The sequence below is a fragment of the Arthrobacter sp. SE2 genome, assembly GCF_058244265.1.
On record NZ_JBZAYA010000013.1, the window covers coordinates 56,363 to 137,130 of the forward strand.

71 protein-coding genes, 2 tRNA genes and 1 riboswitch (1 of these 74 cut by a window edge) are annotated in these 80,768 nt (G+C 63.8%); of the genes, 49 read left to right on the top strand and 24 right to left on the bottom strand.

Annotated elements, in window-relative coordinates; genetic code table 11:
• A protein-coding gene (locus AC4CS3_RS17330; protein WP_490784472.1) for an MFS transporter crosses the window boundary here: on the bottom strand, positions 1 to 1,297 show its 5' portion. Its footprint begins 143 nt before the window's first position; the window shows 1,297 of its 1,440 coding nt (coding positions 1-1,297); it begins with the start codon at positions 1,295 to 1,297; the stop codon falls past the left edge of the window.
• Complete coding sequence (locus AC4CS3_RS17335) at positions 1,294 to 3,465, bottom strand: RecQ family ATP-dependent DNA helicase (RefSeq protein WP_490784473.1); 2,172 nt, start codon at positions 3,463 to 3,465, stop codon at positions 1,294 to 1,296. The genes AC4CS3_RS17330 and AC4CS3_RS17335 overlap by 4 nt, the downstream gene beginning before the upstream one ends.
• 124 nt (positions 3,466 to 3,589) lie before the next feature.
• On the opposite strand from AC4CS3_RS17335, the gene AC4CS3_RS17340 reads away from it, so the two are divergent.
• From AC4CS3_RS17340 to AC4CS3_RS17355, 4 genes are all read left to right on the top strand, one after another.
• A complete protein-coding gene (locus AC4CS3_RS17340; RefSeq protein WP_490784474.1) occupies positions 3,590 to 5,008 on the top strand; it encodes a phosphomannomutase/phosphoglucomutase in 1,419 nt (472 codons plus the stop codon).
• A 27-nt stretch (positions 5,009 to 5,035) separates the two neighbouring features.
• Entirely contained in the window at positions 5,036 to 5,488 is a 453-nt protein-coding gene (locus AC4CS3_RS17345) for a hypothetical protein (protein WP_490784475.1), read from the top strand.
• Between the two features lie 24 nt (positions 5,489 to 5,512).
• Positions 5,513 to 5,962, top strand: coding sequence for an RrF2 family transcriptional regulator (locus AC4CS3_RS17350; protein ID WP_441412736.1), 450 nt, complete (start codon positions 5,513 to 5,515; stop codon positions 5,960 to 5,962).
• Positions 5,963 to 6,117: 155 nt separating this feature from the next.
• Entirely contained in the window at positions 6,118 to 7,278 is a 1,161-nt protein-coding gene (locus AC4CS3_RS17355) for a globin domain-containing protein (RefSeq protein ID WP_490784476.1), read from the top strand.
• 109 nt (positions 7,279 to 7,387) lie between these two features.
• Here the strand turns inward: AC4CS3_RS17355 and AC4CS3_RS17360 are convergent, their stop codons facing one another.
• The 3 genes from AC4CS3_RS17360 to AC4CS3_RS17370 all read right to left on the bottom strand — a co-directional run bounded on the left by AC4CS3_RS17360 (position 7,388) and on the right by AC4CS3_RS17370 (position 12,587).
• Complete coding sequence (locus AC4CS3_RS17360) at positions 7,388 to 7,993, bottom strand: TetR/AcrR family transcriptional regulator (RefSeq protein WP_490784477.1); 606 nt, start codon at positions 7,991 to 7,993, stop codon at positions 7,388 to 7,390.
• A 1-nt stretch (position 7,994) separates the two neighbouring features.
• On the bottom strand, positions 7,995 to 10,598 hold the full coding sequence (locus AC4CS3_RS17365) for a PEP/pyruvate-binding domain-containing protein (RefSeq protein ID WP_490784478.1): 2,604 nt from the start codon (positions 10,596 to 10,598) through the stop codon (positions 7,995 to 7,997).
• A gap of 162 nt (positions 10,599 to 10,760) precedes the next feature.
• The gene (locus AC4CS3_RS17370) at positions 10,761 to 12,587 is read right to left on the bottom strand and encodes a phosphoenolpyruvate carboxykinase (GTP) (protein WP_490784479.1); all 1,827 of its coding nucleotides are present in this window, start codon (positions 12,585 to 12,587) and stop codon (positions 10,761 to 10,763) included.
• A 284-nt stretch (positions 12,588 to 12,871) separates the two neighbouring features.
• Here AC4CS3_RS17370 and AC4CS3_RS17375 point away from each other — a divergent pair.
• Positions 12,872 to 12,945 (top strand) — tRNA-Arg (locus tag AC4CS3_RS17375).
• Positions 12,946 to 13,338: 393 nt separating this feature from the next.
• On the opposite strand, the gene AC4CS3_RS17380 is transcribed toward AC4CS3_RS17375, so the two are convergent.
• Entirely contained in the window at positions 13,339 to 14,067 is a 729-nt protein-coding gene (locus AC4CS3_RS17380; RefSeq protein ID WP_490784480.1) for a FadR/GntR family transcriptional regulator, read from the bottom strand.
• 361 nt (positions 14,068 to 14,428) lie between these two features.
• Here AC4CS3_RS17380 and AC4CS3_RS17385 point away from each other — a divergent pair, with 361 nt between their 5' ends.
• The 13 genes from AC4CS3_RS17385 (at position 14,429) to AC4CS3_RS17445 (ending at position 29,896) form a co-directional block, all read left to right on the top strand.
• A complete protein-coding gene (locus AC4CS3_RS17385; protein ID WP_490784481.1) occupies positions 14,429 to 16,069 on the top strand; it encodes an ABC transporter substrate-binding protein in 1,641 nt (546 codons plus the stop codon).
• A gap of 161 nt (positions 16,070 to 16,230) precedes the next feature.
• Positions 16,231 to 17,187, top strand: coding sequence for an ABC transporter permease (locus AC4CS3_RS17390; RefSeq protein ID WP_490784482.1), 957 nt, complete (start codon positions 16,231 to 16,233; stop codon positions 17,185 to 17,187).
• Between the two features lie 2 nt (positions 17,188 to 17,189).
• Positions 17,190 to 19,346 (top strand): dipeptide/oligopeptide/nickel ABC transporter permease/ATP-binding protein, encoded by a 2,157-nt coding sequence (locus AC4CS3_RS17395; protein WP_490784483.1) that lies wholly within the window; start codon positions 17,190 to 17,192, stop codon positions 19,344 to 19,346.
• Entirely contained in the window at positions 19,343 to 20,149 is an 807-nt protein-coding gene (locus AC4CS3_RS17400; protein WP_490784484.1) for an ATP-binding cassette domain-containing protein, read from the top strand. The genes AC4CS3_RS17395 and AC4CS3_RS17400 overlap by 4 nt, the downstream gene beginning before the upstream one ends.
• A 36-nt stretch (positions 20,150 to 20,185) precedes the next feature.
• Positions 20,186 to 21,103, top strand: a complete 918-nt coding sequence (locus AC4CS3_RS17405) for a dihydrodipicolinate synthase family protein (RefSeq protein WP_441412726.1) — start codon at positions 20,186 to 20,188, stop codon at positions 21,101 to 21,103.
• 633 nt (positions 21,104 to 21,736) lie between these two features.
• Positions 21,737 to 22,696 carry an ROK family protein gene (locus AC4CS3_RS17410; protein ID WP_490784485.1) on the top strand — a complete coding sequence of 320 codons (960 nt, stop codon included), beginning with the start codon at positions 21,737 to 21,739 and terminating at the stop codon, positions 22,694 to 22,696.
• Between the two features lie 44 nt (positions 22,697 to 22,740).
• Positions 22,741 to 23,427 carry an N-acetylmannosamine-6-phosphate 2-epimerase gene (locus tag AC4CS3_RS17415; protein ID WP_490784486.1) on the top strand — a complete coding sequence of 229 codons (687 nt, stop codon included), beginning with the start codon at positions 22,741 to 22,743 and terminating at the stop codon, positions 23,425 to 23,427.
• A 61-nt stretch (positions 23,428 to 23,488) separates the two neighbouring features.
• Positions 23,489 to 24,949 carry a dihydrolipoyl dehydrogenase family protein gene (locus AC4CS3_RS17420; protein ID WP_490784487.1) on the top strand — a complete coding sequence of 487 codons (1,461 nt, stop codon included), beginning with the start codon at positions 23,489 to 23,491 and terminating at the stop codon, positions 24,947 to 24,949.
• An 82-nt stretch (positions 24,950 to 25,031) separates the two neighbouring features.
• Positions 25,032 to 25,814, top strand: coding sequence for an alpha/beta fold hydrolase (locus AC4CS3_RS17425; RefSeq protein WP_490784488.1), 783 nt, complete (start codon positions 25,032 to 25,034; stop codon positions 25,812 to 25,814).
• Between the two features lie 88 nt (positions 25,815 to 25,902).
• Positions 25,903 to 26,619, top strand: a complete 717-nt coding sequence (locus tag AC4CS3_RS17430) for an ABC transporter ATP-binding protein (RefSeq protein ID WP_490784489.1) — start codon at positions 25,903 to 25,905, stop codon at positions 26,617 to 26,619.
• On the top strand, positions 26,616 to 28,652 hold the full coding sequence (locus AC4CS3_RS17435; protein WP_490784490.1) for a YhgE/Pip family protein: 2,037 nt from the start codon (positions 26,616 to 26,618) through the stop codon (positions 28,650 to 28,652). Before AC4CS3_RS17430 ends, AC4CS3_RS17435 begins: the two co-directional genes overlap by 4 nt.
• Positions 28,649 to 29,290, top strand: a complete 642-nt coding sequence (locus AC4CS3_RS17440; protein ID WP_490784491.1) for a TetR/AcrR family transcriptional regulator — start codon at positions 28,649 to 28,651, stop codon at positions 29,288 to 29,290. The genes AC4CS3_RS17435 and AC4CS3_RS17440 overlap by 4 nt, the downstream gene beginning before the upstream one ends.
• Positions 29,291 to 29,353: 63 nt before the next feature.
• A complete protein-coding gene (locus AC4CS3_RS17445; protein WP_490784492.1) occupies positions 29,354 to 29,896 on the top strand; it encodes a hypothetical protein in 543 nt (180 codons plus the stop codon).
• Here the strand turns inward: AC4CS3_RS17445 and AC4CS3_RS17450 are convergent.
• Positions 29,869 to 30,825: an EamA family transporter gene (locus AC4CS3_RS17450; RefSeq protein WP_490784493.1), complete on the bottom strand. Its 957-nt coding sequence runs from the start codon at positions 30,823 to 30,825 to the stop codon at positions 29,869 to 29,871. The two genes, AC4CS3_RS17445 and AC4CS3_RS17450, sit on opposite strands and share 28 nt — an antisense overlap.
• 72 nt (positions 30,826 to 30,897) lie before the next feature.
• Between AC4CS3_RS17450 and AC4CS3_RS17455 the strand changes: the two genes are divergently transcribed.
• Positions 30,898 to 31,854 carry a LysR family transcriptional regulator gene (locus AC4CS3_RS17455; protein ID WP_490784494.1) on the top strand — a complete coding sequence of 319 codons (957 nt, stop codon included), beginning with the start codon at positions 30,898 to 30,900 and terminating at the stop codon, positions 31,852 to 31,854.
• 82 nt (positions 31,855 to 31,936) lie between these two features.
• On the opposite strand, the gene AC4CS3_RS17460 is transcribed toward AC4CS3_RS17455, so the two are convergent.
• The 3 genes from AC4CS3_RS17460 to AC4CS3_RS17470 all read right to left on the bottom strand — a co-directional run bounded on the left by AC4CS3_RS17460 (position 31,937) and on the right by AC4CS3_RS17470 (position 34,815).
• Positions 31,937 to 32,467: a SixA phosphatase family protein gene (locus AC4CS3_RS17460; protein ID WP_437772382.1), complete on the bottom strand. Its 531-nt coding sequence runs from the start codon at positions 32,465 to 32,467 to the stop codon at positions 31,937 to 31,939.
• A gap of 146 nt (positions 32,468 to 32,613) precedes the next feature.
• Positions 32,614 to 33,483, bottom strand: coding sequence for a winged helix-turn-helix domain-containing protein (locus AC4CS3_RS17465; RefSeq protein WP_234752433.1), 870 nt, complete (start codon positions 33,481 to 33,483; stop codon positions 32,614 to 32,616).
• 666 nt (positions 33,484 to 34,149) lie between these two features.
• On the bottom strand, positions 34,150 to 34,815 hold the full coding sequence (locus AC4CS3_RS17470) for a hypothetical protein (protein WP_490784495.1): 666 nt from the start codon (positions 34,813 to 34,815) through the stop codon (positions 34,150 to 34,152).
• A gap of 554 nt (positions 34,816 to 35,369) precedes the next feature.
• On the opposite strand from AC4CS3_RS17470, the gene AC4CS3_RS17475 reads away from it, so the two are divergent.
• From AC4CS3_RS17475 to AC4CS3_RS17535, 13 genes are all read left to right on the top strand, one after another.
• Positions 35,370 to 36,110 carry a response regulator transcription factor gene (locus AC4CS3_RS17475; protein WP_078106594.1) on the top strand — a complete coding sequence of 247 codons (741 nt, stop codon included), beginning with the start codon at positions 35,370 to 35,372 and terminating at the stop codon, positions 36,108 to 36,110.
• Between the two features lie 11 nt (positions 36,111 to 36,121).
• The gene (locus tag AC4CS3_RS17480; protein WP_441412713.1) at positions 36,122 to 37,600 is read left to right on the top strand and encodes a sensor histidine kinase; all 1,479 of its coding nucleotides are present in this window, start codon (positions 36,122 to 36,124) and stop codon (positions 37,598 to 37,600) included.
• 164 nt (positions 37,601 to 37,764) lie between these two features.
• Positions 37,765 to 37,938, top strand: a riboswitch (cyclic di-AMP (ydaO/yuaA leader).
• 2 nt (positions 37,939 to 37,940) lie between these two features.
• Positions 37,941 to 38,690 (top strand): aggregation-promoting factor C-terminal-like domain-containing protein, encoded by a 750-nt coding sequence (locus tag AC4CS3_RS17485; RefSeq protein ID WP_490784496.1) that lies wholly within the window; start codon positions 37,941 to 37,943, stop codon positions 38,688 to 38,690.
• Between the two features lie 160 nt (positions 38,691 to 38,850).
• Positions 38,851 to 40,218, top strand: coding sequence for a glycosyltransferase (locus AC4CS3_RS17490; RefSeq protein ID WP_490784497.1), 1,368 nt, complete (start codon positions 38,851 to 38,853; stop codon positions 40,216 to 40,218).
• Entirely contained in the window at positions 40,215 to 42,278 is a 2,064-nt protein-coding gene (locus AC4CS3_RS17495) for a glycosyltransferase family 39 protein (protein WP_490784498.1), read from the top strand. The genes AC4CS3_RS17490 and AC4CS3_RS17495 overlap by 4 nt, the downstream gene beginning before the upstream one ends.
• Before the next feature lie 6 nt (positions 42,279 to 42,284).
• Positions 42,285 to 44,375 carry an ArnT family glycosyltransferase gene (locus AC4CS3_RS17500; protein ID WP_490784499.1) on the top strand — a complete coding sequence of 697 codons (2,091 nt, stop codon included), beginning with the start codon at positions 42,285 to 42,287 and terminating at the stop codon, positions 44,373 to 44,375.
• A gap of 239 nt (positions 44,376 to 44,614) precedes the next feature.
• Positions 44,615 to 46,147: a sodium:solute symporter family protein gene (locus tag AC4CS3_RS17505; protein WP_490784500.1), complete on the top strand. Its 1,533-nt coding sequence runs from the start codon at positions 44,615 to 44,617 to the stop codon at positions 46,145 to 46,147.
• On the top strand, positions 46,144 to 47,409 hold the full coding sequence (locus tag AC4CS3_RS17510) for an AGE family epimerase/isomerase (RefSeq protein WP_490784501.1): 1,266 nt from the start codon (positions 46,144 to 46,146) through the stop codon (positions 47,407 to 47,409). The genes AC4CS3_RS17505 and AC4CS3_RS17510 overlap by 4 nt, the downstream gene beginning before the upstream one ends.
• Positions 47,406 to 48,155, top strand: a complete 750-nt coding sequence (locus AC4CS3_RS17515) for a 6-phosphogluconolactonase (protein WP_490784502.1) — start codon at positions 47,406 to 47,408, stop codon at positions 48,153 to 48,155. Before AC4CS3_RS17510 ends, AC4CS3_RS17515 begins: the two co-directional genes overlap by 4 nt.
• Positions 48,152 to 48,916, top strand: a complete 765-nt coding sequence (locus AC4CS3_RS17520; protein ID WP_490784503.1) for a sugar isomerase domain-containing protein — start codon at positions 48,152 to 48,154, stop codon at positions 48,914 to 48,916. Before AC4CS3_RS17515 ends, AC4CS3_RS17520 begins: the two co-directional genes overlap by 4 nt.
• Positions 48,913 to 50,076, top strand: coding sequence for an N-acetylglucosamine-6-phosphate deacetylase (locus AC4CS3_RS17525; RefSeq protein ID WP_490784504.1), 1,164 nt, complete (start codon positions 48,913 to 48,915; stop codon positions 50,074 to 50,076). Before AC4CS3_RS17520 ends, AC4CS3_RS17525 begins: the two co-directional genes overlap by 4 nt.
• The gene (locus AC4CS3_RS17530; protein ID WP_490784505.1) at positions 50,073 to 51,356 is read left to right on the top strand and encodes a neutral/alkaline non-lysosomal ceramidase N-terminal domain-containing protein; all 1,284 of its coding nucleotides are present in this window, start codon (positions 50,073 to 50,075) and stop codon (positions 51,354 to 51,356) included. Before AC4CS3_RS17525 ends, AC4CS3_RS17530 begins: the two co-directional genes overlap by 4 nt.
• Entirely contained in the window at positions 51,353 to 52,420 is a 1,068-nt protein-coding gene (locus tag AC4CS3_RS17535; RefSeq protein ID WP_490784506.1) for a LacI family DNA-binding transcriptional regulator, read from the top strand. The genes AC4CS3_RS17530 and AC4CS3_RS17535 overlap by 4 nt, the downstream gene beginning before the upstream one ends.
• On the opposite strand, the gene AC4CS3_RS17540 is transcribed toward AC4CS3_RS17535, so the two are convergent.
• The 3 genes from AC4CS3_RS17540 to AC4CS3_RS17550 form a co-directional block, all read right to left on the bottom strand.
• On the bottom strand, positions 52,355 to 53,032 hold the full coding sequence (locus AC4CS3_RS17540) for an HAD-IA family hydrolase (protein WP_490784507.1): 678 nt from the start codon (positions 53,030 to 53,032) through the stop codon (positions 52,355 to 52,357). The genes AC4CS3_RS17535 and AC4CS3_RS17540 overlap by 66 nt on opposite strands.
• 54 nt (positions 53,033 to 53,086) lie before the next feature.
• Positions 53,087 to 53,464 carry a VOC family protein gene (locus AC4CS3_RS17545; RefSeq protein ID WP_490784508.1) on the bottom strand — a complete coding sequence of 126 codons (378 nt, stop codon included), beginning with the start codon at positions 53,462 to 53,464 and terminating at the stop codon, positions 53,087 to 53,089.
• Between the two features lie 124 nt (positions 53,465 to 53,588).
• Positions 53,589 to 55,058, bottom strand: a complete 1,470-nt coding sequence (locus AC4CS3_RS17550; RefSeq protein WP_490784509.1) for an MFS transporter — start codon at positions 55,056 to 55,058, stop codon at positions 53,589 to 53,591.
• Positions 55,059 to 55,159: 101 nt separating this feature from the next.
• Here AC4CS3_RS17550 and AC4CS3_RS17555 point away from each other — a divergent pair, with 101 nt between their 5' ends.
• The gene (locus AC4CS3_RS17555) at positions 55,160 to 55,867 is read left to right on the top strand and encodes a TetR/AcrR family transcriptional regulator (protein ID WP_490784510.1); all 708 of its coding nucleotides are present in this window, start codon (positions 55,160 to 55,162) and stop codon (positions 55,865 to 55,867) included.
• A gap of 250 nt (positions 55,868 to 56,117) precedes the next feature.
• Here AC4CS3_RS17555 and AC4CS3_RS17560 read toward each other — a convergent pair whose 3' ends face one another.
• A complete protein-coding gene (locus AC4CS3_RS17560) occupies positions 56,118 to 56,303 on the bottom strand; it encodes a hypothetical protein (protein WP_490784511.1) in 186 nt (61 codons plus the stop codon).
• Between the two features lie 95 nt (positions 56,304 to 56,398).
• Here AC4CS3_RS17560 and AC4CS3_RS17565 point away from each other — a divergent pair, with 95 nt between their 5' ends.
• Positions 56,399 to 56,707, top strand: a complete 309-nt coding sequence (locus AC4CS3_RS17565; RefSeq protein WP_490784512.1) for a hypothetical protein — start codon at positions 56,399 to 56,401, stop codon at positions 56,705 to 56,707.
• 514 nt (positions 56,708 to 57,221) lie between these two features.
• Here the strand turns inward: AC4CS3_RS17565 and upp are convergent.
• Positions 57,222 to 57,857, bottom strand: a complete 636-nt coding sequence (gene upp / locus AC4CS3_RS17570; protein WP_059388604.1) for a uracil phosphoribosyltransferase — start codon at positions 57,855 to 57,857, stop codon at positions 57,222 to 57,224.
• Positions 57,858 to 57,880: 23 nt separating this feature from the next.
• Here upp and AC4CS3_RS17575 point away from each other — a divergent pair, with 23 nt between their 5' ends.
• The 6 genes from AC4CS3_RS17575 to AC4CS3_RS17600 all read left to right on the top strand — a co-directional run bounded on the left by AC4CS3_RS17575 (position 57,881) and on the right by AC4CS3_RS17600 (position 62,488).
• Complete coding sequence (locus AC4CS3_RS17575; protein ID WP_345451423.1) at positions 57,881 to 58,390, top strand: nucleoside deaminase; 510 nt, start codon at positions 57,881 to 57,883, stop codon at positions 58,388 to 58,390.
• A gap of 112 nt (positions 58,391 to 58,502) precedes the next feature.
• The gene (locus AC4CS3_RS17580; RefSeq protein WP_490784513.1) at positions 58,503 to 59,492 is read left to right on the top strand and encodes a glycosyltransferase family 2 protein; all 990 of its coding nucleotides are present in this window, start codon (positions 58,503 to 58,505) and stop codon (positions 59,490 to 59,492) included.
• The gene (locus AC4CS3_RS17585) at positions 59,489 to 59,908 is read left to right on the top strand and encodes a GtrA family protein (RefSeq protein ID WP_437772363.1); all 420 of its coding nucleotides are present in this window, start codon (positions 59,489 to 59,491) and stop codon (positions 59,906 to 59,908) included. Before AC4CS3_RS17580 ends, AC4CS3_RS17585 begins: the two co-directional genes overlap by 4 nt.
• Positions 59,901 to 61,778 (top strand): glycosyltransferase family 39 protein, encoded by a 1,878-nt coding sequence (locus tag AC4CS3_RS17590; RefSeq protein WP_490784514.1) that lies wholly within the window; start codon positions 59,901 to 59,903, stop codon positions 61,776 to 61,778. The genes AC4CS3_RS17585 and AC4CS3_RS17590 overlap by 8 nt, the downstream gene beginning before the upstream one ends.
• A 48-nt stretch (positions 61,779 to 61,826) precedes the next feature.
• A complete protein-coding gene (locus AC4CS3_RS17595) occupies positions 61,827 to 62,213 on the top strand; it encodes a VOC family protein (protein ID WP_490784515.1) in 387 nt (128 codons plus the stop codon).
• Positions 62,210 to 62,488: an acylphosphatase gene (locus AC4CS3_RS17600; protein ID WP_437772360.1), complete on the top strand. Its 279-nt coding sequence runs from the start codon at positions 62,210 to 62,212 to the stop codon at positions 62,486 to 62,488. The genes AC4CS3_RS17595 and AC4CS3_RS17600 overlap by 4 nt, the downstream gene beginning before the upstream one ends.
• A gap of 24 nt (positions 62,489 to 62,512) precedes the next feature.
• Here AC4CS3_RS17600 and AC4CS3_RS17605 read toward each other — a convergent pair whose 3' ends face one another.
• From AC4CS3_RS17605 to AC4CS3_RS17615, 3 genes are read right to left on the bottom strand one after another with little or no spacing between them, the layout of a single operon-like run.
• Positions 62,513 to 63,733: a DNA glycosylase AlkZ-like family protein gene (locus AC4CS3_RS17605; RefSeq protein ID WP_490784516.1), complete on the bottom strand. Its 1,221-nt coding sequence runs from the start codon at positions 63,731 to 63,733 to the stop codon at positions 62,513 to 62,515.
• A gap of 49 nt (positions 63,734 to 63,782) precedes the next feature.
• A complete protein-coding gene (locus AC4CS3_RS17610; protein ID WP_490784517.1) occupies positions 63,783 to 64,178 on the bottom strand; it encodes a 6-pyruvoyl trahydropterin synthase family protein in 396 nt (131 codons plus the stop codon).
• A 2-nt stretch (positions 64,179 to 64,180) separates the two neighbouring features.
• Positions 64,181 to 65,203: a zinc-dependent alcohol dehydrogenase gene (locus AC4CS3_RS17615; protein WP_490784518.1), complete on the bottom strand. Its 1,023-nt coding sequence runs from the start codon at positions 65,201 to 65,203 to the stop codon at positions 64,181 to 64,183.
• 116 nt (positions 65,204 to 65,319) lie between these two features.
• Here AC4CS3_RS17615 and AC4CS3_RS17620 point away from each other — a divergent pair.
• Positions 65,320 to 65,409: transfer RNA gene (locus tag AC4CS3_RS17620), tRNA-Ser, on the top strand.
• Between the two features lie 61 nt (positions 65,410 to 65,470).
• Here the strand turns inward: AC4CS3_RS17620 and AC4CS3_RS17625 are convergent.
• Positions 65,471 to 66,637 carry a site-specific integrase gene (locus AC4CS3_RS17625; RefSeq protein WP_490784519.1) on the bottom strand — a complete coding sequence of 389 codons (1,167 nt, stop codon included), beginning with the start codon at positions 66,635 to 66,637 and terminating at the stop codon, positions 65,471 to 65,473.
• On the bottom strand, positions 66,582 to 67,121 hold the full coding sequence (locus AC4CS3_RS17630) for a helix-turn-helix domain-containing protein (protein WP_490784520.1): 540 nt from the start codon (positions 67,119 to 67,121) through the stop codon (positions 66,582 to 66,584). Before AC4CS3_RS17630 ends, AC4CS3_RS17625 begins: the two co-directional genes overlap by 56 nt.
• 92 nt (positions 67,122 to 67,213) lie before the next feature.
• On the opposite strand from AC4CS3_RS17630, the gene AC4CS3_RS17635 reads away from it, so the two are divergent.
• Positions 67,214 to 67,417, top strand: a complete 204-nt coding sequence (locus tag AC4CS3_RS17635; protein WP_269995084.1) for a helix-turn-helix transcriptional regulator — start codon at positions 67,214 to 67,216, stop codon at positions 67,415 to 67,417.
• 1,795 nt (positions 67,418 to 69,212) lie between these two features.
• On the top strand, positions 69,213 to 69,428 hold the full coding sequence (locus AC4CS3_RS17640) for a helix-turn-helix domain-containing protein (RefSeq protein ID WP_490784521.1): 216 nt from the start codon (positions 69,213 to 69,215) through the stop codon (positions 69,426 to 69,428).
• A 214-nt stretch (positions 69,429 to 69,642) separates the two neighbouring features.
• Here AC4CS3_RS17640 and AC4CS3_RS17645 read toward each other — a convergent pair whose 3' ends face one another.
• A complete protein-coding gene (locus AC4CS3_RS17645; protein ID WP_490784522.1) occupies positions 69,643 to 69,930 on the bottom strand; it encodes a hypothetical protein in 288 nt (95 codons plus the stop codon).
• Between the two features lie 218 nt (positions 69,931 to 70,148).
• Here AC4CS3_RS17645 and AC4CS3_RS17650 point away from each other — a divergent pair, with 218 nt between their 5' ends.
• The gene (locus AC4CS3_RS17650; RefSeq protein WP_269995086.1) at positions 70,149 to 70,373 is read left to right on the top strand and encodes a hypothetical protein; all 225 of its coding nucleotides are present in this window, start codon (positions 70,149 to 70,151) and stop codon (positions 70,371 to 70,373) included.
• Between the two features lie 147 nt (positions 70,374 to 70,520).
• Here AC4CS3_RS17650 and AC4CS3_RS17655 read toward each other — a convergent pair whose 3' ends face one another.
• Both AC4CS3_RS17655 and AC4CS3_RS17660 read right to left on the bottom strand, forming a co-directional pair.
• Positions 70,521 to 71,180 (bottom strand): response regulator transcription factor, encoded by a 660-nt coding sequence (locus tag AC4CS3_RS17655; RefSeq protein ID WP_269995087.1) that lies wholly within the window; start codon positions 71,178 to 71,180, stop codon positions 70,521 to 70,523.
• Positions 71,177 to 72,352: a sensor histidine kinase gene (locus tag AC4CS3_RS17660; RefSeq protein ID WP_269995088.1), complete on the bottom strand. Its 1,176-nt coding sequence runs from the start codon at positions 72,350 to 72,352 to the stop codon at positions 71,177 to 71,179. Before AC4CS3_RS17660 ends, AC4CS3_RS17655 begins: the two co-directional genes overlap by 4 nt.
• Positions 72,353 to 72,588: 236 nt before the next feature.
• On the opposite strand from AC4CS3_RS17660, the gene AC4CS3_RS17665 reads away from it, so the two are divergent.
• Together AC4CS3_RS17665 and AC4CS3_RS17670 are read left to right on the top strand one after the other, a co-directional pair.
• Positions 72,589 to 74,793, top strand: coding sequence for an MMPL family transporter (locus tag AC4CS3_RS17665; RefSeq protein ID WP_269995090.1), 2,205 nt, complete (start codon positions 72,589 to 72,591; stop codon positions 74,791 to 74,793).
• A 171-nt stretch (positions 74,794 to 74,964) separates the two neighbouring features.
• Positions 74,965 to 75,984 carry a diacylglycerol/lipid kinase family protein gene (locus tag AC4CS3_RS17670; protein WP_269995092.1) on the top strand — a complete coding sequence of 340 codons (1,020 nt, stop codon included), beginning with the start codon at positions 74,965 to 74,967 and terminating at the stop codon, positions 75,982 to 75,984.
• A gap of 127 nt (positions 75,985 to 76,111) precedes the next feature.
• Here the strand turns inward: AC4CS3_RS17670 and AC4CS3_RS17675 are convergent, their stop codons facing one another.
• Positions 76,112 to 77,197, bottom strand: coding sequence for a LacI family DNA-binding transcriptional regulator (locus AC4CS3_RS17675; protein WP_269995094.1), 1,086 nt, complete (start codon positions 77,195 to 77,197; stop codon positions 76,112 to 76,114).
• 303 nt (positions 77,198 to 77,500) lie between these two features.
• Here AC4CS3_RS17675 and AC4CS3_RS17680 point away from each other — a divergent pair, with 303 nt between their 5' ends.
• The 3 genes from AC4CS3_RS17680 (at position 77,501) to AC4CS3_RS17690 (ending at position 80,627) form a co-directional block, all read left to right on the top strand.
• Positions 77,501 to 78,463, top strand: coding sequence for a carbohydrate ABC transporter permease (locus tag AC4CS3_RS17680; RefSeq protein ID WP_269995096.1), 963 nt, complete (start codon positions 77,501 to 77,503; stop codon positions 78,461 to 78,463).
• Positions 78,460 to 79,278, top strand: a complete 819-nt coding sequence (locus tag AC4CS3_RS17685; RefSeq protein WP_269995098.1) for a carbohydrate ABC transporter permease — start codon at positions 78,460 to 78,462, stop codon at positions 79,276 to 79,278. The genes AC4CS3_RS17680 and AC4CS3_RS17685 overlap by 4 nt, the downstream gene beginning before the upstream one ends.
• 83 nt (positions 79,279 to 79,361) lie before the next feature.
• Positions 79,362 to 80,627: an ABC transporter substrate-binding protein gene (locus AC4CS3_RS17690; RefSeq protein ID WP_269995099.1), complete on the top strand. Its 1,266-nt coding sequence runs from the start codon at positions 79,362 to 79,364 to the stop codon at positions 80,625 to 80,627.
• The last annotated feature ends 141 nt before the right edge of the window (positions 80,628 to 80,768 follow it).

An 80,768-nucleotide genomic window follows, 5' to 3' on the forward strand; every position in this document is an offset into this window, starting at 1 on the left:
GGCCGTCGCCGAAGAGCGACACATGGTCGAAGAGGCGCAGGAAGAGTGCACCCACTGCGATGCCGGCCCCAGCGGCCAGTTGCACCAACGTGGCTGATACTGCGTTGGCCGAGGGAAGCTCCCCCGGGACGATATCCGCATACTGCACCGAGGCGTACGCCGAGAATCCGATCGAGCGGAAGGCTCCGCTGGCCAGCAACAAGGCAAAAATCAACGGCTCCGGGGTCCCTGCGTTGAGCGCTGCACAAATGGCAAAGGTGACTGCCGAAGCGAAAGAGGCGAAGACCAACACAGGCTTGAAGCCGAACCGCCGAATGATGGGCGTCGTGGCGGGCTTGATGCCGATGTTGCCGATGAATACCGCGGCCACCATGGCACCGGATTTGAGCGGATCCCAGCCAAAGCCGTCCTGGAACAACAGCGGCAACAGAAAGGGCACCGAGCTGATGGTCAGGCGATAGACGAACCCTCCGGTGGAGGTGGCCCGGAACGTGCGAGTGGCGAAAACCCGGAGATCGAAGAGCGGAGCCTTGGCTTTGAGCATCCACCAGGCCGCTCCGGCCAAAGCCAGTGCTCCGGCCAACAGCACGGCTGCCGGGACCACGCCCGCGCCGTGGCCGCCAACCCCTTCAAGGCCTACCACAAGCGATCCGACGCCGAAGGTGGTGAGCGTGAGCCCCCGCCAGTCGAGCCGCCGGCCAGCATCGCCTCCCGTACGCGGAACCAACCTCAGGGCTGCGATGAACGCAGCAAGCCCCAGCGGTACGTTGATCAGGAAGATCCAGTGCCAGGAAAGATAGGTAGTGAACGCTCCGCCCACAAGCGGCGCCAAGACGGGGGCCAGCAACCCGGGCCAGACAAGGAACGCGGTGGCTCGGAGGAGCTCCGACTTAGGTGTGCCCCGCAGCACGACGAGAGTCCCCACCGGCACCATCATCGCCCCGCCGGCCCCCTGCGCCACCCGGCTCAAGGTCAGCAGGGTGAGGTCCTGGCTGGCCGCGCACAACAGCGACGCGACGGTGAACACTGCGATCGCCAGGCAGAAGATCCGGCGTGCACCAAAGCGTTCTGCGAGCCAGCTGCTGAGCGGAATTCCCATGGCCACAGTCACAAGATAGGCAGTCATCGTGATGTTGACATCGGCCGAGACCACTTTGAAGTCGGCCGCGATGCGCGGCATGGCAGTAGTAAGGACTGTTCCGTCCAGGAACTCCATGAAGAAGGTAGCGGCAACCAGCAAAGCGAGCCGCGGCTGCCACTTGGATTCGGACTGGACGTCCGGGACTGCGCCGGTCACGCTGCTTGACCGAGGACGAGAGGCAACACCGATCCTGCCCCCGCTTGCCGGAGGGCGCGGCCGGCAACGGTCATGGTCCAGCGGCTGTCCGCGAGGTCGTCGACCAAGAGGATGCCTTGACCGCCCAGCGACGCAAGGTTCTGTCCAAGTTCCGGACCCACCACGAGGCGCTCCCAGACACCGGCCAGCCGATAGGCGCTGTTGCCACCGCGCCCGCCCGTGGGTCCGCCGTGCTGGAGTTGGAGGGAACCCAGGTACGGCATCTGGCCGATGCCGGCTATGCCGCGGGCCAAGGATTCGACCAGCGCCGGCTTGTTCCTGGAGGGGATGCTCACGACGGCTGCCGGACGGCCTTGGCCGCTCCACGCCGTGGACCGGCCGTCTCCGGCGGACCATTCGCGCAAGACCTGTACGCAAGCCTGCAACATGGCCGATTCAACCTCGCGGTCAGCTGCGCCGGCGGCAAAGAGCTCACGGAGGGCACCACCCCAGCCGAGGTCGGTCAGGCGGGCCAGGACGCGCCCTTCGGCCAGCAACTCCTCCGGCTTGATCTTGCCTTTCACCGTGACGCCGAGCCGATCCATGCCACTCGGCCATTGAAGCCGTGGTTCCAGCGCAAGACCCGCGCGCCGAAGCGTCTGCCCGGCGGCGTCGGCGGCGGCAGCTGCCACGTCCGCCGGGAACCACCTGCCGGCGCAATTGTCGCAGCGGCCGCATGCACGCGCGGACTCGTCGTCCAGGACCGCGGTGATGTATTCCATGCGGCATCCGGCGGTCTCTTGGTAAATCACCATGGAATCCTGCTCGTCCACCCGGGCCTCGGCGATCCGGGCGTAGCGCTCGGCGTCGTAGATCCACGGACTTCCAGTGGACCTCCACCCACCGCCCACGCGCTCCACCGCTCCATCCACGGCGAGCACCTTCAGCAGGAGTTCCAAAGGCGTCCGGCGCAGGTCCACCCGTGCTTCGAGGGCCACCGTGGACAAGGCAGAGCCGGATTCGGCCAAGACGTCGAGGACGGCTGCGGCCTTTTCCTCCGAGGGCATTGAAGCAGTCGCAAAGTACTGCCAGATCTCGCGGTCCTCGGATCCAGGCAGGAGGAGCACATCGGCATTTGCCGCGCCACGGCCGGCACGTCCGACTTGCTGGTAGTAAGCCACCGGCGATGACGGGGCACCAAGGTGGATGACGAACCCGAGATCCGGCTTATCGAAGCCCATGCCGAGCGCCGATGTGGCAACCAACGCCTTCACTTGGTTGTCCTTGAGGAGTTGCTCGGCCCGTTCACGATCCGCGGGGTCCGTCCGCCCGGTGTAGGACCGGACGTTGTGGCCTGCCTCGGAGAGCAGCCGGGCGGTGTCTTCAGCGGCAGAAACGGTCAGGGTGTAGATGATTCCGCTGCCTGGCATGTCTGCAAGATGGGTCAGCAACCAGCCAAGGCGATCCCGCGAGTCGGCGAGCTTCAAGACACCCAGCCGCAAGGACTCCCGGCCAAGCTCACCGCGGATGGTCAGCACTCCGGCGCCGAGCTGTTCTTCGATGTCATGGACCACCCGGGAGTTGGCCGTGGCCGTGGTGGCCAACACGGGAACGCTGCCAGGCAATTGCTCGATGAGATCGGAGATGCGCCGATAGTCGGGACGGAAATCGTGCCCCCAGTCCGAAATACAGTGTGCCTCGTCAATCACCAGGAGACCGGTACGGCGGATGAGCTCGGGAAGCTGGTTTTCCCGGAAGGAAGGATTGGTGAGCCGCTCCGGCGAAACCAGAAGAACATCCACTTCGTCCGCGGCCAGTTGTTCGCGGACGAAGTCCCACTCAAGCTGATTGGCGGAGTTGATAGCTACGGCCCGCACTCCGGCACGTGCGGCTGCCGCCACCTGGTCCCGCATCAGTGCGAGCAGCGGCGAAACGATGAGGGTGGGCCCTGCGCCCCGGCGCCTCAACAACAACGACGAGACGAAGTACACTGCCGACTTGCCCCAGCCTGTCCGCTGCACCACCAATGCGCGCCGTCCGGCGTCGACGAGGGCCTCAATCGCCTCATACTGGCCGTCGTGAAAACGGGCGTCCGCATTTCCCACAAGCTCCTTCAATACTTCAAGGGCCTGCAGCCGGGTGGTGGACTGATCTGCTGCGAGTAGGGCGGCATCCGGGTTGTTGGGCATGGCTTCAGTATTCCAGCACCCGCAGACAGCCAGAACCCGGGACGTCATCTATGTGGACAAGCGTTTTCCACATAGATGACGTCCCCGCACAGCGACGACCTCGCTCCACAGTAAGATTGAGCGCGTGACTAGCGAGCAGAACAAGACATTTGACCTCTCGGCTTCCTTCAAGGCCTATGACGTTCGGGGGATCGTCGGCGAATCCATCACCTCCCACATCGTGGAATCCGTCGGCGCGGCCTTCGTCGACACCCTCGGCCTCGCCGGGGAAACTGTGCTGGTTGGCGGCGACATGCGTCCGTCGTCTCCCGAATTCATCAAGGCATTCGCCGACGGCGCCGCTCGCCGCGGCGCCGATGTCCAGCTCCTGGACCTCATCTCCACCGACGAGCTCTACTACGCTTGCGGTGCCCTGAATGCGGCCGGCGCCACTTTCACCGCGAGCCACAACCCCGCCGAGTACAACGGCATCAAGATGTCCAAGGCCGGCGCCCAGCCGATCTCCTCCGAAACAGGCCTCAAGGAAATCCAGGCGCTGGCGGAGAAGTACCTCAACAGCGGAAGCATCCCGGCTGCGGATGTCCAAGGCAACATCGGCGCCCGCGATGTCCTGAAGGACTATTCCGAGTACTTGCGCAGCCTGGTTGACCTCAAGGGCTCCCGTCCGCTGAAGATCGTTGTTGACGCCGGAAACGGAATGGCCGGGCTGACCACTCCCGCGGTGCTTGGTGACCAGCTGCTTCCTGCCCTGCCGTTCGAGATCGTCCCCCTGTACTTTGAACTGGACGGCTCGTTCCCGAATCACCCCGCCAATCCGCTTGAGCCCGAAAACCTGCGCGATCTGCAAGCCGCGGTGATCGAGCACGGTGCGGATATCGGCCTGGCGTTCGACGGCGACGCCGACCGTTGCTTCGTGATTGACGAGAAGGGCGAACCAGTGTCCCCGTCTGCCATCACCGGGATGGTTGCGCGCCGGGAAATCGCCCGAGCACAGGCCGCGGGTGAAAAGACCCCCGTAATCATCCACAACCTTCTGACCTCGCGGGCAGTCCCGGAGCTCGTGGCGACGGATGGCGGCAGGGCCGTGCGCACCCGTGTGGGGCACTCGTTCATCAAGGCGGTCATGGCCGAAGAAGGAGCCGTCTTCGGCGGCGAACACTCGGCGCACTTCTACTTCCGCGATTTTTGGAACGCGGACACCGGCATGCTCGCGGCCATGCACGTCTTGGCGGCATTGGGCGAGCAGGACGGCCCACTGTCCGATCTTGGCCGCCAGTACGAGCCTTATGTCTCTTCCGGTGAAATCAATTCCGAAATCGAGGACAAGGCAGGAGCCATTGAGCGGGTCCGCGCCGATTTTGATGGCGATGACGTCGACGTGGACTACATGGATGGCAGCACCTTCACCGCGAAGGACGGCAGCTGGTGGTTCAATCTTCGTCCGTCCAACACGGAGCCATTCCTGCGCCTGAACGCCGAGGCGAAGGATGTTGCCACTATGGAAAAGGTACGGGATCGCGTCCTCGCACTGGTCCGGTCCTAGCCGACAACCCCTAAGGCGGGCAGCAGCATGAATTCCCAGATCAACGGCCTCGAAAACACAGAGGAACACGAACTCCGCGAAGTGCGGGAAACGCTGGGGGCCGCCTTGGCAACAGCGCAGGAACACCTGGAACAAAACGGTGGCTTCCTGCCCTTCGCGGTCACGCTCGCCGAGGACAACGAACTTCGGATCGTCTTCGTAACGCCTGGAGAGCCGGACGACGAGGGAAACGTCGACACAGAGTCGATGCTGGCAGACATCCTCGAATTGCTGCGCCAAGGCCGTGACGAGTACCGCGCGGTAGCGATTGCCAACGACGTAATCCTTCCGGAACACGGCTCGGACGGGATTCACGCCGCGGCTGAGCATCGCAGCGGCGGTCTCCTCGCGGCCGTTGTCCCTTACGTCCAGACCGCCGAAGGCTTTACCTTTGACAACGCCGAGGCCGACACCAATGAGCCCCTGGTATGGGTGGACTAGACCTTACTCCGTAAGCTTGAGGGCATGAAGATCAATGCCTTCGCGGATGTGAGCCTGCGTGCGCTCCTGGTTCTATCGTCCGCGCCCGCAGGAGAACTCCTGACGACCCAGAACATCGCAGACGCCGTGGGGACTCCTTACCACCACGTCAGCAAGGCCATCGTCCGCCTGAGGGAGCTCGGCCTCATCGACGTCGAGCGCGGCCGAAACGGCGGGTCACGGCTCAGCGCCGCCGGACAGCAGGCCACCGTTGGCCACATCCTGCGTGAACTGAATACCAGGGCCGACCCCGCCGAGTGCCAATCCGTACATGGCGACTGCCCGCTGATTACTGAATGCGGCCTGCGCCATGCCCTGGCCCGCGCGAGGGAAGCCTTCTACCGGGAGCTGGACGACGTCGTCGTGTCCTCGCTGCCGCGCCTACGGCAGATGGTGCCGGCATTCCAGGCGATCGGGTTACGCCCCGGACTGTAGACCCGGCTTATGGCGGGTCTACAGTCATCTTCGGGCTGTCGATTAGGCAAATACTTCTACGACGTGTAGAAATTAGCTATAGATACTTGCATTCCAAATACAAGTATTGATCCCGGTCCGTATGCGTCCCACGGGCCACTACGACAGGAGTACCTATGCTCTCGGACAAGTCCTTCCCCGTCATCGAGGCCACTTTGCCGCTCGTCGGCGCCCGGATTGGTGACATCACCCCCAAGTTCTACTCCCGACTCTTCGCTGCGCACCCCGAACTGCTCGATGGGCTGTTCAGCCGTTCGAACCAGCGGTCCGGCAACCAGCAGCAGGCCCTCGCTGGAAGCATCGCCGCCTTTGCAAGCCATCTGGTGAGCAACCCCGGAACCCTGCCGGAGACAGTGCTGTCCCGCATTGCACACCGCCACGCTTCCCTGGGGATCACCGAGCCGCAGTACCAAGTGGTCTACGAGCACCTCTTCGCCGCCATCGCGGAAGACCTGGCCGAAGTCATCACCCCTGAAATCGCCGAAGCCTGGACAGAGGTCTATTGGCTCATGGCGGATGCGCTGATCAAGCTCGAAAAGGGACTCTACGCAGCGCAGGCCAATGGCAAGATGTGGAGCCCCTGGAAGGTCGCGTCGAAGACTCCTGCCGGCACCGGGTCCACGACCTTCACCCTGGAGCCGGCCGACGACACGCCGATCACTGAAGCTCTGCCGGGCCAATACATCAGCGTCAAGGTCACGCTCCCCGACGGCCTGCGCCAGGTCCGCCAGTACTCGCTTTCCGGCAACGCCGGCACCAGCCGCAGCTTCACGACAAAAATCGACGACGGCGGCGAGGTCTCGCCCGTGCTGCACAACACCGTTCGGGTGGGTGATGTCCTGGAGATCTCCAACCCCTATGGCGAGATTACGCTCAAGGAGGGCAACGGTCCCGTGGTCCTCGCCTCGGCGGGCATCGGCTGCACCCCCACGGCTTCCATCCTGCGCTCGCTCGCCGATTCCGGCTCCGACCGCCAAGTGCTGGTCTTGCACGCGGAGAGCAATCTGGACAGTTGGGCGTTGCGCCCCCAGATGACGGACGACGTCGAGCGCTTGGATGGTGCGGAACTCCAGCTCTGGCTGGAGGAACCGCAGGCCGGGTCCAAAGCGGGCTTCATGTCACTGCGCGAAGTGGACCTTCCAGCCGATGCCTCGCTGTACCTGTGCGGACCGCTGCCGTTCATGAAGCACATCCGCAACGAAGCCATCAACGCCGGAATCCCCGCCATAAGGATTCACTACGAAGTCTTCGGACCGGATATCTGGCTCGCCAACTAGTCCCCGCCGCCGCCCTCGCCTCGCAAGTCCCCACGGCCAGGGAACCCTGGCGGCGTGGGCCCAAGCAGTTGTTGTCGTTTTGGACCCTCAAAACGACAACAACTGCGAGTCAGTTGGGCGGCCCAACCCCCAACAACGGCAGCATTACCTCGTCCACCACGTGCACCAAATAGTCGTCATCGATCGGCACTCCAGAGAAGATGAACCGCTGGCGCAGCAAGGCGGGGCCGGCCTCGATCCTTGTCTCCGTGGCCACGCTGGGATCGCATTCGCCGCGGGCCGCGGCCTGCTCAATGATGGCTCGCATGGTCTTAGCTACGTTGCCGCGGGCGTACTCCTGGACCTCAGCAGCCACCGCCGGATTCTGCAGCGCCTCCCCCAATAGCCCGCGCATTGCCTGCCCCACGGCCCCTTCGAGTTGTTGGGCCACGAGCCGCAGGATCGCCAGGGCGTCTTCGCGCAGGCTGCCGGTGTCCGGCGCGGACGCCGGGCCGGGCATGGCATCGTAGGCTGTCTCAAGCACCAGGGCCGCGCGTCCGGGCCACCGCCTATAGAGCGAAGCTTTACTCGCCCTTGCGCGCTCGGCCACACTGTCCATGGTCAACGCCGCGTAACCGGATTCGGCGATCTCTGCCAGGACCGCCTCGAAAATCGCACTGTTCAGGGCCGCCCCGCGCCGGCGCGGCAGCTTCCGGTGGTCCCGGTTCCCCGGCATCTCAAGGTCTCTCCGCCGAAGCGGCCGGCAGGACTACACCGAGGGTGCCGTCCACGAGCACTTGCTGCCCGTCAGCCAAGGCGCTGGTGCCCGAACCGGTGCCCATAACTGCCGGAATTCCGTATTCCCTCGCAACGATCGCCGCATGCGAGCCGAGTCCGCCGGCGTCCACCACAACCGCGGCGGCCCGTTGGAACAACGGTGTCCAGGCTGGATTGGTGTACGGGCACACGAGGACCTCTCCGCTGCGCAGCCGTCCGAACTCGGTCGGGCCACGGATCACACGGACCGGCCCGGTCGCTTGGCCGCGGCTCGCTGCCGTGCCGGAGAGGAGGACCCCTTCCACCTGGCGGCCTCGGCGGCTCTGGCGGCTCTGACGGCCTCCGCCGAAGAGCAAAGCCGGATCGAGCAGCGGGATGCCTTCGAGTTCCCGCCGCTTTGCCGCGCGAGCCAGTACCAGCGGCCGGAAACGGTCACGGAGTGAAGCCGGCAGCGCGCCGTCGTCGTTGTCTGTGATGGACTCCAGTTCCTCGAACCGCAGGTGATAGATCTCCTCGGGCTCATCGATGACGCCGGCCATCACCAGTCGGCGGCCGAGCTCCCGGTAGGCCCGGCGGATCGGCGGGATGGCTTTGGTGGCGTAGAAGTGGCTGTCCTCGCGGAACGCCATTCCGGCTTGGGCGGACTCGACGGCGGCGAGCACCCTCCGCCGCAGCGGTTCGAAGCGGAGAGCCGGATGGCGTTTCAATTCCGCAAGCGCAATCCCGCCCTGGTCAACTGTTTGGGGGCGCTCTCCGGACAAGGCCTTCACGAGACCAAGAACCACCTCGGGGGCATCAGACCACGTCGGCGAACTGCTGAGGACAACGCTTGTGGTTTCGCGGTGGCCGTACTCGAGCTCGAACGCCTTGAAGGCCTCGCGGAAAGCGCAATGTTCGGGCCCATTTTCCACCAACTCCAGGAGCTCACGGGGTCCTGAATCACGTAACGCGCGGGACAGCCCGGGATCGTCCGCTGCGATGGAAGCGAGCCGTTCAAGGGCCCGGTTCGCCTGGCTCGTCCGGGTTTCCGCCCCCGCGATCAGCGCAGGCGCAAGCTTGATCTTGCCCAGGAGCAGAAGCATGAAACGCATTTTCAGCACCGGCACCGGAATGCCGGGCAGGTAGGAGACCCTCAAGTCCGTGATGCCCTGCATCCCCGCGAAGCATTCCCCCGCAAATGCAACCACCGCACGCCACCGCAGCGGGCCGAGGTCCTTGCCGTTCAGCCTTTCAATGTTGTTGATAAACAGGGAGAAACGTGGATCCCGGGTCCAGGCGCCGGCTTTGAATCGCCTCGACCGGCGCAGCAAGGAAACCGGTGCGGCAAGCGTTCGGATGGTCGGGCGCGGCGCAGGCGGGATGAGCTGCACCACCACCCCGTCTTCCTCCAGCAGCAACTCCTCCACTGCGGGGAAGACCACACCTACGCTCCCGGCCATGCCGTGCAACATTGCGAGAATTCCCCGACTCATCCAGCCCGATACATCCAAGGGATAGGGCCGCTCCTGGAACATCTCGATGAAAAACGGACCCACCCGGCGTTGGACCGCGTTGAGGACGGGCGGTTGAGGCGGTAGCGCCGTCATCGGCCGCGCCTGCAGTACGTATAGCGTTCCGCCGGCCGCCGCCCACTCCATGTCCTGAGGCCGGCCGAAATGCTGCTGGGCTTTGTTTCCCAGCATGGCCAACTCCGCCAATTCGTCCGCGGCGAGCCCTGGTTTCGTGCTTTGCGTACCGGAGCTTTCTCGCGTGCCGCCACCCTCAGCCGCGCTGATCACTACCTCGCGGCCACCGGGCGTGAAACCCAGCACTTTCCCCGAGCCGTCCAGGACATAGTGCTCCGGCGTCACCCGCCCGGAGACCACGGCCTCCCCTAGCCCGGGGTTCGCGTCCACCACCATTTCGCGGCGCTCGCCCGTGACCGGGTTCGCCGTAAACAGCACGCCCGCCATGGCGGCCGGCACCATTTTTTGCACGACGACGGCGATGGCCACCTCGTGCGGATCAATTCCCTGCCGTCGGCGATAGGCCATGGCCCGGTCCGTCCACAACGATGCCCAGCAATTGGCGACCGCCTGGACAACACCGTGCCCGCCCAGCACGTTGAGATAGGTGTCCTGCTGACCGGCGAACGCGGCTCCCGGAAGATCCTCCGCCGTGGCGCTGGACCGGACCGCGACCGCCCCGCCGCCCAGCTTCGCATAGGCATCGAGGATCTCCTGCCGCAGCCGGCCGGGCATTTCCGCCTCGGCGAAGTGGGCGCGGAGTGCACCGCCGTCGGGAGCTTCATCAGGCCCGACGGACAGGAAACCGCTCAGTGCGGCACCCACGTTCGTTTCCGCCAGGAAGGACGAGTACGCGCCCGTGGTGATAATAAATCCCGGCGGCACTGGAAACCCTTGACGCACCAATTCCCCCAGCGCGGCACCTTTTCCACCGGCAATGGCGACATCCCCGACGCCGAAATCGGCCAAGGGGGCGGTAGCCTGCTGAGCCGTCTTGGGCCCGTCACGCGGTCCTGACGGCGGAGGGGACTCTTCTGTGTGCCGCTGGGAATCGTCCATGGCCCGGACCCCCGGAAATAGAGAACTGCTGGTTCTCTAAAAGCTACGCTCGCGCCAATCGCGGCACAATGCTCGGCGACGACAGCTCCAAGATGGGGGAAACGACGACGACGGTCCAGCACCGAGGTGCGGGACCGTCGTCGTCGTAAGCCGGCAGGTGGTCTAGGCCAGGCGGGCCTTCAGGCCTTCGAGCTCGGAGATCAGCTCGGCCGGCAGGGAACCCCCGAACTTTGCGTACCATTCCTCGATCGATGCCAGTTCGGTCTTCCACTCGGAGGCGTCGACGCGCACTGCGGCTTCCACCTCGGCGGGGGTCATGTCCAGGCCTTCGAGATCGATGGACTCGCCGGTCGGCACGAAGCCGATGGGAGTCTCGACGGCGTCGGCCTTGCCTTCAAGGCGCTCGATGGCCCACTTGAGGACGCGGGCGTTGTCGCCGAAGCCAGGCCACGCGAAGCCACCCTCGGCGGTGCGGCGGAACCAGTTGACCAGGAAGATCTTGGGCAGTCGCTCCGAGTTGGCCTTGGCCGACAGGTTGACCCAGTGGTTCAAGTAGTCGCCTGCGTCGTAGCCGATGAACGGCAGCATGGCCATGGGGTCGCGGCGGACGACGCCAACGGCACCGGCCGCAGCAGCCGTGGTCTCGGAGGACAACGTGGAACCCATGAAGATGCCGTTGGACCAGTCGCGGGCCTCGGTGACCAGCGGGATAGTGGTCTTGCGGCGGCCCCCGAAGAGGATTGCGGAGAGCTCCACGCCGTCGGGGCTGAAGTACTCCTCGGCCAGCATGTCGATTTGGTCGATCGGGGTGCAGAAGCGGGAGTTCGGGTGTGCAGCAGGCTTGTCGGACTCGGGAGTCCAGGAGTTGCCCTGCCAGTCGGTCAGGTGCGCGGGAGTTTCCTCCGTCATGCCCTCCCACCAGACGCCGCCGTCGTCGGTTATGGCGACGTTGGTGAAGATGCTGTTGCCCTTCGCAATGGCGCGCATGGCGTTGGGGTTGGTGCCCCAACCGGTGCCGGGAGCGACGCCGAACAGGCCGGCTTCGGGGTTGACGGCGCGGAGCTCGCCTTCCTTGCCGAAGCGCATCCAAGTGATGTCGTCGCCGAGGGTCTCGACCTTCCAGCCCTTGATGGTGGGGTCGAGCAGGGCGAGGTTGGTCTTGCCGCAAGCGGAGGGGAACGCAGCAGAGATGTAGTAGGTCTTCTGCTCAGGCGAAGTCAGTTTCAGGATGAGCATGTGTTCGGCCAGCCAGCCTTCGTCGCGGGCCATGACTGACGCGATGCGCAGGGCGTAGCACTTCTTGCCGAGGAGGGCGTTGCCGCCGTAACCCGAGCCGAAGGACCAAATGGAGCGCTCTTCCGGGAAATGCACGATCCATTTGTCCGGGTTGCAGGGCCATACGACGTCTGCCTGGCCGGCTTCCAACGGAGCGCCCAGGGAGTGCAACGCGGGGACGAAGAAAGCGTCGGTCTGCGTAATGCGCTCAAGGACGTCGGTGCCGATGCGCGCCATGATGCGCATCGAGGCAACAACGTAGGCCGAGTCGGTGATCTCGACCCCGAACTTCGGATCTTCGGCATCCAGGTGGCCCATGACGAACGGAATGACGTACATGGTGCGGCCGCGCATGGAGCCGGCGAACAGCCCGCGCAGCTTCAGCTTCATCTCGGCCGGAGCCATCCAGTTGTTGGTGAAGCCTGCGTCGTGCTCCTTCTCGGAGCAGATGAAGGTCTGCTCTTCGACACGGGCTACGTCCGCGGGATCAGAGAATGCAGCAAATGAATTGGGGAAGAGTTCTTGGTTCAGCCTCTTCAGGGTGCCGGCCGCGACAAGTTCGTCGGTCAGCTTCTTGTTTTCAGCTTCGCTGCCGTCAACCCAGTGGATGCGGTCCGGCTGTGTCAGCTCGGCTACTTCCTCCACCCAGGCCAACAGGCGTGCATGCGTAGTAGGTGCCTTCTCAAGCAACGGCAGTCGCGCCAGATCGCCCATCGTGGTTCCCTTCCTCGGGTTCAGTGGTGTGTCCTAAATGCTAGGGGGCGCGGAGTAGACCAATCTGGGTTCGGACATGGGATCTCTTGACCATTTCGGAGCAAAACCCCTAAAAATCAAGGATCCGCGTCACGGATACGCCAAATTTAGTGACTAAGGTCACATAGACCGGTCTAGTTAGGCAGATTACACCGCATCGATTTGGCACCAACAGGGATCTCGCGTAAAGTTTATTGAGGTTCGAGGGGGGGAACGAGTTTGAAACTCCCGAGAATCACCAAGATGCGCCCATAGCTCAGCTGGATAGAGCGTCTGTCTACGGAACAGAAGGCCGGGGGTTCGAATCCCTCTGGGCGCACAAAATAAAGACCCGCACCGGGCCCGGTGCGGGTCTTTTTTCGTTAAATTCCGGGCCCGGGTTTGGTTTGCCGCAGCGTCCTCCCTGGGCTGCTCCGCGTTGCCCGCGCCTTCCTGACCCTCTTTGCCGCGCCACGGCCACCAAATGACGCGACTCGCCGTGTCGTAAGCGCCTTCTCAAAGCAAAGAAGGTCAGGAAGGGCAGCCCTCCAGGAAACCAAAGGACTCCCCCGCACTACCCGGCCAGCAGACCCACGGCAGCGGCCTCGCGGCAAGCCGACGATACCCTCGTCTCCGGGGCAGGCCGCCAGCGAGAGACGCGCACAAAGCCAAGGGCCGCCGTCGTACTTCATGAAAAAGTACGACGGCGGCCCTTGAGCTTGGGTGCCAGGCCTTAGACTGCGACGGCCTCGCTGATTCGGCGGCGGATTCCGTCGAAGTGACGGTTGAGGAGTTCGGAAGCCGCGGTTTTGTCCCCGGTTGCGACGGCGGTGTAGATGCTTCGGTGCATGGCCGCGGTGGCCACAAGATCTTCGTTGGCCGAGCCGATTTCCACGTGGATCTTCCGATAGACCTTCCAGAAAACGCCCATGAGGTTGATGAGGAGCTCGTTGTTCAGCGGCTCGAACAGCCGGCGGTGGAACTCGGCGTCGGCGGCTACGAAGTTCTCGCCAGCATGTGCGAGCTCCTCCATCTGTTTGACGGCTTCTTCGATCAAGGCGAGCTGTTCGGCGGTCATCACGTCCATGGAAGAGCCGATCAGTCCCGATTCGAGGGCCTGGCGTACGTCCACGAGTTGCAGCGCCTCGAGCCCCTGGTGGCGCAGCGATAAGCGGCCCCGGAACGTCAGGCCGTCGGCGAGCGCCTCAAAGTTGCTGGGGGCGACGAACATGCCAAAGCCGTGGCGGATCTCGATGACACCCAGGGCCTGCAGCACTTTCAGGGATTCGCGCAGGGTGTTGCGCCCTACCCCCAGAGCCACGGAGAGTTCATTTTCCGTGGGCAAAGGATCGCCCGCCTCGAGCTCGCGCTCGAGGATCAACTCCATAATGTCCGACTGGAGGGCCCTGAGCCGGGCCTGTGCGCTGAACCGCGCCTGCGGAACGACACCGGAAGTGGTCATGGCTCTCCTTGCAAAAGTACTCATCCTCGGCCGGACCCTATCAGGACCGGGGACAAGGAATCAGTGCAGTGTTAATGTTGAGGTGAGCCTAGCGCCCACCGTGGATATAGTGCTTCGCAACATACAATATCGGATGTCCCATCTCCTTGATAGATGTTCGCCTTTATTTTTGACCGAGCCCCAGGCTGAACCTCGCGAGGTGAACCCCTGCGCAGCGCCCGTCGGGAGCACCCGCCGGGAGTGTCGCGGCCGCTCCTCGGGTCGCTAGTGATCCAGATCTCGCTTGACGACTTCATGTGACCACCCTTACAGTTTCTTTACGAGCATCGGATGTCCTACATCCGATAACCAGAAAACTTGAATGGTGAGGCATCTTATGAGCAACACGATTAACAACCTGCCGCTGGTCAGCGACGCCAGCCGACGCAACTTCCTCAAGCTGACCGGGGCGATTGGAGCCGCGGCAGCGTTCACCGCCAGCCTGTCCGCATGTGGCGGTCCTGCCTCCACCACCACGGGCGCAGCAAACAACACTGCGACCGTCAACAAGGACCTCACCATCGAGGCAGGCATCTCCTATGCCTTGTCCACGGGTTTCGACCCGATGACGTCCTCCGGCGCCACGCCGCAGGCCGCCAACCTGCACGTCTTCGAAGGCCTCGTGGAACTCCACCCCGCCACCCGCGAGCCCTACAACGCGCTGGCGGCGAGCGACCCCAAGAAGGTCAACGACACCACATACCAGGTGACCATCCGCGATGGTGCCAAGTTCCACAACGGCACCCCTGTCACCACCGACGATGTTGTCTACTCCTTCACCCGCGTGATGGACCCGGCCAACAAGTCCTTGTTCTCCCAGTTCATCCCATTCATCAAGGACGTCACGGCCCTCGATGCCAAGACGGTCGAGTTCTCGCTGAAATACCCCTTCCCGGGCTTCGGACCGCGAATCTCCGTGGTGAAGATAGTTCCGAAGGCGCTGGCCTCCGCCGATCAGAAGGGATTCGACGCCAAGCCCGTCGGCTCCGGCCCCTACAAGCTGATCTCGGCAGTCAAGGACGACAAGATCGTATTCGAAGCATTCGCCGACTACAACGGCCCCAAGCCGGCACTCGCCAAGGGCATGACGTGGCTGCTGCTCTCGGACGCGGCAGCCCGTGTCACGGCAGTGCAGTCGGGCCGCGTCCAGGCAATCGAAGACGTCCCGTACCTGGACATGGACGGGCTCAAGTCCAAGAGCCGGGTTGAGTCCGTGCAGTCCTTCGGCATGCTGTTCCTGATGTTCAACTGCGCCAAGGCCCCGTTCGACAACAAGCTGGTGCGCCAGGCACTCCACTACGGACTGGACAAGGACGCCATCATCAAGAAGGCCTTGTTCGGCAATGCCAAGGCTGCGTCGTCGTACTTCCAGGAGGGCCACCCGGACTACGTCAAAGCCAAGAACGTCTACTCCTACGATCCCCAGAAGGCCGCGGACCTCCTCAAGCAGGCCGGCGTGAGCAACCTCGAATTCGAGCTGCTCACCACGGATACCGCTTGGGTCAAGGACGTTGCCCCGCTGATGCTGGAATCCTGGAACAAGATCCCCGGCGTCAAGGTGACCGCAAAGAACCTCCAGTCCGGCGCCTTGTACTCAGACAGGGTTGGCAAGGCCGACTTCTCCGTGGTCGCGGCCCCGGGCGACCCCTCCGTCTTCGGCAACGACGCAGACCTGCTCTTGAGCTGGTTCTACTCCGGCGCCACCTGGATGGCCAAGCGCGCCTACTGGACCACCCCGGAAAGCGCCACTCTCCAGGGTCTGATGGACAAGGGCTCGCAGGCCGCAGCCGCCGATGCGAAGAAGATCACCGGCCAAATCGTGGATCTCGTCTCCGATGAAGTCCCGCTGTACCCGCTGTTCCACCGCCAGCTCCCCAGCGCTTGGGACGAAAAGAAGCTCTCAGGCTTCAAGCCGCTGCCCACCACGGGACTGTCCTTCATCGGCGTCGGCCGCACCTCCTAGTCACACCCAACCCAACTAATCCCCACTTGTTGTCGTTAGACGACTCGAAACGACACCCACTGCGTGGGCCCACGCCGCCAGGGTTCCCTGGCCGAGCTTGCGAGGCGAGGGTGGCGGTGGGGATTAGTTGGGTCCCCGCACCAAAGCAACCGGAGAACAAATTGGTCATGATATTGCGTCTGCTTGGACGCAGGCTCGCGGCATTGCCCTTGATGATCCTGGGCATCACGCTGCTGGTCTTCCTCGTCCTTCAAGCAGCACCAGGCGACCAGGCCAGCACGGCCCTCGGCGAAGGCGCCAGCGAGGCAGCCAAACAGCAGTACCGCCAGGACAACGGCCTGAACGATCCACTGTTCGTCCAATACTTCCGCTTCCTGGGCAGGCTCGTGCAGCTCGATCTCGGCGTGACCACCCCGCCGTCCAAATCGGTGGCAAGCATGATCGCCTCGGCCTTCCCGCTGACCCTCCAGCTGACGTTCCTCGGCGTGATCATCGCCGTCGTACTGTCCTTGGTTTTCGGCATCATCGGCGCCCTTTACCGCGACAAGTGGCAGGACCAGCTGATCCGGATCTTCTCCATCGCGGCCATCGCCACCCCGTCCTTCTGGCTTGGCATCCTGCTCATCCAGTGGTTGGCGCTCGGTGACAACCCGCTGTTTCCCTCGGGTGGAATCGCGACACCGGAGTCCGGCTTCGGCGGCTGGCTCAACTCGATGGCGCTCCCGGCCCTCGCGCTCGGCATTCCGGTCTCCGCTTCCCTTATCCGCGTGGTCCGCACGTCCATGGTGGAGGAACTGGATCGTGACTACGTCCGCACAGCCATCGGCAACGGAGTCCCCTACCGCGAGGTGGTTTCCCGGAACGTCCTGCGCAACGCGCTCGTGACTCCGGTGACCGTGCTGGGACTCAGGATCGGCTACCTCCTGGGCGGCGCCGTCGTGATTGAAATGATCTTCGCCCTTCCGGGCATGGGCCAGCTGATCCTCAACGGCATCACCAACCTGGACGTCAACCTGGTCCAGGGCGTGGTCCTCACCATCTCGGTCACCTTCGTTCTGGTGAACATCGTGGTGGACCTCCTGTACCTGCTCATCAACCCCCGAATCAGGACGGTATAGCCATGCGCAGCAGACTTGCTGAACGGCTCAGCGCCCCGGGCGTCCGCTTCAAGTCCCTCCCCTGGGGATCGCGTTTTGCCCTCTTGTTCCTCGTGGTCATCGCCCTGGCGGCGATCTTCGCTCCGGTCATCGCGCCCCACGATCCCCTGCAAACGTTCATTCCGGCGCAAGCTCCGGACGGCGACCACTTCTTCGGCACCGACCGCCTCGGCCGCGACGTCTTCTCCCGGCTCCTTTACGGCTCACAGTCTTCGCTCATGATCGGCCTCGGCGCAGTGGCCCTTGCGATCGTCGTCGGCGCTGTGCTTGGCTCGCTCGCCGCGACGTCCGGCAAGGCCCTCAGCGAGATCATCATGCGCCTCATGGACATCCTGATGGCGTTCCCGGGCATCGCCCTCGCGGCGGTACTCCTGGCCGCGTTCGGCAACTCGGTGCCCACCATCATCGTCGCGATCGCGATCATCTACACCCCGCAGCTCGCCCGCGTGGTCCGCGCCAACGTGCTCTCCCAATACGGTGAGGACTACGTCCGCGCCGAGCGGGTGATGGGTGCAAACCGCCCCTACATCCTGCTCAAGCACATTGTCCGCAACACCGCCGCCCCGGTGCTGGTTTTCGCGACGGTCATGGTGGCCGACGCCATCATCCTCGAAGCCTCGCTGTCCTTCCTCGGCGCCGGTGTCCAGGATCCTGCGCCCTCGTGGGGCAACGTGATCTCCTACGGCCGCAACCTGGTCCTCTCGGGCGGCTGGTGGGCAACCACCTTCGCCGGCCTCACCATCCTGCTCACCGTGCTTGCGCTGAACATCCTCGCCGAGGGCCTCACAGACGCCATGGTGAACCCGAAGCTGCTTAAGGCTCCCGTGGTGAAGGACGACGACGGTGCTGCCGCAGCTTTTGCGGGCGCGGCGGTGGCCGGTGCCGCCATCGATACCGAGATCGCGACGTCGGTGGCCCAGCCTTCCGTCGTCGAACAGCACGAGCTCGACGGCGTACGGCCCGCCAACGGCGATCCGCTCTCAGAAGAGGACTACGCAGCGTCGGCCCTGAACGATACTCGTGTCCTGAACAATCCGAAACTCGCAGCAGAGAATCCCCACGCCCTACTCGACAAGGAACTCGAGCTCCTCGCGTCGATTGAGGCCAAGCGCACGGACCGGCTCACCCAGGTCCCCGCCGACGCCAGGAACGTCCTGGAGGTCAAAAACCTGTCCATCCGCTTTCCGGGCCGCTTCGGCGAGACCGCGATCGTGGACAACGTCTCCTTCACTGTCCGCGAAGGGGAAACGATGGGTCTGGTGGGCGAATCCGGTTGCGGCAAGTCCATCACGTCGCTCGCGATCATGGGTTTGCTGCCGAAGACCGCCGAAATCACCGGTTCCATCACCTTCGATGGCAAGGAGCTCCTGGATTCCAGCTCGAAGCACAGCAACGCCAAGGCCTACCAAGGCCTGCGCGGCGAACAGATCGCCATGGTCTACCAGGATGCGTTGAGCTCGCTCAACCCGTCCATGAAGATCAAGGAGCAAATGACCCAGCTGACCAAGCGGGGCGGCCGCAAGACCCCCGCCGAGTTGCTGGAAATGGTGAAGCTCGATCCCGTCCGCACGCTTGCAAGCTACCCGCACGAGCTCTCCGGCGGCCAGCGCCAACGCGTACTGATCGCCATGGCACTCTCCCGCTCGCCGAAGATCGTAGTGGCAGACGAACCCACCACCGCCCTGGACGTCACCGTCCAGAAGCAGGTAGTGGAACTGCTCAACGAACTGCGCGAGCAGCTCGGCTTCGCCATGGTCTTCGTCAGCCACGACCTCGCCCTCGTTGCATCCCTCGCGCACCGGATTACGGTCATGTACGCCGGCCAGGTGGTGGAATCCGCGCAGGCTTCGGAGCTCCTGCAGAACCCGCGGCACGAATACACACGCGGCCTGTTGGGCGCAGTCCTTTCGATCGAAGCCGACGCCGTCCGCCTCCACCAGATCCCCGGCACCGTTCCGTCGCCGCGCGATTTCGCTCCCGGCGACCGCTTTGCGGCACGTTCGTTGAGGCCCGACGCCGACCCCAACCAGCAATTGGTCCTCGCCGTTGTTGAATCCGCAGGCGGCGGAGCAGACCGCGATCACTACTGGGCCAGCCACCTCAAGGAGGACGCAAAATGAGCGTTTCAACCGGCAAGCCGGTCATCGAACTCAAAAACGTCAAAGTCCACCACCGGGCCCGCACCGGCGGCCTCTTCCGGCCCAACATCGTCAAAGCCGTCAACGGCGTGGACTTCAGCATCAGCCGCGGCGAAACCGTCGGCATCGTCGGTGAGTCCGGCTGCGGCAAGTCCACGCTCGCTTCAGTGCTCGTGGGACTCCAGACCCCGACGTCGGGGCAGGTGCTCTTCCACGGCAAGCCGGCCATCAAACGCAACGCCCGGATGCGCAAGGAATTCGGACGCGCCGTATCCGTGGTCTTCCAGGACCCGGCCACAGCCCTCAATCCGCGCATGACCATCCAGGACATCCTCACCGATCCCCTGCAGGTTCACGGCATCGGCAACGCTGCGTCCCGCTCGGCCAAGGTCAAGGAACTGCTGGCCCTCGTTGGCTTGCCGCAATCGGCAGCCGAGGTCACGCCGTCGCAGGTTTCCGGCGGCCAGCGCCAGCGCGTGGCCATCGCCCGCGCCCTCGCCCTGGACCCGGACATCATCGTGGCGGACGAGCCGACGTCGGCCCTCGACGTTTCGGTCCGCGCCCAAGTCCTGAACCTGCTGTCCGACCTGAAAACCCAGCTGAACCTCGGCATGGTGTTCATTTCGCATGACATCCAGACCGTCCGCTACGTCTCCGACCGCATCTGCGTCATGTACTTCGGACAGATCGTCGAGGAAGGCCCGGCCGCCCAGGTCTTCGACAACCCGAGCAACGACTACACCAAGAAGCTGCTCGGCGCCGCGCCCAGCCTGCTCCACACCTAAGTTTTTCCCATCCAGATCCAAGTAACGGAGATTTCTGTGTCTACTCAGTTCCAGGGCGTCATTCCCCCGGTCATCACCCCCCGCCACGCAGACGGCCGCGTTGACACCGCGTCCCTGAAGAACGTCACCAAGCACCTGCTCGACGGCGGCGTGTCCGGCCTCTTCGTGTTGGGCTCCTCGGGCGAGGTCCCTTACATGACCAACGAAGAGCGCGAACTCGTCGTCTCCACGATCGCCGATGCGAACGCCGGCGCCGTGCCCCTGATCGTGGGCGCCAACGAACAAACCACCAACCGCGTCATCGAAGAAGCACGCAAGGTCGTGGACCTCGGCGCCGACGCAATCGTGGTCACTTCCATGTACTACGCCATCGGCAACGCCCAGGAGACCGAAACCCACTTCCGCAGCATCCACGCTGCCGTGGACAAGCCGATCTTCGCCTACGACGTCCCCGTCCGCACCCACTTCAAGCTGCCCACCGACCTCCTGGTCCGCCTGGGCCGCGACGGCGTCATCGCGGGCGTCAAGGACTCCTCCGGCGACGACGTCTCCTTCCGCCAACTCGTCCTCGCAGCCAAGGACATCCCCAACTTCGACATCTTCACGGGCCACGAGATTGTCGTGGACGGAGCACTCCTCGCCGGCGCCCAAGGCGTAGTCCCCGGCCTCGGCAACGTCGACCCCGCCGGTTACCGCCGCCTGTTCGACGCCACCCAAGACGGAGACTGGACCGCAGCCGCCGCCGAACAAGACCGCCTGGCCGACCTCTTCGACATCGTCTACACCCCCAACGGCCGAGTCTCCGGCGGCGCAGCAGGACTAGGTGCCTTCAAGACGGCCCTCCAGATCATGGGCATCATCGAGTCCAACACCATGAGCGCCCCCATGCTCTCCCTGAACGCCGAAGAAGCCTCCGCGATCCGCACGATCCTCGAGCGCAACGGCCTCGTCTAGGGGGGCGGCGCCGGCTCGCCACCTGAGTGGGGTTGCCGCCCGTTGGGCTCACCTTTCGCGCGTTGCCGTCGCTCACCCCGCGCTTGTTGCCGTTGCTGGGGCGTGCCGCAGGGCCAGTTTTGCCGTCCCTTAGACACCTCCCGACGCATCGCTACAGTCGCTGAGCGACTTCCGCAATGCTCTGGTCGGCGATGCGGGACTACACAAAACCGTCCCTCCGCCACTCGGGCGAATGCGGAACCATTGTGACGGGGCCGGGATCCGCACGGTGCCGCCGCGTCACTGGGAACGTCAGCATTCGTCGGCGCGTCAGGTGGATATCAGCGCAAAGCGCGGGCGCATTGTTTCGTGTAGGCGCGCATCGCTGACCAGAGTCGTCTGAAGGTCGCCCAGCGACCGGAAGACGACGTCGGGAGGAAGAGAAGCCCCAGGGGCCCGAGCCGAGCTTGCGAGGCTTGGGGAGGGGCTGAACGCTAAGCGCCGGCGAAATGATGGGTCCGCGCTGTCTCAGCCACAGCTAACCTGACCATAGACAAACCGCAGCCTGGCACCGTCGCAACTACAACTGACCTGACCAGACGCAATCGCAACCGCACCCACAACCCAGCAATCGAACGATCCGGAGGACAAAGCATGATGTACGTGGTCGGGGTTGATCTTGGTGGGACGAAGACTGCCGCGGGGGTTGTGGGGGCCGATGGGGAGGTGTTGTTTTCGGAGCAGATACCTACGCTGAATCGGAGTGGGGGCGACGCTATTCTGAGGGCGACTGCGGCGCTCGTGGGGCGGCTCATGCGGCGGGCCGCGGCGGAGGGAATCGACGTCGGGCGTGTTGGCGTGGGTTCGGCCGGGGTCATCGATGCCGTGAATGGTGAGGTTGTTTCGGCGACCGATGCGATTCTGGGGTGGGCCGGGACAAGGTTGACGGCCGGGCTGGCGCAACTCCTTGGCTTGCCGCGGGGGTCGGTCAGTGCAGTCAATGATGTGCATGCGCATGCTTTGGGTGAGGTGTGGCGTGGGGCGGCTGCGGGGTCTTCGAGTTCGTTGATGGTGGCTTTCGGGACGGGTGTGGGCGGCAGCTTTGTGCTGGACGGCTCTCCTGTTTTGGGACACCACTATGTGGGTGGGCACGTGGGGCATTTTGCTTCGCCGTACGCCTATCACGAGGGCAAAGCCCTCCCATGCGTGTGCGGCGGCTCGGGCCACGTCGAGGCGATCGCCTCGGGGCCGGCCATCCATGAGTCGTTCATCCGTTTCGGCGGTTCCTCCGAGGTCGCGGACACGCATGCCGTGTTTGCCGTGGCCCGCTACGGCGATAGTGCCGCCGCGGCTGACAGTGCTGCCGCCATCAAAGCCATCGGGGCCGGCGCGGGTGCTGCCGGGCAGGCGATCGGCGGGCTCGTCAACATCCTCGACCCGGAGACGGTAGTGGTTTCCGGCGGTCTCGCAGATGCGGGAGATTTCTGGTGGAAACCCATGGAACGCGCCCTGCGCAAAGAGCTCATGGCCCCGCTTGCTGACATCCCCGTGCTTCGCGCGGCGCTAGGCAATACCGCGGCCATTGTGGGCGCAGCCAAACTCGTCCTGAACTGACATCCGAACACCCGAACACCCGAACACCCTCGCAAGGAGACCCCATGATCCTGACCCCCGACGGCCTCGAAGCCCTCCGCTCCCAGTTGATCGTCTCCTGCCAGGCCTACCCGGGCGAACCCATGCGCGATCCCCGGACTACCGGCCAAGTGGCCGCGTCGGCGGTTATCGGTGGTGCCGCCGCGGTCCGGGTCCAGGGCCTCGCGGATGTCCAGTTCACCCGCACAGCTGTGGAGGTTCCGGTGATCGGGCTCTGGAAGGACGGACACGACGGCGTTTTCATCACCCCCACGCTCCGGCACGCCCTCGCCGTCGCGAACGCCGGGGCCCACGTCGTGGCTATCGACGGCACCCGACGCCCGCGTCCCGATGGCCTGACCCTCACGCAAACCGTTGATGGAATCCACGCTGAATCGCATGCCCTGGTCATGGCTGACTGCGGTTCCTACGCTGATGCGGTGGCCGCCGTCGAAGCCGGTGCTGACCTGATCGGCACCACGCTGGCCGGGTACACCGGGGAACGTACCAAGACGGACGGCCCCGATCTTGAGCTTCTCGCGGAGATCGCCGGCGCCGGACTAGGCAAGCCGCTCATCGCCGAGGGCCGCATCCACACCCCCGCACAAGCCCGCCAGGCCCTCGACGCCGGGGCGTTCGCCGTCGTCGTCGGCACCGCCATCACTCATCCGGCCAGCATCACGGGCTGGTTCAAGGGCGCATTGGAGTCCTGATCAAGCAGAATCCGTCGCCGGGTCCCTGATCCCAGCGTGCCTCCGGGCGTAGGCTTCTCCCATGGCTGAGGAGAATATCCGGGAATTCGATGTCATCGTGATCGGCGCCGGGGCCGTGGGTGAAAACGTTGCAGACCGGGTGGTCCGGGGCGGTCTTACCGCGGCCATCGTGGAGGCCGAGCTCGTCGGAGGGGAATGCTCCTACTGGGCCTGCATACCGTCCAAAGCTCTCCTTCGGCCGGGAACCGCCCTGCACACAGCACAATCAGTGCCCGGAGCGTCGGACTCGGTCACGAAGGTCCTGGATCCCGCGCCGGTCCTGAAGTACCGCGACTACTTCACCAACAAGTGGCAGGACGACGGCGCGGTCCAGTGGCTCGTGGACACGGGCATCGAACTCATCCGGGGCCGGGCGCGCATCACTGGCCCCCGCGAAGTCCAAGTAGACGGGAAGGACGGCAACAGCTACTCGCTCAAAGCCCACCATGCTGTCGTTGTCGCAACCGGATCCACACCGCTCATCCCGAAAATCGACGGCTTGCGCAACGTCCCCTACTGGACAACCCGCAGGGCCACCTCGGTGCGTCAAATCCCCAAACGGTTCATCGTGCTGGGCGGCGGAGTCGCCAGTGTCGAACTTGCCCAGGCGTTCGCCCGCCTGGGCTCGACCGTCACAATAGTTGCCCGAGGCAGGCTGCTCAGTACTTTTCCCGAGGAAGCCGCCGAGCTGGTTGCTGCGGGACTTAGGGCCGACGGCGTCGATCTCCGTCTCGGGACAGACACGACGCGGGTCGAACATAACGCGGACCATACCTTCAGCGTCACCCTGGGCGACGGGACAGTCTTGAACTCCGACCAGTTGCTGGTGGCGACTGGTCGGCGGCCCTCCCTGGACAATTTGGGACTCGAAAACGTAGGGCTCGACGCCGAGGAGGGCAAGCCTTTGCGCCTCACTACGGACTCGAGCGGCTTGGTTGAGGGTGCCGCGAGCGACGGCACCAGCGGACTGTGGCTTTACGCGGCCGGCGATGCAGCGGGATCGGTATTCCTCACGCATCAAGGCAAGTACGAGGCCAGGGCAACCGGCGACGCCATCGTTGCCCGCGCCAAGGGAACCCTCCACGGCACCCCGAAGCCCTGGAGTTCCCTCGCAAAGACGGCCGACGAATACGCGATCCCCAGCGTGGTCTTCACGGATCCGGAAGTGGCATCCGTGGGCCCGAGCCTCAAGCAGGCGTTGCAGAAGGGCATCAACGCAAGCACGGTGGAACTCCCCATCAACGTGTCCGGCTCCCAGCTGCATTCGGAAAATTACCAAGGCTGGGCACAACTGGTGGTGGACGAGGATCGCAAGGTGCTGGTGGGCGCGACGTTCGCCGGGCCCGGGGTGGCCGAGCTTTTGCATGGCGCAACCATCGCGATTGTGGGCGAAGTCCCGTTGGACCGGCTGTGGCACGCGGTGCCATCGTTCCCGACTATCAGCGAGGTGTGGCTGCGCCTGCTGGAGAAGTACGGGCTGTAACCCCCAGCGGTTGTTGTGTCGACCAGCGGGTGCGTCGCGACGATCCGTTGTGGCGTCGAGGACGCGGGAGGACAATGGCCGCATGGCCAAGAACCTCGACATTGACGGACACCCAACCTGGGTGGAAGACCTGGGCGGTCCCGGCGAACCACTCCTGCTGCTGCACGGCGGCTTGAGCAACAGTGACGATTTGCTCAGGAGCATTGGACCAGGTTTGTCGGAGCGATTCCGCGTGGTCGCGTTCGACCGTCGTGGCCATGGCTACACCGCGGACACAGATGCCGAGTTCCACTACGCGGACATGGCCACCGAGACGGTCCGGGTGCTCGAGGACGTCATTGGCGGCCCTGCCCACCTGGTGGGGTGGAGTGACGGCGGGATCGTTGCCCTCCTTGTCGCGCTCCGGCGGCCTGAACTCGTGCAAAAACTTGTAGTCATTGGTACCAACTACCATTACAACGGCACGGTGCCCTTCGACTTGGACCCCCAATCGCCAATTGCGCAGGAACTCGGCAAGGCCTACGTCGAGCGGTCTCCAGACGGGCCCGAGCACCTGGATGTCGTCTTTGGCAAGAGTGTCGCGATGTTCACCACGGAGCCGACACTCACCGCCACCGACATCGCGGACATTACCCAACCGGTGCTCGTCATCGTCGGTGACGACGACGTGGTCACCTTGCCCCACACTCTCTCGTTGTACGAAGCCCTCCCCCAAGGCCAACTGGCGGTCGTCCCGGGAGCATCCCACGGGCTTCCACTGGAACAGCCGGAAGCCGTCGCCGGGCTGATAACCAATTTCCTGGCCACGGCAGAGCCGCCCCGCACGTTCATGCCAATACGCCGCGCAAGTCATCCCAGCGGCTAGCTTTCTCGGGGCCAAGACGTCTATTTGAACTGACTGGTCAGTTCAGTTACGATTGGAGCAGATAACAGATTCTGCGAAAGGTCCAATTGTGCTGTCTGCACAGCAACTCCAGATCGACGGCCGCCGGGACGATCTCCTGCCTCCCACTTCCCTCGAAGCCAGGCGCGGGCAACTCCTCCTGGTCAGCGGCGACGGTCAGGACCAGCGCACGGCATTGGCACTTGCGCTGAGCGGCCGGATGAAACCCAGCAAAGGCCTCCTGAGCTGGGACAACTCGGCGAAGACAAAAAAGGTCCGGGCAGCGAGCGCCCTGATTGATGCTCCCGGCGTCAACGAGCCGGAGCAGCATTTGAGCGTCCGCGACCTCGTCACCGAAGACCTCTCCCTTATCCCCCGCCGCTACCGTGGCGCCCTCCTCAGCAAGCCGTGGCTCAAGGTCAACCGCTTCGAGGACATCGCCGGGCTGTGGATTGAGCAACTCCCTGCGGACCGACGCCTCGAGCTGCTGACCGCCCTGGCCCTCGCGGACCCTGCCCTCGACCTCCTGGTGCTCGACTCCCCGGACCGCCACAGCGCAAACACCGCGGACTGGCTCCCCCGCCTTGAGCAGTTGGCGTACGACGCCGGGCGGCCGCTCGCCGTCGTCGCCGCCGTTTCTGCCCTCCCGGACAACTGGGCCGGCCCGGCCGCGGTGATCGGCAACTCGGTCACGCACACTGCACCGGCCGAACCCGCCGAACCCCTCGAAAACGCGCAAGAAGATCCCGAAGAAGTACTCGAAACCCTGCAAAGGACCGCAAAGTGACTGTTCTGCGGCTGGCCCGCTCCGAACTCAAGCGCATGACCGGCGGGCTCCTGCCTAAGCTGACCATCCTCGCCCTGACCATGGTGCCGCTGCTCTACGGAGCCGTGTACCTTTACGCGAACTGGGACCCTTACGGCAACCTCAACCAGATCGACGCCGCCCTGGTGGTAGAGGACGCGGGAGCCCAGCCGGCCAACGGTCCCGAACTGCAGGCAGGACAGAAGGTTGCCGACAGCCTCGTGGAGAGCCACGTCTTCAACTGGCAGCGGGTGACCACCACGGCAGAGGCCGACGCCGGTGTTGAATCCGGCAAGTACGCCTTCGCCCTGAAGATTCCGAAGGACTTTTCGGCCAACCTGGTCTCGCCGGGCAGCTTCGACGCCGCCAACCAGGCGATGCTCAACGTCACCACCAACGACGCGAACAACTATCTCCTCAGCACCATCGTGGACAAACTCACCACCGCGGTGCACTCCACCGTGGCCAAGGAAGTGGGCGAGGAAACCGCCAACCAACTCCTCACGGGCTTCGGCACCATCCACGCCTCCATCATCAAGGCGTCCGACGGCGCCTCCCAGCTCGCCGATGGCGTCGGCAAGCTCAGCGACGGCGCGGCCACCCTGCACGACGGCACCAGCAAGCTCAGCAGCGGCGCGTCCGAGCTGCTGGCGGGCCAAAATAAGCTGCGCGACGGCGCCAATCAGCTGAACGACGGCGCCGGACAGCTCAGCGCAGGGCTCACCGAACTGAAGAACAAGACCGCGTCCCTACCGGCCGACTCTCAAAAGCTCGCCGACGGCGCCGCCCAAGTAGCCGCCGGAAACGCGCAGTTGAACGCGAGAGTCCAGGACGTCGTCGGGCAGCTTTCAGCGTTCGACGCCGGAGCGCGGGACCGCGTTGTGGCCTCCAACACGCGGCTCGTGTCCGCCGGGGTCATCACGCAGGACCAGGCGAATAAAATCCTGGCCGACTTTGACACCGCCGCGGCTTCCGGCCCGGTCACCGACGCCAAAGCCAAGATCTCGGCGGATGCCGCCCAGATCCAGCAGCTTTCCGACGGATCGGCCGCGGTCAGTGCGGGCGCCGCCAAACTTGCCGGTGCCACGCCGGCACTGACGGGCGCCATCGGCCAGGCCTCGGCAGGCGCGGACCAGCTCAGCTCCGGCGCCGCGACGCTGGCCGCGGGTGAACAGTCCGCCGTCAACGGCACGGCGGCCCTCGCCGACGGTGCGGCAAAGCTCGACGACGGCGCGGCGCAGCTTGCCAGCGGTGCCGCGACGGCCGCGGACGGATCCCGCACCTTGGCGAGCGAGTTGGCGAAGGGCGCAGGCAAGGTCCCGAACCCGAACGACGCCCAAAAGAGCGAGGTATCCAAGGTGATCGCGGATCCTGTGGCGGTCAACAACGTTTCGCAGGCCAAGGCAGGATCCTACGGTGCGGGCCTGGCCCCGTTCTTCCTGACGCTGTCCCTTTGGATCGGTGTGTTCATGCTGGTCCAGGCGATGCGTCCCATCACGCAGCGGGCCTTGGCCTCGAACGCTCCGTCGTGGAAAATCGCCGTCGGCGGCTGGCTGCCGTTCTTCGTGGTGTCCGTGCTGCAGGCCAGCATCCTCACCCTCGTGGTGGACCTGGGGCTGGGCCTCAATGCGGCCCACCCGGTATGGATGTGGTTGTTCATGCTGGCTGCTGTCATGGCGTTCACGGCCCTCATCCAGGGCATCGTGGCTTTGCTGGGGACTCCCGGAAAGTTCGTGGTGTTGATCCTGCTGGTCCTGCAATTGGTGTCTTCCGGCGGAACGTTCCCGTGGCAAACCACCCCCATGCCGCTGCACGTGGTACACGAGATCATGCCAATGGGCTACGTGGTGACCGGCATGCGGCACCTGATCTACGGCGGCGACTTGTCCATGATCTGGCCGATTGTCCTGGGCCTGCTTGGCTACACTGTGCTGGGAGCCGCGCTTTCCACGATTGCCGTCCGTAAGCACAAGTTCTGGACCCTCAAGACCCTGAAGCCGGAGATCGCGGTATGAGCATGCAAGAGCCGGACGTCCCCGAACTCCCGGAAACTCCGGAGAAGAAGCTCCGCCCGGCCCGCACCAACGCGACCAAGCAGCGCCTTTTCGACGCGTCGATGGAGCTGATCGGCGAGCGCGGCGCAGCGGGCGTCACGGTGGACGAGATCGCGGCCGCAGCCGGAGTGTCCAAGGGAACGGTCTACTACAATTTCGGCAGCAAGTCCGATCTGATCGCCCAGTTGCTGCGCCACGGCGTTGACATCATGCTCGGGCGGCTCCAGACCATCGAAGGCTTGCACGCCGATCCGCTCGAGGCCATGGAAGCCATGCTCGGCCAGGCCATGGACTTCATGGACGACTACCCGTCCTTCGCGCGGCTCTGGATCAGCGAAAACTGGCGGACGCCGAGCGAATGGGGCAAGCTCTTCGTCGAACTCCGCAGCGAGTTGCTGGCCGTGATTGGCTCAGCCATCGAAAAGGTCGCCACCACGTACACCGTGGATACGGGTATTGCCCGGGGCAGCCTCGAGGCGGCGATGTTCGGAGCGATCTTCGTGGTGGGCCTTGACCGGCAGACGTACAACCCCGAGCGCACGCGCGAGCAGAGCATAGCGGCAATCATGACCATCATGCGCGGCTACGTACTGCGGTAACGGTATGGCAACTGCGGCGCCTTGGGGCGTGGCGCTGCCCGCCCGTCAGCGATGATTAATCCCATGCGTCACATGGGGAACAGCGGAAAGCTAGCGATCATCTCTGCCGTGGTGTCCGCTGGTTTGCTGGTGCTCCTCGCCATCACCGTTGACGAAACCGTGATGTACATCTTCCTCGGGGTCTTGGCGATCGGCTACCTGGCGTGCGTCGCCGAGGTTTTCACCCGTCGCAGGTACTTCATGATGGTTCTCGGAGCCATCTCGACGATCCTCTTCATCGCGTTCGGAATCGCGTTCCTGCGCATGTGGGGACTCGCCTTCAACCAGGACGAGAACGCCCTGGGCAGCGCAGTGAGCACCAAAGATTCGGACATCTACTTCTACCTCGCCGCACTTGCCGGCTGCAGCTCCCTGCTGATCTTGTTCGTGGGGGCAGTATGGCCATCCCGCCGTACGAAGGCGGCGGCCCGTCCGGTTGCCCGCCGGCCGGCGCCCCGGCCAGCGTCGGGGGCTGTGAAGCGCCCGTCCCCGAGGAAGCCGGCAGCCTCCGCCAAGCGCCCGACGTCGGGATCGCCGGCTCAGCGCAGGCCGGCACCCAAGCGCTGACGCACTTCGGGCGCCGCCACATCCCCAGGCTTGGCGCGCCGCTGCAGCACGGCAGTCGCCACGCCGCCCAGCAGGAGGAGACCGCCGGCCAGTTCCGCCGTCGTCGGGACCTCTGAGATGAGCAGCCACGCCGCGGTCATTCCCACCACCGGGACCAACAACGTGAATGGCACCACGGCCGAGCTCGGGTAGAGGCTAAGCAGCCGGTTCCAGATGCCATAGCCGACCAGCGAGGCGAAAAAGGCGGTGTACAGGGCGCTCAAGATGGTCGCCGGCTGAAGGTTGGTGAGGGTCCCGACGACGGCGGCCGGCCCGTCCACGATCAGCGACAAGCCCGCAAGCGGCAACGGGACAACGGCCCCGGACCAGACCACCAGCCCTAGTCCCGAGGCCGCCTTGGCCTTGCGTGCGATGATGTTTCCCGCGGCCCAGGACAACGCCGCTGCGAGCACAATCATGAGCGGCACCACCGGGGCCACCAAACTTCGACCCACCGCTACGAGGGCAAGCCCTGCGACACCCAGAACCACTCCGGTCAGTTGGCGCTTGCTCGGCCGCTCCCCGAGGAACCGGGCCGCCAAAAGCACTGTCAGGAGTACTTGCGCCTGCAGCACAAGCGAGGCGAGCCCGGCAGGCATCCCAAGCGCCATGCCCAGGTAGAGAAGGCCGAACTGCCCGGCGCTCATAAAGAGCCCGACGCCGATGATCGCCTTCCAGCTGACGTCCGGTTTGCGGACGAAGAAGATGCAGGGGAACACCACCAGCAGGAAGCGGATGGCGACGAACAGCAGCGGGGGCACGTCGGCCGAGCCACCGCTCCCGTTGCTGCCATTCCCGTTTGCGGGGTGTAGACCAAAGTCGATCGCGACGAAATTCAGGCCCCAAAGGACGGCGACAAGGACGGCGAGTGCTGAGTGTCGGATATTCACAATTCAACTCTGACAGTCAAGTGAATGAAGCACCAGCGTTGAATTCTGCATACAATCATGTACGTTTGCTTCATGATTGAGATTGCGGCGCTACGGGCCCTCGTAGCAGTTGAACAGCAAGGCTCGGTAGTGGCGGCCTCGGAAGCCATGGGCTTCAGCCCCTCAGCGGTCTCCCAGCAGATCAAGAAGCTTGAGAAGCAGAGCGGTGTCACCGTCCTGGAGCGGCATGGCCGCGGCGTACTGCTGACCGACCGCGGCATGGCATTGGCCGAGTACGGACGCCGGATCCTGGGCGAGTTGGAGGAGCTACAGGCCACCTTGCTCGCCGACCCCGCGAAGCCGAGCGGAGTGCTTCGGCTCGTCGGGTTCTCAACGGCCTGCCGCGGGCTGGTGGGTCCGATGCTGCGGAAACTTGGCGCAGATCAGGCCGTTGCCGCCGCTTCGGCCGCGGGGAGCTCCGGACTTGGCGGCTCCGGGCTTGAAATCCGGGTGGTGGCCGAGGACCCGCGCGAGGCCGTCCAAAGGGTCGCAACCGGTGAAGCCGATCTCGGCGTCGTGCACAACTGGCACTCGGTGCCCTTGGTGATTCCGGAGAACATGGTCCACGAGGACCTCTGCCTCGACACCGCCGACGTCCTGCTGAACTCAGCGCACCCGCTGGCCGGGCGGACCGCCGTCGAGCCCTCCGACCTGGTGGACGAACGCTGGATCAGCACGCCGGCCGGCGCCATCTGCAATGAGGCGTTGCTGGCGATCCTCGCAGGCCTGGGGCGGGTGCCGGACATCCGCATCTACGACCCCGACTTTTCCACGCACATCGCAATGGTCCAGCAGGGCGTTGCGGTGGCGCTCGTGCCCCGGCTCGGCAGGCCCGAGCTCCCTTCTGGAGTGGTAGCGGTGCCCGTGGTCAACCCGATGCAGCAGCGCCAGGTGGGAATCGTGTACCGGAAGACCATGACGGCAAGCCCCAGCATCCGCCACGTCGTGCGCCTGCTTCAGGACGTGGCGGCTGGCCTCGAGGTGGGCTAGCTCGGGCTATCCGCGCGAACTGGCAGCAGATGCCCTCTGGCGGCGCAAAAAGGGGCATTATTTGCCAGTTCGCGCGACGGGGCTACTTCTTTGGGCGCGGAACTGCGAAGTGCGTCAGCCGTGCATCCTGGCCATCGAGTTCAGCCCACGGCTTTTCGAGTTCCATCACGGTCATGGCGCTCGTGGGGTAACGCGTTGCGGCATCCATGTAGGCGTCATGGTCCGAGTCGCGGGAAGCCAGGTGCATCGCGAGGTCCTGCACGCCGGGCATATGGGAGAAGATCATGAGCGTGGTGACGGTTTCCGGCACGTGGTTGATGACGGTCAACATGCGCTGCGCGGAGGCGGCGTACAGTCCGTCCTCGAGTTTCGGCGTCGGTGCCTTGTCCCCCAGCTCGCTGCACACCCAAGTACAGGTCTGCCGGGTCCGCAGCGAGGACGAACACAGGATGAAGTCCGGAATCACATGGTGTTTGAGGAGCCATTTTCCGGCAAGGGGAGCCTCCCGGTGGCCACGCTCGGCAAGGGGGCGCTCATGGTCCGGCACCCCAAGGGGCCAGTCCGACTTCGCATGCCGCATGATCACCAGCCGCTTAATGTGATGCTCGCTCATCCCCCCACCCTACTATCCCAACTAGCTCGCATTTATTGTCGTTTTGACGCCTGTAAACGACAACAAATGCGAGTCAGTCGGGTGGGCCGCGCAAGCGAAAGCGCCCGCCACCTTTGCAGGGAGCGGGCGCCTCGAGCGGGTTGAGACTAGATCGAGTATTCCGGAGCGGCCCAGACGATAACCTCGGGGTGCTCGTAGAAGCGGTAACCCTGGCCACGCACGGTGCGGACCGTGTTTGCGAGGCGGCCGAGCTTGGAGCGGAGGCGCCGGATGTGGACGTCGATGGTGCGTTCGTTGGGGACCTCTTCGGCGTTGCGCCAGAGGCCCTCGAGAAGTTCATCGCGGCCCACGGTGCGGGTGCCGTTCTCGACGAGGTAGTTGAGGAGCTCGAATTCCTTGAACGTGAGGTTCAGCGATTCGCCGTCGAGGTGCACTTCACGACGGGCGAGGTCGATCAAGACGCCGGACGGGCGGGCTTCCTGGGCAGGCTGCGGGCGGAGCGCCTCAGCGCGCTGGCGATTGCCAACGGTCGGGTCACCGAAAGTCGAGCGGACGACGTCGAGCGCGGAACCGGGCGCACTGGCCGGGGCTACCGCGACGGCGGCATAGCTCTCGGCACCGGAAACGAGGGACTGCGCGTAGGCCCGGATTTCCTGGGCAAGCTTGGCGATGGACGTTCCCGCGGCCGCAGCGGTGTCTTCGTCGATGCCCATGTAGAGCACGAACCCGCGGGCCACATTGTCATTTGCAACGGGACGGATTGAACGGTCCGCTGGCGCCAGGACGGGCGTGGGTGCAGTCATCGGCGAGGCCTCGTTGGCGGGAACAGCGCGGAGCTGGCCGTAGGAGTTGGGGTTATAGCCCTGGGGGACGTAACCGGGCGCCTGGCTGCCACCCTGCGGTGCGGGCTGGGCGTAGGCCGGGCGGTTGCCGAAGCCGGGACGCAGGCCGGCGTTCGACGCGGCCTTATTGGCGTTACGGACGGAGATGTGGACGTATCCGGATGCAACTGACATGGATTGCTTACCTCAAAGTGAATAGCCGTCATCGCGGCTTCGAATGCTGGTCTGGTCCCCGCAATGAAATGGGGAGGGGCGCCCGACGCTGGGCAGTGGGCGAATGCCTGAAACTTCTTGGGGTCTGAAGTTAGGCATGCATTCGACAACAGCTCATCGAATAACCAGCGGGTGCGCTGGGCTCGATCGCTGCGGCTGCAGATGCTGTTGAGTTCTTGTTCACATTTGAAGTGTGCAACGTAACAAAGGGAACTTGCAAGTAACAAAGGACCGAACCGTCCACATTTTGAGACGAATCGGACTATTGTGCCGCACATCACAATTCAGACATGTCCAAATGTGACTCGTTCTCGTTCGTCACACTGGCAGTTGAGAGCGAAATATTCGAATAAAATTTGATGGAAAGATCATTCTTTGAATCTTAAGTCACGTCACGCGCTTGCCCTTGAATCTCGAGATATGAAACAACCCTTGTCCAATCCTGGGTCCGCGTCCCATGGAAATTTTTTGCCAAATCGTCTGCTAGGGCCTCGTTGCAATGCAACCGCAGACGCGCCGTCGTGACCTTCTTTGAATTCGGAAAGCGTTTGCGACACGGCGAGTCGCATCATTCTGAGGCCAAAGCAGGGCAAAGAAGGTCACGACGGAGCCAAGCAGCACCAATCGCTAGTTGGTGGTGCCGGTTCCTTGGGTGCTCGAAGTGGTGGCAGTGACGATCTGGATGGACTGCGCCGTGTACTTGTCCGATTCCTTGAGCGCAGTGACCCTCACGCTGGAGCCGGATTTCACATCGGCGAGGGTCAGGGTGGTGCCAGTGGTTCCGCTTCCGCGTTGCCGCATGCCCTCAGCTACCACGACGTCCGTTCCCAGCGCATAGCTGCGGGTGAATCCGTCGTCGCTCTTCACGGTCATGGAACTCGCCGAGATGTCAGTGACTGTACCCAGCTGGCCCGCCATGGTGACGTAGCTGCCGTTCTGGAGGACCACATACTCGGAGTGGACAGCAGCGTTCAGGCCGCCCATGCCAACGCCGAGCCCTCCCGGGCCTGCGTTCGTCCCACCTGGGCCGCCGAACCCGCCCTGGCCGTTCTGCCCGGCCCCCGGTCCCTGCGCGTTGGTGGTATCTGCTGCCGCGGTCCCGTTTCCGGCGGCGTAAGCACCGGCCCCTGCCGCCGCGGCGACCACGACCGCGATGCCGCCAACAATGAGCCCCTTCTTCAGGCTCCAACTCTTGAAAAACGAAGGCCGGGGCTGCGCGGAGTTGTATTGCTGCGGAGCACCCCACCCGGCGCGGCAGGCTGCTGGTTCACCGGCGGCTGCGGAGCACCCCACCCCGCGGCAGGCTGCTGGTTCACCGGCGGCTGCGGCGCACCCCACCCCGCGGCAGGCTGCTGGTTCACCGGCGGCTGCGGCGCACCCCACCCCGCGGCAGGCTGCCCGCCCGCGGGTTGTCCAGGCTGCCCAGCATCATCAAGGGGGCGGATCACCGGCTGCGGGTGCCCGTTCTCCGGCTCGGATCCAGGTACGGAGGGGTTGTTTTGCTGATCCATGGTGTTCTCCATCGAAATCGAGGCTGTTTGGTCGTGCTTGTACTTGTCCCAAACAGCGTCATTCGCTTTGCTGTGCATTGGCTGTGTCGAACTGCAGCCTTGCCTGTGACCTGCCGCGGCGTTGTGTCGGATTCTGCTGGATCATTCGCGGCGGGCTTGTACCGGGGCCCGTAATCATGCGGATCGAACGTCCGGACTGAGGAATGATCCAGCAGAATCCGACGCCGCTCCTCCCCGAACCGGAACAACCTCCCGACAGGTGGCTAGGCTGGGACTCACAGGGTGCTCACAGCAACGGCAAAGCACTGGCAAACCGGCAGATTGGAGAGTTGTCCCATGGCATCCTCGCACTCCATGACCAATAACCTTCCGCAGCTCAGCCACCCGGACGGTTCTCCTATCCGCGCCCTTGTGGTGGACGACGAACCCAGCCTCGCTGAGCTCATGAGTATGGGGCTGCGCATGGCGGGTTGGTCGGTGGCCGTGGCCGGCGACGGTCCGGCTGCGGTAAAGCTCGCCAAGGACTTCCGTCCGGATGTCCTCGTGCTGGACGTGATGCTTCCAGGGTTCGACGGCGTAGAGCTGCTGGGGAGGATCCGCGCCTTTGCGCCTGAGGTGCCTGCGCTCTTCCTCACCGCCAAGGATGACGTGCAGGACCGCATCGTCGGGTTGGCCGCCGGCGGCGATGACTATGTCACCAAGCCGTTCAGCATGGAGGAAGTCCTGCTGCGCCTGCACCGCTTGGTCCAACGCTCAGGCGTGGCCGCGATGGACACGGCCGAACTGGTTGTAGGTGACTTGACCCTGAACGTAGACACACGAGAAGTTACCCGCGGCGGCGAAGACATTCCGCTCACGGCGACCCAGTTCGAGCTCCTCCGCTACCTCATGGAGAATCCCAAGCGCGTGGTCAGCAAGGCCCAGATCCTTGACCGCGTGTGGGACTACGATTTCGGCGGGCAAGCCAACATTGTGGAGCTTTACATCTCATACCTGCGCAAGAAGATCGAGGCCAACCACCCGCCCATGATCCACACGGTGCGCGGAGCAGGCTACGTCATCAAACCCGCCGAATAGCCGGGCTCCGAATGTCCGCACTCTCGGGTATCCCCCGCCAGACCGACCACAGCTGGTTCAATCCTTCAACCTGGCACTTGCGCACGCGCTTGATCCTTCTCTCCATGGCACTCCTCGTGGCCATCTGCGGTGCCGTCGGTGTGGTCAGCTACGCCTCCATGGATGTGTTCCTCACGAAACAGCTGGACCAGCAATTGGCGCAGGCCTCCCATGGCCGCCCACCGCAAGGCAACCCTGGTGGCCGTCCGGACCCCTTGGACCCCCGGGGCCAGAGCATCGGCACCCTGAATGCTCGTATTCTCGCAGGTCAGGTGAGCACCGATGCTGGATTCCTGTCCTCCGATGCCACCCGTGCGCCGTTGTCGCCCAGCGACGCTCGAATCCTGTCGGCGCTCCCCTCCGATGGCCGCCCGGTTGATCGCACCCTGTCCAATGGCGGCTACCGGCTGGTGGCCACCGAAACTCCCTACGGCGATGTTGTCATCACGGGGCTGCCGCTCGCCTCGAAAGAGGACACCGAGGCCTCGCTCGTCTGGACCATGGTGCTGGTTTCCTTGGGCGGACTGGTCCTGATCGGGCTGGCCGGAACCGTGCTGATCCGCCGCACCATGCGCCCCTTGGAGCAGCTCTCCGACGTCGCCACGAAGGTGTCGAAGCTTCCGCTCGACGCCGGTGAGGTGGCACTCGCTGTGCGCGTTCCGGCGTCGGCGGCCCACCCGAGCACGGAAGTGGGAAGCGTCGGCCATGCTTTGAACTTGATGTTGGACAACGTGTCCAGCGCCCTAGAGGCGCGCCAGCAAAGCGAAACAAAGGTGCGCCAGTTCGTGGCCGACGCTTCACACGAGCTGCGCACTCCGCTGACCGCCATCCGCGGCTACACCGAGCTCTTGCGCATGACAGAGACGTTCACCGAGGACGGGCGCAAGTCGCTGGGCCGGGTGCAGAGCCAGTCGGAACGCATGACCACCCTCGTGGAGGACCTCCTCTTGTTGGCCCGGCTGGACGAAGGGAAGGCCCCCGAGTTCACCGATGTGGATCTCACGCAGTTGGTGATCGAAACCGTCAGCGACGAGAAAGTCATGGCCCCAGGTCACATCTGGCAGCTCAAGCTCCCGGACGAGCCCCTCACGGTCCGCGGCGACACCACTCAACTCCACCAGGTTTTGGCGAATCTGCTCTCCAACGCCCGCAAGCACACGGAGGCGGGAACCACCGTGGTCACCGGCGTCATGCGGTCCGCCGACGGCAGCGCCGTGGTGACCGTGACTGACAACGGGCCGGGCATCCCGCCTGAATTCCAGGGCAGGATCTTCTCGCGCTTCGCCCGTGCCGACGCCGCCCGCTCCGGTTCCGAGGGCACGTCCGGGCTCGGCTTGTCGATCGTGGAATCCATTGTCCAGGCGCATGGCGGCACGGTCGAAGTGGCCTCGCGGCCCGGACGGACGGAGTTCGCGGTGCGGCTTCCGGCGCTCAGGACCGCCACGGCCTGAAAGGCCGCCCTGGAGGTCACGACGCCGGTGCGCGGCGAGCGCAAGTCGACGCACCGACGTCGTGACCTCCGTTACCTAAACGTGACTTAAGTAAGATCCTCCTGTACCGTCGAATGGGTGCGCTGGATCATTCCGGCCACCGCCGGGTAGGCGCCGAGCTCTGCCACTCCCCGGTGCCCAACAGTCCAGGCAGAGACGGGGGACCCAGGTCTCCGGGCAAGCGCTCATGTTGAGCCAGCCCTAGGGGTGAAGCCGTGCCGCCACGATTACCAGTGGCCACGGCCGGATGACCTCATCCGAATCCGACAGCTAACTCCGCAGGCGTCGAGAGGCAATCACCATGTCTGATTCCAAGAATCAGTCGCGCCCTGTTGCGCGCCACCGCGGCGAACCTGCCCGGAGAAACAAGTCACGTTCCACGTTGAGGCGAGTCGCCTCGAACCTCGGCACCGGCCAGCGCATGGCAGTTGTTGCAGGCGTCGTTGCTCTGTTCCTCGGTGCAGGCGCCGCCACCCAGGCCGCCGGACAGGCCATCAATGCCCAGGACATGAGCCGCACGTCCGAATCCCGCACGGCAGACCACTCAGCCACGCCGTCGGCCACAGCCACGCCGTCGGGGAGCGCGAGCCCCAAGCCCAGCGCCACGCCGACGCCGAGCCAAGCACCCGCCCCCGGTCCGGCCGCCGTCGCGGCCCAGGCTGCCGCACCGGCCGCGTCCGTGGCACCCCCTGCCCCCGTTGCACCCCCCGCTCCGGCGGCCCCGGCCGCTCCCGCCGCCGTCGATGATCCCTCCGGCGCCCAGGCCTATGCCGCAAGCATCCTTCCCTCCTACGGTTGGGGACAGGGCGAGATGTCAGCCCTGATCACCTTGTGGAACAAGGAATCGGATTGGCGCACCACTGCTACCAACTCCTCCAGTGGCGCTTATGGCATTGGGCAGTCGCTGCCGGCCGAAAAGATGGCGTCCGAAGGCGCCGACTGGCAGACCAACTACCAGACGCAGATCCGCTGGGGCCTGAACTACATCAAGGAACGCTACGGATCGCCGTCCGCGGCATGGTCCTTCCACTTGGCCCATAACTGGTACTAAACCAAGAGCCACGCGCAAAATACATCGAGGTCCGTCCCTTCGGGGGCGGACCTTTGCGTTTTTTGGCCAGGCATGTGATTTGCCACGCCGGTGGTACATCCACAGCCACGTCACAGGTTCCGCCTAAAGCCTTCATATTGTGCGACGGCACTGTGGATACATGACGCTCATCGAATCCACCTCCGGAACCCTGAAGGACGCCGCGGTGGTGCCGCCGGGCCTTCCCATCCAGGCTAAGACCCCCGTCCAGCGCAGCGGACGGCGTGCCCCTGTGGACACCCACACCGCCATCCCCGTCCTCGATGTCACGATCCCCGTCTTCAACGAGGAACGCGACCTCGAAGAGTGCCTGCGCAGGCTTCACGGCCATTTGCGCGAATACTTCCCGCATGGCTTCCGCATCACCGTGGCGGACAACGCGAGCACGGACAGCACCTTGAAGATCGCGGAGCGCGTGGCCAGGGAACTGCCTGAGCTCGCGGTTGTCCATCTTGAGGAGAAGGGACGCGGCAACGCCCTTCGCAAGGTGTGGCTCACATCGCCGTCGCCGGTTCTGGCGTACATGGACGTGGATCTTTCCACGGACCTCGCCGCACTGGCGCCCCTTTTGGCGCCGCTCATCTCCGGCCATTCGGACCTCGCGATTGGCACACGTCTCACACGCAACTCGCGGGTTGTCCGCGGCCCCAAGCGCGAGTTCATTTCGCGCAGCTACAACCTGATGCTGCACTCGTTCATGGGCGCCCGCTTCAGCGATGCCCAGTGCGGCTTCAAAGCGATCCGGGCAGACGTCGCACAGCAGATCCTCCCCCACACCATGGACAACTCGTGGTTCTTCGACACTGAGCTCCTGGTCCTCGCCGAACGCTGCGGCCTCCGGGTCCACGAAGTTCCCGTTGACTGGATCGACGATCCCAATTCCAGCGTCGACGTGGTACGCACCGCCCTGGCCGACATCCGCGGCATGGTCCGGCTCACCCGGGATCTCGTCTCGGGCCGCATCCCCATTCCGGAATTGCGCGCAGCGCTTGCACGCGGGCCGCTCCCGGCGTCGTCCCGCACCGCCGAGCAGAGCCCGCGCAGCAGCCTTTTCGGGCAACTGGTTCGGTTCGCCGCGATCGGCGCTGCGTCCACCCTCGCCTATGTGCTCATCTTCCTGTTCTGCCGCGGCTTCATGGACCTGCAGCTGGCCAACTTCCTGGCGCTGCTCGTCACGGCCATCGCAAACACCGGCGCCAACCGGCGCTTCACCTTCGGCATCCAGGGCGGCAATCCCGTTCGGCACCACTTCGAGGGGTTGATCGTGTTCGGGATCGGCCTCGCACTCACCTCCGGGGCACTCGCCTTGGTGCACAGCACGACGACGCCGGACCGCTGGGGCGAGCTCCTCACCGTAGTCGCAGCGAACCTCGCCGCCACTGCGGTCCGCTTCCTGTTGTTCCGACTTTGGGTCTTCCGGCAGCCTGCTGCGCAGGCGACTGCACCCACCACACAAGCCAAACCGCGCACAGAAACGGCAGCATCATGACCTCCACGATCACTCCTGCAAGCACGGGATCCGCCGCCGGAAGTGCTGGCGCCGAGCTTCCTGCCACCGTCGGGACCGCCCAGGCAGCGCAGGGCCGTCACTCGACCGGCCCCGCAACCCCCGATGCCACGGCCCGCTGGACGCGATACGCCTTTGGCCGGCAGCCCCGCTGGGTGCGGCCATCCGCTGCCGGGCTCCTCGTAGCCACCGCCTTCCTGTATCTCTGGAACCTCGCGGCCACCGGCTACGGAAACTCCTTCTACGCCGCGGCCATCCAGGCCGGCACCAAGGACTGGACCGCGTTTCTGTTCGGTTCCCTCGACGCAGGCAATGCCATCACCGTCGACAAGCCACCGGCTTCCTTGTGGATCCCTGCTTTGGCAGGCCGGATCTTCGGCTTCTCACCCCTGAGCATGCTGGTTCCCGAGGCGCTGATGGGCGTCGCCGCCGTCGGTTTCCTCTATTTGACGGTCAAGCGGGTCTCCGGACCAGGCGCTGGCTTGTTGGCCGGCGGCGCTTTGGCACTGACCCCGGTGGCGGCGCTCATGTTCCGCTTCAACAATCCCGACGCCATGCTGACCCTGTGCCTGGTGCTCGCGGCCTACTTCACCACCCGCGCCATCGAACGGGCAGCCTGGAAGTGGCTCGCCGCGGCCGGCGCCGTGGTGGGCCTCGCGTTCCTGAGCAAAATGCTGCAGGGCTTCCTGATTGTTCCGGGCCTTGGACTCGCGTACCTCTGGGCCGCACCCACCCCGTTGCGGCGGAGCCTGCTGCACCTGCTCGGCGCATTGGCCGGTATCGCAGTAGTGGCCGGCAGTTATGTCGCGGTCTTCCAGCTGACCCCGGCTTCGGCCCGGCCTTACATGGCAGGTTCGCAAACCAACAGTTTCCTTGAGCTGACGTTTGGCTACAACGGGCTGTCCCGCATCACCGGCTCGGGCGAAGGGACGCCCGGCGGAGGCGGCGCTGGAGCGCCCGCTGGCGGTTTGGGCGGGTTCGGCGGCGGCGGTGGCGGCAACAGCGGTTTCGGTGGAGCTGCCGGGATCGCCCGCATGTTTGGCACGAGCTTTGGCGCCGAGGTCTCCTGGCTTCTCCCTGCTGCACTGATTCTGCTGGCAGCCGGCCTGTGGTTCACCCGCCGGGAAGCGCGATCCTCCCGCACCCGTGCCGCGCTCATCCTGTGGGGCGGCTGGCTTCTGGTCACGGCCGGCGTCTTCAGCTTCATGAGCGGCATCGTCCACCCCTACTACGCGGTAGCTCTCGCACCGGCAATCGCAGCCTTGGCAGGCATTGGCAGCGTCGAGTTGTGGCGTGGCCGCGGATATTGGCCCGCCAGGATCGTCCTGGCCGTGGTAATCCTCGGCAGTTCGGCCTGGTCCGCGGTTCTCCTGGGCCGCGACGCGTCATGGCTTCCGTGGTTGCGCATCGTGATCGTCGTCCTGGGTGTCGTGGCGGCCGCAGCAATCCTGCTTCGCCTCGACTCTCTGCGGCCGGCGGGGCGGTTCCGGAACGCAGCGGCTGCGGCCGTCGTCGTCGTTTCACTTCTGGCCGGCGGCCTCGGAACAGCGGCGTGGACGCTCGCGACGGCGGCTACCGCGCACTCCGGTTCCATCCCGACGTCGGGACCCAGCGGTTCCGCGATGGGCGGCTTCGGAAACCGTGCTGGGGGGTTCGGCGCAGCTGGTGGCGCGGGTCAGGCGGGAGGGCCTGGTTCCGAGGGAACGGCCGACGCCGGACTGACCGCCCTGCTGACGTCCACCACCACGAAGTGGTCGGCGATCGTCTCCGGTGCCACCCAAGCCGCGAGCCTTGAGCTCGCCACCAACACCAACGTGATCGCACTCGGTGGCTGGAACGGCGGCGATCCTTACCCCACCCTGGCACAATTCCAGGACATGGTGGCCAAGGGACAGATCGGTTATTACATCGCAGGAGGAGGCATGGGCGGCGGTGGTGGATTCGGAGGCCAGGGCGGCAATTCCGAGGTAGCCTCCTGGGTACAGGCCAACTTCCAAGCGCAGACGGTGGGCAGCTCCACCGTCTACAAGCTGACAAAGTAGATTCCGATGACCACTTCCTATTCCACAGACACGGACTCCAAGGCAAGGCAGTCGTCTCCGCCGTCGCGGTTGGTGGATCCTGCGGAAACGGCCGCTCCCCGGGGAGGGAGCGGCCGCGCCCGGCCGGGCGTGACCCGAAAGTCCCGCCCCAACCATGGCCCACATGCCCTGCGTCACCGCGCGGAGCTCGGCATTGTCCTCCTTGCAACTTCGGTCCTGTATCTCTGGAACCTCGGCGCTTCGGGCTGGGCCAACCCGTTCTATTCCGCCGCGGCCCAGGCCGGTTCGCAGAATTGGGCCGCGTGGTTCTTCGGTTCCTCCGACGCGGCCAACTCCATCACGGTGGACAAACCGCCGGCGTCGCTCTGGATCATGGGCCTCTCGGTACGGATCTTCGGGCTGAGCTCCTGGAGCATCCTGGTTCCCGAGGCACTCATGGGCGTTGCGACAGCATGGTTGCTTTATCTGGCGGTCCGACGGGCCGCGGCCGCCGCCACCGGCGATCCACGGCTCGCCCACCGGGCCGGGCTGCTGGCCGCCGTCGTCATGGCCATCACGCCGGTTGCCACCCTCATGTTCAGGTTCAACAACCCGGACGCCCTGCTGGTGCTGCTCATGACGGCCGCCGGCTACGCCACCCTTCGGTCCGTCCAGGACAACAAGTTGCGTTGGCTCCTGCTGGCCGGCGTGTTCCTAGGCTTCGGTTTCCTGACCAAGCAACTCCAGGTCCTTCTGGTGGTTCCTGGATTTGCGGTGGCGTATGTGGTTGCGGCGACTGGCGGAGTGGGGCGCCGCCTGCTTCGACTGCTTGCGGCGGGCGCGGCAATGGTGGTCTCGGCCGGCTGGTGGCTCGCCGTCGTCGAACTCATTCCCGCAAACATGCGACCGTACATCGGCGGCTCCCAGAACAACTCGATCCTGGAACTGACGCTCGGCTACAACGGCCTGGGCAGGCTCAGCGGCGACGAGACCGGCAGCGTCGGCGGCGGCAACGGCTGGGGCGTTCCCGGGCTGTTCCGGATGTTCAACAGCGAGTTCGGCGGCCAGATCGCGTGGCTCCTGCCCTCCGTGTTGGTCCTCGGGGCCGGGCTGCTGTGGCTGGGCCGCCGTGCCCCGCGTACGGATTCCGTCCGGGCCTCGGTGATCGTGTGGGGCTCGTGGGTCCTTGTCACCGGACTCGTGTTCAGCTTCATGGCGGGCATCATCCATCCCTATTACGCGGTAGCCCTGGCTCCGGGCATTGCCGGACTCGCGGGCTTAGGCGGCGCGCTTTTGTGGCAGCACCGCGCGCAGCTCGTCGCCGCGGTCATGCTCGCCGTAGCAGTGGCCACAGCGGGATTCCTCGCCTTCGGCCTCGTGGGCAGCACCACCGCGTATGGTCCGTGGCTGCGCTGGGTGGTGCTGTTTGGCGCCCTGGCAGCCGCGGCCGGGCTGCTGCTCTCGGGACGCTTCACCTCCCGCATCCTTCAGCGCACGACGGCGGTACTCGCCCTCGTTGCCTCTCTGGCCGGCCCCCTGGCGTACTCGATTTCCACCGCCTCCGTGACGCACGGCGGCGCGATCCCCAGCGCCGGTCCAACGACTATGTTCGGCGGCTTCGGAGCAGGTGGTTTCGGCGGCCGGGGCGGCTTCGGACAAGCCGGCCAAAACAACGCAGCCCAGAACAACCCGCCCCAGACCCTCCAGCAGCCGGGCGCCCTGGGTGGTGGCTTCGGCGGGAACCGGCAAGGCGGTGGCATGGGCGGCCTGCTCGGTGCCACGACGCCGTCGTCGGGAATGGTTGCCGCGCTCAAATCCGGCGCCTCGAACTACACGTGGGCGGCCGCCGTCGTGGGTTCCAACAACGCCGCCGGCTACCAGCTGGCCACCGAACTGCCCGTCATGGCGGTCGGGGGCTTCAACGGTACGGACCCGTCCCCCACGCTTGCACAGTTTCAGCAACTCGTGGGACAGGGCAAGATCCACTACTTCATCGCCGGCGGGACCATGCAGGCGACCAGCGGATCGGAAGCTCCTGCCCAGATCGCGCAATGGGTGGCTGCGAACTTCCAGGCACAGAGCATCGACGGCACTACGGTGTACGCACTGGCGGGCTGAGTGCGGCTGGCTGGCTGAGCCGCTAGAACCGGAGCTCGATCACCCGGCGGCCCGAAGCGTCCAGACTGGCCGTGGCAGTGATAGCTGAGTAATCCGCGATCTGCCACAGCCCATCCGCCGTCTTCCGGGTCCCCGGAAGAAAACTTTCAAAAAGACCCTTGTTTTGCAAACGTTTGCAGAGAAAAGTGGACGCCACTGCAGATCCCATTTCCAAGCTTTCGTCGCATCAAGGAGGATGTATGTATTTCGCCGACTGGCTCGTTTTAGGGGCCTACTTCGTCGTCATGATAGGGATCGGCTGGTGGGCCAAGAGTCGAGTGAAAAACGCCGCGGACTTCTTCACAGCCGGTGGGAAGATGCCGTGGTGGCTGGCGGGAATTTCCCACCACATGTCCGGTTATTCGGCTGCCGTCTTCGTGGCCTACGCCGCCATCGCCTACACCACCGGTTTCGCACTGTATGTCTGGTGGGCACTCACGATCACCATTGCCTGCCTTGTGGGCTCGGTCTTTTTCGCCCCGCGCTGGCCGCGCCTCAGGCAGCGTCTTGGAATCATCTCCCCGCTCGAATACCTGGCCACGCGCTACAACCTGCCCGCTCAGCAAGTACTGGCTTGGTCCGGTGCTGCATTGAAAGTCTTCGACGTAGCGGCCAAGTGGGCGGCCAGTGCGATCCTCCTGAACGTGTTCGCTGGGGTTCCGATTGCCGTTGGCATCCTGATCGTCGGCGGGGTCACGCTCATCTATTCGACCGTTGGCGGCTTGTGGGCAGACGCATTGACGGATATGGGCCAATTCATCATCCAGTCCGTAGCGGGCATCGCGATGCTCATCTTCGCCATGGCCAAGCTCGGGGGCGTTTCCTCGATCGCGGGAATCTGGTCCCGACTGCCGCCCTCCCACTCGCAGCCATTCGCCGGCGACTACACCATCGGATTCTTCCTTGCGTACTGTCTGATCAGCACCATTTCGTACAACGGAGGAACCTGGAATCTGGCCCAGCGCTTCATTGCGGCCCCGTCCGGCTCAGCGGCCCGCAAATCAGTCCTACTTTCGGGCGCACTCTATCTCGTGTGGCCACTGGTGCTTTTCTTTCCCATGTGGGCCGCGCCGCTGATCTTGCCCAATCTGACGCACCCAGATCAGGCTTACGCGCTCCTGACCCAGCAACTGCTGCCAGCCGGTCTGGTCGGCTTGGTCGTCGCGGGCATGTTCTCACACACGATGGCCATGACCTCCTCGGACGCCAACGCGATTTCCGCCGTCGTCATCCGCGACATCATCCCCGCGTTGCGCGGATCCCGGCAGCCCCTGAATTCTCGTGCGGAACTACTGGGTGGCCGGATTTCCACGTTCCTGTTCATCGGATTGTCGATGGTCATTGCGCTGAGTGCGGATTCATTCGGCGGCGTCATGGGCCTGATAATCCTCTGGTTCGGGGCCTTGGTGGGGCCGATCGCCGTTCCCATGCTGCTGGGGATGCTGCGCCCATTCCGGCGCTGCGGCCCATCGGCAGCCTTGTTCTCCTGGGCCACAGGTTTGATCGTTTTCGCACTCGCAAAGTACGCCTTGGCCGCTCCCATCGCGAGCCTGGGCACGGCTAGTGCGCAGACAATCAACGTGGCCGCCCCGGTGCTTGCCTCAGCGATCGTCTATTGCGTCTTCGGCTGGCTGCGCCCTTGGCACAACGAGGCTTCCGACGCCCTTGTCGAGTCCCTTGACCGTGACCTTGAGCCGGCCACATCGCTCCCAGTTGAAAGCGCCGTCGCATGAGCGCCACCGGATCCGAAATACGGGATCAGCTGCTCAAGGGCGTCCTCCCTTGGTGGCTCGAGAACGGAGTCGACAGGAAAAACGGTGGGGTTTTCACGTGCTTTTCCAATTCAGGGCGATTGCTTTCGAACGAAAAATATACGTGGTCCCAAGGCCGCTGGGCTTGGCTCTGCTCAAGGATTGCGCTGGACAGCGAGGCCGGAATCATCGGGGAAAATCCCGAGTTGTGGGCCTCTCTGTCGATTGAATCCGCCAGGTTCATCCAAGAACACGCCATCCTGGACGCGAGTGTGACGGCGTACCGCACATCTGCTGAGGGGCAGTCGCTACAGTCCGGGCCGCAAGGGGAGATCGCGGTCAGCGTACTGGCTGACCTCTTTGCGGCCTTGGGCCTGGCGGGTGCAGCCCGGCTTCCCCAAGCCGCAGGCCTGGAACGGGAAGAGTGGCTGCAATCAGCCCATGCGCTTCTCGCCCACGCCGAAGAAAGGATCGAGGCCCGGAACGCTCCATCCGAGCCGTACCCCGTCCGGACCGGATTCAAGGACGCGGCCGGGCTGATGCTGCTGCTGAATGTGGGCGCCCAGCTGCATTTGGCCAGCGGCTCTGCTGAAAGCGCCGAAACAGCTGGTTCCGCGCTGTCCCAGCTCCTCGGCGACGGAAACTCTGAAGGCATGTGGAAGGCCGACTCCTGGTGGGAATACCGGCCGGACAGCAGCGATGACCTGGATACGCTCCTGGCCCGCCACCGAACCCCCGGTCACCTGTTGGAGATGCTCTGGATGGTCATGGAAGCCGTCGACATCATGCCTGACCTGGCACCTCGCATTCCGGATTGGCTCCCGGACCTTGCCCTCAGAGCCCTGGAAGCCGGCTGGGATGACCAGCACGGCGGCATCTTCCGATACGTCGACAGCGCGGGAGGAGAACCCCTGGGCAGGCTCTTCGGCAACGACCCCTACGAAACCTTGGTGACCCAGACGTGGGACACCAAGCTGTGGTGGGTCCAGGTTGAAGCCCTCTACGCGAGCAGGCTCCTCGCCGATCGCTTCGGGCGTCCCGATCTCTTGGACTGGCATGAACGAATCTGGTCCTACACCCTCGACACATTTCCGGACCCTTCCGGCCATGAGTGGCTGCAAATACGCGACCGTGAGGGCAAACCCCTCGACAAGGTGGTGGCACTGCCAGTCAAGGACCCCTTCCATATAGCCCGATCACTCCTCCTGACCACTGAACTAGAAACCCGAAGGACACACACGTGACAGCACAGACCACTTACAGCCCCGCCGTTTCCACCTACCCGGACCGGGCCGCACTGGGGAAACACGCCGGCGCGCATGCAGCGGAAACGCTACGCAGGGCGCTCCGGAACCAGCGGAAGGTCCGGCTGATGCTTGCAGCAGCTCCCAGCCAGGAGGCAACGCTTCAGGCACTCGTCCAGGAACCTGGCATCGATTGGGCCCGCATAACGTGTTTCCATATGGACGACTACCTCGCGCTCAAGGCGGACGCACCCCAAGGATTCGGAAACTGGCTTCAAAGCAGGTTCTTCAGCCACCTTCCGCCGACCACCTTTCACCGGATCAACCCGGGGAACCCGGCCGAAGAGGAAGCGCAGCGCTATGGCACGCTGATGGGCCAAGATCCCTTTGACCTCGTCCTGCTCGGCTTGGGCGTCAACGGCCATCTTGCCTTCAACGATCCCCCGGCCGACCTCGCTGACCCGCTGCCCGCCCGCGTCATCAACCTGGACCAAGTAAGCCGCCAGCAACAGGTGGATGAAGGGCATTTCGCGAGTTTCGACGACGTTCCACAGCGCGCCATCACCGTCTCCATCCCGCGGTTGTTGCATGCCTCCGAAATCATCGCTTCCGTGCCCGGTCTTGCCAAAAGGACCGCCGTCCACAACACGCTGAGCCAGCCGGTCAGCGGAGACCATCCCGGCACTGCGCTGCGCACACACCCCAACGTCACCATCTACCTCGACGCCGAATCCGATCCGCGATGAACGTAAGTGAGCAGCTCTCGCAGGACTACCTTGGACAAATCACCGAGCTTCTCGGGCGCATCCGCCTGGAGGAAGCCGAAAACATCGGCATCGCCGCGGACATTCTCGCGGCCCAGGTGGCCAAGGACGAACTGGTACACATCTATGGCCCAGGCGGCCATTCGAACCTGGCAAGCCAGGAAGTGTTCTTCCGGGCAGGTGGGCTGATGCACGTCTCAGCCATTTTGGACGAAGGTACCCTGCTCTCCAGCGGCGCCCTTCGGTCAATGGCCATGGAACGGACTCCGGGTTACGGCCGGATCGTCATCGAGGACGCCGGCCTCGGACCAGGGGACGTCCTGATCCTGGTCAACGCGTATGGCATCAATAGCGCGCTCATCGACGCGGCCCTGACGGCACGTGAATTATCGGTCAAGACCATCGGCGTTTCCTCGCGGGAGCACGCAGAGGAAACAGCCAGTGACCATCCCGCACGGCACCCGCAAAAGCTGAATCTGCACCATGTGGTGGACCACCACATCGACACGAAGGTTCCCGTCGGAGACGCCGTCATGAAGGTCCCTGGGGCAGTCGAGAAAACGGCCGCTGTGTCCACGTTCGCCAACGCTTTCACCCTGAACTGGCTCATGATGTCCACCATCAGCAAGCTGAACGAAATCGGGATTGAGCCGCCCTTGTGGAGATCAGGAAATGCTCCAGGCGGGGACGAAGCCAACCAGCAATTCATTTCACGTTTCAAAGGACGGGTACACAAGCTGTGACACACCCCAAAACGATTGTGGGCAAAGACCCCCACCGGGGAACCAACATAGAAATCGCCTACGACACGACCATCCTGTCGGTGCGGGAGATCGATCCTGGCCAGGGGCTGCCTGTCATCGCGCCAGGATTTATCGATGGCCAGGTCAACGGTTACGGCGGACTGGACATCAACGCCGCTGACATCACGCCGCAAACAGTCATCAACTTGAGCGCGGAGCTTGCGAGGCTGGGCGTCACGACGTGGGTGCCAACTATCGTGACAGCGTCGGAAGAGGCAATTACCGGCGCGCTCGAACAGATCAAGCGGGCCTGCGAAATTGATCCAAGCACCAGGGCAGCCATCCCCTGCGTCCACATCGAGGGCCCCTTCATCTCGGACCAGGACGGTCCCCGGGGCGTGCACGACGCCGACTCCGTGCGCCCCTTGGACGTCCAGGAGGTCCGGCGCTGGCTTCGCGCAAGCGGAATGGTCGGCATCGTCACCGTCTCTCCGCATACGCCTGAAGCGCCGGTCCAGATCGCCCAAATCCGCGAACTCGGCGTCCACGTGGCCATCGGGCACACGCACGCGAGTCCTGAACAAATCACGGCTGCGATCACCGCGGGAGCCAGCCTGGCGACCCATCTGGGCAACGGCATAGCTACCACCCTGCCCAGGCACCCCAATGCCCTGTGGACTCAACTCGCTGACGACCGGCTCACGGCAGGACTCATAGCGGACGGCCACCATTTGCCCAGCGATACGCTGAAAGTCATGATCAGGGCAAAGACCCCCGAGCGCGCTTATCTGGTTTCGGACAGCACTGCGCTTGCCGGCAGCGAGCCCGGCCGCCACCGTACTTCCGTGGGCGGCCTGGTCGATCTTGCCCCTGGCGGGAGGCTCTCCCATGTGGGCACGGATCTGCTTGCAGGGGCCGCCGCTACCCTCCCGGACGGTTTCCGCAACGTGATCCGAAACGTCGGCCTGGATCTAGCGGAAGCCCTCAAAATGGTGACGTCCACTCCAGCCCGGGTGATCCCAGGCACCCGACAGGGGCTCGGCCACCTTAGAGTCGGTTCCCCGGCAGATTTTGTCCTGATCACCGCTGAGGGACCCGAAGCAGGGACCATTACCGCGGTGATCCAAGGCGGTCGAAAAGTATCGGGCGGACCGGAATGAGTACCAGCCAACCCCAACAGGCCGTCCTGCGAGTGGGCGCCGCCGTCGTCGAGATCTTGCCGCCCGCGGGCACCCCAATGGCCGGGTTCGCAGCTAGAACGGAACCGAGCACCGGCATCCACGATCCCCTGACCATCCGGGCGCTGGCTGTCGATGACACCTGCTGGATCACTGTGGATGTATGCGGCCTCCATGAAGACACCTGTACCCGCATCGCACATGGGTTGCCACTTGTGCCGCAACGTGTCGCGATCACCGCGACGCACACGCACGCGGGCCCGTGCGTCATGCCGGGCCGGCTCGGGGGCCATGACCCGCGTCTCCTGGAGGAGATCGTCTTGGCTTGCCGCGAGGCCACGGAGGCTGCCGTGGCCTCGCAGCGGCCGGCGACCCTGCAATACGGCGAATCGCGCGGAGTGGACATTGCCAGGAACCGACGCCATCCCGAACGTGCCGTGGATCCGCTGGTCCAAGTTGCCGCGTTCAACGACGCAAGCGGACAAGTGGTTGCCTGGATTGTTCTCTATCCCTGCCACCCGGTGGTTCTGGGTCCGGAAAACCGGCTCATCAGCGGCGATTACCCGGCGTTCACCAGGAGGGTCCTGGAGGAACGTTCCCCCGGCTCAGTGGCCCTTTTCCTGCCCGGGACCGCCGGGGACATCAACTCAGGCCATCCCGCCGACGCGTCGTACACGCTTTCCGGCTCAGCCGGCAGGACGATGGAGCAGGCGCGCAAGATCGGAGAACATGTGGCCGCATCCGTGTTGGCGACCCGCCTCCTGCCCATCTCCGATTCCGATTCCGGGAAGAGCTCCGCCGCCCGGAGGACCATCAGCGTCGCAATGAATTCGCGCGATGCGGTTTCGCCCGCGGAGTTGAGCCGGCAGTGGGAGGTCGAAGCGGTTTCGGCCGATCCGGGCCGGCGATCCCTTCTCAACGCATGGAAGCAGTGGGCCATGGACCGCAGTCCCGAAGAGGAAATGTCCTGGGACGCCCCGGTGAGCGTCTTCAACTGGCAGGGCCTGACCCTCGTAGGATTACCCGGAGAACCATTCCTGGCCGCAACGGAAGCCATCGCCTCCCGCGTCGAGGGGCCCGTACTCGTCACCGGCTACACCAACGGGTGCCCAGGATACTTCCCAGCCGCTGATGAATATGACTTCGGAGGATACGAGGTGGAGGACGCGCACCGCTACTACGGCATGCCGGCCCCCTTCGCGCCTGGCAGCGCCGAAACCCTGATCCGGGCCGCATTGGAACTCGTGGGTGAGCTCCAATGACAGGCCGTCCAACCATCACGCAGTTGGCGGCCGAACTCGGCATCGCTCCCTCAACCGTGTCGAGGGCCTTTACCCGGCCGAACCTCCTCAAACCGGAGACGGTGGCGCTGGTACAAAAAGCTGCCGAAGCCGTCGGCTACGTACCGAACCATCACGCACGCGCCCTCTCGACAGGTCGTGCCGGGGCGATCGGACTCATCGTGCCGGACATCGCCAACCCGTTCTTCCCTCCGCTGGTCCGGGCGGCTCAAAACTACGCGAGCGACCTCGGACTATCCGTATTCTTGGCGGACACAGATGAAGACCCGAATCGCGAAGACCGTCTCATCTCACGGATGGCGCCCCAGGTTGAGGGGCTGATCGTCGTTTCATCCCGGCTCGCTTCGGCCCGCATCCGGCAAATCGCCGATTCCCAGCGCGTGGCCTTCATCAACCGCGATGTTCAGGAGACCTACCGGGTACTGCTGGACACCACGGCGGCCATCCGCTCCGCGCTGACGCACCTGTCCGAGCTCGGCCACCGTCGCGTAGCCTACGTCGGCGGCCCACCACAATCTTGGGCAAACAAGCAGCGTCGCTCGGCCGTGGACAACTTCTCGAAGGTCCACGCCCTCGAGGTCACGCACTTCAGTGCGGATCCGGGCACATACGAAGCCGCGAAGGCTCTCAGCGATTCGGTGGCAGTGTCCGGCGTTACCGCAGTCATCGCTTTCGACGACGTCATCGCGCACGGCCTGATGGGCGGATTCGCTGCCGCGGGCGTGGACGTCCCGAAGGACTTGAGCGTCATCGGATGCGACGACACCCTCGCGACCACAACGTTTCCTGCACTTTCGACGATCGCGGTCAATGTCGGTGCAGCAGCCCGGCGCGCCGTCGCTGCCCTATCCGAGAACCCAGGCTCAACCAGCCTGCCCGGAGCGAGGATCATCTTCGAAGGAACCCTCGTCCTCAGGGGAACAGCAGGACCGGTCCGGCCTACGTCCAGCCCGCTAACGCTAGAACCGGAGCTCGATCACCCGGCGGCCCGAAGCGTCCAGACTGGCCGTGGCAGTGATAGCTGAGTAATCCGCGATCTGCCACAGCCCATCCGCCGCCTCGCCGCCGGCGTCGCCCACCACCACGGTTAGCATGCCGGCCGCACGGGCGGAAGCGATACCCGCCGGGGCATCTTCAAAGACGACAACGTCGGCCGGCTCGGCACCCAGCAGCGCGGCTGCCCTGAGGTAGCCTTCCGGGTCAGGCTTGCCGCGGGTCACGGCCTCGGAGGTGACAGTGGTTGCGGGCATCTCGAGTCCGGCTGCCTGCATGCGCACCCCGGCGAGGATCCGATCGGCCGAGGTGACCATGGCGACGGCATCGGCAGGCAAGGACCGCAACAGTTCCGCTGATCCGGGCAACGCCACGATTCCGTCCGTCCGGGTCCGTTCCATCTCGCCGAGCTCCTCCGCGAGCGCGTCGATGTCAGCTCCGGCCGGGGCGAAACGGCGCACCGTGTCCTTGGCCTGGACCCCGTGCGAAGTCCGCAGGATCTCTTCGATGTCCAGTCCGTACCGGCCGGCGAATTCGCTCCACACTTGCTCCACGATGGCGGTGGAGTCCACCAAGGTTCCGTCCATATCGAACAAGACGGCCCGGACGGTCAGGGTTTTCACGGCTTCAGCAGGCAGGTTCATGCATCCATCCTGCCGTTGAAGCTGGTCCGCGGCCCAACTTTTACAGTGTTAGTCCTAGCCGTTGGGCCTGTTGGGGATGTACTGAACGGCCCACTTGTTGCCGTCCGGATCGGCGAAGTAGACAAAGTGGCCCCAATCCTGGATGTCGATGTCGCTGACGTCCACGCCGTTGGCCTTGAGCTGGCTGTGGGCCTCCTGGATGTCACCCACCACCATCTGCAGGCTGGGAGCGGTGCCTGGAGGGGCGTCGTTCAGGCCCTCGCCGATGCAGATGGAGCAGGCCGAGCCAGGCGGAGTCAATTGGACGAAGCGGATGCCGTCCATGGGCCGCTCGTCGTAGTCGGCGTTGAAGCCCACTTTGTTGACGTAGAAATCCTTGGCGCGGTCCACGTCGGACACAGGGACAAACACAAGTTCAAGTTTCCAGTCCATGCGCCAAAGGCTATCGGCGGAGCCCGAAAACCGGTAGGGGCGGAGCACAACGCGGGGTCACTTACGGCCCATGTTGCTGCTCGAATTGGGCCGTAAGTGACCCCGCGTTGACGAGGCCGGTTACTTAGGCGCGTTGTAGCGCGGGTTCGACGACGATGCCCGCCCGGGTGCCCGCTCCTGCTTCGGTTTCAGCCTGGCTTGCGGCGAGTTGAGCCGCCAGGCTGCGTGCGCTGGCGCGGGATGGAAGGAGCCACGCCGCCAAGGTGGCAAGGACCAGGACGGACGCACCAACGTAGATGGCGGGAATGGCCGCGTCCACATAGCCCGTGGAAGTGAGTTTGCCGCCGGCCCCGGTGAAGACTGCGGTCAGGACGGCTACGCCCAGTGCTACACCGATCTCCCGGAGCGTGGAGTTGGTGCCGCTCGCCTTCGCGTGGTCCTCGGCGCGCATATTGGCGAGCACCGACGTCGACATCGGGGCGAAAACCAGGCCCATCCCGATTCCCGCTGCTACAAAGCCTGGCACCAACGTCTCGTACGGGACGGTCGAGGAAAGGACTCCGGCAAGCCAGAACATGCCGGCTGTGAGCAACGCAAGGCCAGTGATCATCAGGGTCCTGGTGCCAAGCCGCGGTGCCAGCAGGCCTGCCAGCGGCGCCACGAACATGGGGGCCAACGTCCAGGGCATCGTCATGACGCCGGCCGCGAGGGGTCCGTGACCCTGCACCACCTGCAGGAACTGGATGAGGATGAAGACGGACCCGAAGATCCCGAAGCTGAAGGTCAGGCCGATCAGGTTGGCCACGGTGAAGCTACGGTCGCGGAAGAGCCGGAGCGGAAGCAGCGGCGCGGCGACGCGGGATTCCCACAGAACGAAGGCGAGCAGCAGGACCCCGCCACCGATCAAGGCGCCGAGCACTTCGGCACTGGACCACCCGGCGTCGTTCCCGCGGACAATGCCGAAGACGAGCGCCAAGAGGCCCAGTCCGGAGAGAAGAAGGCCTACGACGTCGGCGCGGACGCGGGCGCCGAAGCTATTCGGCAGCGCGAAGATCGCGAGCGGAATCGACAGGATTCCGATGGGAACGTTGAGCCAGAAGATCGCTTCCCAACTCCAGCCTTCCACGACCGCACCGCCGATCAGCGGCCCAAGGGCGACACCCAGGCCGGAGACGCCGCCCCAGATGCCGATGGCGAGCGGGCGCAGCTTGTCGCTGACCGAGCCCACCAGCAGGGTGAGCGATAGCGGCATGAGCGCCGCGGAACCAACGCCTTGGACTGCGCGGGCCGCGATGAGCTGCAACGGATCCGTGCTGACGGCTGCCGCTGCGGAAGCGAGGGTGAAGATGGCAAGGCCGGCGATGAAGACGTGGCGGCGGCCGAAGCGGTCCCCCAGGCCGACGGCCAGCAACATGAACGCCGCGAAGCTCAGGGAGTAGGCGTTGACGATCCACTGCAGTTCCTCGACGCTCGCGCCGAGGGCCTTGTGCATCACGGGCAGTGCATTGGTGACCACAAGGTTGTCCAGAGTGGCCATGAAGACGGGAAGGGAGGCCGCCACAATGGCCAGCCAGACGGGAATGGTGCGTTTCATGATGACTCCACGGGGTCGCTGAAGGGCCGCTTTTCCGGGTTGTTGTAATCGAATGATTACTTAAAAAGCAAAGTTAGTTATCGACTGATAACATGTCAAGTGTGGCGAAGAAAACGGCGGGCACAGGCGCCCCGGAAACAGGCTCAACCAGCCAGGCAACTGCCGAACGCATACCTGCGGCTCAACGGCGCGAACTGATCCTGGAAGCCGCCACCGGCGTCTTCGCCGAGCGTGGCTACGCCGGTTCCACCACAGACCAGGTGGCAAAGGCTGCGGGCATCAGCCAGCCGTATGTCGTGCGGATGTTCGGCACCAAGGAGACCCTGTTCCTGGAGGCCTTGGACCGCGCCCAGGGCAAGTTGATGCGCGCGTTTCGCGACGTCATCGCGGCCTACGACGCCGGAGAACTCGCCGAGGAATTGCATCACCTCGATCCTGCCGCCGGGAGCAGCCGCCCGGAACAGCTCAAGCAGCTCATGGCCATCGCCTACGCGGATCTGGTGGAGGACCGCGGGATCCTCATGATGCTGATGCAGGCTTTCGTGGCAGGCCACGAACCCGCCATCGGGGCACGGGCCAGGGAAGGATTCCTGGACATTTATCGCCTGGTGCGGGACGAAGCCGGCCTGTCTCCCGAAACCTCCCGCGACTTCCTTGCGCAGGGCATGCTCATGAACACCCTGATCGGCATCCGCCTGCCGGAAGTCTACGAACAGGACGAGACCGCCGAGGAGTTGCTTGAGTGCACCCTGCGGTCCAAGCTGCCCATGGTGCTCAAGGCAAGCAAGGCGCAGCGCCGGGCGGGTTGAGGCTAGGCGAAAGGCGGCCCTGTAGCTTTCTCCCCTTCTTTGCCGCACAGAAACACCGAAATGGCGCGACTCGCCGCGTCGCAAGCGCTTTCCGGAACCAAAAGAGGGGAAAACGGTCCGAGCGTCGGTTCGGTGACAGCAACTTTGATCCGGACAACACTGCCTAAAGATGTGTCCGCGGACTGGAGGTAGGCTCTTTCTGCGGAACGAGCCAGCGACTCGAACTATCTGCAATGACCGGGGTCGGCGTTCAGGTATCGCCGAAGCAAGCAACGACGGTGAGGCCTTTGCCGATGAAGCCAGTCAAGTCCAGGTCAACGGGACCATCGTTGACAAACCCCATCGCCGGGCAGGCGCGGGAGGAAAAGTCACACCCGGACAGTGTGGCCACGATGGGGGCGGCAAAGGGAAGGATGAGTGCGGGAAGCTGCCTCATGGCCCAAGCTAACGGCCACGCCGTTCAGGCAGTCGCCTGACGTCGCGCGCTTTATCCCCAAGCGCTCGAACAGAATATCGATGCACAATAGACGAATGAGCGATGAAGTCTTTGAGTCTCGATATTCGTCCGAAGCTGAACCCAGGGTTACCCCTGATCCTGAACTTGCTGCTGGATGCCGGGATCTCGCTGGCTCGCTTCAGTCGCACCTCCAGTTCGCCCAAGGTGCCGCTGAACAGCTAGATGCGGCCCTCCTTAAGCTGTCCGCAAGTGGTGCAGATTCTGCCGATATCGCTTCAGAAACAGGCCTCGGCACAGCCCACGTCGAGGCCGTCGTTGCCGGCCAGACGTCGTTGTATTTCCTTTTCCGAGCTCTTGTTGACCGGGCTAGTGGACTGGCCTGAGGAAGGTCTCTCAAGGGTTGTGCAAACCGAGCGGACGAAGGCGGTTGCGCCACCCTGGTGGCAGCCGCAAATCGCACCTGGTCGCGTATAACCCAATTACCACAGATGAAAATTGTCGTAGGGGGCCTGCAATGGGGTGCAGAGCAGACGTGTGAGGGAAACTATGCTCCCCAGTACATCAATGCGTCACTGCAAGACACTTGCGACGGGGCGTTCTGCCTCATCTGGGAAACCAAACGGGGTCCGTGGCGCAGTCCTACCTCTCAGGACTACTCGCGCGTTTCCAAGGTTGGATCAATCTCGCTCTGTTCTACGACTGAGAAAAGGAAGATTCGGGTCAAGGTTGATCGCTGGAGCGGTGGAGTCCAGTACCCGGCGATGTACCACCCTGACGCAGTCCGGGCATGCAACGTCAAATTCATGTAGACATTTCACCTGCTGGCAAGAAGGCTGGGCAGCTTGCGCTTCCCGGCCGTCTTTGCTGGACGCGGTGTTCCCGGCACCCACGGACTCGCTAGCCGGCCACGCCGTAGAGGCGGTCTCCGGCGTCGCCCAGGCCCGGAACGATGTAGGCCTTCTCGTTGAGCCTCTCGTCGATCGAGGCGAGGACGATCTTGACGTTGGCCTCTGAAAGCTCTTCTTCGAGCTTGGCCAGGCCTTCCGGCGCAGCCAGCAGGCAGATGCACGTGACGTCCGAAGCGCCGCGCTTGAAGAGGAACTTGATGGCTTCGCGCAGGGTGCCGCCTGTAGCGAGCATGGGGTCCAGCACGAAGATCTGGCGGCCCGTCAGGTCTTCGGGGAGGCGCTCGGCGTAGGTGATGATGTCCAGGGTTTCTTCGTCGCGGGCCATGCCCAGGAAGCCCACCTCGGCAGTGGGGACCAGCTTGGTCATGCCCTCGAGCATGCCGAGGCCTGCGCGCAGGATGGGAACCACAAGCGGCGTCGGCTTCGTGAAGGCGGTACCGATCGCCTTGGTGACCGGGGTTTCGATCTCTACCGCTTCGGTCCTGACTTCGCGGGTGGCCTCGTAGGCCAGCAAAGTGACGAGTTCTTCGGTGAGTTGCCGGAAGACCGGTGAAGGAGTGTTCTTATCCCGCAGAACGGTGAGCTTGTGAGCGACCAGCGGGTGGTCCACGACGAGTGTGCGCATGACTCCAAAACTATCATTGAGGCATGAGCACCAACGAGCCTTATCACGCAGAGCACGCCGCCTGGATGGGTCTGGCCCTGGACGAGGCCCGGCTGGCGCTGGATACCGAGGATGTGCCGATCGGTGCTGTCGTTTTAGGGCCCGACGGCGGCGTGCTGGGTGCCGGGCGGAACGAACGGGAAGCGCACGGCGACCCGACGGCGCACGCCGAGATTGTCGCCATCCGTGAGGCAGCCGCCGCCCTGCAACGCCACGCCCTGGAGCTTGGCGAAGGCGGAGACGGCTGGAGACTCGAGGACTGCACCCTCGTCGTGACGCTGGAGCCCTGCGCAATGTGCGCCGGAGCCATTGTGCTGGCACGGATTCCGCGGGTGGTCTTCGGCGCCTGGGACGAGAAGGCCGGTGCCGCCGGATCCGTGTTCGATATCTTGCGGGAACGCAGGCTCAACCACTGGGTGGAGGTCTACGCGGGCGTGCGCGAAGAGGAATGTTCAGCCTTGCTCCGGGATTTCTTCGCAGCCCACCGGAAGTAACAGCCATCCGGGAGCCCCCTGCCGTTTGATTATCCAGACGTTACGCTAACCTGATATGGCAACAGTTCCATACGCAGTCGTCCATGTCTGCGGCCTTCAGAAACGACCGATAATGACGCACAGCGGCGGGCGAAAGTCCATTTCATATGTCTTTCCCATCTTCAACGAGTCCGGAAACATCCGTCGCCTTTATGACGTGATCTCCGAAACTACAGCGGGCCTCGACTATAATATCGAGCTTGTTTTCGTCAACGATGGCAGCAAGGACAATTCCCTGGAACTGCTTCGGGACCTGCAGATGACGGACCGCCGCATACTGGTCATCGATTTCGCTCGTAATTATGGCCACCAGGTCGCCGTAACAGCGGGCATCGACGCAGCAACCGGCGATGCCGTGATCATCATGGACAGCGACCTCCAGGATCCTCCAGAAGTCAGCCTGGAGCTGATCTCTCGATGGGAGGAGGGGTTCGATGTCGTGTATGCCCAACGCCGGACTCGCAAAGACACCCCTTTCAAGAGGTTCACCGCCTGGGCTTTCTACGTAATGCTCAGGCGCATTGCATCAATCGAAATCCCGGCCAACACGGGTGATTTTCGGCTGCTTGACCGTGTAGTAGTTGATGAAATAAAGAAATTCCGCGAGCACGACCGCTTTATTCGCGGGATGGTCAGCTACGTTGGATTCAATCAGGCCGCCGTCCAATTTGACCGCGATGAACGCCTCAATGGAAAGTCCGGATATCCGCTGGGAAAGATGCTCAAATTGGCCGCGGATGGCGTCTTCGGTTTCTCCACCTTCCCCCTCACCTTGATCTCCAGAATCGGCATGATCACAGCGCTGCTGAGCGTCGTTGGCATCGCGTATGCCGTGCTCATGAAGGTGTTTTCTCCGAACACCGTGGTGGAAGGATGGACGTTCATTGTCACGTCGATCCTCTTTGTGGGCGGCTTGCAGCTCATCATGCTCGGCATTCTGGGTGGATACATCGGGCGCATCTACACGGAGGTTCAGAACCGGCCGTTGTACGGGGTCCGGGCCATATACGGCGCCACCGACCGCAGAGCAACACCGGCCATCTCGGAAGCGGAGGCGGAATGAAGTCGCCCCGTGCAAGGCTGCTCGAATCCACGGGAAAGTTTGCGGTGGTAGGCATTGTCAACAATATTGTCGGGTACACGATCTTCGCTGTCCTGTCCTTGCTTGGGACGCCCGCTATTCCGGCTATGGCCGTCAGTTACTGCACCGGAATGGTCATCAGCTACTTTGGCAACCGGTCCTTCACCTTTAAGCACGAGGGCAAATCGGGACCCGCGATCCTCAGGTTCCTCGTAGTCAATGCCGCAGGTTTTACGTTGAACGCCGCACTGTTGTGGTTCTTCGTGGATGTCGCCAGAATGCCCCAACTCCTTGTTCAGCTATTCGCGATCGCTTGCGTAGCTACGCTCACCTACACCTTGATGCGTCTTTGGGTTTTCCACGAGAGCAAAGTTCAGCCGGAGGCATCCAATGCCTGAGACCCAAGCCCGGCCCGTCCTCGAGGCTCCAGAGCAGGCCGTTACGCGGAACCCGCCCAAAGTGAAGTTGTCGACGTGGATCTGGCTCGGTTCCGCGGTCTTCGCGGCTCTGGTTGCCGGATTCATCGCGCCGACCCTGATGCCGTCCCGGGCATTCCAGATACTGGCCGCGTTCGGCGTCTTCATAGCTGTGGTTGGCGCCCGGACCACGTTCGGATTCTACTCGGAGTTGGCCGGCCGGATCCGCGGATGGCGCGAAGAACCCGTTAGGCACCATAAGCTGTCCGCAGCCCCTGGCCTGATCTTTTGCGGAATGCTCGCATTCATACTGCTTGGGGTGCTGTTCTGGCCCTCCCCGCACATCGCCAACTACAACTATGCACTTACGGGTTGTGGCGCCTTGTTCGTGCTCTTCGTTCTTCCGCCGTTGTATCGAGCTTCGGCGGCTTTTGGCCGCCGACTCGAAACCGCGCCGCGATGGGTCCGCCCCGCATTCCTCTGTGTAGCCATGATCCTTGCCCTGTTGGTGCAGTTGAGGCTCGGGTACGCGTTGCAGGTCATGCCCGGGTGGGACGCTGGCGCGGTTGCAGAGAGCGCGTTCGGCGTCGCCGATGGCAGCAAGTCCACCATCTACGACTACTTCAACATGTACCCGAACAACCTGGCGATCACGGTCGCGCTCACGAGGTACTCCCAAGTGATGGTGGCCCTGGGTGTCCCCTCGGGCGGGCTCCTCTACGCAGCGATCGTCCTCAATTGCGTGGTGTTGTGCACGGCAATCCTGCTCACCTATTTGTGCGCACGGCAACTTGTCAACGAAGGTGCCGCCGTCTTCACGCTTCTCCCATCTGCGCTGTACCTCGTGCTCTCCCCGTACATCTCCGTTGTCTACTCCGACAGCGTGGGCATTCTCTTTCCAGTGTTGCTCTTCTACATCCATCTCAAGGCGGTGCGGGCGGGCAGGTGGCAGGTCAAACTTGTCCTTTGGACGCTGCTTGGCGCCGTCACGGCGGTGGGTTATAACCTCAAACCGACCGCTGCATTCGCAACCGCAGCGATAGTTGGTGTTTACGCACTCGAATTTCTTTTCCGCAACAAGAGCGCCCTGCATAAGTTGCGTGCGTTGGCAGGGGTTCTGGTGGCAACGGCAATCGGGTTCACCGCCACAAACACGGCAATGTGGGTAGACATCAAAGCCCAGTCTTATGTCGGTTTCAACGTCGATCAGAACACCAAGGCCTTTCCGTGGACGCATTTCCTCATGATGGGAGCAACCGGGATTGGCGCGTTCACGCAATCGGATGTGAACGCCACTGCGGCGATTCAAGATCCAACTGAGCGCTACCAGCACGGCCTTGAGGTGTACGCCCAGCGCGTAGCGGATATGGGATATCCGGGCTACCTGCAGTTCATTGACCGCAAGGCCGTGTGGACGTTTGGCGATGGGAGTTTTCATACCTGGGGAGAAGGACTCCTTTTGAATCAGAAGGATCCCTTCCCGATCAAAGATCCGCTCAGCAATAAGATCAAGGACTACCTCTGGGGGAACGGCGCCCACTTTGACCTGATGACAGGCGTCTGGCAGTCCGGTTGGCTGGCATTGCTCTTCCTGGTCGCACTGCCCATGCGCGTGCGGTCACCGCGACTTCTGACGTCCAGCGCAGCAATCATGCGTTGGTCTTTGCTCGCGTTGACCCTATTTCTCCTGTTTTTCGAAACGCGGCCACGATACCTCTACCTGTACGTTCCGTTCTTCATTCTTCTGGCAACGCTGACCCTCAGCGCGCTCACAACGCCCTCTCACGGGCGGAGATCCATTCTTGCCGCTACATCTACGAATCCCGATGAAAAGGCGCCCTTGAAATTGTGAGGTGTTGGACGTCAGATGGTCTCAGGCAGCACATCTGAGGAGGACCTCATGACCGTCTCTTTCAACCACACCATCGTCTACGCGACGGACAAACGCCGTTCCGCGGAGTTCCTCGCCAAGGTATTTGGCCTGCCGAGGCCGCAGCCCATGTGGTCCTTCATGACTGTGTCCTTTGACCATGGAGTTGCCCTCGATTTCGCCACGGCGGACCGGCCCGTCTCGCCCCAGCACTATGCGTTTCTGGTCAGTGAGGACGACTTCGACGGGATCTTCGCGAGGATCCAGGCCGAGGGAATCCCCTATTGGGCGGACCCTGCGCGGTCCCGCGCCCAGCAGATCAACCACAACGATGGCGGACGCGGCGTCTACTTCGCGGATCCGGACGGGCATTTCCTGGAGGCAATCACTCGGCCATATGGATCGGGTGCCGCGTGAGTTCCCCGGTACGGGTCACGGCCATGGTGACCGGCCGCGTCCAGGGCGTCGGTTTCCGCTACTCGACAATGCACCAGGCCCGAATGCTCGGACTGACCGGGGAGGCGGCCAACCAGTTGGATGGCTCGGTGCAGGTGATCGCTGAGGGTGATCGCGAAGCCGTCGATTCCCTGCTGGAATGGCTGCAATCCCGGGATGCCCCGGGCCGCGTGAAACACGTGGATGCCACCTTCACGCAAGCTACCGGGGAGTTCTCCGGATTTTGGGTGGACTGAACCTGCCCCAAGCTGAGCCCGGTGTCAGGCGTTCGCGGCGTTCGCCTTGTCCAAGGCGTCGATGCGCTTCTGCCGCGATGCCGGCGAGTCCAGGCTGAACGAGCGGAAATCCCCGAGGTCCTCGCGGATCCAGCTCTCCACCTCACTGATCCGGTGCGTGACGGCCGCGCTGGGCTTGTCAAACGTCCAGGCGGCGATCCGTTCCTTACCCGGATCGTATTGCCACAGCCCGATGATCCTTCCCCGGTCCAGGATCGGGTGGTCGGACAGGTCCGCCTGAAGCGCCAGCGTGGTGTCCATGACCTTCCGGCCCCGATCCCGCTCGGCGAGCATGCCCGCCGAGTTCCTGCGCAACAGCACCAAAGAGTCCGTCCCGGCCAGAAGCTGGATCTGCTCCTCCTGCGGTGCCCTGAACGCGGAAAGGTGCTCGACGTCGTCGGGCAGCATACACACCGACTCGCCTGCCTCCGTGGTCACTTCGACGGCGCCGACGGCGGCCAGCGCCGCCTTGCTCTGCGCGACGGTGAAACCCGTTAGCCATTGGCTCTGCTTGAACGTCGCTCCGCCGGTCCAGCGCAGATACCGTTCGATCAAGAGCGCGCGGGCGGCGTCGTCGTCGAGGGAGCTGGGCGGCAGCGCCCATGATGTGTAGGCGTAGCGTTGCTGGTCGAGGCGGCCGTTGACGGGGACACGTCGGATGCGTCCGTCGGCTTGGAGGAGGCCCAACGCAGTGGGGAGGGTGGTTGACGCACCCTTCTTCTTGCCTTCTTCGCCGAGGCCGCGGACGGACTCGCCGAGCTCGTCCCTGAGCTGCTTCGGGTCCATGGGGTCGCTGGATTCGATGAGGGTGTGCAGCACTTGCTCTTCGAGCAGGGTGATCTCACCGCGTTCGACGCCGAGCCGGGCCAGGACCTTGAATGGCGCCACCGCGGCGTCCCGGCCGACTTGGAGTCCCCAGGCGAAGTCCTTCCGGCCCAGGACGTAGGTGCAACCGCGGGCCGTGGGGAGCTCGTGGATTCTCAACTCGGCGACGTCGCGATCGACCTGTTCGCGCCGGATCCCGGCCCGGGCGAAGAGCGTCAGGTAGGGGTTGGCGCCGCCCACGGAGCGGGCCCAGCCGGCGCGGTCCAGGACTTCCTCGGACGTCTTGCCGGCGAGGGAACCGTCCAGGCCCTGTCTGTGCCACGCCCAGGCGCGAAGGAGTTCCGGGGTGAGTGTTTGGGTGGAAAGCACGGCGGACGTCATGGCCCCATTCTGCACCGTTTGTCCGCCATCCGGGGCAGTCCCGCGCTAGCTAGCGCCCGAAATCCAGCGAGAAGCCCGCCCAGGCGTCGGGATGTTCCCGGAGGACGACGTCGACGCCGGCGAGCGCACCGCCGTCGTGGCTCCCGCGGACTTTCGCCGCGACTGCCTCAGCGATGAAGCGGGCCAGCACTTCCGTCGTCGTGAGCTGTCCGGCGAAGTCCGGGTGCTCGTCGAGGTTCTTATAGTTGAGGCCGGCCAGCACCTCGTCCAGGATTGTTCCGGCGGCGCCGATGTCCAGCACGATCGCGTCGTCGTTCAGTTCCGCCCGACGGAACGTCACCTCGGCCACGAACGTTGCTCCGTGGAGTCCCTGAGCCGGACCGAACGACTCCCGCGGGAGACTGTGGGCGATCATGAAGTGCCGGCGGACGGTGAGGCTGAACATGGTTAGCCCTTCTTGGTTTTGGGGTAGTTGATGACGCGGCAAAGATCGTCCAGCTCGCCGTTTTCCAGGCCGTTGAAGACCTCCGGCAGCTCCTCGAACCGCGACTCTCCCGTGAGGAACGCATCGAACGCTGGGTCCCGCAGGAGCGACACGGCAAGCTGCAGCCGCTCGCTTGAGGTGCGGCGGTGCCGGCGGGAACGTGCAACCACTCCAACCTGGCTGGCTCGGATGGAGAGGCGCCGGGCATGGAAGTCCTCCCCCAGCGGCAGGGAGACCTTCCGGTCCCCGTACCAGGACATCTCAATGATCTCGCCCTCGTCACCCACGAGCTGCAGGCTACGGGCCAGTCCTTCGTCCGTGGCGGAGCAATGGAACACGATGTCGCAGTCCTGTTTTGCATCGTCCGGAAGCGCAAACTCCACGCCCAGGGATTCCACGAACCCGTGCTTCCCCGGATCCGTCTCCACGAGTTGCAAGCGCTGCAGCGGGAAACTGCGCAGCAGTGCTGCGGTCATGCCGCCCACCAGTCCGGCACCGACGACGGCGATCCTGTCACCAAGGCGGGGTCCGGCCTCCCAGAGGGCGTTGAGGGCGATCTCGGCGATGCCGGTGAGCACAGCGCGGCGTGCAGGCACGCCGTCGGGAATTCGGGTGAGTGAGGTGAGCGGCACGACGTAGCGGTCTTGGTGCGGGTGCAGGCAGAAGACGTTCTGGCCGATCCAATCTTCGGAGCCTTCCTCAACGACGCCAACCGACAGGTAGCCGAACTTGACCGGCGCCGGAAAATCCCCGGTTTGATGGGGTGCGCGCATCGCGTTCGCGATTCGTGGAGGGACATTGGCTTCGTGAACCACGAGTTCGGTTCCCCGGCTGATTCCCGAGTACAAAGCTCGGACCAGAGCCTCCCCCTGGCGCGGGGCCGGAAGTTCCTCGCTGCGGAGCTCACCTTGGCAGGGGCCCACCGTCCAGTAGGCCAGGGCCGATTGGGGGTGCGTGTTCTGCGGTGCGTTTTGTGGAAGAGTCATCGTGCTTGCGAATCTAGTCCTGCGGCTGCGATTGGGGAAGCGAAGGCTACTTACTAAGTGGGCACCGACCGGCCGTTTTGGGGAACAGGCCTTCACTCCGGTACCCTATTTCAGTTGGTGACGTGTCCGAGCGGCCGAAGGTGCAACACTCGAAATGTTGTTTGGTGTAAAAGCCAACGTGGGTTCAAATCCCACCGTCACCGCCACTTGAAAGGCCCCTGATTCCCTTTGTTTACAAGGGATCGGGGGCCTTTTGCTTTGCCGCAATCAGGGTTTTGGGCACATTTTGGGCACATTTGCCTGAGACACTGCAAGGTCCAGGGCGTCCGAGACGCTGTCCAGGTCCCCGTCAAACAGGTCCGCATAGATGTCTAGGGTCATGGCTGCCGAGCTGTGACCCAGCATTCTCTGAACCGCTTTGACGTTCGCGCCGGCTGATACAGCAAAGCTCGCGGCGGAATGCCTGAGATCGTGAGGCGTGATTCGTGGCACTCCTGCTCTCTTCACGGCCCCCGCGAACCAGCTCATGTTGTCGTCGTGCACGCGTGCGAGGCGGAGGTGATGGCCATTCTCGCCGGGAAACACGAGATCATTTCTGTCCTTGTTCTCACACTGCTGTGCCAGCGGCTCAGCGAGGAATCGCGGGAACGGCACGGTTCGTTTCTTGTGGTTCTTTGGCGTACCTACTTCGATCACCGAACCGACCTGAACCGCGTTTTCCTCAATCACGAATCGCCGCCGCAACATGTCCAAATGCTTGACTCGCAGTCCAGTCGCCTCTCCCCACCGCAACCCGCAGTAGGCAAGCACGAGAACCAGTGTCGGATATTTACTGGCTGCGGCGAGTGCATGCACTTGCTCGTGACTCAGGTAGACGTGCGGCTTCTTGATCTTGCGCGGCAAGGTTACGCCCCGTGCTGGATTACTCAATGTTCGACGGTCGCTCACGGCGTCATCCAGAATGGCCGCCAAGACTCCGTAAGCGCGGATTACAAGCGTTGCCCCCTTCGGTTTCCGCGGCGGGACCGCGCTCTGATCCCCCTTCGTCAAAGCTGAGATCCATTGCTGCACATCTGTCTTTCGGATATCAGAGACTGCCGCACCGCCCCACACCGGCAGCACATGATTACGCCAAGCCGACTCCACGGGGCGCAATGAAGATGGCTTCAAATGGGTCTGCCGCGACAACCACGCTTCCCCAAGCGGACCGATCAGGGCCTTTGCGGCTGCCGCATCTATGAACTCCCCGCGGGCCTTGGATACCTCAACGCTGGCGAGGAATAGCTCGGCGTCCCTCTTTGTCCTGAATCCACGTTTCTTGGTCTGTACCCGGTCAGGTTTCCGGTAGCGAACCTGATACCGGCGCCCGGCCCGCGTCTCATAGGGTTCGATTGTTGCCATCGCCGGATTGTTCTTTCGCTGCGCTCTGATCAACCAGAGACTTGATAATTGCGCTGAGCTCGTCCACTCGTAAATTGAGGTCTTCGAATGTCACGGGACCAGCTTTCGTATTCCCTGCCGGGATGAAGTCGGGGCGTAGCCCCCGTACGTAGTCATCACTGCCCAAGTCGCCTTCGATCGGTGTTATGCCATCCGCCCATTCCCAAACCCGTACCAGGTCAGCCGGGTCAGCTCCGGTGACGGCCACCGGCTCGTCGAGCGAGTTGGGAAACAACAGTGCATTTGGGTTCACGCCGAGGACTACCGCCAGGGCCACGAGATCATCAACATCAACCCGCCTAACGCCGGCCTCGATCTTCTGTATTCCGCTCGCGGAAATTTCGTGCCCGACGCCCCTAAGCCTTTGCTGAAGCTCCCGCAGGGTGACATTCCCCCGCAAACGCTTCAGGTTCCGAGCGACGGTCTTGCCGGTTGGGCCAATGTCATGTCCTCGCAGCCGCTCTCCGCTATGTACCATATAAGAAACGATACACGCTATATAGACAACAAGCGTAATTAGCAACTTTGCATCTAATATGACGAGGCGTTCACGGAAGGGAATGAGGCTTCATGGAATCGGAACTGCTGACCCCGGCAGAGCTGGCAGCCAAGCTTCACAAGACGGCGCCCGCATTGGCGCAATGGCGCTACCGAGGGATGGGCCCTAAATTCGTGAAATTAGGCAGCGGCGTCCGCTATCGCGCCAGCGATGTAGAGGCATGGCTTGACGCACAGACACGCTCTCAGACGGGCCAGATGCTGCCGAGCGTCTAACGAGCCGGAATTCCTGGAGTGCTCTGCGAAAGCCGGACCCTCAGACTGAGATCACTCGGATCCGAGGCGAGGGAGCCCACGTGAACCTTGGCCACGCCAACTGGAGGTCACGAAGAGCCGGGAAGCCCAAGAGTGTGCAAAGGAGAAGGAAGCGTGACGCACTGGGGCCACGCCACCGATGGATGGTCGCCACGCTGGCAACCTACTCGGATCGCGAAGGCGACCGAGAATCGTACGAGTGGCTGACCGCGATCTGGCAACGAGTATCTTGTCTTCGGTCGTTCCCAGTGGACCACCGCAAACGACCCTACGCTTTGACACCCGCTGGCCCCGATCGTCCGCCGTCTCCCTTTGACTCGCGGGAGCCGGCGCCCCTCGGTCGCCTTGCGCCTTTTGCCCGGATCCGCCCTGTGACGAAAGCCGCGCGACCTATCTTGTCTACCGCGTGCCCCCAGGAATGGCGTCACGCGGAACGAAACCTTCCACGAGTTCACGGCGAACCTGCCCAGATACCTTGGCTTGGACGTCAAAGAACCGGCGATCGTCTACGACGAACTCCTCCAATCGCTGACAGCCATCCAACGAGAGCGGGAGACACCCGCTAAGAGAGAACAACGCCCCGCCCGCGACGACCGCCCCGCCTTCTGCGCCTGTTCCCGTTCCGCAGGATGGAGAGACAGTCCGTTCCCGTTCCAAGCTGCCGGAGAAACGTCTCGATAGAACGCGAAGCCCTGATGTCGTTCGTGAGCCCACGACACTGTTTCCCGGCCCGGAACCGCGCAGCATAAATACCTGAATACCTGAATTCGTGGCCGAACGGCCCCGCTAGCACAAGCGGGGCCGATTCAATGATCGGTGTCAATCGAAGCGCCGCGTTGTAACACTCTGTCTGTCAAAGGAGCTCATCAGGATCCTCAGCGTTGGGGGTTGCAGCTTGAGGATGCCGGTGGGCCTCGTCTTCTTCCTGCGTAGTGGTCAAGACACCGCCATTTCAGCTCTGTGCGCTCGAAGCCGCTGAATAGTGTCAGCATCGTTACGGAGACGATTCGGGATACCTGGAATCCGATCCGAAAAGGTCAGGCTGCTCGACCGGCGGAGGACCGGGAACACACGGCGTGTTCCACAGCCAGGCGCCTTGCAGCTCGTTCATCCAGTCAAGTTCAACGATCTTGAAGTGCAGAATGAAGGATTATGATTTGCCGCCTTTCATCAGTATTCGGTGGATGTCAAAAATGCCTAGATTCCGGGGGACACGGCCCAATCGGGCGCTGTGCGTGCTCATCATTTTTCGTTACTCTGCGTTGTTTCCGGCGGGTAAACGGTGGGCGGATCGCCGCGGCCACGGGCCGACCGAAAGCCACATCAGACTCGGCGGTCAGGGATCCCCAGACTCAACAGACGGCTCGGCACGGCCGGTCTTCTTGGCGATCGCGAGGCCGAGACGCCAATGACCTGTATCAAGACCCGGTCGGCCTGTTCGGGTTTCCGGTGTGCGAACTCGGGTTGAGCACCCCGAGGCCCTGAACCAGCCACCTGACAGCCGAAATTTCAACCGCGTTCCGGGCATCGTCGTCGACCATTCGCCGACATCTCAATTTCCTGCGTCGGGCCGATCGGGGATCAGTGCTCATTCGGAGGTTTCGGGCACCCCCCGACCAAGTGCTAGGTCGCGTCGATGACCTGGCGGCGAGCTTCCGCCCCACCGTCATGCCGCCCGGTTCTTCCGCTCCCATGAACTAGGAACACGGCTGGCGCTTCCGCCAGCGATCAAACCGCGGACACGACGGAGATTCGGATGACCATGACGTCAGAACGCAGCAGCACGGTCGAAGCTGCCGAAGAACAATGGCTGACCCCGAAAGACAGCTGCACCCAGTTGCAGATTCCTGCGCAGAAGTTCTACCAGTGGCGGGCCAAGCACGTCGGCCCCCGCGCCTACCGAATCGGGCGACATCTGCGGATCAGCCGAAGCGACTTCAACTCGTGGTTGTCCTCGCGGCTGAAACCTTAGATGTCATCCAGACCGCCGCTTCCTCTCTAGACTTAGGGCAAAATCCGCCGCCAGAAAGTCCCAAGTGGTCGATGGTGGGGCACCGCTAGGTACCGGCGCCGCAGTAGAACGGCGCCGACATCGGCGGACGATGGCTGAAAATCGGCCACAAATGATCTCATCGTGCCCGCGACGGCACATTCGGGGCTGTAAATCCTGACATTCCTGGGGTTTGCTACCAATAGGTGGCCCTTCCAATCCCGTCTTCTGCCCTTCTCCCTCTCGCTCTTTGGCAAGACCCACCAAAAGCGGAAGCAACGGTGCCGACATCAACCCCCAGGAATGGGCACGACTCGAACGTTCGAAGAAACTGCTGAGTCGAGAGACTCAGGGCCTTCTCCTCGACGTCGGCCGCTTCGTCGCCAAAATCCATCGAACGGATGCGGGTCATGCAGGGCTGCACCCGAATGCCCATGAATGACCAGAAGAATCTTCGCTGTTTGTCATTCTGATGCTCGATCATCGCTGGGCGGGTCCTCCGCGCAACCAGGGCGCTTTGCGCCGGTCCCAATCCAAAACTTCCATCGGCGCTCCTGCGTCGCTTATTTCCTCGCGAACTTTTGGACTGCTCCCGGTTCCCCAAGTTGCACTCCGCCCCTCATGCCCAGCAGCGGTCCCCCTATCAGAACGACGCGGAAACGTAACGGCCACGGCTGGAGCCGCCACTGAAGCAGAAGGATCATGGAAACGCTCACCGTCAAGACCCCCGCCGGTGTCCTCAGTTTCATCGGCCAAACCCTGGGTCTCCGGTCGCAGGAAAGCCTTGTGGATGCGGCCGTCGAAGCCTTTCCGGCGGAGGGCCTCGGCCGCGCCGAGTCCGGCGGCGGAGGAACCAAGATGGCGACGGAGCTGACGCAGCTCACCCGCCGGCTCAATCATGCGGATAAGGGGGTCGGATCGCTGTGACATAGTCATCCTGGAGACGATGGGAGTCCCTCCGCTGCTGCGGCCGGAAAGGTACCCTCTTATCCTCCAATCAATGGGATCTGCCTGCGTCGTCCAGCCGGACTGGCCCATTTACTGCCGCAATGGATCGGCCAGAGAGCAGTTGGGTCAGGAGCCAAGACCCGCACGGTATGCGTAGGCGACCAGCTGGGCGCGGTCTCTGGCCCCCACCTTCGCCATGGCCCGGTTGGCGTGGGTCTTGACGGTATAGGGCGAGATAAACATGGTTTCGGCGATCTGTTGATTGCTCAGCCCTGTGGCAATAGCGATGACGACGTCGTGCTCTTTGGGCGTGAGGGTGGAGAACAGGTCCGCCAGTGCCGGGTCGACGTCGGCCTGCCGCTCTTCGGCGACCCGGTCGATCAGCGCTGCGGCGGCAGTGGCAGAGAGAGCGCCGCCTCCGGCCGCGACCTCCTCGATGCCGGCCGCGAGTTCGGCAGGTCCTACCCCCTTGCTGAGGAAGCCGTTAGCTCCGGCCCGCAGCGCGGCAAAGACGGTTTCGTCGTGATCGAAGGTTGTCAGGATGATGATGCGGACACGTTCGGCCGGGATGGTTTGCCGGATCCGGCGGGTCGCCTCCACGCCGTCGACACCGGGCATGCGGATGTCCATCAAGACCACGTCCGCGGCCAGACCCCTGAGAAGCCGGACGGCCTCTAGTCCATCCCCGGCCTCGCCCACCACGGTGATGTTGGCCTGGGTCTCCAAAATCGCACGCAGGCCAACCCGGATCATTTCCTGGTCATCGACGATCAGTACGCGGATCATTGAATCATCCCTCCGTCGGTTCGCAAAATGGCCGCGACGCGGAACCTGCGGCCATCATCGTCGACCTCTACACGGCCGCCGGCCGAGCGCGCGCGCTCACGGATGCCTATCAGACCATATCCGCCGCCTTCACCGCTGCTTTTCCTGATCCCCGCATAATCGTTGGCCGCCACAATGCTCAGGTGACCGTCGGCGCAGCCGATCGCCAGTTCCACCTGTCCCCGGCCGTGCCGCTGCGCGTTTGTCAGCGCCTCCTGCACGATCCGGAAGGCAGCCAGGCCCACGGTGGGATCCAGCCCGTCGGTGTCTCCGTCGATGACGAAATTCACGGAAACCCCTGCTGCTCGGAATGTTTCGATAAGTGCCGGGATCTGCGCAATATCAGGAGTCGGGCGGACCGGATCGTCGTCATCGACACCGCGGCGCAGCACGGCGAGGATCAGCTGCGTCTCGTGCAGCACCCTGCGCACACTGGCACGGGCAGATTCCAGCGCCGTGCGGGCAGCCGAGTCTCCGGCGGGAAGGCTTACTTCCGCGACGCCAAGATTCATCCCGAGCACGGCGACCTCATGGCCCACGACGTCATGGAGGTCACGGGCAATACGTACCCGCTCCTGCGTGATTCCGCGTTCAACTGCAAGGTCAGCTGCGGCTTCGGCGTCGAGCGCGCGTTGTTTCATGGATTCAAGGTAATCCTGTTGCGCGCGCACAGCGTTTCCGACGGCCGCACCTACGGCGCAGCATGCCGAAGCCACCAGGGCCACAGATGCCTGGAAATTCCAATGCTCCCGTATCACGAGCGAGAAGTAGACAGGGACACCGGCCATCAGCAGCGCGAGAATGGCGCGGGCACCGCGAACGGTCACCGAGAACAACGTAAAGACGACGACCGACCACATCGCCACGAACTCGGTCGCGAGGAGCGCTGCCGCAACCGAGCCGAACGTAACGACGAGCAATCCGAGCACGCGCTGGAATCGGCCCAGGATGAGGCCTGCCGCCACCAGAAACACTCCGGTGTAACCGAGCAGCGGTTCACCGGAGAGCCCCAACACGAAGAACTCCGTTACAACAGCCGCCCAGCTCAGAATCAGAACCACTCGGTTGAGGAATTGGCCGCGGAGAAACCACGCCAATCTCGGCGATGCCAACGGGGCGCTGCTTGATGTCATCTCACGATTATCATTCACTCCCTGACTCTTCCTGCGCCGCAACGGACCACATCACGTCGGTCCACCGGGCGGCCTTCATGATAGGCGCCCGGCGGCGGCGACCCGGTCCGGCGTGAGACTGCCCCCGTGGCCTACTGCATACGCAGTAGGCAAGGCGATCCCGTTAGATGATTCGCACAGCTCCCGTGGCAGGAAACATCGGAAGTGAACATTTTCCGTATATCTGAGGAGTCTTCATGTCCGCGTTTCTTGCACACGTCGGTCGGTTCAGCGCCCGACATCGATTGGTGGTGATCGGGGCATGGCTGGTGATTTTCGCCGTCCTCGTTGCCACCCTGGTCGTCGGCAGCGCCAACGGCCCGTCCGGTTCAGCGTCCAGCTCCGTCCCTGATTCTCCGGCTTCGCGAGCGCTCGATCGGATGAAGACAGAGTTCCCCTCCGCGGGGGCGGCCTCCGGCGGAACGCTCCAACTGGTCTTCCAGCCCGAAGGCGGCAACGTCTCCGACCCCGCCGTCGCGGGACAGATCGCCGCCGTGCTCAACGACGCCAAATCCCTTCCCGGTGTCGAGAGGGTGAGTGACCCGTTCGACCCGGCACGGCCCTACATCTCCAAAGATCACAGTGTCGCTGTCGCGACCTTGTCCTTCGGGGAACTGTCGAAAGACCAGAAGGTTTCCTCCTATGACGCGGCCATGAAGGTGCGCACCGGGGCCCCGTCAAATCTCGGCGTCGAGCTCGGGGGCAACCTCGTTCCCCTGGGCGCCCCGGCTCCCGGCATCGGCGAGGGGGCCGGCGTGGTCATCGCTTTCCTCGTGTTGGTGCTCACCTTCGGGTCTCTGCTGGCAGCCGGGGTCAACCTGCTCATCGCGGTGTTCGGGGTTGGAGTGGGCCTTGTCGGCATCCTCGCCTATGGGTCCCTCACGCCCATCGGAGAGAACTCCATCATTCTCGCCTCGATGCTCGGACTGGCGGTCGGCATCGACTACAGCCTGTTCATCCTTTCCCGCTTCCGAACAGAGCTTCGCGGGGGCAAGCGTGTCGAAGATGCCGTAGCCCGGGCCACTGGCACGGCCGGCACCGCCGTCGTCTTTGCCGGCCTCACCGTGATCATCGCCCTGGTCGCCCTTCTGGTCGCGAACCTCAGCTTCATCACCGAGATGGGAATCGCGGCTGCGTTCGGCGTGTTCGTGTCCGTGCTCCTGGCCCTGACGCTCCTGCCCGCGCTAATGCGCACCCTTGGCACCAGGGCACTGTCCAAGAAGCACCGGAAGGAACTCGCCTCCGGGAAGCTCTGGACGGAGGGCGCCGCTCAAAAGCGCGGGATCCTCCGCGGATGGGGAAGCTTCGTTGTCAACCGGCCGATTGTGTCGATTCTTGCCGGAGTCGTCATCCTGGTCGTTGTCGCGCTGCCGATGTTGAGCATGAAGACGGCGTTCAACGTTCCCGGCGGCGCGGATCCCGGATCCACTGAACGCACCGCCTACAACCTCATCGTCGACAAGTTCGGTGGCATTCAAAGCCCCCTCATGGTTCTCGCTAACGGTACTGGCAGTGCCCCCACGACGGCGGCCATCGAGAAGGACATTGCCGGCATGGACGGGGTTCAGCAGGTCGTGCCCGCTGAAGTCTCCACGGACGGGACCATGGCCCGCATCATCGTGATACCCCACGACGGCCCCATCGACCAGCAGACCAAGGACCTGGTCCACCGCATCCGGGCTGAGGCTGATTCCACGGCAGGCGTCCACCTCGAGGTGACCGGCGAGACGGCAATCGGCATCGACCAAGATACGGCGCTCATGAACGCGCTGATCAAATACATCATCGTGATCGTCGTGATCTCAATGGTGCTGATGGTGCTGATGTTCCGTTCCCTCCTCATTCCCGTCATAGCAACCCTCGGCTACCTCCTCTCCGTCGGAGCGTCGTTCGGCGCAAGCACTGCCGTGTTCCAGTGGGGTTGGCTCGATCCCCTCATTGCCGCCCCGCAGGGCGACCCTATGCTCAGCCTGCTTCCCCTCCTGCTGGTCGGTGTGCTGTTCGGACTCGCCATGGACTACCAGGTATTCCTGGTGTCCCGGATCAAGGAAATGCATGACAAGGGCATGTCACCCAAACAGGCGATCAGGGACGGATTCGCCCGATCCGGACCCGTGCTCGTGGCCGCCGCCGCGATCATGACCGTCGTTTTCGCGGGATTCGCCACGGGCACCTTCGCCGTCGGCGCGTCCATCGCGTTCGGTCTCATGGTCGGCGTAATGGCTGACGCCTTCATCGTCCGTCTCGTCCTCATGCCGGCGCTGCTGAGCCTGCTAGGCAAGTCCGCCTGGTGGCTTCCGAAATGGCTCGACCGCATCGTCCCGAACATCGACACTGAGGGACACGCCCTCGATGCCGGGCCACAAAAGGAAAACGAGGAAGTCCCCGTCGCCGTCGGCTAGGTCGATACATGTAGGAAAAACCTGAAGCGGGCCGTTGCCGGCAGGCGGCGGCCCGCTTCCATGCCCGCGAACAGCGTGCCCAGCAAACTGGGACACTCTACTGCATCCGCAGTAGAGTGATCGATCCACCTGCACGATGGCACAGGACTGCCCGTCCGCGAGGCTTGAATCATGACAGACCTCCTCCACGCATCCGTCCCCCGGCAGGGCCTCCTTGCGGCGGAGCCACCGCAAAGCCTCCTGGTCAGCCAGGCCGCCATCGTTGTGAACACGTCGAAATTCTCCACACCGCGGGCCATGGAGAGGTTCCAGACAGAGGTTGAGAGCACTTTTGTCTCGCACGGGTGGACGGCCCCTTTTTGGCTGCAGACGACGGCGGAGTCCCGCGGGGCGAAAGAGGCGCGCTGGGCAGTGCGAGCCGGCGTCGACGTAGTGCTCGTTGCCGGCGGTGACGGCACCATACGTACTGTCGCGCAGGAACTCGCCGGATCGGACATTCCCATCGCCCTGCTGCCGATCGGTACGGGCAACCTGCTCGCCCGAAACCTCGGCATTCCCCGGAAGAACATCACGGCCGCAGTGCAGATCGCCTGCAACAGCAAGGACCACCCGATGGACGTGGGCCGGCTCGAGCTGGACCGCACCGGAAACGGCAACGAAGTCCAAGGCTTCGTCTTCCTTGTGATGGCCGGAGCCGGATTCGACGCAGCCACAGTGGGCGGAGCCGACGACACCATGAAGTCCGGGCTGGGACCGGCCGCGTATCTGCTCTCCGGGGCACGCGCGACCCAGGAGAAGATGGCATTCACCACGATCTGCGTCGACGGCTCGACCCGGCGCAGGAGGGAATCGCATGGCGTGATCGTTGGCAATTGCGGGTCGCTGACGATGGGACTGAGGCTGATGCCCGGGGCCATACCCGACGACGGCCTCCTCGACGGCGTAGCCCTCCTACAGCGGAACGTCACCGACTGGGCGCGCGCCGCCTGGTCCGTCGTCACGCGCAGCCGCGGCCGCCACCGGTCCATGCCGCGGTTCCAGGGACGGGTCATCGAGGTCCTCACCGACGCACCCCAACCGGTGCAAGTGGACGGCGACGTCGTTGGCGCAGGCCGCATGGTCCGGTTCCACGTCCAGGCTGAAGGGCTCCTCGTGCGCCGCCCCGACGGACGCACCGCCCAACATCACTAACGCGGAGCGCCCAGGCACTGTTGAGGGGCACGACGACGTGAATGAAGACCGCTGCCCGTGCCCCAATCCCCCTCCACCATCAGGTCATCCTCAAGGCCGCCGGCTCGCAGGGCAGCGCTCCATCCGGCTACATCTCCGTAGAGACAGTCGTGGCTCCGTGAGCGGGCGGGAATTCGTTCGACGACTGCATGGGCGCGGCGGTTGTTTTTCGTGCCACAAGGGTTGGCCGCACCACGCTGCTTACTGCCTCGGTACGGCCGCCGATGCGTTCCAAGAGAAGGCGTCCTGCGGCTGCGCCCATGTCGAGGCCTGACTGGTCGATTGTGGTGATCGAGATTGGCGCGAGCGAAGTGGTGAAGATGTTGTCGAAGCCGGCCACCGAGAGTTCCTCGGGAACACGGATGCCTGCGTTCCACATGGTTGTCAGGACTCCGAAGGCGGCTACGTCGCAGCCGGCGAAGACCGCCGTGGGCCTTTTTGCTCGGGACAGGATCAACCGTCCCGATTGTTCGCCGCCCTCCTGGCTCCATTGCGACTGAATGATGTCGATCGCGTCGCCGAGTCCGTGACGGATCATCGCGTCAACATACCCGCGCACGCGCACTTCCTCAGGGAGCCGTGCGTCATTCGTTCCTTCCGTCGTGTGATTGACATAGGTGATCTGCCGGTGCCCGAGCGATACGAGATGATCCACAACAAGGTTCGCACCGGCAAAGTCGTCTGCGGCAACCGAGTCAAAGTCCGGGCTGGCCCCGTGGCGGCCGAGCACGACAACCGGGATGTTCCTGGCCATCGTCTCCAGCTCGGAGTCCGTTCCAAGTGGGGAAATCAGAACGATCCCGTCCATTCCCCGGTCGATCAGGTCTTCGACCATCCGGTCCTGGGCATTCTTGCCCGAGCCTGCGGGGGCGACCAGCAGCCGGTATTTCTGCCGTTCGCACTCTCTCCTGATGCCTTCGACCAGAAGCGATGAAAACTCGTTGTGCAGATCCGCGACGACCACGGCCACGGTGTGGGTTCGTCCACGCATGCCCCGGGCGGAGGCCAGAGGCCGATACCCGAGGGCCTGCATGGAAGCCTGCACCTTCGCTTTCATCTCGGAGCTGACACCGTAGGCATTACGGAGCACCTTGGATGCAGCAGCGGTGGAAACGCCTGCGTGGGTCGCGACGTCGACAATCGTGGGTCGCTTGTTGACGGATCCCTTGTTCATCGCGCCTCCTTCGGCTGCATTCATGCTGGACATCCCTTCTTACCGCATCTGAAGCCTGGACCTCTTGGCAGATCAGCACTTTGTGATCTACGCTATAGAAAGTGTATAACGTACTACACGATTTGAGATCATTTCTCTGCCAATCAAAGTAGAACGTACTACTTCAATTTTACAGAACCGGACAACCCTCTGGACAGCGAAAAGCCTCCCCAGTAGTCCATCTCTTCGATGAAACGATTCAGATGGATAGGGTTTCACCTCCGCAAAAGCGGAGTCGTCCCCGACGAAGAGAATGGAAATGCGATGACGCAACGTGAACTCGCAGACCCCCGCACAGGGGTGCCTGGACGTTCCACGACACCGAGGGCGCGGCCAGCGCAAACGCGCAGGCGGCGGGCGGGCGCCGGCGCGAGGGCGCCGTGGTGGTTCCTTCTGCCCGCGCTGGCGGTCTTCACCCTGATCGTCGTGATCCCTAGCTGGCGGGGAGCCTTCTATGCCCTGACCAACTGGGACGGCTTGTCGCCGCAGTTCGACTTCGTCGGGTTCGACAACTTCGTCCGGGTGTTCAAGGATTCCGCGGCCGGTGCGTCGATCCTGAACACGACACTGTATGCCATCGGCGTCATGGTGGTCCAGAACTTCATCGGCCTGCTTCTGGCGTTGGGAGTGAACTCCGCAATCCGGAGCCGCAACTGGCTGCGCGTGCTGTTTTTCGCCCCGGCCGTCGTGACGCCGCTGGTTGTGGCCAACTTGTGGCAATACATCCTCGCCCCGGACGGTGCATTGAACACGGCACTGCGGGCTGTCGGCCTGGATTTCCTGGCCCAGGACTGGCTGGGCAACGCCCAGCTGGCGTTGCCGGCGATCATCTCAGTGGTGGTGTGGCAGTTCGCCGGCTATTCGATGGTGATTTTCCTGGCGGGCCTGCAGAGCATTCCCGAGGACGTTTACGAGGCGGCAAGCCTGGACGGCGCCGGGTCCTTCAAGACCTTCTGGAACATCACCCGGCCGTTGCTGGCGCCTTCGATGACCATCAACCTGATGCTGTCCCTCATCGGCGGCCTGAAGCTTTTCGATCAGGTGTTGATCATGACCCAGGGCGGGCCCGGCAGCGCGACCGAGAGCCTCAGCACGATCGCTTACAAGGACGCTTTCCAGTTCCAGCTCTTCGGGTACAGCACCGCCCTGACCCTCGTTCTGACCGCCTTCGTCGCGGTTGCCTCCCTCATCCAGTTCACCCTGCTCCGCCGAGGAGAAGACAAATGAAGCGCTACACCCTCAAAACGGGCGCCCTTGAGGTAGTCATGATCCTCGTCGCCCTCCTCTTCGCCGCCCCCGTCTACGTGCTGATCAACACAGCACTCAATTCCGGTGGTGTCACGGCGTCCCTCGCCCCTGTCGCCACCCCCTCCTTCGACAACTTCGCCACCGCATGGGTCAGCGGAGGCCTCGGTCCGGCGATGATCAACAACATCGTCATCACTGTCGTATCCGTCTTCCTGATCGTAGTGATCAGCGCCTCCGCAGCCTACCCCCTGGCACGGATCACCCGGAGGTGGTCCAAGCTTGCATTCGCGTTCTTCCTCGGCGGGCTGCTGATCCCGGGACTGCTGGCACTGATCCCGCTCTACACCACCTTCCGTGACCTCCACCTCATCGGGTCGATCTGGGGCCTTGTCATCATCTATGTCGGCGCCCAGATGCCTTTCTCGATCTTTCTCTACACGCAGTTCCTGCGGTCCCTGCCGCTTGACTTCGAGGAAGCGGCCACCCTCGACGGCGGCAGTCCGTTCCGGGTGTTCTGGCAGGTCGTGTTCCCGCTGATGCGGCCCATCACCGGCACCGTCGTCATCCTCAACACGATCACGGTGTGGAACGACTTCTTCACCCCGCTGCTGTACCTGTCAGGCAGCGGAACCAACACCATCCCGATCGCCATTTACTCGTTCACAGGACAGTACGTGAACCAATGGGGCACCATCTTCGCCGCGCTCATCATCGGCGTGACCCCACTCCTGATCTTCTACTTCCTCCTGCAGCGAAGCATCATCAAGGGCTTCGCAGGAGGGCTGAAGGGTTGAGCGGACGACGCACCCTACGTCCCCGCCCGGCCGGCTCCACCCATCCCCCAGTCACTTCAACCCACGCGCTTCAAGGGAGAACCATGCGTCACAAGAAAGTCATCACAGCCATCGGCGCGATAGCCGCCGTCGGCATCGCCCTCACAGGATGTTCCTCGAACGCTCCGGCGGCATCCAGCCCCGGGACGGTCACGGTCGCCCGGCTGTCCGGCTCGGACGACAAGTGGAAGGCAATCGCCGACAAGTTCCACGAACTCAACCCGAGCCTGACCGTCGAATACACGATCATCCCGACGGATAGCTACAACCAGCAGATGGGCACACGCCTCGCCGCAGGTACCGCCACGGACGTCCTGAACGTCTTCCCCGGCAGCGGCAACGCCACCGCGGTGCGGACCCTGGCCAAGAACGGCTATCTCGCGGACCTGTCCGGCGAAAGCTGGGCAGCCACCCAACCCGACTCCACCACCTCCGCAACCGCCTACCAGGGCAAGAGGTACATGTTCACGGACGTGGCCACCGCCAACACCCTGGGCGGCGTCTACAACACCAAAGCCCTGCAGGACGCGGGCCTGAAGATCCCCACGACCTACTCCGAAGTCCTGGGGTTCTGCACCGCCGCGCAGAAGGCAGGCAAGGTCGCCTACGCTCTGGGCGCACAGACGCAGTGGGTCACTCAGCTGGTCACCTATGCGCTGGTCTCCACGGATGTCTACGCCAAGGACCCGGACTTCAACCAGAAGCAGCTCAACAAACAAACGACCTTCCAGGACAGCAACTGGCTCGACGCCATGACCAAGTACAAGGAAATGTTCGACAAGGGCTGCTTCAACAAGGACGCCCTGGGGACCTCGGTGGACAACCAGACCGCCATGGTCGCTGACGGCCGGGCACTCGGAGCCATCCAGATCTCGACCATGGCCAACTCCATGAAGAAGGCCAACCCGGCGCTGAACATCGAGCTCGCACCGATCCCGGCCACCGACAACACAGCCGACACCCGCCTTGCCTTCGGACTGGGCGTGGGCTGGGGCGTCAATGCCAAGGCCAAGAACGCCGACGGAGCGAAAAAGTTCGTCGCATTCCTCGCGAGCAAGGACGGAAGCGCCATGAACGCCGACAAGTACGGTGTAGCCCCCAACGGCACGGTCGAGGCCAACGATATAAACAAGCTCGAGATCCCCTTCGTCAAGGACGGAAAGACGGCGTCGTTCCCGGACGTTGACTGGCCCTCACCCCAGGTCCAGAACCTGCACCTGACCGGCATTCAGGAAATGCTTGGCGGCAAGAAGACCCCAACGGAAGTCCTGACCTCGATGCAGGACGCCTTCACCGCAGCACTGAAGTAGAGCCAAAACGCGGGGGCGGGGGGGGGGGGGGGGGCGGGGCCCCCCCCCCCCCCACCCACCCCCCCCCCCCCCCCCCCCCCCACCCCCCCCCCAGCTGGGGCCGGGACTGAGGGGAGTAGCACACCACAACCACCCCCGCCT

Coding starts and splice junctions, on each gene's coding strand:
- AC4CS3_RS17345 (WP_490784475.1), top strand. CDS start 5,036: ATGAATTCCCAGATCAACGGCCTCGAAAACACAGAGGAACACGAACTC.
- AC4CS3_RS17410 (WP_490784485.1), top strand. CDS start 21,737: ATGATGTACGTGGTCGGGGTTGATCTTGGTGGGACGAAGACTGCCGCG.
- upp (WP_059388604.1), bottom strand. CDS start 57,857: ATGCGCACACTCGTCGTGGACCACCCGCTGGTCGCTCACAAGCTCACC.
- AC4CS3_RS17610 (WP_490784517.1), bottom strand. CDS start 64,178: ATGTTCAGCCTCACCGTCCGCCGGCACTTCATGATCGCCCACAGTCTC.
- AC4CS3_RS17370 (WP_490784479.1), bottom strand. CDS start 12,587: ATGGGCGATCTGGCGCGACTGCCGTTGCTTGAGAAGGCACCTACTACG.
- AC4CS3_RS17445 (WP_490784492.1), top strand. CDS start 29,354: ATGCGTCACATGGGGAACAGCGGAAAGCTAGCGATCATCTCTGCCGTG.
- AC4CS3_RS17350 (WP_441412736.1), top strand. CDS start 5,513: ATGAAGATCAATGCCTTCGCGGATGTGAGCCTGCGTGCGCTCCTGGTT.
- AC4CS3_RS17630 (WP_490784520.1), bottom strand. CDS start 67,121: ATGGTACATAGCGGAGAGCGGCTGCGAGGACATGACATTGGCCCAACC.
- AC4CS3_RS17495 (WP_490784498.1), top strand. CDS start 40,215: ATGACCTCCACGATCACTCCTGCAAGCACGGGATCCGCCGCCGGAAGT.
- AC4CS3_RS17440 (WP_490784491.1), top strand. CDS start 28,649: ATGAGCATGCAAGAGCCGGACGTCCCCGAACTCCCGGAAACTCCGGAG.
- AC4CS3_RS17455 (WP_490784494.1), top strand. CDS start 30,898: ATGATTGAGATTGCGGCGCTACGGGCCCTCGTAGCAGTTGAACAGCAA.
- AC4CS3_RS17520 (WP_490784503.1), top strand. CDS start 48,152: ATGAACGTAAGTGAGCAGCTCTCGCAGGACTACCTTGGACAAATCACC.
- AC4CS3_RS17645 (WP_490784522.1), bottom strand. CDS start 69,930: ATGATCGAGCATCAGAATGACAAACAGCGAAGATTCTTCTGGTCATTC.
- AC4CS3_RS17660 (WP_269995088.1), bottom strand. CDS start 72,352: ATGACATCAAGCAGCGCCCCGTTGGCATCGCCGAGATTGGCGTGGTTT.
- AC4CS3_RS17420 (WP_490784487.1), top strand. CDS start 23,489: ATGGCTGAGGAGAATATCCGGGAATTCGATGTCATCGTGATCGGCGCC.
- AC4CS3_RS17595 (WP_490784515.1), top strand. CDS start 61,827: ATGACCGTCTCTTTCAACCACACCATCGTCTACGCGACGGACAAACGC.
- AC4CS3_RS17385 (WP_490784481.1), top strand. CDS start 14,429: ATGGTGAGGCATCTTATGAGCAACACGATTAACAACCTGCCGCTGGTC.
- AC4CS3_RS17380 (WP_490784480.1), bottom strand. CDS start 14,067: ATGACCACTTCCGGTGTCGTTCCGCAGGCGCGGTTCAGCGCACAGGCC.
- AC4CS3_RS17355 (WP_490784476.1), top strand. CDS start 6,118: ATGCTCTCGGACAAGTCCTTCCCCGTCATCGAGGCCACTTTGCCGCTC.
- AC4CS3_RS17460 (WP_437772382.1), bottom strand. CDS start 32,467: ATGAGCGAGCATCACATTAAGCGGCTGGTGATCATGCGGCATGCGAAG.
- AC4CS3_RS17530 (WP_490784505.1), top strand. CDS start 50,073: ATGAGTACCAGCCAACCCCAACAGGCCGTCCTGCGAGTGGGCGCCGCC.
- AC4CS3_RS17475 (WP_078106594.1), top strand. CDS start 35,370: ATGGCATCCTCGCACTCCATGACCAATAACCTTCCGCAGCTCAGCCAC.
- AC4CS3_RS17425 (WP_490784488.1), top strand. CDS start 25,032: ATGGCCAAGAACCTCGACATTGACGGACACCCAACCTGGGTGGAAGAC.
- AC4CS3_RS17655 (WP_269995087.1), bottom strand. CDS start 71,180: ATGATCCGCGTACTGATCGTCGATGACCAGGAAATGATCCGGGTTGGC.
- AC4CS3_RS17565 (WP_490784512.1), top strand. CDS start 56,399: ATGAGCGATGAAGTCTTTGAGTCTCGATATTCGTCCGAAGCTGAACCC.
- AC4CS3_RS17590 (WP_490784514.1), top strand. CDS start 59,901: ATGCCTGAGACCCAAGCCCGGCCCGTCCTCGAGGCTCCAGAGCAGGCC.
- AC4CS3_RS17635 (WP_269995084.1), top strand. CDS start 67,214: ATGGAATCGGAACTGCTGACCCCGGCAGAGCTGGCAGCCAAGCTTCAC.
- AC4CS3_RS17690 (WP_269995099.1), top strand. CDS start 79,362: ATGCGTCACAAGAAAGTCATCACAGCCATCGGCGCGATAGCCGCCGTC.
- AC4CS3_RS17560 (WP_490784511.1), bottom strand. CDS start 56,303: ATGAGGCAGCTTCCCGCACTCATCCTTCCCTTTGCCGCCCCCATCGTG.
- AC4CS3_RS17585 (WP_437772363.1), top strand. CDS start 59,489: ATGAAGTCGCCCCGTGCAAGGCTGCTCGAATCCACGGGAAAGTTTGCG.
- AC4CS3_RS17505 (WP_490784500.1), top strand. CDS start 44,615: ATGTATTTCGCCGACTGGCTCGTTTTAGGGGCCTACTTCGTCGTCATG.
- AC4CS3_RS17605 (WP_490784516.1), bottom strand. CDS start 63,733: ATGACGTCCGCCGTGCTTTCCACCCAAACACTCACCCCGGAACTCCTT.
- AC4CS3_RS17465 (WP_234752433.1), bottom strand. CDS start 33,483: ATGTCAGTTGCATCCGGATACGTCCACATCTCCGTCCGTAACGCCAAT.
- AC4CS3_RS17670 (WP_269995092.1), top strand. CDS start 74,965: ATGACAGACCTCCTCCACGCATCCGTCCCCCGGCAGGGCCTCCTTGCG.
- AC4CS3_RS17685 (WP_269995098.1), top strand. CDS start 78,460: ATGAAGCGCTACACCCTCAAAACGGGCGCCCTTGAGGTAGTCATGATC.
- AC4CS3_RS17365 (WP_490784478.1), bottom strand. CDS start 10,598: ATGGACGATTCCCAGCGGCACACAGAAGAGTCCCCTCCGCCGTCAGGA.
- AC4CS3_RS17535 (WP_490784506.1), top strand. CDS start 51,353: ATGACAGGCCGTCCAACCATCACGCAGTTGGCGGCCGAACTCGGCATC.
- AC4CS3_RS17415 (WP_490784486.1), top strand. CDS start 22,741: ATGATCCTGACCCCCGACGGCCTCGAAGCCCTCCGCTCCCAGTTGATC.
- AC4CS3_RS17500 (WP_490784499.1), top strand. CDS start 42,285: ATGACCACTTCCTATTCCACAGACACGGACTCCAAGGCAAGGCAGTCG.
- AC4CS3_RS17360 (WP_490784477.1), bottom strand. CDS start 7,993: ATGCCGGGGAACCGGGACCACCGGAAGCTGCCGCGCCGGCGCGGGGCG.
- AC4CS3_RS17615 (WP_490784518.1), bottom strand. CDS start 65,203: ATGACTCTTCCACAAAACGCACCGCAGAACACGCACCCCCAATCGGCC.
- AC4CS3_RS17665 (WP_269995090.1), top strand. CDS start 72,589: ATGTCCGCGTTTCTTGCACACGTCGGTCGGTTCAGCGCCCGACATCGA.
- AC4CS3_RS17580 (WP_490784513.1), top strand. CDS start 58,503: ATGACGCACAGCGGCGGGCGAAAGTCCATTTCATATGTCTTTCCCATC.
- AC4CS3_RS17400 (WP_490784484.1), top strand. CDS start 19,343: ATGAGCGTTTCAACCGGCAAGCCGGTCATCGAACTCAAAAACGTCAAA.
- AC4CS3_RS17510 (WP_490784501.1), top strand. CDS start 46,144: ATGAGCGCCACCGGATCCGAAATACGGGATCAGCTGCTCAAGGGCGTC.
- AC4CS3_RS17480 (WP_441412713.1), top strand. CDS start 36,122: ATGTCCGCACTCTCGGGTATCCCCCGCCAGACCGACCACAGCTGGTTC.
- AC4CS3_RS17680 (WP_269995096.1), top strand. CDS start 77,501: ATGACGCAACGTGAACTCGCAGACCCCCGCACAGGGGTGCCTGGACGT.
- AC4CS3_RS17650 (WP_269995086.1), top strand. CDS start 70,149: ATGGAAACGCTCACCGTCAAGACCCCCGCCGGTGTCCTCAGTTTCATC.
- AC4CS3_RS17640 (WP_490784521.1), top strand. CDS start 69,213: ATGACCATGACGTCAGAACGCAGCAGCACGGTCGAAGCTGCCGAAGAA.
- AC4CS3_RS17540 (WP_490784507.1), bottom strand. CDS start 53,032: ATGAACCTGCCTGCTGAAGCCGTGAAAACCCTGACCGTCCGGGCCGTC.
- AC4CS3_RS17675 (WP_269995094.1), bottom strand. CDS start 77,197: ATGAACAAGGGATCCGTCAACAAGCGACCCACGATTGTCGACGTCGCG.
- AC4CS3_RS17335 (WP_490784473.1), bottom strand. CDS start 3,465: ATGCCCAACAACCCGGATGCCGCCCTACTCGCAGCAGATCAGTCCACC.
- AC4CS3_RS17485 (WP_490784496.1), top strand. CDS start 37,941: ATGTCTGATTCCAAGAATCAGTCGCGCCCTGTTGCGCGCCACCGCGGC.
- AC4CS3_RS17395 (WP_490784483.1), top strand. CDS start 17,190: ATGCGCAGCAGACTTGCTGAACGGCTCAGCGCCCCGGGCGTCCGCTTC.
- AC4CS3_RS17545 (WP_490784508.1), bottom strand. CDS start 53,464: ATGGACTGGAAACTTGAACTTGTGTTTGTCCCTGTGTCCGACGTGGAC.
- AC4CS3_RS17550 (WP_490784509.1), bottom strand. CDS start 55,058: ATGAAACGCACCATTCCCGTCTGGCTGGCCATTGTGGCGGCCTCCCTT.
- AC4CS3_RS17575 (WP_345451423.1), top strand. CDS start 57,881: ATGAGCACCAACGAGCCTTATCACGCAGAGCACGCCGCCTGGATGGGT.
- AC4CS3_RS17490 (WP_490784497.1), top strand. CDS start 38,851: ATGACGCTCATCGAATCCACCTCCGGAACCCTGAAGGACGCCGCGGTG.